We start from the raw sequence: 115,343 nt of genomic DNA on the forward strand, positions 1-115,343 counted from the left end.
ACTTATTTAATAATAAATGGCTTTTGCAATCGTTATCATTCGAGCGCATTAATAATAAAAACTAATCTATATTAAATGACAATTTAATATGTAGACAAAATTATCCATAAAAACAGAAAGTTCGCCACTCGTCTTTTCATGTTTACTATCACAGTTTTTATGTCTAAAGATAATAATATATTGATTTCATTAATCACTAAAACTAGTGTCCGCTCGCCGTTAAAGAACTATTCCACTCGGCAAAAAAAACATAAAAACAAACAACGTAGAGTAATTATAATGAAAAGAATGATCACATTGTTGGCTATCGCTATACCATTATCCGCTTCCGCGGATGATCAACAAATAAATACCTTTATGACGGAGTTCCATCAAGACCCCCAAAAGGTCATGAATGCACTTCCTCCGAAAGGGGGCGACAACTATCAAACCCCTGAAGCTAATGTTGTAGAGCGCTTTCGGGCAAGAATACGTGATGACATTATGGCGCGCGCAGCTGGCACACCGCCACCACTAGACCTTAATGGTCGTATTGTCGAGCCCTTATCAAACATACGCTTGTATAATGATAATCCGGCTCGCTTGGTTGATGCAGGAAATAATTTAATCCGTAATTTATCATTATTAAGCCAGCAAGCGCCGAATAGCAAAAAACTGACGACACAGCCATGGTCAGATACCTATTGGCCGTTATATTCAGGTGCCGCAGCATGGCGTTATGCAGACCGTGAACTTTCCGCCTCTAATTGGCAAAGTTATTATGACTTCTCTCATACTATAAAGCCTGTTAATACTTATCCTGCTCATCAACGTGATTTGCTTTCCCCCGCAGAAAAATATGATTTATTAGTGGGCGACGCGAACTATACATTAACCAAAAAGTCGTGGGATTCTGGAAAAGGTTATTTCGAGTCACAAGGGCATGTAGAAAAGTGGATGGGACTGTGTCATGGCTGGGCTGCAGCCGCGTACATGCTGCCTCGCCCCAAACAATCTGTTTCTGTGCCGGACGCGAATGGCGAGATGTTAAAGTTCTATCCCTCAGACATTAAGGCATTAGGAACCTTACTGTGGGCGGAAGCGCCTTTTGACACCAAGTTTATTGGTGGTCGCTGTAATATCAAAAATCCACAAAAAGATGAAAATGGCCGAATTATTGAGCCTGATTGTGTCGACAACAACCCAGGCAGTTGGCACTTAGCGGTGTTAAATCAAATCGGTATCACGGGGCGCAGCATGATCATGGACGCGACCTATGACTATCAAGTTTGGAACCAACCGATTCTCGGATACAAACTTACCTACTTTAACCCACAAACTCACCGCTCTTCGAATGATCCCAACAAGGTTAAGATCCCACTAACCCAATATAGCAAAGATAAGTTCGCGAAATACCGTTCGAGAAGTACGCAGTCGATAGTCGGTGTGCAAATGGTGGTCGACTATATGGTTGAAACCAATCCTACTCATCGTGAGAATGATGTTCCAACATTCGATGGCGTCTCTCGAGTCACTTACTACTACGACTTAGAGTTGGATAAACAGGGCGATATCATTGGCGGCGAGTGGTACCAGAACCGTCATCCTGATTTCTTGTGGACACCGACTCCCAATGCCATTGCTAAATCTTACTATGATGGACAAGGTTCATGGCGTATTGACCAGCCCGTCCCCACGAGCTGGCAGCGTCAGGCACCCCACGCATCACGTTACTCACAGCCAATGACCGCGGTCGTTTCAACGCTCTTCGATGCATCGGCAGGCGCACAAACGCCCGCTCTATCGTGGAAACAGCTAGTGACCCAAGACAACCATTGCCTCGACGTTGAGTCAAGCAGCAACCATCCCGGCGCAAACGTATTTGGCTGGCAATGTCATGGTGGTAGTAATCAGCAGTGGCAATTAACGCCTGAAGGAAAACTCATTAGTAAAGTGGCACCAGATTTATGCTTGGATCAGCAAGGTGTACAAATCAGCATGGAATCGTGCGCTGACACCCCGAGCCAAACATGGCGCTTTGAGGGTGGGCAAATAAAAAATGCGTTAGATAATGCGTTGAAATGGAATGCAAATACTTGGCGAGTGGGCGCTGACATCAAGGGCAGTCAGTGGGAATGGCGCTAGCCTCTAACTCTCCCCCTTAAGTCACAAACGGCGAGCTTTATGCTCGCCGTTTTCGTTTGTTTGCTTTATGCCTGAGTCAGTGTTTGCCACAGCGCCTGCCATGCGTCTGGGCGGCGATAGTATTGGCTCACTGTAATGGCTTGCCATTGACCGTTTTGCTCCACCAGCATGGATGGAAAGCCTCGTAAGCCATGCGCTGCCATCAATTGACGGGTTTGATTTACCTCGGGCATCACGTCATTTTCGGCGCGATTCATCGCCTGTTGCCAAGCCTCTGCCTCTATCCCCATCTCACTGGCAAGCTCTGCGAGCGTGTCAGCTTCATAGACGGAGCGACCTTGCTGATAATGGCCACGCTGGATGCGTTTCAGCATCTCTGCACCCTGACCATCAAGCTGCTGAGCAGCGAGAATAGCTTGCGCGGTCATAAAGGAGTCCAAAATTACCGGCTGGTCGCTTGCCACGCGGTCAAGATAGGCTTGACCAAATGTCTGTCCGGTTTGATCGGCAATGGTTTGATCTGCCGCCAAAATGTGTTGACGAAAGCTGTCTTCAATCGGCGCACGCTCACGCATACCACCCGGATGAAGCTGCAAGTTAATCTCAGGGTTGTTACTCAGGCTTTCAATCAAGGTGGCGGCGCCGAAGCACCAGCCACACATTGGGTCAAAAATATAGTGGACGTTTACCATTCCATCTCTCCCATATGTACTTTGGCACCAATTTCCAAAGCCATCGGCAAACCCGCTTTCGGATATTTCGCTTGCATGGTTTTAATCAGTTCAGCACTGTCTTTGCTGTTTGCTTTCGCCTCGGCAAAGTCTTGCAAATACTGCTGGGCAAAGCTAATGGTGTCAGCGTTTAGTGCCGTGCCCGCGGTCATGTGCCCTGGGATCACCACGTTAGGCTTCAATGCTGCCATTTCTTCTAGTTGTGCGGCCCAACCTTCACGTGCTTGATCAGATTGTGCGTCTGCCATCCAAAGGTGAACATTGCCATACACAGCGACGTTACCGAGGATAGCCTTGTTGGCTGGGATCCAAAGATACGGACGGTGTGCCAACTCGCCTTTCGCGCCACGAATTTCAATTTTACGGCCATCCAGTGTCAATGATGAACGGGTATAGGCAGCGGGTACCACAGGGTTTTGCGGGGCATTGTCACCCATTTTTGGGGCCCAAAATGCCATTTTCCCGTCCAGTTTTTCTGCAATCGTGGCACGTACTGCCGGTGTGGTGATCACCTTGGCATCAGGGAACATGCCGTGCAGCACTTCCGCACCAAAGTAGTAATCTGGGTCGGCTTGGCTGATAAAGATGGTGGTCAGCTCTTTCCCAGAGTCCAGCACTTTAGCGGCAATACGCAGCGCGTCTGCTTTAGTAAAGCCCGTATCAACCACCATGGCTTCGGTTTCGCCATACACCAAGGTTGAGTTTACGTGGAAGCTGTTACCATCCGCGTTATATACGTCTAAGTTCAAGGGTTCAGCATTATTTGCTGCCATTGCGCTACCGGTCAGTAATAAAGAGGCGGCTAGGGTTTTTATCAATTTCATCGTCGTGCTCCGTTGTTTTGCATTCGGTGTTGAGATGCTGTGCAGTTTACGGGCTCGACTTGTTCAGATATATAGCTAATAATTTACATCATTATTTCATAATTCGAGCATGTAAACGGGTCATCCCGCCTTACGAACGGGTGGCTCTTAAGCATAGATGAGATTGACATGGACACACTGACTGCCGCCCGCGTATTGATTGATGTAGCCCTTACGCAAAGTTTTACCGCCACTGCCGAGCGGCTCGAGATGTCGCGCCCCATGGTGACTCGCCATGTAGAAGCACTGGAAGACTGGTTAGGCGTACGCTTATTGCAGCGCACCACGCGCAAAGTATCGTTAACCTCCGCCGGCGAGCAAAGCTTGCCACAACTGGAACAATGGGTTGAGCAAGCCAATGCCCTGACACAGCAATGGCAGCAAGAGACGGGCTTGACCGGCAAAGTACGGGTGGCCACCAGTATGTCGTTCGGTTTTGCGCAACTGATCCCCGCGGTAAAGCCATTTATGGCCGCTCATCCCGGGGTAGACGTAGATATTGAGGTACAGGATAAAGCGGTCGATTTGATTGCGGAACGGATTGATATTGCCATACGTATTGCGTCCAACCCAGATCCTTCCCTAATTGGTCGCCCGATCGCCGCGTGTGATTCCGTCTTGGTTGCGGCACCGGATTATTTAGCCGCCCATACACCAATCCACTCACCGGAGGATCTCACCGCGCATAGCTGTCTCAGTTACAAACAATTTGATCGGCCAATTTGGCATTTAGACAAAGGCGAGGAACACGCCGCGGTTGAAGTGCAAGGTAAACTCTCAGCTAACGAGGCGACCACCTTACTCAGTGCCGCCATTCAGGGCATGGGCGTGAGCATGCAGCCAGTGTATTTGGCTCATAGTGCCATTGCGCGAGGTCAGCTGGAAGTGGTGCTCCCCGATTGGCAACCCAAAGCGATGGATATCTACGCCTTGTACCCGTCACGTCGCAATCAACCACCGGCGGTGCGTGCATTGCTAGATGCGCTGATTGCCCACTTCGCAGATAGCGAGTGGGCACCGGTTGCTATTTAGCCAGCAGAAAAAATTGAGTGATGAGAGAAAAAGTGGGCCGGCTTAATCAGACGATTTTGCTTGCGCGGCATGATAACGCTGCGCTTTAACCAGCCATTTATCAAGCTGGTTGGCAAAGGCTTGTTTTTGCTGCGGACCAAGCGGAGCAGGCCCGCCGGTGTGCACACCGCTACTGCGCATGGTTTCCATAAAATCACGGATATTAAGTCGAGCACGGATGTTTTCTTTGGTCAGCAATTCACCGCGGGTGTTAATCACTGTCACGCCCTTTTCAATCACTTCATCCGCCAGCGGAATGTCTTGGGTGATCACCAAATCGCCCGCCTCTGCCTCGGCAACAATTTGGTTGTCCGCCACATCAAAGCCCTTTTCCACCTGACGTGCGCTGGCATAGGGCGACGGCGGTAAACGAATAAACTGGTTGGCAATAAAGGTGGCTTGAATGTGTGTTCGGTGTGCTGCGCGGACTATCATCTCGCGCATTGCGACCGGACAAGCGTCCGCATCTACCCATATTTGCATGCTGGTTCTCTTAGCGTTAGCGTCAATGCCTGCATTAAACCCCAATTCACCACAAATTGAAACGTTACCCCTGCGTCGTATTCGTGTTTAGCTCAGGCACGCAGATAGTTGTCGACCTTGATTGCCCACCCTCAAACTGTGCTAACCAAGCCGTTAAGCATGGCATCACACCATCGGCGAACGCTGCCTCCCCCTGCCACCAAATCCGTGCCAGTGTTAACCAGCGGTGACGCTCACTGTGCGCATTGGCGATGTTGTCGGTGCGCAGTAGGCTGTGGTCGGCCTTTTCAAACACACGCACGTGATAAAAAGGCAGCGGCGCGTTAGTAAACAGTTGATGATAGATTGAAGCGGTTTTATCCGAATCGACATAAGCATCCTGTGCACCAAATAACGCTAACATGGGCACGTCGAGATCGGTGAAATCCGCGGTCACATCCGAGGCCCAATTACGTTGTACAAATTGCCAAAAGGCCTCGCTCATGGGCGCTTTGTCATCCTGATTTATATGGTCTAGATACTGCTGATACGACGCGCCGGATTGAATCAAGGCATCCACTTTCGCCTCCGCGGCTTGCTCAGTCGCACTCTCTGACTCACTGTATCCGGTGGCTAATCGCCGTTGACGTCCAGAATACTGGGATTGCGCCATCCAGTTGACTGCCCCGCCGACACTGATCAAAAAGTCGATGTTTTCGACTTGGTGCGCCACCTTAGGGATCACCCAACCAGCTTGGCTAAAGCCCATCAACCCCAGCTTGCCATCCTTTATCCCCAAGGTTTGGCGCAAATAGCGAATCGCCGCCGCGACTTCATCGGCCCGATCTTGCATCGATTGCGACCGCCAATCCCCGCTGGAATCCCCCACGCCCGGCTTATCCCAAGACAACGCACACCACCCATTCGCCGCTAACACTCGCCAAAGTGGGAGGTAATAACCAAACGCATCGGTCGGCACGTCACCAGAGCCATGCACAAACACCACGCACTGATGTGGCGTCTCATTACCTTCAGGTAAAATTAACTCACCGGCGAGCCGATTATCGCCGGCGTTAAAGTGAATGGCTTGACGCTTAAGCCCTGCGTATGGTTCATCCATGACTATCACCACAAACGCGCCTATCAGCACCAGCGCTATTAAACTTCGCTTTAGCCACTTCATCCCCTTTCTCCCTCCACCCAATTACCGCTAAAAGGTGTATAAATAGCCGGTATTAAACGACCACAGCTCGTCTCTATCAACAATCGGGCTGTCTGATACCTCATCGCCATAGTGGCGATAACTCACCCCTAACAAAAGATGATGCGCACGGCCAAGCGTGTAATAGAGGTTGAGATCAGATTGAAGCATGCAGGTTTGATCAGGCTGATAAGTGGCTCGACCGGCTTTAGCCTCTTGGGCTGACACGCCAACGTAATAACGACTCACCGCACTACCCACGCAAGTCAGTGACAATTGTGGATCCACCACCCATTGGCCTTGTTCTATCGGCGCGCCATAGCGGGCCACTACCGCACCACTGTTATGATTATCCGAGATATCATGATGGTAGCCGAGCTCAAAATAGCCCACCGACGTTATCCAGCCGGTAGTTAGATTTGCGGTATACACCTTATCGAGACTTTCCATATCCTTGAGGGTTTTGCTGTCACCGCGGGCGTGATCGCCAAACACATCGTCGCCCGCGCCTGCCGACACATACCAGCTGTCGTCCTCGGCAAGATACACACCTAGGGTATCGTTACGATAAAAAATTCCCTCCCATTGCGCTTCAACCACCAGCTCAATGTCTTGGTCATCTTCACCGTCTATATAAATCGACGGCTCGGTATAGCCGACCAGGCCGACGGTCAGATAATTATCTCCAGACACACTGTCGGTTTGCGCGTGTCCAACCCAAGGCGTCAAGGTCAAAAATAAACAGATAAGCGTAGCAAATGGCTTCACCGACGGTTCTCCATAATGGCGAAATAGTAACTGAGAGTTCGCCCTTATCTTGAAACAACCGGTATTAAGAAAACCTTAAGACTCTCCCGTCATTTTGTGCGCGGCTTCCCAATTGATAACCGCCCTCGCCATCTCAGCGTCGCACTGAAATTCAAAATGCCAGTTAAGCTGACCGGCAATGCGCTCAACAAGCTGCAGGCCTAGACCAAATCCGATCTGATTCTCGTCCACGTCTGAATCAATAGGGTTGGCAATCGAAAACTGCCCGTTGGTGATCTTAATCTCAATCACGCCGGGCGCACTGTAGGTGAGCGCATTGCGAATCAGGTTGGCGCTCGCAATACGAAATAGGTCCCTCTCGATACAAATAGGATCACTTTGATTGCCAATATGGACAGTCACTGGCTTATGCGCAGCAAGATACGCCAGCTCATCTACTAGGGTTGCGCACAGCGAGCCAAGGTCGACCTTTGATTGACGAACCTTATCCGGATGTTGCCGCGCCAGCCAAAGCAGTGATTCAGACAACGCCATCATATTGGCGTTGGCACGCGAAGCGCGCTGCAAGGCCGGATAACTGGCATCCTTGTCACCGATGCGCAGTGACAAGGTATCTAAGGATGCCTGCATAATCGCCAAGGGCGTACGCAGTTCATGGCTGGCGTGCTTTAAAAACTGCTGCTCCCGTTGGTTATATTCACGCACCTGTTGCAGCGAGGCCATCAAGTGGTCGGCGATTTGGTTAACTTCACGGACCGAAAAGCGCACATCGATAGCTTTATCAGGGTGTGTTTTTACTCGCGCCGACCATGCCACCAACTCTTTGAGTGGCTTCAATGCATTGTTGAACAACAGCCCAATCACGGTGACAAGCACCAGCATAAAAGCGGCAATTAATACGCTAGCATCGGCCAAAGAGCGCTCGACAATCATGGCGGCTAATGCTTCGATTTTTTCTGCCGCTTCAAATTCGACCAAGTATAACCCTTGCGATAGGTGCTCGCCGGAGTACACCAAATAGCCATACTCACGTGCTCCACTATCGTTGATACGCTGAATTTCTATCGGATCATCGGGTTGTATCGGCTCTGAGGAAAACAAATCACGCACCGATTTTGGGATAGCCTGCCAATCTCGATACGCACTAACAGTGTCGCTTTGGGGCAATGGATAGTTAGGATCGGCGGCCAGCTTTTGCTCTAGCTTGATGGCATCGAGTCGCATGTAGTTTTTGCCTGCCTGACTGATTTGGTAAAAGCTAAACACGGTGACAAGCGCCAACAACCCGATAAAGATCGCCAACGCCATCAACAAAAGCTGGCGACGCGATTGTGCTGCAAGGCTTCGAACAGGACTTTGGCTCATACTGGCGCGGCCTCAGAAAGAGACAAACCAATGCCGACATGGGTGTGGATCAGCGTTTTAGCAAAGGGCTTATCAACCACTTTACGCAAATGGTGAAGATGCACGTTAATGGTCCCTTGGCGCACATCCTCGCTGGCCCAAATCGCTTCTTCAATATCGCTTTTGGACACCACAGTGGGTGAGCGGCGCGCTAACAACAATAAAATATTCCAGCCAATAGGGGTCAATTTAAGCGGCGTATCACCGCGCGACGCGATATGCTCTTTGGGATAGATCGTCAGATCAGCGATGGTAATACACTCTCGCACCGGTTGATGACGCCGATGCAAGGCTTGTAAACGTGCGAGCAACAAGGGCATGGTGCAAGGTTTGACCACATAATCATCCACGCCAGCGCGAAAGCCCTCAAGCTGGTCGGTGTCCGCGCCGCACGCGGTCAGCATTAACACCGGGGTATCAATGCCCTGCTCACGCAGCTCACGACAAACCGCCATACCCTGTGTTTTGGGCAGCATGTTATCGAGAATCACACAATCAAACGTCTGCTGGCTGGCAAGCTGAATACCCGTTTCGCCGTTGTAGGCAAAATCACAGACGATATTATGCAGCTCTAAATATTCTGAAATCGCTAAGCTGAGGTCGTGGTCATCTTCAATGATGAGTATTTTCATGCGACGTGCTCTTCTATCCGTGTCGTTTTTAATCTACACGAATCCACTGGATAAAATACACCCCACTCTCTTGATCTCGCCCGATACAAAAAAAGCGCCCGCAGGCGCTTTCATCGAGAGACTATCATGTGACTTACTTTAACAACGCCAACACCGCATTGACGCACGCTTCGGACGACACCGGATTTTGCCCGGTGACCAAGTTGCCATCGGTGACCACATACGAGGTAAAGTCATCCGCTTTTTCATAAAGACCGCCGTTTTCTTTGAGCATATCTTCGACTAAAAAGGGGACTACCTCGGTTAAGCCAACGGCAGCTTCTTCGCTATTGGTAAAACCAGTAACCCGTTTGCCTTTCACCAATGGCTCGTCACGATCTGAACGTGTATGGCGGAACACTGCTGGGCCGTGGCATACCGCACCAACGGGTTTGCCCTGATAGTAGAAGGTCTCAATCAACTGACGTGAAGTCGGGTCTTCCGCCAAGTCCCACAATGGGCCATGACCACCGGGATAGAAAATCGCGTCGTACTCGTACGCATTCACATCGCTCAGCTTGACGGTGTTATTAATCATATCTTGCAGCTCAGCATCGCCATCAAAGCGTCGAGTGGAGTCCGATTGCGCATCTTCCGCTTCGCTGTTTGGGTCAATCGGTGCCGTTCCCCCTTTAGGGCTCGCAACCACAACGGTTGCCCCTGCATCTTTAAACGCGTAATAAGGGGTGGTGAACTCTTCAAGCCAAAAGCCTGTCTTGTGTCCCGTCTCGCCCATGGCATCGTGAGATGTCAGCACCATCAAAATTTTGTGTTGTTGCATCATCGCTCCTTGTTGTTTGACGCGTTCATTGACCGCTTTGCTATTCGGCAACCTTGTTACTAACGAAGTAACCCCCAGTTTTGATCAGTTGACGATTTCTTTACTTTCATCGAATAACATTGACTTAAGCCTAGCTTAACAATGACACCCCCCTCCTGTCTGCCGCTACACTGAGTACATCCATTAAGGGCAACGCCCTCATCACGTTTAAAGTAATCATGCATCTAACATACAAAAGAGGTCATCATGAAAAAGGCATTTGTACTAGCACCACTCGCTCTTGTCGCTGTTTTAGTGGGCTGTGAGCAACAAGCCAATGACAAACCAGCAACCGAGACGCAAGTTGAAAGCGCAGTAGAAAATGTTCAAGCTGGCGCAGAACAAGCGATGGATAGCGCCGAGAATGCGGTTGATGCAGCAGGCGACGCTGTCAACGAGATGGTTGATCACCACAATGCAAAACTATCACTGGATTGGAATGGCACGTATCAAGGTGTCGTCCCCTGTGCAGATTGTGAAGGCATCGAAACCAGCCTCACGCTGAATGACGATAACACCTACGTATTAACTAAAACCTATCTTGGTAAAGAAGGTGAGGCGCTAAAAGAGGAAGGGACCTTCACTTGGGGCGACATGGGCACCATCATCACCCTCCAAGGCCTAACCGACACGCCCAATCAGTTCTTCGTGGCAGAGAACCAAATCATCATGCTCGACATGAACGGTGAGCGTATCGACGGTGATTTAGCCGACATGTATGTGCTGAAAAAGCAATAAGCACCGTTTTAAGCACCCAATCAGCAGGTTGGGTGCTATTGATACAACCTGCTGCCTAAACCTGGTTCAGTGCTTTGAAAAGGCGCTGGGCCGCTTTCCACCTTATGGCCATACCCGCTTTTCGTTATTTTCTCTCCCTCCGCGTTTACACTGTTAATAACAGTTGTCACATTAGTGACAAAATTGTTTCTAACAAAACTTGACGATATTTCACTCTATGGTGTAACTCTTAACTAGAGGCGAAACAAAACCTTATCCTGTTGTGGAGAGCAGTGCACCATTGTCAATAAATTAGACAGTGAAAATCAGAGATGTACAGCCGCACACACAAGCGAGCCTCCTCCGTTTGTTCGATAACAAGACCGAAAAACGGCACCTTTCTGTACCGGTAATCGCCTTTGATCCAAGTTCGATTACCGGTCAGTAGTACGTTTTAGTAGCGCCACAGTCGTGGTATTGGACAGGAGTCATGCGTATGAGCGACGTTGTATTGAAGTTTTCATACGAAGAATACAGCGCCCGTTTAGCGAAGGTTCGCTATGCGATGGAAGAGCATGAGATCGATACCTTGTTGGTCCATGACCCTTCTAACATGGCATGGTTAACAGGCTATGATGGCTGGTCGTTTTATGTGCCTCAATGTGTTGTGATCGGCGCGACAGGCGACCCTCTTTGGTTTGGTCGCATTCAAGACGCTAACGGTGCATTACGCACTGTCTACATGAGTGCAGAATGCATCACTTATTACCCTGACCACTACGTGATGAATCCCCCGCTCCACCCTATGGAGTACTTGTCTAACTATGTACTCGCTGAGCGTTACTGGGATCGCGGACGCATTGGTGTTGAGAAAGACAACTATTATTTCAGTGCCACCGCGTTTGAATCATTAAAAGAAAATCTCCCGATGGCTACCTTGGTCGATGCGACTGGATTGGTCAACTGGTGTCGCGCGGTGAAATCCGATCAAGAACTGACCTATATGCACACCGCCGCACGCATTGTAGAAAACATGCATCGTGTGGCTTTTGAAATGATTGAGCCCGGCTTACCCAAACACCTACTGGTGGCCGAGATCAATAAGCATGCGGTAGTCGGTCATGACGGTCACTTCGGTGACTACTCAGCCATCGTCCCCATGCTACCCTCTGGTGGTGATGCCGCCGCCCCTCATCTCACGTGGGATGATCGTCCGTTTAAACGGGGAGAAGGCACCTTTTTTGAAATTGCCGGCGTACATCGTCGTTATCATTGTCCGCTCTCTCGTACCATTTTCTTGGGCGAACCGGGCTATGAGTTCCTACGTGCGGATGAAGCCCTGCAAGCCGGCCTTGAAGCTGGACTTGCCGTCGCCAAGCCCGGTAATACCTGTGGCGACATTGCCAACGCGCTCAATGATGCGTTGTTGCGCTATGGATTTGACCGAGAAGGCGCACGGTGTGGATACCCGATTGGGCTGAGCTACCCACCCGATTGGGGAGAGCGCACCATGAGCTTACGCCCCAGCGATCAAACCATTTTGCGTGAGGGAATGACGTTCCACTTTATGCCGGGATTGTGGATGAAAGATTGGGGGATGGAAACCACAGAAAGCATTGTGATCACCCGAGATGGTGCGCAAACACTGTGTGATTTGCCCCGTCAGCTTTTTATCAAGCATTAGCGGCATCTATCGATAAAATCAATCAGGGCACAGCCATTGTGCCCTTTTCTATTCAGCCAAGTGGGTATTTTTGGCTACACTGATAAAGTGATGATTTAACATCAAACTTTACTGCGACAAGCCGTATAACATGCCAAGACACATCACAAGGAGAGGTTATGGAACCTACCGCGATTGAAGCCACCGTCGATTTCCATGCCGATGGCGTGCAGCACGGCTTCCTAAAACTGCCTCACTCGCACGACCAGTCTGCTTGGGGCTGTGTCACCATCCCTATTACCGTGATCAAAAACGGCGAGGGCAAAACCGCACTGCTGACCGGTGGTAATCATGGGGATGAATATGAAGGTATCACCGCGCTACTCAATACCTGTCATCAACTGATGCCAAGCGATATTAAAGGGAGAGTGATTATCTTACCCATGATGAACGCACCCGCAGTAACCGCAGGCACGCGCACATCACCTTGGGATCAAGGCAATATGAATCGCGCCTTTCCCGGCTCGCCCACTGGCAGCGTCACCGAGCAGATCGCGGATTACTTCACTCGGTATTTAATCCCACAGTGTGATACGGCACTTGATATCCATTCTGGTGGAAAAACCTTGGATCTTATTCCCTATGCCGCGTCTCACCGTTTAGAAAATCTACAACAAGCGGAAGCTTGTGCAGAGGGCGCGCGCTTATTCGGTGCACCTTATCAGGTGCAAACCACCGAGATGGACGCCACCAGCATGTACGACACCGCAGTAGAGCAACAAGGCAAGATTTTCGTTACCACTGAGCTTGGCGGCGGTGGCACCAGCACACCGGAATCGATCGCAATCACCCAGCGAGGTATTCATAATTTCTTGGTCTTTTCTGGCGTGTTGCAAGACGACTATCGCCATCCCCGTGTACCTCCCATCGCACTGGAGTTGCCTGACAAGCATTGTTACGTCCAAAGCGAACATGCCGGCATCATTGAATTCTGTGTACACCTCGGCGATCCCATCAAACGTGGTGATTTGATCGGTAAAGTACATAACATCGAACGGACAGGAACAGAGCCCGTCCCTTACTATGCCGAGCGTGATGGCATTTTGCTGGCTAAGCGCCACCTCGGTCGTATTTACATGGGCGATACCTTTGCCGTCATTGCTGAGCCTGTTTAGTGGAGGTGCCATGAAGTTAGACAAATTTGATATAAAAATCCTTCAAATCCTCCAGCAAGATGGAAGGATCACCAAGTCTAACCTTGCCCAAGCGATCAATTTATCGGTCAGCCCATGTTGGGAACGTGTCAAACGCCTCGAGCAAGCAGGGATCATTGAAGGTTATGGAGCGCGGATTAACCCTGATGCGGTAGTGAAGTTAAATACCGTGTTAGTCGAAATCACGCTTGGTCAGCACGATGTTGACAGCTTTCAACGCTTTGAGCGCGCCATGCAAGCCTGTGAAGATGTGAAAGAGTGCTGGGCCACAGGTGGGGGGATAGACTACATTGTTCGGCTTGGCGTGACCGATATAGACTACTACCAACGGCTTATCGATAACTGGCTGACTGACAATTTAGGCATAAAACAGTACTACACCTATATCGTCACCAAGCAAGTCAAACGCCCTGCGTTGACGTTACCACTCGAAACACCGGATATCGCCGCCAATAACTATTGATAAAAATATAATTTAGCGAGTCTTTCCGGACTAATATTTAACTTTTTAACAACATAAAAGCAACTGTTTCATGATTACTTGATAAGTCTATCATTCTAGACATAGCGATTACACGACTCACGTCGGCTTAACTAGCCTCTATCGGGAAGACATTGATGTCTTACTCACTCACTGTAGATAGAGGATAATAATGAATAAGTCAGTTATGCTATCCGTCAGCGTCGCGCTTCTTAGCGGCATGGCGCTCCCCGTATCAGCGGCAGACACACTTCCAACTCCCGCTCCCATTAACATCGCAAGCCAGTACAGTCTCCAAGCCGATTTAGCGCCTCCAAAAACATTTCGTGCTACCGCACTCGGTGAAACGTATCAAAACAGCATAAAAATACATCAAGCAGACGCCGCCTTCGTCAAGGTACACTTCGCACAGTTTTCACTGCCTGATGGCGCTTATGTCGATGTGACAAGCGCCGATGGGACTGAGAGCTACCGCTATAGCAATCAAGCCAATGGCAAGCGCACATTTAATCCCACTCAGGGTGACGACGGTGTGACACAGTTTTCGGCCATGTCCGTCCACGGCGACACCGCAATTGTGACGCTCGTCCTTCCCACAGGCACCCAATGGCAACCTCAGCATGCGCTACGTGTCGATCGTTACCAAGCGGGCAATCCGGAAAACCTGATGGAGGCAGCCCAAGACGTGGGCACGCTATCGACGTGCGGAATCAACGAGCGTAAAGATGTGGCATGTTGGCAAGATAGCCATCCAGAGGAATATGAACGCAGTCGCCCTGTCGCACGCTTGCTTATGAATGGCAGTGGCTTGTGTACTGGTTGGCGCGTAGGGCCTGATAATCATATGTTCACCAACAATCACTGTGTTGAAAGCCAGTCTGAGCTGACTAGCACGGAAATATGGTTTAATTATCAGCGTCCAAGTTGTGGCAGCGGCACCATCAGTGACATCGTTAAAGTCACAGGGGATCAGCTACTCAAAACCGATTATACCCTCGACTACACCCTGTTCAGCGTCAATGACTTCGCGCGAATTGCCCAGTTTGGTTATATGGGTCTTGATGTACGCATGCCACAAGTTGGCGAAACCATCTTTATTCCTCAACACGGCGCCGGTAACCCGAAAGAGCTTGCCATTGAAAGTGACCAAAACAATGGTGGGATTTGCCAAATTGATGTCGCAGCAACCAATGGCCGAGGCACAAATACAGATGCGGGTTACTTCTGTGACACCACAGGCGGTTCATCAGGTTCTCCGGTGCTGGCAAGCAGCAGCCGCAACGTGATTGCCCTCCACCATTTTGGTGGTTGTGAAAACCAAGGGGTACGGATTGATAAGATCTGGCCGCAAGTCGCCAGTGAGTTTAATAATGTTCCACCACAAGGGGATCATCAAGCCGGTGGCGCGCCTATGGCGGTCTTCAGCGGTCAATGTACTGCACTTGGCTGTGCGTTTGATGCCAGTGGTGCAAGCGACACAGACGGGCAAATCGTGAGCTATCAGTGGGATTTCGGTGATGGCTATCAAGGTAGCGGTGTCACTGCATCCCATCAGTACGGCACCGCAGGGACCTATTCCGTCACTCTCACGGTGACCGATGATCAAGGCCTTACCAGCTCTGCGAGTAAAAGTTTCACGGTGGGCAGTGACAACGACTACCCTAAAACCGATCTCAGTGGCGCTAGCAGCAGTTGGCAGCATTTCGTATATACCGCACCGCAAACGGGCACTGCCACCATTCGTATGTATGGCGGAACCGGCGATGCGGATTTATACGTTGAAAAGGGCACCAAGCCAGATCTCAACCAGTTTAGCTGTCGTCCTTACACCAGTGGTAACAATGAAACCTGCAGCCTTGATGTCAACGCGGGCGATGAAGTGTTTATTGGCATTCGAGCCTACCGTGCCTTTAGTGGCGTCACCCTCGATGTAAACCAGTAATCACTCCTTCCTTAGGCGCACCCTGCGGTTGGTGCGCCTAATTTTTAAATACCGACGTCTTGTATATCGCCATTTATCACGCGCAATGGGTGTTTTTGTTATCACCAGAAAATTTTCTTCCGCCTTTCCCTCGTTTCAGAAAAAATTTTGCCGTTAGACAGTTCGAACAGAAAACCTGTCGCGGGCACTTTGCATACAGTAAATGAAGGCAAACGCTGATAGGCAGCGTCGCTGCTTTACGATGAGGAGGGAGTATGACCGTATTCCAATCACGCGATCTTAACTACACAGGTACCGCCGCAAATGCTCTGCGTCACGACGTGGCCGGTAAAGCAAGTTCAGATGTACTCGCGTATCTCGACGATCAGCGTTTATTTCGACAGCTCGCCTACTGCAATGGTAAGTGGGTGAACGGCGACGCCGATACGCCCGTGATGAATCCAGCCACAGGAGAAATTCTGGGCTACACCGCCTCGCTGAGCGCTGCACAAGTCAATCAAACCATCGACGATGCGCAAGCGGCGTTTCATCTGTGGCGTGCGGAGTCGGCCGAAACCCGTGCGGAACGCTTAATGCAATGGCATGACTTAGTGATGGATAACCAACACGATCTCGCGCATTTGATGGTGCTCGAGCAAGGCAAAACACTTCGCGAAGCCGAAGGCGAAATTGCCTATGGTGCGTCTTTTATACGTTGGTTTGCAGAAGAAGCAAAACGTGTTTACGGCGACACTATGCCAAGCCATATTCCTAACGCTCACCTTGCGACCTTGCGTGAACCCATTGGCGTTGCGGCTTTGATCACCCCGTGGAATTTTCCCAGCGCAATGATCACTCGCAAAGCGGCAGCCGCACTCGCCATTGGCTGCAGCGTTATCGTTAAACCCGCGGAAGAAACGCCCTTCTCCGCCCTCGCATTGGCCGAGCTTGCGGAACGCGCAGGGATCCCAGCCGGTGTCTTTAACGTGATCATGGGTGATGCCCCCATGGTTTCAACTCAGCTGTGTCAAAGTGACAAAGTCAAAGCGATGAGTTTTACCGGCTCAACCCGTGTCGGCCGTCTGCTGCTCGAGCAAAGTGCTCACACGGTGAAAAAGTGCGCCATGGAGCTTGGCGGCAATGCGCCCTTTATCGTTCTGCCAGACATGGATATTCAGCAAGCGGCACGTGCCGCCATCGATGCGAAATTCCAAACCTCAGGACAAGACTGCCTCGCCGCAAACAAAATCTTGGTGCCACGTGACAAGTACCAAGCCTTTGTCGATGCCTTCGCCGCATTAATGGACGAACTTGAAGTGGGTAACGGCTTGTTGCCCAGCACGGATATTGGCCCATTAATTTCCTCTCGCGCGGTGGATAAAGCGCAAGCCTTGGTGGATGACGCCATCGCTAAAGGTGCCACCGTGATTGGCGGTAAGCTTAACCCAAATCTCGGCGAAAACTTCTTTGCACCCACCCTAGTCACCAAAGTGACACCCGATATGTTGGTGTATCAAGAAGAAACCTTTTGCCCTGTGGCCGTGGTCATTGCCTATGATGATCTCGACCAAGCCATTGCCATGGGTAACGACACCGAATACGGCTTAGCCGCCTATGTTTACGGCAATGACATTCGTGATATTTGGCGCTGTCTGCGCGGTCTTGAAGTCGGCATGGTAAGCGTTAATTCAGTGAAAATGACCGGGCATCCCATTCCCTTTGGCGGTGTCAAACAATCAGGCTTAGGTCGTGAAGGGAGCCGTTACGGCATCGACGAGTTTAGTGAAATTAAATACTACTGTTTGGGTGGCCTGCCCACCGTGAGCGGCAGCTAATTAAGGTTTGCGTAAGGATAAGGAGACTGATCATGCGTCCAGAAACGAAAGCTTTGTTGGAAAAAGACAGAAACACCGTCTTCCACGCATCAACACACTTGAAGCAGTACGCCCACGGCGAAATGCCTGGCCGAGTGATTGAGACAGGTAAAGGGATTCGTATCACCGACTCAGAAGGTATTGAGCTGATTGACGGATTTGCGGGCTTGTATTGCGTGAACATTGGTTACGGCCGCGAAGAAATGGCCGAGGCCATTTACGAGCAAGCCAAAAAGCTCGCGTATTATCACACCTATGTAGGCCACACCAACGAAGCACTGGTGACCTTGTCTGAGCGACTTATCAAGATGGCGCCGGGCATGAGCAAGGTGTATTACGGGATGTCAGGCAGTGACGCCAATGAATCACAAATCAAGCTGGTGTGGTACTACAACAACGCTCGCGGCAAACCCGAGAAAAAGAAAATCATTTCTCGCGATCGCGGCTATCACGGCTCCAGTATCGCATCCGGGTCGTTAACAGGGCTTCCCTTATTCCATGCGCATTTTGATCTGCCCATAGAGCGTATCAAACACACCATGGCACCCTACTATTATCGTCGTGAAGATAGCGGCATGACCGAGCCTGAGTTTGCACAGCATTGTGCCGATGAACTCGAGAAAATGATCCTTGCGGAAGGCTCTGATACCGTCGCCGCGATGATTGCCGAACCCGTGCTTGGCACCGGAGGTATCGTACCGCCACCAGAAGGTTACTGGACCGCGATTCGCAAGGTGCTGGATAAGTACGACGTTCTGCTGATCGCCGATGAGGTGGTGTGTGGCTTTGGCCGTATTGGTAGTGATTTTGGCTCGATTTACTACGATATGAAGCCTGATCTGATCACCGTTGCCAAAGGGTTAACCTCCGCTTATCAGCCTCTGTCTGGGGTGATGATCGGTCATAAGGTGTGGGATGTGCTGGAAGACGGTACCGATGCATGGGGAGCCATTGGTCACGGGTACACCTACTCTGGACATCCACTGGGCGCAGCCGCCGCGCTATGTAACTTAGACATCATCGAGCGCGAAAACCTCACCCAAAATGCTGCAACCACAGGTGAATACCTGCAAATGAAGATGCAGGCCGCTTTTGCGGACCACCCACTGGTCGGCGATAGCCGCGGGATTGGTTTGCTCCATGCGCTCGAATTCTCGCCCGATCGCGCTAATCGTAGCCACTTTGACCCCAACCTGAAAGTGGGACCACAAGTTGCTGCCGCGTGCTTGGAGCAAGGCTTAATTGCCCGTGCGATGCCACACGGCGATATTCTCGGCTTTGCGCCACCTTTAGTGGTGACACCCAACGAAGTTGATGAAATTGTTGCCAAAGCAAAAGTCGCGGTCGATAAGGTGATGGATAAACTCGTCACCAGCGGTCAATGGCAGCCGAAGTAACAGAGCGTCACCACCGCTAAACGTAAAAAAAAGCGCCGATAATCGGCGCTTTTCTATCAATTGCGTATACCACGCTTAGCTTGCTGTCGCAGGCTCTAGCGCAAGATTCGCTTCTTTCTCTTTTTGCATTCGCATCACCGCTATTGGGCCGGTAATGAAAGTAAACGCAATCAAGAAAGAGACAGGCACAGCTGTGATCACAATGAACGACTGCAACGCATTCAAGCCGCCTTCACCAGCCAGCAAGAGCACACCGGCTACCACGCCCATGACAATCGCCCAGAATAGACGATGCGCACGTGTGGGTTGATTGTCTCCAGAGACCGCCATCGCAATGGAATACGCCATAGAGTCACCTGTGGTCGCCACAAAGGTGGTGGTCAACAGCATAAAGGCTGGGATCAATACCACGCTGTAAGGCAGCTGTGACAAGGACGCAATCAAGATCGCCGGCAAACCCGCATCCGCCATTGGGCCGGAAATGCTACCCGGAGACTGCAACTCATAAAAGATACCCGTACCGCCCAGTACCGAGAACCAAAAGTTAGTCGCAATCGGTGCACAAATCGCAACAGCAAAGATCAGTTCACGAATAGAACGGCCTTTCGAGATGCGTGCAATAAAGATGGCCATCATGGGTGCAAATCCAATGAACCAGCCCCAGAAGAACCATGTCCACCATGCATTCCAGCTGCCGTTATCGGAGTTGAGTGCCAGCGTGTGCATGTTATTGAGGTAATAGCTAAAGCCAGCACCAAACTGCTCGAAGATAAAACCCGTTGGACCCAGTACGACCACAACAGCAAGCAGCACGGCCGCACCAATCACATTCATCCGGCTTAACCATTGCAGACCTTTATCCATTCCCGTAAAGGCAGAAATAGAGTAAATCGCCACGACCGCGGCCAAGATCAGCATTTGCATCGACATGGTGTTCTCGATACCGACAAAGCTTTCCAAGCTGTAACCCAACTGGGTGGCAAGGAAGCCAATCGGACCAATGGTGCCCGCCGCAACGGCAATGATAGAACACGCATCAATCACAGAGCCTAGCCAGTGATTTTCCAGCTTGTCGCCAAGCAACGGGTATAGCAGCGCACGAGGACGCAGACGCACGCCTGCTTGGTGGTGGGCATACATCAGCACGATGGTCGCCAAGGTACCCAACACTGCCCAAGCCAAAAAGCCCCAGTGGAAGAAGCTTTGGCTTAACGCAGGGGCGACCGTTTGCATCGCGCCAGCTTCCATCTCACCTAACGCCGGAGGTGGCGTCATAAAGTGGTAGATGGGTTCAGCCGCTGACCAAAAAACACCGCCGCCCGCAAGCAGAGTACACATTATCATCGCAACCCAGCGGAAACGGCTCATTGAGACGGTATCGGTGGCGCCCAGTTTCAACTTACCAAATTTACTGCCGCCAATGGCTAGCGCCAGCACGAAATTGATCACCATTAGCCACTGCCACCAGTAACCAAAAAGGTTGGTAGATTCAGCAAACAGCGACTGAATCACAGTGGAAAAATGTTCGAGGTCAAACAGGGCAAAGGCAAGGAAGAGAGCGACAAAGCCGATAGTAAAGACGGCAACAAGTCGATCGTTATTTTGTGTAGATTTAAGCATTAGTTCGCTCACAAGGTGTGTGAGGGGCGGCACTCTATCAGTGTGGCGAACGAATGACCAGCATAAATTGCATCGAACACTAACGATAAAAACGTGACAGACATCACCTATTCAGCCGTGGTGCGGGCTGAATAGGTTTATGACATTTTTATTAACTGCGCAAAATTCGACCCGCTAAGCCGGCTCTTTGTCTGACGCCTTACGCGATGACTTGCCGGTTTCCAAGATCTTCTTATGCAGTGTCACCGCAGCACGATACAACTTGGGGTGAACCTGCGTATCGGTTTGCTTTGCGCGATTACACTTTGATATCACGGCTGCAGTAATACAGGCTGCAACCTTGAGCTGTCCAAGTTGAAAGGCATAACTTGCGGTTTTAATCGCCATAAACACAGATTGGTCACTGTACTTATAATTGCGTGCCGCAAACTTTTCAAAGCGGAGAAAATCCTTGTGATAATTTTTTAAAATGCGATTAACGTGGCGGTCGTAATAGTTCTTGTACTTGGCGTAACTGCCTTTGCGGTTACTGGCCATGATGTCTCGAACCCAGACAACTGACTGCAGTTGTTCTTTTTCGAATAAGCCACTCAGCCAGGCAAACATGCTACCTCCATACTGCTAGCTTAACGGCTCTATTCTACTTATTTCGTGCTACTAAGCTACGGGAAGGTGCAAATAACCCCTTGATTGGTCGTTATTTAATCAGTTTTGCGAGGCGCAGTGAGTAATAGATGATTGAAGAGTCGGGAAAGGAGGGCGCGAGGACCCCTCGTGTTGAATGAACGATTCACTACGCGCGGGTGTTAATGGTAATCGTATAAGTATCCTCTGCCGCCGGTAACATGTGCAAGATTTGCTCGCCGAGATCGGGGTGCGAGAGCAAGTAATTACCTTGTGGAAAGCGGGTATCCTTTGGGCCTTTCAACACTAAGCTAAAGTTTTCCACCAATTGATCGTCAATGGTTTCACCGTTGCCCTCATGCTCATCAATACGGATTAGGGTCATCGCATATTCCGTGTCTGTGCCATCAATCAAAGTAATGGTTTGATCGATAAGCGCTTTAACGTGCTGACAAGATAGTACATTCATAACACCTCCCTGCGACCCTAGACAGGGTTCGTGAGTCTCTTTATCTATCTACCTGTAAATAAGGTTAGAATAAAAATTCGTCAATGCACAACAGCTTAGCAAATTTTCTGCACATTTATCGAGCAAAGCCTCTGTTCAAGACATTACCCCGTCCCAAAAACACAAAAGGCAACCCTATGGTTGCCTTGTTGCTTACGGTTGGACAAATTAACTGCGCGTTTTGACGCTACGTGCTTTATCCGTTTTTGATTTGTAGTAATACCACAAACGTCTACTTTTATTGTGCATCGAACACCTCTCCTATCAGATTAATGAACGATATTTATCGCTATGGTTATCGCACTCGTTCAGCAATAGCACGAACAGTGCGGAACTTAATAAGCACTCGAGATGAGCGCTGAAGCGCGATGATTCAACTGTCAGCCCGAACACCTTTGTAGGGCATTGCTCGTCTACTTAATGGGGAATGGACACACCGCCATCCTTCTGTCGTAAACGTAAAGCGTTGAAAATCACGTTATCTCTATTCTTATTACAAATACTTGCAGAAAGCAACCTTGTTCACGTTTGCTCAACAGAGTAACTCACTGCGACGTCGGGAAAGCTTGCTATGAGAGGAAGTGTGCTTACGAAACAGTTGGGTATCCTTTCGGCAGCCCAGCATAATAAAAAGCCGCTCAATTGAGCGGCTTAGCGGATGGATTCCTTTGTTGGTCGTTGGTCAATGAAACTTGTTGTTGCACTGCCCCGCTTGCTCACTATGTTGAGCGTCCTAACCGCATGGTCTTGTGTTCAAATGCCTGGCTGGCGGCAAACAAGGTGTCGTCATGGGTTCCTGACATCAACGGGGGCTTCACTCTTTTTGGCGCGTCACTGCGCGCTGATCATTTACCAAATTGTGTGTCAGCTCGGCTGACATTTTGAGTAAAGCACAGTTTTTCTCCCGCGCCACTGCATGACGTATAAACTGTGAACACTGCAATAAATCCGACATAAACTGCGATTTCGCACAGCATACCGGCCCAATTTATGCCGCCATTCGACACCAAAAATAAAAATGTTCCCTCATCACTAGACGACCGGTCTAATCTTGATTATGCTAGTCGACATGAAATCGAGCAGCACTCATGAAACGACCAGTCATAACGCGACCCACCAGCACCTGTTGGAAACGGGCGTGAGCGTCATGGCACAATTTGGTTTTAGCGGCGTTGGCCTAAGCGCCATCCTCAAACAAGCGGGCGTACCCAAAGGGTCTTTTTATCACTACTTTGCGTCGAAAGAGCAATTCGGCCAAGCCGTGTTAGACCACTATTTTGCTTGTTACATTGCGGATGTGAATCGCTTACTGACAGATAGCTCGCTCTCTCCCATTGCACGTGTGCACAGCTACTTCAGTCGCTGGCAAGCACAATATTGTAGTTTGGATCCGGTGCAAACGTGTTTGGTCGTCAAGCTGAGTGCAGAAGTTGCGGACTTATCTGAGCCAATGCGGCTGGCACTGCGTGATGGCACCGATCAACTGATTGGTTGCTTGGCGACTACGCTCGCTCAAGCCAGCGATCAGTTTAATAGCCAAGCGGCGCTGACCACCGCGACAACTTTATATCAATTGTGGCTCGGCGCAAGCTTACTGACCAAGCTGCATCGTAACGACAGTCATCTCACTCAAGCGATGACCATCACTGAAGAAAAGCTCGGGCTGATCGATTAATCCTGTTGTGCTCTATACAGCACGTCAGTAACCAACAACTGAACATTGATGCGTGGCGGTAATACAAGTTATCAACCCACCATCAACCCGAAACCCGCCAAGGCGGGTTTTTAACCGGCACCTTCTAGACGACCGGTCTAATTTAAATAAACGCTTGATACCATCAAGCACAACAAAAGGAAGGATGAGCAATGAACAACTTTGAGTTCTACAATCCCACACGTATCGTTTTTGGCGAAGGTAAGATTGCCGAGCTGGATCGGCTCATCCCGGCCGATGCCAAAGTACTCGTGTTATTCGGCGGCCAAAGTGCACGAAAAACAGGCACCTTGGATGAAGTAGAACAAGCATTGGGTCAGCGTCAGTTTGGCCTGTTTGGTGGTATTGAACCCAACCCACGCTTTGAAACCTTGATGAAAGCGGTCGAGAAAGTGAGTGCTGAAGGCTATGACTACCTTCTCGCCGTGGGCGGCGGCTCAGTGATCGATGGCACCAAGTTCGTTGCCGCAGCCGCGAAATATGACGGCGACGCCTGGGACATTCTTACCAGCATGGGCGGTAAAGTAGAAGCCGCCCTGCCATTTGGCACCGTACTCACCTTGCCGGCAACCGGCTCTGAGATGAACAAAGGCTCGGTAGTGACTCGCGAGTCAATGCAAGCAAAACTACCGTTTATGAGCGAGCTAGTCTTCCCGCAGTTCTCGGTATTGGATCCGGTGAAAACCTACACCCTACCGATTCGCCAAGTGGGTAACGGCGTGGTCGATGCGTTTGTTCATGTCGTGGAGCAATACCTCACCTACCCAGCCAATGCGCCGGTACAAGACCGATTCGCCGAAGGCCTACTACAAACCCTCGTCGAGCTTGGCCCACAAGCGCTGGAAACACCAGAAGACTACAACGTACGTGCAAGTTTGATGTGGACAGCCACCTTAGCGCTTAACGGCTTGATTGGCGTGGGTGTACCGCAAGATTGGTCAACCCATATGCTGGGTCACGAACTGACCGCCCTGCATGGTTTGGATCACGCACAAACCCTTGCCGTGGTGCTGCCTGCAATGCTCAATGAGAAGTTTGAGCAAAAACAAGCCAAGCTCGCACAATTTGCTGAACGTGTTTGGCATATTGACCAAGGCAGCGACGCCGAAAAAGCGCAGCAAGCGATTGAGAAAACACGCGACTTTTTCGAGCGCATGAACGTGAAAACACGCATGAGCGATTACGATCTGGATGAAACCGCGATTGAGCCCTTGATTGAAAGCCTGACTCAACACGGCATGACCCAACTCGGTGAACATGGCGATGTGACGCCGGACGTTTGCCGCCGTGTGCTTCAAGCCGCGCTGTAATCGCCGTTTTATTTCATGATGAGGCGCGCTGATCTAGCCGCCTCTTTTCCCATCTTCAAGGGAGGAATCCATGTCAGCATTAACAAATCAACGTTTTGTTCTCGCATCACGCCCGGTTGGCGCCCCCACTGCCGAGAACTTTCGCTTAGAAGAAGTCGCCATTCCTGCTCTGGGTAACAAGGATGTACTGATTGAAAACCATCACCTATCGATTGACCCTTACATGCGCGGTCGAATGAGTGATGCCAAATCGTACGCAGAACCCGTGGCGATTGATGGCCTGATGGTCGGTGCCACCGTAGGTAAAGTGTTGGAATCTAACCACGCCGATTATCAGGCGGGTGATTGGGTATTGGCTTACAAAGGCTGGGAAACCCATTCCGTGGTCGATGGCGATACCCTGCTTAAACTTAACCCTGACCTCGCACCGGTTTCATACGCACTTGGGATCTTGGGGATGCCCGGCTTCACCGCCTACATGGGCTTGTTAGATATTGGCCAGCCTAAAGAAGGCGATACTCTTGTCGTCGCCGCGGCCACTGGCCCAGTCGGTGCGACTGTCGCACAGATTGGTAAACTAAAAGGCTGCCGCGTAGTCGCGATTGCCGGTGGCGAAGACAAATGCCAGTACGCCCGTGAACACCTCAGTGTCGATGCCTGTATCGATCATAAAGCGGACAACTTTGCCGAGCAGCTTGCCGAAGCCTGCCCGCAAGGCATTGATGTGTACTTTGAAAACGTCGGCGGCAAAGTATTTGATGCAATTATGCCACTGCTTAATACCGGCGCACGTATTCCCGTGTGTGGCTTGGTATCTCAATACAACAACACCGCCCTGCCTGAAGGCCCAGACCGTCTTTCGCAACTAATGGGCACCATCTTGGTCAAGCGCCTAACCGTGAAAGGTTTCATCATTTTTGATGACTATGCGCACCGTTACCCAGAGTTCGCTCACGACATGGCTAAATGGGTCGGCGAAGGCCAAATCCATTATCGTGAACACGCGGTGGATGGCTTTGAGAAAGCGCCGCAAGCACTGATTGATGTACTCGAAGGCCGCAACTTCGGCAAGATGGTGGTCAATATTAAATAGAGCCCACACGCTTTATTTCGCAACACCGAAAACCCTGCCTCCCCCTTAGCGATGGGTTATTAAGGGGGGGCAACACTACAAACATTTTAAAAGGAACTCCTAATAATAAAAAAATCAAAATTACTGATTAGATCGTAACTCATTCTCGATCTTTTTATTAACATCTAAAGTAAGAGTAATTAACTCTTCTATATACGCCACCATCTCGTCCTCTGAACACGAGCCTTCTATTTCGTCACATTTTTTTGAAATCATCGTACACCCAATCATATTCGAACCACTTTTCATTTTGTGTGCAATTTTTTTACACTCTTCTAATTCTAACCGCTCTAACGCCAATCGTAACTCTAGAATATCATTATCATTTTCTCTAAAAACCTCCTTTAGTATTCTCCTATTTAGTTCAAGATTACCTAATGTTAATGCTTCTAACTTATCTCTATCTAACCAACTATTACCAAAACTATCTTTAGATGCTTTCAGCTCACCACCGCCAAATACCACATCGCTGATAGCTGTATTTAAGTCATCAATTGTAATCGGCTTAAATAGGCAGCTATTCATACCGGATGCTAAAGCATCATCTATTACTTCTTTTTGGGCATTAGCGGTGTAGCCAATGATAAACACAGGAGTTATAGATTTCTCTTTCTCATAATGTCTAATCCATCTGGTTAGCTCATAACCGTCAACTTCTGGCATATTACAATCTGTAATAACAACATCTATTACATTATTTTTATATGAATCAAACGCATCTTTTCCATTACAGTCTTGTACAACCGTATGACCTAGATACTTTAGCTGTTCACCTAATAATAATCTATTTGGCGCATAATCATCTACGATCAACACACTATACCTTTCATCATGACCCACTTCATATTTTACATGGCTCGTTGAAGACTCTGCGTTCTCACTACTAACTTCTAAGTCTAACAGTATCGTTATTTTTGTACCAATCCCTTCTTTACTTTCTATATTGAAACTAGCAGACATGAGATCACATATGGCCTTAGAAATCATCAAACCAAGACCTGTCCCGCCATAACCCGTATGATTATCAGCTTGATTAAAGGCTTGAAAGATCCGTCCCATACTTTTCTCTGGAATTCCAATCCCTTGGTCGACAATGCATATTTCAACCTTATTGTATCTTCTATTATCCTCTATCAGTCTGACCCGTAAATCCACACGACCTTTCGCTGTGAATTTTATAGCATTACCAACAATATTTACTAATACTTGCTTCAACCGACTATCATCATAAAAAAAGTCGCGATCTAGCCTTTCATCAAACTCTAGATCAAAACTCAAACCCTTCTGTGATGCCAAATAAAAATAGGTTCTATATATGGAATAGATTGTATCTTTAAGCTTATTGCTGTCAGGGTTCAAATCTATCTTTCCTGATTCTATCTTTGATATATCTAGAATATCACCTATCAGAGAGAGAAGCTCGCGAGCCGCTTGGTAAGCAACATCTACTGACTCAATATCAAACTTATCTATGCTATATTTCTTTTTAGTTAGTTCCAACAACCCAAGAATTGCATTTATAGGTGTACGAATCTCATGGCTCATCGTCGCCAGAAATCGACTCTTAGCTACATTTGCTGACTCTGCATTCTCTTTAGCGTCAGATAGCTGGTCCAAAAGCTTAACACGCTCACTAATATCGATAAATCCACACACTACACCAGCAGTAGAATCGGATCTGCTTTTTATCGTAAACGGTTGAATCCAATGGTAATAATCAAACCTTCTTTGATTTTTGTAAATCACGCGATCTTTATATAAAGGACTATTATTCTCCAATACCTCTTTATGATCCTTTTCGGCTTCGACGGGAAAGTACATAAATCGAATATCATTAGCATTATTTTTTCTTAATAAAGATTCACATTCATAACCGAAATTATTGACAAAACTTCTATTATATAGTGTAAGATTCAACTCTTTATCTTTTACATATATCGGATGAGGTATACTGTCGATAACAACCTGTATAAACTCCGCTTGTTCTAACAATCGATTCTTAATGTCTAATCTGTTTCTATACGCTCGAATCAATGCTGAAAAACTCATTACTATAATTATTAATATCACCGAGCCAGAAATAATTATCGTATAAATAGTATACTGATAGTCCTCCCAGTTCTGCTCTACTGGCAGCGCGTTCTTGCTCCACCTGTTAATTATAACATTTATATCATTAGCGGGAATGTAATCCATGATTTCAGAAAGAAACTTTGCCATGTTTTCGTTATTAGGTTCTATTGCGAAGCTTAAAGTGCCAGACGGTATATTATGCACTATATCTCCAACATATAACTCGCCCTCGAAAAATTTAGAGATATAGTAATTAGCAACCGTTAAAGGCATAATAGCTATTGAATTATTATCAGAATTGAAGACCCGATTCAAAGAATCAATATAATTATTTGATGAAAATATATTTAGATTTGGATTAACTAACTTAATATCGTTTTCGTATATGTGTCCATTAGGAACATATACCGTGGATAATTCTTCTGGTTTGTCTGATACTTTCTTAACAACACTATAGTTAGAACTCAAAATTTCTTTAGTGAAATATAACCCTCTATCTTTAGATTGAGTCATGAAGCCAAAGTCTGCCTCGCCTTCTTTTATCGCTTGGATCCTCTCACCTATAGAATCCTTGAAGACATATTTAAACTTTACCCCTGTGTATAAATTAATAAGCTCTAAGATTTCTATCAGAATACCTTGTGGATCTTGGTCCTCTCCTACATAACTAATAGGAGCCAAATATTTAGATAAAACTACTACTACCTCTTTGTCTGAATCTAAATATTTATCCGCAATATTACGCCCTGCATTTAGTGTGCTTATACTAGGAATAGAAACACCACCTCCATTCCATTTTCTCTTTAAAAACCCTTTTAAATAACCATCGACAGAAAAGATCGCCTTATTTAAGATATCCAATAAAAAATCGTTGTCTCTATGTAGAGCAAAGGAAAAACCTTTTGAATTAAATTCAAGTAATCTATCGAATGAAATATCATCTACAAACTGACTATTTATTTGATAATTGGCAGAGTTTAAATCTATGATCATCGCGTTGATATCACCTTTAAATAATGCCGTAACCAACTCAAGAGGTGAGGAATAATGCACAATTTCTGCATCGGGATAATTTCTCTTTATAACCTCATCCGGCAAATACTCATAAAATATTCCGATTCTTTTTACCTTCTCCGTTTTGGAATAAGATCTTTTAAATACTGCTGGTATATCTTCTTGATATGGAGACGTCAATTTTAATCCCGACAGAACTTCGTAATCATTAGATGTCGTTAAAACATCAATCTCATCGTTCTTCACTGCTTCAATAGCGTCCTTTCGGCTGTCATAGGCAATTAGAGTTGTTCCAGTACCAAGCACCAATTCAAAAAATTTTAAATAATCTGCTGTAATTCCCTCATAATACATTCCGTATCCATCATTAGAGATATCATAAGGGGGAAAGTCCTTTTTGACAAACCCAACTTTTATTCTATTTTCTGATAACCACTTTTTTTCACTGTCAGTAAGTCCTACCTCTGGTAGATCATCATAACTACTCGCCAGTCCACTATATAACTGGTATGAATAAGACCGAGAGGTGACGAATATTGATACAAATAGAAAAATAAAGATTAAACCTTTTATCATAGAATCGCATTCCTTTTAGCAACATCGATCAACTGTGCTATATTGCTAATATTCAACTTATCGAAAATCCTAGTTTTATACGTGCTGATAGTCTTATCACTAAGTAACATCTTTTCAGCTATGTTTTTGTTACTTAGCCCTGAAGCAAGAAGCTTAAACACTGTCATCTCTCTTGATGAAAGAATAGATAAAGAACTCTCATCTTCTTTTTCCTGTTCCGTACTTAAAGATACCGTCGATATTTCGGGGAAGAAATTATAACCAGCTTCTAATGAACGAATTGCGGTTAGCAGTTCCTCTACACCCTTGTCCTTAGATACGTAACCAGATGCACCAGCTTGCATGCATAGGCTAATAAAGTACTCAGATGTCTGTGAGGTATAAACTAAAAATCGAGTTTTTAATCTCAAAGACTGGCAACGTTGAATTACCTCCATCCCATCTAATGAGGGAATTGTGAGGTCAATAATAACTATGTCGGGGCTCAGTTTTTTTATCACTTTAAGTGCATCTATCCCGTTCTTTGCTTCGCCTATTACTTTATAGTTATATTGCTCTAACAGCATTTTTGCTGCTAAAAGAACAACAGGATGATCATCTACAATTAAAATGCTCTTCTTCATATATCACTCTACTTAACAACTATTAAACATTAAATTTTCTTATTAATTAGCACTTAAACCTAATGCACTAAATCGAATATATTCTACACCTCATTTAATTGTAGGACATTTCCTGAATTTTGCACATTAAGTTACATGGTTTAATTTTATATGTATAATCTCAGAATTAGAAAACGCAGACCATGGAGTAACCTATGATTAAACGAAGTAATATAATTATTCTATTAGGCTTATTCGTAAGTAATCAAAACGCCTCTGCTTTAAGTTTAGAAATAAGCGGAAAAATAAAGCATCCTACCTGTCAGGTCAAGATTAATAACATTAGAAACTCGCCAGTTATAAATCTCCCAAGCATCAGTATCAACCAGTTAAAAGATAGAAATTCAGTTGAAACTACTTTTGAACTCAAAATTTATGATTGTCTTAGAAGTTTGGAACTAGTACAACATTGGGATGTTAGATTCTCACCATGGGGCATAGATCGGAATAGAGAATCACTCATTCCTGGATTTATTCCTATGATTTCAGGGACAGCTGATAATATTGGATTGCAGATACTAGATCAACCTTCAGGCTCTCCGATAGCTAACGAGTTCAATAGTGGTACTTTAATAGGATATCGTTTACGAGATGCTATACAAATACCTCCTGGTCAGGATCAAGGAGTGCATACCTTTGCCGTTAGATATTTACCATTAAATGACACGCCCCAGCCTGGCACATTAACTAGCTATTTACAATATTCTATTATCTATGATTAAAAAAATGTCCACCTTTAAGTTAAAGTGTGGACTAGTCTTTTTTATTTTCTAATTGAAACCGTTACTCGTCTGTTTTTCTTTTGTCCATCTAATGTGTTATTGTCAGCTATGGGACTTTCTTCTCCATAGGCAACAACTAAAAAACGTGAGTCATCCATATCATAATCCTCTTTTAATTTATTTTTTACAAATATTGCTCTATCCTTAGACAATTCTTTATTATATTTTTTTCCACCTATATCATCTGTATGACCCGAAATAACTATATTGGCTTCATCATCAATAGCATTTTCCATCATTTTATTTAGCTTATCTTTTTCCACTCGTAGAGGAACAGATGAATCAAAATCGAAATAGAAGGATACCTCTTTAATCTTATTAACTACTTTGAAATCAACGTCTTGTATCCTATTTATGTCCTCTTTTTTACCAACTGGCAGTTCTGAATGATTCCCGGTTTTTAAGTCCGCTCGATTGCTAGGCTCTTCAGTCTTAGAAAATCTATAGCCAAATGATATTAAACTAATCGCATCTCTATTATATCTACTATCCGATAGAACCTTTTTTAGTTCTGCTGTTAAGTAAAAGTTTTGGTTAAGATCAAGTCTTAACCCTGCCCCCAGGTGAAGTTGATTTTCATCATCGTTCAGATAGCCCACTCGAGCAAGGTCACTAGAAAGGAATACTGAATTACCGGTACCGCCATTAAAATAATATCGGCCTCCGATTAGATAACCTTTATAATCTAAGTCTGATATTTTCTTCGATTCCAAGTAATTTAACTGACTACTCCAGTTTTCGTTAATAAAATACTCAGCTCCTATCCCCAAAAAATCATCATCATTTATACCTCTTTGATTATCGTTCCACACTTCTCCAAACGTCATATGAAGTCTATAATCTGATAACGAAAATGAAGACGATGAATAGGCAGATGTTAGAAAGGTTACCAGTATAATCAATTTATACTTCATATTAATCACCTAAAGTTACTTCTTTTGATAGTGTGTAAACAAACCCCGAATCATCAATAAGATTTAACTTAACTTTTCCACCTTCAGGTATCTTTGATAATGGAATTTTAGTCACACCATAAGGCCTGATAACTCGAGGAAAGTTTTTAATGACATAGTCGCCAATAGAAAGCCCTGCAAGATTCAAATGAAATGAAGTATTGTTATCAACCACGAGTGAACAGTTCTCTTTATCTATATTAACATCGACCTTCAGAGAAAGAATTATTTTATCTGATTCTATTTTATTAAAATTTTCACTTTTTGATGGCCGATAAAAGACTTTGTATTGTGTTTGCATTGTTAACGTCAATTTATCTTCGTTGCTAACATTTACCGGGGGAATTTCGTGAATGTTTAGCCAATATAGCTCTTCATTCTTAGGCTCTCTTTCGGAAATATTGATTAGCTCGATTACCTTTGATTCTCCTGTCTCCAGATTGAACAGAGAAGGCTTCGTGATTATCGGAGCCTCTGCGTTGTTAGGTTGCTTATTTAGATCGCCATCATCAACCCATGTTTGAACAATAACATCATACGCATTTGTGTTCTTAACAACTACTGAATGTGAGAACTTTGAAGAATCAAAGATAACTCGTGTACCTTCAAGCGTAATACCAGCTGTAACATTAGCACTTATCATCGTATAAAAAATTGAAAAAATGATACCTAGCTTCATCTAATTGACCCTCATAACGACACGAGCAGTCGCTCGGTATTTACCAGGTGATATACTAGCCTTAGAGACCACGGGGATCTTACCTAATCGTGCTTCGAATTCCATATTATAAATACCATTTCCAATAGAATTCCCCTCGGGTATAATTTTTCCTTGACCAAAATTAGATGACAAATACTTGTCTGGATTAGAAAAGTTAAGTTGAGAACCGGACTGATCATAAAGTGTGACTGCAACACCTCTAGCAGAATTTTCAGAGTCATAGTTTTCAGTTAACAGATATGGTGTTGAAATTCCATTATTCACTAGAGATAAATCTTCGGCTTTCTTAAAATTAGCAGACGAAGGTAAGAACGACATACTAACTTGATCTCGACCTGATCCTCTTCTAGCGCCGGACTGACAATTATAAGAAACTGAAAAACGTGAAGTCCGATAGATACCCATATTTAACTCATTCACACTAATTTGAGGGAATGTCACAGATGGTGTTATAAAATTAATTTTACATGTAGGTAACCTTCGAACAGTGAAACCTTTATGTAGCCCAATAGTGCCTGGCCAATAGGCATACCAACCAGGAAAATGGTATTTATGATTTAGGCCGGGTCGCGGACCTTCTAATTTATTTGCGTTGTTCAATGGCAATCTAACTGCAAAATAGCCAAGCGGCTGCTTCTCGTCAAATTGATTCGTTATATCATAGCCACTCCACTTAGGATGAGAATTCCCACTTGGATGAACGTCAGGTATCCTTATCAATTCTAACTTTATATTACTAAAATTTTTGGCTTTTACCAAAATATTTCCATACTGATCTCGATCTAAGTTGGTTAATTGCCTAGCTTTCCAGTTGTGCGAGAAATGTTCACCTGTAGAAAGGTTAGTAATACGAAACCCTAAACCCTTTACCTTTGTAGAGTAAACGTTTGGCATACCAAAAAACTTACCAACTTCCATTTCATCATAACCACCAAATCGATAATCTCCATTAGTTGAATACATTTCATAAATAGAGTTTTTATAACTCGCTGGACATTTATAAAGCACCTGATCTGGTGAATAGCGACCTGATTCAGCAAATTCGATAAAACTTTTCACTGTAGAGCTAAGTACAGTACCAACTTTCTGAAAATCTTCATCAGCTATATTAGGGTTAGGGATTGTCATGTTCGCATAATTCGTATCAGTGGCACCAATCCACTTTCCAGTCGTACCGTGTTCTTGTTGAACTCCCAGTATATGCCCTGAGTTTGGTTTGTTTACTGGATGACTAGGCGCATGGCTTATTCTTACACATTTAGGAATAGGACCATAGAAAGCTTGTGCGTGCGTAGCCAAGGCAAAGTAGCTTAAAAAGCCCATGATAAATGGTAAAGCGACGACTTTTTTTAATAGATATGTTATTTGCATACGGAAGATAACCTCACTAAGTCTACGTCATTCTTTATCTTATTAGAAATATCATATTCAAGAACGCACTTTTTGTCTTCTGATTCTCCCCAACTCATGTAAAGAGAACCTTCAGGCTCTGCAACCCTTATAAACGCGAGAGAGTTTTGTGAAACCATACCAACTTTTAACCCCGCTTGATTCGTAATCTCTGTACCTAGTGGTGGTCGTTTATTACTATTTATATTGACAAGAACAGCTTTACCAAAACGCGTTTTGACTTCATAGTTCAAGATTGATCCAGCTGTTGGGATCAGCCGAAATTCACTTTCAGATAATTCAACATCTTTACTTTCCATTGTTGATGTATCTAACGCTATTTGATTCACACTATAAGGTGATAGATTGCTGACTACGCCATATCCGTTACCTGCTATTGTTGCGCTTCGCGTATTTTTGATTGAGGTCCCTTCGGCATCATCTGCTTTAATGATTGCAAAGGAATCTCCTAATTTCTGGCTCAAGTTAATCCCACCCGAGTGTATAACCGCACCACCTTGAACACTAGCTCCCCATTGCTTATAGTTATCACTTCTACTATATGTTGTACTAAAAGAAGCTTTGTCCGCTAAGTGATTAAGACTCAAGGAGTACATTTTGTTCTCATCATCTTCAGAATACGTTATGCCATAACTAGTATTTTCTGAATTTTTTATCTGACCCGCTAAACCCGTTTGATAGCTCGTCGTATCATCAGAGTGAGTAACGTCTAAAGACATCATAGACAGGCTATCTCTTCCTCCTAACGGTATGGATAGACCAACATTAAATATATCATCAGAGTCAAAAGAATCTTCTTGATAAGTTTTGGCGTAATTAATATTTATTGTAACCTCACCAATACTAGTAGAGTAGCCAAGTTGAGCCTGGGTTAATCCATCTTTATCTCCGCCGTAACTAGTATGAGAACCAGACAAGTAAACTTGTCCTTTATCAGATAAAGATTGGTTTATATTGATATTTACTAATGCACGCTCTGACTGTTGGATATCTGAATAATCATAAATATCACTTTCACTATTTAGCACGGCGACGTCATTTAGTGTTCTGTAACCTGAAGTAGAAAACAGATATCCGCCCAAATTAAGGCTCGTGCCGGTGTCAAAAACAACAGAATAATCGATTCCTGTCTTCCATCCACTATCTACATTGCCATGAATATCGGAATGAGCATACATATAGCTCAATCCGAACGCCCCTAATGTTGTACCATAGACTAGGCCTATAGAAGGAGATACGTAGTTTTCAGATATACGCAATCCACTATTTGTGGTTACGCTGTTAGTTATTCCTCGCTCGTAAAAACCTTCAAGAAAATAAGGAGCGTCTGATATCTCGGATAGTCTCAATTGCCCACCTGATAAGGCATAATTTGAATTACCTGGTCGAACGGAGCTTGAAACTGCATTGAAAGGAACAGTAAAATTTGAGACCTTCCCATTTGCCTCTTTAACAGACACATCCAAATCACCTTGATAATAGGTTGAATATAAATCATTAATGATAAATGGACCAGCAGCGACGGTAGTCTGATAAATTTCGCGCCCCCGTTGAGAAACCGTAACAGTTGCTACAGAATTAGCAACGCCTGTAATCACAGGGGCATAACCCCGCTGTGATAAAGGTTTCATTCTTATATCAGATTTTAGTTCAAAGCCAGTAAAACCGACACTGTCAAACTGACTAGTGGACGTGAATGTTTGCCCTAACGTTAATTCACTTTTCCAAGTCGGTATTGCTGTTTTCGCATAAGTGCGAACATGATTAATATTATCGTATGTGGTTGTACCTGAGTCCGAATGGCTGTAGCTTAACTGACTACGTATACGCCAATTACCGACGTTAGCACCAATCCTAGCACTGGCAAACAAGCTACTATTTTCTGTCTCATTAAAATCAAAGTTTTGTTTCGATTGAAAATAGTTTGCATCGTAGTTTATAAAACCAGCTGTAGTGCCAAAATCCCATTGATCTGGGCTAATATAGCCTCGGGGCTTAGATTCCATATATGCTTGCGGGACATACAGATCTAACTTTAAACTTTGTCGGTCTATCTCAAAGTTTAAGTCTTTAATATTGACGCATGATGCGTCTCCATCGTTCAATATATAATCGTCGAGCACCCCAATTTCTTTCCAATATTTCTCTGGGAAGCAGGGAATAGTTTTATCATTTTTTTTAGCTATAACGACAATATCACGACGATATAACTTTTCGTTTATATAGACATCTAGGCTATACTCCCCATCTTGAAGATCAGGCTCATTTAATAGGCTGTCAAGAACTGCTGAATTGTCCTCTCCGGATCCTAACAGCAATGAACTATCAAAAATGACGGTATTTTCTTCCGCTCTTGTGTTAGTAATAACGAATAAAGCCAGCGCTAAATATAAATAATTTTTGTTGATTACAGAGAACATATTAATAACTTCTAAGCTATTTATTAATGGCAATACTTTTGGGAACGTGAGCCCCATAGTCATTAACATAAACAATATTTAACACAGCACCATTCACGCTTTCTTTCTGATTCGTAATTTTGTCCGTTCGTACAAAGTTTTCTAATGTAGTGGAACTGTAAGGCTCTACCATTACCGGTTCGTAGCTATATCTAGTTGTACCTTTTTCTACATTTAAACTTGACATGCTTATATAATATCCGGAATTGTTTTTAACTTTAATTGATTCCGGTTCACCATCAGTCCCATACATGACTTCAGTCGACATTTTATCAATCGAATCACGCGGGTTTCCATCAATAGATGACGGTCGATAAAAAATTTTAACTCTATTACGTAGAACAATTTTTAATTGGTTTTGGCCTTCTAATCCTTCAGAGTTAGGTGGAATCACTAAAAAGTTCAAATAGAAGACACTCTCTTTATTATTTGGTAAGCCATCCCCCGTGTAAATCATCCTTACAGATTGCCCGCTTTCCTTGTCAACTTTAAATATTGGTGGTAGTAGAGAAAACGGACCATCAGCGGTTTCCGGGGTCGATTGAGAATCACCTTTATCAGTCCAAAGCTGTACAATATTAGGAAAATCGTCGTTATTAGTAAATTGTATTGTATGTTCTACGCCATCTCCCGGGAAAATAACTCTTGTATTTTTGAGAACGACAGAAGCATGGACCGATACCACAGTATAAAAATATATACCCAAAAATAAAACCACTTTGCGAATAGTAACTATTTTCATTTATAGACCCTTACTAACTTTCTCGTTACTTTTGGAAAGTCCAAAAAGACCTTCCTCCTGCAATGAAACCTATACTCATAATGTGTTTATCGTTTATCATATGATCGATTGTTGCCTACAATGGTAAATATAGTTCAAATGAAAAAATCAAGAGAGGTTCAAATGAAAAAAATTATCTTTTTGATTTTGCTAAGTGTTTTTAGCATTGCGTCCAATGCAAACAACGATGTCGGAAGCGGTTCAATAACCTTTATCGGCAGGATTGTAGAAACAACCTGCGACACTGATAAAAATGGTACTGTGTGTGGTAAACCGCTTTTCACAGGAACTGATAATGCTTTATTCACTAGCGCTAACAACGGAAATGATTCGCCCGAGACTTCAAACAGGTGGATTAACGTGTTAAGTAAAAAGCATCTAAACGATACGACTTTGCTTGCAACTGTACTTTACCTGTAGAAAAACCACGTTTACAGATATGTCACCAAGTATTGAATCCGCGACACTATATTCCCCGAGGTGGCGCTACCTTTTTCTGATAGGTAGCGCACACCGATACTTATGTTGGCATTCCCCTGTTCGGGAACAACGTTTAGTTCTACACTTGCTAAATCATTGATATCAATTGGTACTCCATTCGAGGCCATTAGTTGTAAAACGACATTCTTAGCGCTTCCATTGCTATTTACTAAATTTCCTTCCGTCGACGCTTCACCAATAAGCCTGGTAACGTAAACGTTTCTTGCCTGAGAAGGAATGCAGTCTCTTAATGAAAACTCAAACCAAGTTTCTCCTGCAATAGATGATGGTGTGAGTAGCTTATCTATTGCTACTGTTGGTAGAAGCACAACTGGGTTGCTACTCGATCCATTAACTTCAATGACGCAGGTTTGATTCGTCGTTGCCCCCAGAAGGTGAACCTCATTTGCATTCGCAGACTGAGAAAAAACAAGGCTTACTGCAAAACTAAGTCCGATTAACATTAAAAAATAATTTTGTATATATAACACAACATTTACCGCTCTCTGCCTTGGAGACCCTTCTTGCATAGATATTGAGACATGGGCAATGCCTGTAGATCAAAATATCTTCGGAAAATGATTATCAGCAATGCAATACACCTAACACTTCTATTCTATCTTTTTTATTATTGAAGATTAGTGACACCATATCAACGCAATCGTTACGTGTTAGTAGTATTGGACTGCATATTGAACCAAACCTATAACGCTCCCAGGTCCGGCATTTCCTTCATAAGAAACATACTCAACGGCCAACTCTTTATCCGCCGAACTTTCGCCAGGAGGAAGCATTATAACACCGCCGTTGACAGTGCCTGGGTATCCGACATTAACTTCATTAATGGGTCTATATAGTCGAAGTTGAACGTTTTTAGCATCTCCTCTGTTACCAATTAGCTCTTGGATATCATCGGTATCGCTTGGTATGAGTGGTCCAGTTATGTTATAAGGTTGTAGCTGGACAATTAAAGCTTGAACAGCATCCGAAGGAACGCATCCTTTTACACCAATGTTAAACAATTTCCTACCTGCACTTGAACCAGGCTCTTTTAACTTATTCGCTTCGACTGAATCTAAATTTACGACAACATTTCCCTCTTTGCCGTTTACTGTCGCACTACATGTCTGATTAGTTACATAACCATCGATAGTTAGTTCGTTAGAAGCTTGACTAGAGAAACTAATTAGCGCCCCTAGGGCCATCGCGATAGAAGGTACAACGCCTGCAATAAATTTTTTCACGAAAATTCTCTTTAAGATATCTGAACACATAACATTCATAAATGGCAATTTCAGTGTAACAATACCATTTATATTTTTATATAAATGTTGTCTGACATAAAGCAGCATGAAAGATTCGCCAACAAAATAAAGGATTCATAGCTAGACTGTCACTATGAACCCTATCTTTCATAAACAAGCTTATTCAATATTGATTATAGAAGCTTACCTTCTATAGGATTTATAGCTGTATTAGTTGTATTCAACTGCGTACTGCAATGCACCTTTAACTTCACCAGGGGTTGCGCCACCGTTTTCAGAAATATAAGCAACACCAAAGTCCACTGATGCTGAAGTAGCACCGGCCTCCAGCACAAGGCCGCTTAGCTTAGCAGGAGAGCTTAAGTCAACCGCGTCGCCGTTAGCGTCTTTAATTTGTAATGCTACGTTTTCAGCATCACCTGTATTTAGCAAGTTACCGCCATCAGTAACACCGTTACCTACGAATACTGTTGAGACTTCAACATTTCCTTGTGGCGCGGTACAATCTGTAATGCCAATATTGAAAGTTTTATCACCCGCTGTTGAACCCGCATCTTGAAGCAACGCTGCTGATACAGACTCAAGCAGAACAACAGGGTTCGCAGCGTTTCCGTTAACTGTCACAGAACAAGTTTGGTCTGTTACTTCACCATTGAAAGTAATGGTGTTATTAGCAAGTGCAGCAGAAGAAGCAAACATGACTACAGACGTTAGACCTAAAGCGCTCGCTACAGAAATCATCGATTTTTTCATTTTTAAAACTCTCATTTAAACTGGTATGGGATTACGAAGAACACATCGCGTTAATTCGGGAGCTAGTATGCACCAGGCATAAAAACTGGCCTATAGGAATAATCCCTTACAGCTGTAGGAAATCCCTTATGGCGTGCAAAACTGGCAAGTTCTCCCACAGCTGGATAACTTAGTTGCATAGTTAGCGATTAATAAACCCCAAATAACTGCCGAAGTCAGCTTAAAATTAGCCATTTATCTGTTGATCTACATCGACAGAGGATGCGGAAAGCTCTTAAGTGGCATCGCACTCTCACTGAATGACTCTACATCGCTAAGATCCACATGACACGGCACTACCTCTGACATATCATCCGATGGCGACCACTTGGATGATTGAGCGAACAGGTGCGGCAGTCGTAATAGGGATAGACAATCGGACATTTGTTAACCACGGTTCGGTAGCATTTTGAGTTGATTAAACCATTACCCAGGGTTGGCAGGGCTTCATTGTCGCCGACAGACGCTAAGCTAACGACAGCAGAAATCACTTCATGTGTACTGTCGTCAATCGCGAGATGCCGCTTGCGCCAAACACGGCGTTTTTCCTTGCCATGTTTGCGCATTTTCCACTCTCCCTCGCCGAACACTTTTAAACCGGTGGCATCAATGACGACGTGAGCAACGGGCCCACGACTGGGTAATCGGTAGTTAACATCAACCGTCTTCGCCCGTTTACTGATACAACTGTATGACGGCGATTTTAACGGCACGTCCATCAGGCCAAATATCGAGTCGAGAAACCCTTGCAGGGCACGCAGAGGGAGCTTAAAAATACCTTTAACCATCAGCGCTGTTTCAATGGCACCACCGGTATACGTAAAGCCTCTGCCTCGTTTGCCATGATGCTCTTTGCAGTGCCAAGTCTGGATAGCGGCGTCATCAATCCAAAAGGTAATCGAACCACGGTTAATCAATACTTGATTGTATTGCGTCCAATTGCTGAGTTTGTACTTGGCTTTGCTCATCACCTGTGACCTGTTTTGAGGCGTTGATGATCTGATCGCGGCTCGGATGATTAGTTCAATGATTTAGGAAACAACGCCATTTTTGATAAAAAAGTTACAAAATCACCTATTAAAGATACAATTGAGAGGCTTGTCACTATATTTGAGAGGTAGGAAGGAGGATACATAACATATTTAATGCTTAACTCATCACAATGCTACTAAGTAAATATGTTAAAATTGATATAGGTCACATTTATTTTGTTTTATTTTTTTATTACAAACAAGACATTTGTCACATGTAGACTATTGCTATGTTGTTCAAACAAAAAAAGTAAATATCTTTCATGTCATTTGTGTGACTATGACATTTAAATTCTGGTTGACACTTTAATTATAGTGATCTTGATCACTTTACGAGATCACTTTTCAGCCATGTGTTTTCCATCAATAATAACCCCAAGAACAACGAACAACGAACAACTATATATTGGGGTTAACCATGTTATACGACCTAGTCGATCACGACCTAATTGATGTTATCCACCACTCACATTACCAGTGGGAAGATGCAGTAAAAGAGACGACTCGTTACTTACACGACAAAGGTTACGTAACGACTGATTATGCTGATGCGATCATCCAATCTACTTATGATAACGGTCCATATTACGTACTCTGTCCAGGGATTGCCATGCCTCACGCTAGGCCAGAGGCTGGCGTTCTAAAAACAGGCCTTGGTATTCACGTATTTGAAACTCCTGTGGACTTTGGCTCAGATATGGGCCCAAGCAACGTTCTTCTAACGCTAGCTGCAAAGGACTCTAATACTCACATTGCAGTGATTCAGGCGCTTAGCGAAATGTTAGTGGATGAAGAAAATATAAAAAAGCTTGCAACGTCAAAAACAAAACAAGACATTTTAGAAATTATCAAATGCTACTAATTAAAACCTCTCGTTAAGAAGGAATATAACGTGCCTACAAATATAAGAGCAAAAGTGCAAGCCTTCGGCGGTTATCTAACAGCGATGGTATTGCCAAACATCGGAGCCTTTATTGCTTGGGGCTTTATAACTGCTTTATTTATCCCTACAGGTTGGATCCCTAACGAGTACTTTGGTGAATTGGTTGGCCCCATGATCACCTACTTGCTACCTCTGCTTATCGGTTACACTGGTGGTCAACTTATTGGTGACAAACGCGGTGCGGTTGCCGGTGCAATCGGCACTATGGGTGTGATCGCAGGTGCAGATATTCCAATGTTCGTTGGTGCAATGATCATGGGTCCAATTAGTGGCTGGGTGATAATTCAAATCGACAAGCGTTTAGAAGGCAAAATTCCTTCTGGTTTTGAGATGGTGGTAAACAACTTCTCGCTAGGTATTTTCGGCATGCTGATGTGTCTGTTTGCTTATGCGATTGTTGGTCCCTCAGTAACAGCAGCAAATTTATTCGTTAAGTCAGGCATCGAAGCGCTTGTTGCGACTGGCTTTCTTCCTCTACTTGCTATTATTAATGAGCCAGCAAAGGTACTATTCTTAAACAACGCTATCGACCAAGGTATATACTATCCTCTGGGTCTACAAGCAGCAGCGGAAACTGGCAAATCTATCTTCTTTATGGTGGCATCTAACCCTGGTCCAGGCCTAGGTATGCTTTTGGCTTACGCGAAATTTGGTCAAGGTCTAAGTAAAAAATCAGCGCCAAGTGCAATCATCATCCACTTCTTCGGTGGTATCCATGAACTCTACTTCCCATACGTGCTAATGAAGCCAATCATGATCCTAGCGATGATTGCAGGTGGAGCGACAGGTATCGCTACGTTCAACCTCCTTGATGGTGGGCTGGTTGCAGGCCCAAGTCCAGGATCAATTTTCTCTTACCTAGCACTAACACCAAAAGGCAGCTTCTTCGCAACCATCGCTGGTGTAATAACAGCAACAATTATCTCTTTCCTAGTGGCAAGTACAATCCTGAAAGTGAATAAGAAAAGTGAGTCTGGAGATGAATTCGAGCAATCTGTAACTAATATGAAAGACATGAAAGCAGAAGGCTCAGTGGCAGCGGTAAAACCAGAAGGAAAAGTAGTACCGGTAAAAGACATTAAATTTGTAGCGTTTGCTTGCGATGCGGGAATGGGGTCAAGCGCGATGGGAGCATCCACTTTCAAGCGTAAACTCGAAAAGTTAGGCTTTAATATTGAAGTGAAAAATTTCGCAATCGAGAAAGTTCCAAGTAATGCTGACGTGGTAGTTACCCATGAGAGCCTTGAGACTCGAGCAATCAAATCAACAGGTCTACCTGTGGTAACTATCAAAAACTTCCTACATGATCCAGCATTAGACAACCTGATGGAAACTATCACTCAACAAGCTTAATCAATATACCGGGGTTAGGTTCTAGCCCCACTTTTTGGAGGAAATATCATGGTTCAAACAACTGCAGCGGTAATTTGTGGTGAAAAAGACGTTCAACTAAGAACCTTCAACCTACCAAGGATTTCAGATGATGAATTGCTGGTTAGAAACGTTTCCAATGGTATCTGTCTATCAACTTATAAAGCAGCACTACTCGGCAGCAACCACAAGCGTGTACCAGAGAATATTTCAGAAGTTCCAGTCATGACTGGTCATGAATACGCAGGTGTTATTGTAGAAGTCGGCGTTAACTTACAAGATCGTTTCAAACCTGGCGAACCATTTGTATTACAGCCAGCGATGGGCCTACCAACAGGTTACTCCGCAGGCTACAGCTATGAGACCTTTGGTGGTAACGCAACGTACTCAATCATTCCTAAAGTGGCAATTGGTCTAGATTGTGTACTGCCATACAAGGGCTCTTATTTCGCAAACGCATCACTTGCTGAGCCTATGTCTTGCATTATCGGAGCCTTCCACGCGAGCTACCACACCACGCCTTACGTTTACGAGCACCAAATGGGCATTAAAGAGGGTGGCACGTTAGCTCTTCTGGCATGTGCAGGCCCTATGGGTATTGGCGCTATTGATTATGCGATTAATGGTCCTGTAAGACCGAGCCGTATTGTTGTCACAGACATTGATGAAGCCCGCTTAGCGCGTGCTGAGAGTTTAATACCAATATCAAAAGCGTTAGAAAACGGTATTGAACTTCACTACGTAAATACAGCTGAAATTCAAGATCCGACAGCACATATTAAAGATCTAAACAATGGCAATGGCTACGATGATGTGATGGTTTACGCAGCGGTAACACAAGTACTAGAGCAAGCCGATGAGCTACTTGGTAACGATGGTTGCCTGAACTTTTTTGCTGGCCCAACAGACAAGCAATTCAAGGTTCCATTTAATTTTTACAACGTGCATTATGAGTCAACACACATTGTGGGCACGTCTGGTGGCTCAACTGATGATATGCTTGAATCGATTGAACTTTCTGAAGCTGGTAAGATCAATCCTTCATTTATGCTAACCCACGTTGGTGGTCTAGAAGCAGCACCTCACACGATCCTAAATCAATTGGATATTCCGGGAGGTAAAAAGCTAATATACCCGCACATTGACCTGCCACTGACGGCAATTGATGAATTCCATAAGCTCGCTGACCAAGACCCATTCTTTGGTGACTTAGATCGAATTTTGAAAGACAATAACTACGTTTGGAACGAACTAGCAGAGAAAGCGCTACTAGAGTTCTACAACGTTAGCCTAACGATTTAATCGAATATTTCGTGGTAGCAACTGCTACCACGATTGATAAGGAACATAATATTACGGTGCAAGAAGAATTATTAGATGCCTTAGAAGAGTGCGAAACCGCCACTTGTTTTATCCAAGCATCTCATAAGCTTATTACAGCCAAGTTGAAGAGTTTACTACCAAGGGTATTTATACAAGATCCTTTGGTGATTGAGTATGCCGTAACGCCTCTTCTTAGAGAGGATGGCCCATTAGTCGAGATTGATGTAGCCTCTAAACTGATGTTTGCGATAGGGAAAATATCGCTAGAGACGTATGCTCACATTAACTTATTTGACCAAATGTATGGCTTTGTCGCTCAGAAAAAAGAGCCTATTTCGTTTAGTGATGACGTGATTTACGACTTCATCAGTAATCAATCGTCGTTCTCAAAGTCCAAGCGTAGCTTCTACCTTGATTCGATTAACCAATTAAAATTTTCATCATTCAACTCTTTTTCTCAAGCTCGTTATGAATCACTGGTCAAAACCGTGTTGAAACTCTCTCTCGAGGGCTTGCTAGAAACTGTGGAGAACGAAATCATAGATTAAGGCTTTTCACATGAAAGTTTTACTAAATATCAGCGGCTTTGAAACCGAAGCACTATTCCCAGATAATAATATAGAAAAAATTCATAAACCACTTATTGAAAAGTTTTCTCGCCTTTACCAGGAAAAGAAAGAGCGAATCATCATCTTCCTAGCCGCGCCTCCAGGCAGCGGAAAATCCACTCTAGCCGCGTTTTGGGAGCACCTTTCTCATACATTGCCAAATGTAGACGCCTTACAGGTTTTACCGTTTGATGGTTTTCACTATCCGAATGAAATCCTAGATTCAAACTATATCATGCGCGGCGATGAGAAGGTTAAGCTACGCAGCATCAAAGGTGGGTATGAAACCTTTAACCTGACGTCATTGATCGACAAGTTAAAAAAGCTTAAGACCCAAGATCCAAAATGGCCATATTACGATCGCAACCTGCATGATCCGATTGATGATGCGATTACAGTAGATAAAGGGATTGTAGTGATTGAAGGCAACTGGCTTCTGCTCAATGAACCGGTGTGGAATGGCCTTCATGAATTAGCAGACTTCACCATCTTTATTGATGCCGACCCGAGATTCCTGGAAGAGCGCTTAGTAAATCGAAAAATTCGTGGCGGTACTTCATTAGAAGACGCGCAGGCGTTTTATAAAAACTCTGACTCAAATAACGTGGATATGGTGCTTAATCACTCTGTAAAAGCAGATCTCACACTGTATATGAACCAAGACGGTTCCTTTGAAATCAACTAATCATCTTTAGGAGTTCATGATGAATATCGTCATCGACAGCCATACTCATACCTTTGCCAGTGGCCATGCTTATAGCACTATTATTGAAAATGCCAAAGCATCGAAAGAAAAGAAACTAAAACTTCTTTGTACAACAGACCATGCTCCTGAAATGCCCGGAGCCCCTCACTACTGGTTTTTCAACAATCAAAGAATTTTGCCTCGTTTTATTCATGATGTAGGCATCCTGCGTGGCGTTGAAGCTAACATCATGAATGTAGAGGGAGATTTAGATTTAGCTCCTTCTACCTATCAACACCTTGATTGGATAATTGCAAGCTTTCATGAACCTGTTTTTCGACCGCAAACGGAAGAAATTCACACCAAAGCACTAATTAACGTGATTAAAGGCGGTAAAGTCGATGCACTCGGACACTTAGGCAATCCAAATTATTCATTTAATATTCGCGCTGTACTTGAATGCGCTAAAGAACATAATGTTGCGATTGAGGTAAACAATACCTCACTCACAGGTAAAAGTCGTAAAGGAAGTGATATACACTGTTCTGAAATTGTTGCTATTGGTAAAGAGATTGGTGTCTATTTCACTACGGGTTCTGATGCACATTTTTGTGAAGAGATTGCACGGCTAGATTTGGCGCAAGCATTGCTTGAAAAACACAAGGTAGAAGAAAAGAAAGTAATTACAACGTCGACCTCCAGATTCCTTAACTTTTTACTATTACGCGGTAAAAGCCGGATAGAAGAGTTCTCAGAATTATATCGAAGATAAAATCATGAAGAACCGAATCATTCTGAAAAAGAATTAGCAAATACAATCCGCGCACTTAGTAAGGATAGTGTTCAGCAAGTTAACACTGGTCATCCAGATGCACCAATGGGTATGGCTGCTATTGCTGCAGTGCGTTGGCGTGGCCACGTAAATCACAACCCTCGAGTTTACTGTGCCAATTGTACAACGCTGCCTCGCTGATGTGTTCTTCCGCTGTAATTTCCAAGATAGTTTTATTATTCGGCGGCAACAGTTTCTAGAGGATGGCGGCTTTTCTTTCGTCGGAATCTCTCGGTATAGTGTCCTCCATTAGCCCTTCATTGCTGGATTTTAGGGCGATTCAATATCTGGACAACTATCCTGACACTGGGGGACGGTCAAAATTGATAATGCCCCAACTTAATTAAATCAGTTAAGTTGGGGTTTCTATATACCTTGGAATTACACCACCTGCTTCTAGTTCTTTGCGGCCAAGAGAAATGTTTATAATCGTGGATAATCTCATTCGACTACTTAATAATTCCACTAAAGGGCCAGAAAATTCAACAGGTAGTTTTCTTATATAGATATTATAAAGTCGGATTAAAACCGCGATGGAAAACTAGTAATATTGAACTGCATATTGAACCAAACCTATAACGCTCCCTGGTCCAGCATTTCCTTCATGAGAAACATACTCAACAGCCAACTCTTTATCCGCAGAACTTTCGCCAGGAGGAAGCATTATAACACCGCCGTTGACAGTGCCTGGGTATCCGACATTAACCTCATTAATGGGTCTATATAGTCGAAGTTGAACGTTTTTAGCATCTCCTCTGTTACCAATTAGCTGTTGGGTATCACCGCTATCGCTTGGTATGAGTGGTCCAGTTATGTTATAAGGTTGTAGCTGGACAATTAAAGCTTGAACAGTATCCGAAGGAACGCATCCTTTTACACCAATGTTAAACAATTTCCTACCTGCACTTGAACCAGGCTCTTTTAACTTATTCGCTTCGACTGAATCTAAATTTACGACAACATTTCCCTCTTTGCCGTTTACTGTCGCACTACATGTCTGATTAGTTACATAACCATCGATAGTTAGTTCGTTAGAAGCTTGACTAGAGAAACTAATTAGCGCCCCTAGGGCCATCGCGATAGAAGGTACAACGCCTGCAATAAATTTTTTCACGAAAATTCTCTTTAAGATATCTGAACACATAACATTCATAAATGGCAATTTCAGTGTAACAATACCATTTATATTTTTATATAAATGTTGTCTGACATAAAGCAGCATGAAAGATTCGCCAACAAAATAAAGGATTCATAGCTAGACTGTCACTATGAACCCTATCTTTCATAAACAAGCTTGTTTAATATTGATTATAGAAGCTTACCTTCTATAGGACTTATAGCTATATTAGTTGTATTCAACTGCGTACTGCAATGCACCTTTAACTTCACCAGGGGTTGCGCCACCGTTTTCAGAAATATAAGCAACACCAAAGTCCGCTGATGCTGAAGTAGCACCGGCCTCCAGCACAAGGCCGCTTAGCTTAGCAGGAGAGCTTAAGTCAACCGCGTCGCCGTTAGCGTCTTTAATTTGTAATGCTACGTTTTCAGCATCACCTGTATTTAGCAAGTTACCGCCATCAGTAACACCGTTACCTACGAATACTGTTGAGACTTCAACATTTCCTTGTGGCGCGGTACAATCTGTAATGCCAATATTGAAAGTTTTATCACCCGCTGTTGAACCCGCATCTTGAAGCAACGCTGCTGATACAGACTCAAGCAGAACAACAGGGTTCGCAGCGTTTCCGTTAACTGTCACAGAACAAGTTTGGTCTGTTACTTCACCATTGAAAGTAATGGTGTTATTAGCAAGTGCAGCAGAAGAAGCAAACATGACTACAGACGTTAGACCTAAAGCGCTCGCTACAGAAATCATCGATTTTTTCATTTTTAAAACTCTCATTTAAACTGGTATGGGATTACGAAGAACACATCGCGTTAATTCGGGAGCCAGTATGCACCAGGCATAAAAACTGGCCTATAGGAATAATCCCTTAGGTCTGTAGGAAAAATCTCATGTAGTGCAATGTAGCGACAGGGCAAAGCGCGCGAGTAGATTATTTGTAAACGGAAATCACACTCTTTGTTAACTCGCTAAGAGTTGAGCTGCATAAGTCCAGTTTATGCGGTCAAAAAACAAACAGGGGTAAAAGAAAAGCAGCTTAAAACAACCATCTCGCGGTTAATGGGTTGTGAGAATTTACATTAATTCAACTCATGCGCTCGCCCTGAATGTAGCGAAGATACAATCAAGCCTTAATTAACCATAGACCGTCATTTATATCGATACTATGAAGTCAAACTGGCCAAAGAAAGAAATAATGAATTGGTTATAATCCGGTGGCCAATGATTCTTAACCACTACAGAGTATCTTATCTTGGCACTCTGCCGATGATCACCACCAGCGCTGAAGTAGTCTTTAAATTTATCTACCCACGCTATCTATCCGGAACTATTTTATAATTGGCATATATGATCACAGCCAGATATGATCGTTAACCCGATCTTTTCTTGGTTGAAAAACGTTCGCGATATCGTCTTGTCATAGGTGATTTTCATATCTAAATTATTAACGTCGGATTAAACCGAAAGAGCAAACTAGTAGTATTGAACTGCATATTGAACTAAACCTATAACGCTTCCAGGTCCGGCATTCCCTTCATGAGAAATATATTCAACACCTAGTTTTTGGCTCGCGCTGGTCTCACCTTCTTTAACTAAAAGATAAGTACCATTATTAATCAAGCTAGGATACGCTACAATCTGATCGTCTTTTTCTGGAAAGGCTACCATCTGAAGTTGAACATTTTCTGCGTCTCCTCTATTACCAATGAGCTCCCTATATTCATCTCCATTTTCATTTATTTTAGTAGGACCAGTTATATTATAAGGCTCTAGCTTGATCCTGAAAACTTGGGGAGAAGAAGCTGGAATACACCCTTTAACGCCAATATCAAATAACTTTCTACCCGCGGTCGAACCTGGCTCCTTTAACTTATCCGCTTCGACTGAATCTAAATTTACGACAACATTTCCCTCTTTGCCGTTTACCGTCGCACTACATGTTTGATTGGTTACGTAACCATCGATGTATAGTTTGTATAGCTCAAGTTCATCAGAAGCTTGGCTAGAGAAACTAATTAGCGCTCCTAGGACCATCGTAATAGAAGGTACAACGCCTGCAATAAATTTTTTTTTCACGAAAACTCTCTTTAAGATATCTGAACACATTACATTCATAAATGGCGATTTCAGTATAACAATACAATTTATATTGTTATACAAATGTTGTCTCACATAAAGTAGCATGAAATATTCGCCAATAAAATAAAGGATCCATAGATAGATTGTCACTATGAATCCTATCTTTCATAAACAAGCTTGTTTAATATTGATTATAGAAGCTTACCTTCTATAGGACTTATAGCTATATTAGTTGTATTCAACTGCGTACTGCAATGCACCTTTAACTTCACCAGGGGTTGCGCCACCGTTTTCAGAAATATAAGCAACACCAAAGTCCGCTGATGCTGAAGTAGCACCGGCCTCCAGCACAAGGCCGCTTAGCTTAGCAGGAGAGCTTAAGTCAACCGCGTCGCCGTTAGCGTCTTTAATTTGTAATGCTACGTTTTCAGCATCACCTGTATTTAGCAAGTTACCGCCATCAGTAACACCGTTACCTACGAATACTGTTGAGACTTCAACATTTCCTTGTGGCGCGGTACAATCTGTAATGCCAATATTGAAAGTTTTATCACCCGCTGTTGAACCCGCATCTTGAAGCAACGCTGCTGATACAGACTCAAGCAGAACAACAGGGTTCGCAGCGTTTCCGTTAACTGTCACAGAACAGGTTTGGTCTGTTACTTCACCATTGAAAGTAATGGTGTTATTAGCAAGTGCAGCAGAAGAAGCAAACATGACTACAGACGTTAGACCTAAAGCGCTCGCTACAGAAATCATCGATTTTTTCATTTTTAAAACTCTCATTAAATTTTAGATTATGGGTTACGAAGAATGTATCGCGTTAAATGGAGAGCAAATTATGCAGCGGTCATAACATTTTCTATATAGGAATCACCCTCTTACTCTGTAGGAAAAGTCCTATAAGGCATGTACTGGTTAGGTCTGTCACAGCCACTACAGGCGGCTTCGTGAAGCATTTACTATAATCAAATGCATACAATATATCATGAATTTAGGCGTATTCTCTGGACAGTTATTTAACTAAACATAGGCCGTATCACAAGCCCGCCCATGAAAGAATTCACCAATAATACCTCTCATAGCAGCGACTGTGGGTCCATGTTAGTCGCTACTAGCCTCTTATATTTGGCTATTTGTAGGGAATTTTATACACAACAGGTTTATCAGATAAACGTGAGGTCGGCATAGATATTATTGACTACTCTAAAAAGAGGCTCTCTCATCGTTACCAACGATTTAGCAACACTGGGTGCAGAATACAACTGATTCATGACCGTTGCAGCTGATTAAGGGGAAGTGTTCATAATGGCTAAAACATCATCAATGATTCGTCACCAGATCAACATCGGTTTTACGTTTGTTCTTGTTATTGCATTAATAACGATTTTTGCGGTGGTGGAGTGGAAAGTAAAACCTGACCTGATTAAGCAACGACAAGAGCGTATCAGCATTAGCCAACAAGCCCTTCTTGACTTAGTCAGTGCTAAGCTCGGGCAAATCGAACTTCTAACCAGCACTATGGCACTAACGAGCACAAAGCTCCCCAAAGACGAAGATCTTTTCCTCACCATCTTTCCACAGATCCTGAACAATCATGGTGACCCTGCCATTGCTGGAGGTGGCATTTGGCCCGAGCCAAGCACTTTTACAAAGGGCGTTGAACGGCGCAGCTTTTTCTGGGGGCGTTCGGGGAAAAACATGGCGTATTATGACGACTATAACCACCCAGAAGGCAAAGGTTACCACAACGAAAGCTGGTACAAAGTCGGAAAAGACGCACCGCCAGACCGCTGTCGCTGGTCAAACGCCTATATTGACCCCTTTACTAAAGAGCCGATGATTACCTGCACCGTACCCATGCACGAAGACCAAGAGTTTGTTGGCGTGGCCACCGTAGATATGAGATTGGCCGGTATTTCAGATATACTTTCACGATATGGTAAAGAAAGCAGCGGCTATATATTTGCTCTTGATGCAGACAACAAAGCGATTAGCGTTCCCAACTCAGCGGTAAAAGCTCAAACGTACAGAAATACACTACAAACGTTGAACGAACTAAACGAGCAACTGCCATGGCTACGTCAAGCATTAAACGCAACTCAAAGCCTAACTGGGAGTAGGCTAGTCACGGTAGAGAACGACGGTATTTTCGGCGAGGCATCATATGTTCATCTTATACACTTTCCGCAAACAGACTGGGTCATTGGCCTCGCGATTCCCAAAAGTCAACTGACCGCTGCCGCTGATCGTATGGGATTTTTTCTGATGATGGCCATCGGTGGGCTGCTTCTCTTTGTTGGTATTATCGCTGCGATTACCGCTCGCAACCTGTTAGGTAAAATTCAACAGACTACCCAGCAAATCTGGGAGCTCATTGAGGGTGAAACCACCCAAGAGTTGACGGTAAGTAACATGAACGAGGTAGGCGAATTGCGCCAAGCCGTTAACGCGTACGGTGAAAAACTCAAGTCGCTCCTTAGACAACTCGAGGCGATTCAAGAGGAATTGGTTCAGAATGAAAAGTTGTCATCACTCGGCTCGTTGGTCTCTGGCGTGGCTCATGAGTTGAATACTCCCATCGGTAACGCCCGGATGTCTTCCACCTCGATACTCGACACTAAACACGAATTCGTTCACAAACTCGAGCAGCCAATCACCCGTGACGATCTCGATCAGTTTCTCACCCATGTTGAAGACGGGACACGTATTATTGAGCGCAATATGTTGCGGGCCTCCGAATTAATTCGTGCCTTTAAGCAACTCGCGGTAGATCAAACCAGCGACCATAGACGCGACTTTGAACTACATCTGTTGATGAACGAAGTCCTGCTCTCTATGCGACCAACACTTGACCGCACACCGCACCAAGTCGAGGTCGCTATTCCAGAGGGCATTCTGCTCAACAGCTACCCAGGCGCGCTCACCCAAACGTTGATCAACTTAATCAATAATGCGTTAATTCATGCGTTTATCGGGCGTGACGCTGGGCACATACACATCATAGCCACCATGGCGACAACCGAGAGTGTGAGTATCCGCATACATGATGATGGCGCAGGGATGACGCCCGAAGTACAAAAACGTATTTTTGATCCCTTTTACACCACCCGACTCGGGCAAGGTGGTTCAGGGCTTGGTTTGCATATCACCTTCAACCTAGTCACCGGCGTACTTGGCGGCCGTATTGAGGTGAAAAGTGAGCCGGACAAAGGAAGCCGTTTTACGATTACTATCCCAAGCACTGCCCCTGATCATGAGGAGGCGTAGTGTGTAGTTAGTCTTCAATAGATTCGAATGATGAGTCAGAGTGTCGCGATCAATTTCATTAGTCCCACGCATAGAGGTTGCGGATATAGTCTTCCACTTTTTCCTCATCGCATGCCATACCATCTTTCCACCCGATTGGGCTAAACAAAGCCTTAAATGTAGAAAAGATCACGCGCAACTCAGTGCCTCTGGTAAACGAGACTCCGTGTTTAATCATATCGGCAGCGGTTCTCAACGATGTGATAAACGCAATGTCGCTATCTGTCTCGGGCTGAACTCTATCCCACAACTGCCCAATTAAGGAATGTAAGTCTTCCTGTCGCTCTTTCATTGCGGTAACTGATTGATTTGCCGCAGCTTCCTCTACTGACTTGTTTGTTGCGATAGCCAGTAGTCCTGTACGACTAAATTCCACAGACATGAAGTAGCTAGAACCAACATAATAGGCAATGAGCCTCTCCTTGTTGTTCAAATAATCAGTATTAATAATCGTAACCAGATTCTCTCGCGCGAACTCTAAGTGACGAATATATAGACAAATGAAGATATCCTCTTTTCCGCGAAATTGTGAGTATAGGGTCGGCCTTGATATCCCCGAGAGTCGAGCCAAGTCAGAAAGCTTGAAAGAAAAAACACCATCTCTCTCAATAAGCACTTTGGCGACATTCAATATCTTTTTCTCTAGCTCAGTCACTAGCATTTGAGCAGTTTCTCCATTTTTTCTCCACTTTACAGATGTTCATTGATTCCTCCTTGTATCGCTCCAGTCAACGATACTAGATTTCGTTATATATTACCATTTTTGCTTTGTTGATCACATTTTTGATTTACACATGTAATCCTTTTTGAGTTTCTTATCACATTACAACTTTACACATGTATGTAGTATTGCTTCATCTTAGATCGACTGAGGGAAACGATATGAATAAGGTTTTTTTGATCTGTGCGGGGGGATTATCAACCTCATTATTAGTGAAGAAAATTCGCGAATCTGCAGAAAGACAAAACTATCCAATAGATATTGAGGCTTGCGGGGAGGATAAATTTGACGAATACATTGCCAATCACTCTCTATGTTTAGTTGCTCCACAGTTGGCATTTAAAACGCCACAATTTATGGAGAGACTTCCCGAGGGGAAAAAAATCGAGAAAATTGATCGCCGTGTCTATGGCATGATGGATGGGGATGCAGTTCTAGAACAAATAAAAAAATCACTTGATGAGATTCCTGAAAAGTCAGACGTCGAAGTAAATAGTATTAATATAACTTCAGATGAAGCAGAAGAAGAACCAAGCTTTGCGCAAAGAATCTCTACAATGATGAGCAATAAGTATATGAACTCCATCAGAGATGGTTTTATATCTTCAATGGCTCTTATGATTATAGGTTCTATATCACTGATCCTCGTTGTTCCTCCTTTTTCCGAAGGGACGACCAACCCAGTCGGAAAGGCGTGGTTTTGGCTAGTGCATAACTACGGCACTGCATTAGAAATGCCCTACGCTGCGACCATGGGAATCATGTCGATATGGATTGCGTTCCTAGTGGGTGCATCAATGTCAAAGGAAGTCAATATTGATAAAATTATTGGCTCAACGGCTTCTGTCTTTGTATTTTTGCTCATGGCGACAGACGTCAATGCTAAATCTATTGATATGACAAGTGAATGGTTTGGCGCACAGGGGATTTTTTCTGCAATGATATGTGGATTATTAATTCCCAATTTACTGGCTTTCTGTAAAAAGAAAAAAATGTCCTTTGGCTTGCCAAGTTCAGTACCAGATAATATTAGAGAAACGTTTGATTCATTGCTCCCATTTTTTATTATTTTATTTATTATTTATCCGGCTTTGATAGCTGTTCAAACAACGCTTGGACAACCTGTACCGGCACTCGTTGCCATGCTCATTTCGCCTATGATTAGCGCGACAGATACATATCTAGGCATGATCGTCATTGTGTTACTCGTGCATACTCTCTGGTTTTTTGGGGTTCATGGAGCAGCGGTAGTACTCGGCGCAATTGCACCATTTACACTCGCAAATACGATGGCCAATATGGATGCATTATTAGCGGGTCAAGCCTTACCATATATTGTTGAAGAATCATTTTATCTCTTCTATGTGCTACTTGGTGGTTCCGGTGCAACCGTAGGTTTAGTTGTACTCATGTTGAAGTCAAAGTCTAAACAAATGAGAACTGTTGGGAAGCTGGGAGGGATAACATCAATATTTAATATCAACGAGCCAATTATTTTTGGCGCTCCCATTGTTGCAAATACCAAACTTATTATTCCATTTATTATTGCTCCTCTCATTACATCAAGCGCAGCATGGGTGGCGATTAAGTTTGGAATCATTCGAGCAGGGACCGCGTTACTGCCTCTTACCGTACCTGCCCCTATTGGTGCGGCATGGGCTGCGGGATGGTCGATTATCGCCTTTAGCTTAATATGTGCATTGGCTGTGTTGAGCTATTTTATTTATCTTCCATTCTTTAGATCTTACGAAAGAGACTTATTAGCCCTTGAAAAATCAGAACAAAACAACTTATAAAAATTGGAGAATATAATGTCCGTAAAAATTTCTGAAACTCAACTCATGTCATTAATTACCTCTGCAGGCATGGCCCGGTCAATAGCTATGGAAGCAATAGCATCAGCACGTCAGGGAGAAGTTGATGCTGCTATCCACCTTTTAAAAGAAGCAAACGAGGCTGCCAAAGAAGCTCATGCAATACAGACCGAATTAATTGGTATGGACGAAGGTGAGGGAAAGCTACACGTCACTATTGTGCTAGTACATGCTCAAGACCACCTAATGAACGCGATGCTATGTATTGACTTAGCCAAAGAACTCGTTGAACTATATAAATTACTTGGAGAAAGGAATGATGTTTCCAAATAACTTTTTATGGGGAGCAAGCACTTCTGCGTATCAATGCGAAGGTGCAGCCACATCTTACGGAAAAGGTTTGTCAGTAATGGATGTATCTTCTGTTTTTCAGGAGTGTGGGGTAACAGATGTTGAGGTTGCATCTGATCATTACCACAGATTTATTGAAGACATTTCCCTAATGGCAGAAATGGGGTTTAAAGCTTACCGGTTTTCAGTTTCATGGTCTCGTATCTTACCGAACGGTATTGGTGAGGTGAATGAAGAAGGGATAGCTCACTATCACCGCGTTCTTGATGAACTAGAAAAACATCATATTGAACCGATAGTAACCATGTATCATTTTGACTTACCTCTTGCTCTGCAAGATAAAGGAGGATGGTCAAACAGAAGTACCATTGATGCTTTTACTGAGTACGCTTCGGTTTTGTTCAGCCATTTTGGCGATCGAATAAAATACTGGCTAACTATCAATGAGCAAAACATGATGATTATTCACGGGGATGCTTTAGGTACAAGCTCACACCGTAAAGTCAACAATGAAAAAAAAGACTTATACCAACAAAATCATCACATGTTAGTCGCTCAAGCAAAGGTAATGCAGTTATGTCATAAAATGACTGATGCTAAAATTGGACCAGCTCCAAATATTTCTTCAGTTTATCCTGCAACACCACATCCCGATGATATGCTTGCTGCTAGTAATGCTTCGGCAATTCGTAACTGGCTATATTTAGATGCGACTGTTTTCGGAAAGTATAACAGTATCGCTTGGTCATTTATGGAAAGTGAAGGAATCATTCCCGACATACATGAAGGCGACATGGAAGTGCTTAAATCAGCACAACCGGATTTTATTGCGTTCAACTATTACTCTAATATGACAGTTCAGCGCAGTCGAGGTGAGAGCATTACTCAAGTAAAAGACCAACAAATGGGTGAATCTGAGCAAGGCTATTTTGAAAGTGTTCCAAATCATACATTAAATAAAAATGAATATGGCTGGGAAATCGATCCAATAGGGTTTAGGTATTGTTTAAGAGAAGTTTGGGACAGATACAGCCTTCCCATGATAGTTACCGAGAACGGCTTAGGTGCCAAAGATATATTGGTGATCGGTGATGACAATATTCCGACAGTAATTGATGATTATCGTATCGATTATTTACGAGCACATATCAAACAAATGCGACTCGCAATAGAAGATGGTTGCGATGTCTTCGGTTATTGTCCATGGTCTGCTATCGATTTGGTCTCTACACACCAAGGCATGAACAAACGATACGGGTTTATTTATGTTAACCGAGATGAATTTGACCTCAAAGATCTCGCGAGATATAAGAAAAAAAGTTTCTATTGGTATCAATCAGTTATTTCAAAAAATGGAACGTCTCTCGACTAAACCGTAGACTAAAACTAGTACACGTCAAACTCAATCAAAAGGATTATTAGCTAATGTGTGTCATTTCTGATCACGTTCTACTCTCGGAAGTGACACATATTTATTATACTAATCAATATAATCTATCAGCGATTCTACATGCTATTATCGTCTATTTTTTATATCACTCTATCACAACAAAGAGAAAATAAATGGGTAGATTACGAGGTTATTTATGCCTATCCTTCGAGTGGAATTAGCCATATGCCGCAACCGATAAGTCGCAGGTCAAAAGCGCTCAAATTCCTTGCATTAATGCAAGTAAGCCGTATTCTCCTACGAGTAATACGGCTTTATAGATATAAACTCACACTTTACAGCTTAAAGAAAGCCAGTTGTTCTTTTTGCTTCTCAGCCAATAGTGATAGCTCAGCACTTGCACTCGCACTCTGGCTGATACCGGCGACATTTTGGTTGACGAGCTCAGAGATATTAACCACGTTACGATTAATATCTTTGGTGACTTGTGACTGCTGCTCTGCCGCGGTAGCAACCTGAGTATTGGAATCATTAATATCCGCAACCGACTCTGAGATAGCAACCAATGCATCACTGACACGCTGTGTCAGCTCACTATTGTGTGCCAACATCGTGATCGTCGTTTGCATGCTTTCATTGGCTAATACAGATTGATTTTGTAAATCCTCGATAATGACACCAATTTCCTTGGTTGAACCGGCTGTACGACCAGCAAGCATTCTTACTTCATCAGCGACAACTGCAAAGCCACGCCCCATCTCGCCTGCGCGAGCCGCTTCAATCGCAGCATTCAACGCGAGTAAATTGGTTTGTTCCGAGACACTGTGGATGACTTCAACGACATTATTAATTTTCTCTGATTGTTCATTGAGTTGCTGTACTAAACTTGCCGCATGATGCAATGCTTCCGACATTTGTGCACTGGCTTGAACACTCTCTTGAGATATTGTTAAACCAGATTTGGCCAACTCATCGGTCATACGAGCCGTCGAATCAGCGGCAGATGCATTATCACTGACATTATCAGCCGTACTCGACAGCTCATTCACTGCCGACGCCACTTGTTCAATTTCCGATAACTCTTGTTGTGCATTAGATTCCGCTTGAGTCATCACCGCCGCCAATTCTGTTGACGCCGATGCCACGTCTTCACTCATTCGGTTCAACTGATCGACCATGCTATGCAATTGCGTCGCGGTTTTATTGACGTCCTGACTAAGGCTTGAGATTTCGTTTTTACCCTCAACCGTTGCTCGAACTGCCAAATTTCCTTGTGCTAACTCACGCATAACGCCCTGAAGCTGCTGGATTGGTGCCACAATCATTTTTGAAAGCAGCCAAGCAATGATCAACGAAACGGCAAGCACAGATAGCACAATAACCATCGCAGTGTTTATTTTGCTTCGCTCGTATTCTTGAATCTTTGCATAGTATTTCTCTTCGCGCTCCTGGGATCTTTTACTGACATTAACAACCGTCGTCAGTAAATCAACTGCCTGAGCCCTAAGTGCAGTATTCTGCGCTGCATACTCGCGTTCAGAAACGAGGCCTTTCTCATACTGTTCTAAAAATGTGAGCATCTTCTTTGAGCTATTCACAAACTCATCGACAAGATTAAGAATATGAGGAACATCGTTTTGATAGTAATCGTCGTCTTGCAGTGTTTTTAAATGATGACCGATATCTTTTTTCCTTTGCTGTAAAGTAGAGATGAGCGCGTTTCTACGAGCTGGGGAGATAATCGCATCTGCAACCTGAAGACGCATATCATTAATATAATCAACAACATGCACTGATAGCGCATCAGTTTGATTTTGATATGATATTCTCATCACTGACGCATTTTTTAGTACACTTTCCAAATCATTTTTAACAATCCACAAACTCACTGTTAGAGCAAATGTGGCCACGAGAACAGGAAGCATAACCTGTACCCGAACAGAAAAATTTTTTAAAGAAATTTGCATACACACTGTCCAATAAAATGGCTATAATTTTCATCGAAACTAAAAACAGATATCTAAAGTTAAATAAATGTAAACCTTACTGAACAATCCCTCAGAATGAAAAACGATAAAATAATCTTTAAAAAATAAAACACAAGTTAAAAATCAAAAACAAAAAGAAGAAAAATAAAAACACAAAAATAACAACGCATTACACATGACAGTTGGCTATTTACAAAATTAGCCACTTATATTCATTCGCTATCATATGACGCAATCCAATTTTATCGATTAATAATCGTTATCACTCCTTTTTACATTTAACTGCCATTTATTTTTATGTTGCAAAGCCAAAAATCTGTGTCATTAATACGGGGCTTAACGCGACAGCAAGTTGGCGGTAGAAAACTCACCGACTAGCATTAACGCAATGAATCTTAGTTGTTTCATCCGTTCGGCCTAGGCGCGAGCACATAGGCGATTTAACGACTTTTCTTTTCAACTAAGGTGACAATATGCTGCTTGCAACGTTGGCGATTATTGCTGGGTTTGTACTTCTGATATGGAGTGCAGAAAGGTTTGTGGAAGGCGCGGCGGTGAGTGCCCATTATGCGGGAATGCCGCCTTTATTGATTGGCATGCTGGTCGTGGGCTTTGGTACATCTCTGCCAGAGATTCTAGTGTCGACCATGGCCGCGTTCGATGGTAACTCCGCATTAGCGCTCGGCAATGCGCTGGGCTCCAACATCGTGAATATTACCTTAATTCTCGGGGTAACAGCCCTGATTGCGCCCATTGCGGTCCATTCCACCATCGTCCGCACAGAGCTGCCGATTCTGTTAGCCATCACTCTTGTTATCGGGGTGATGTTGTGGAACTTCACGATTAGCTTCTACGAAGCCTTGCTGCTGATCGCAGGCTTCTTGCTGCTTATCGGCTGGACGGTGTGGCGTGGGATGCGAACCAAAGAAGACACCCTCGCCATCGAGATGGATGCCGAACTCACTCAGCAAACTCTCTCGCTGAAAAAGGCAATAATGTGGCTGGTCATCGGGCTCGCACTATTAGTTGTTAGCTCACGCATCTTGGTGTGGGGTGCCGTTGAGATAGCCCAACAGTTGGGCGTCAGCGATCTTATTATTGGCTTAACCATAGTCGCATTAGGGACCTCCCTGCCCGAGTTGGCTGCCTCGATCATTGCCGCCCGCAAAGGAGAGCACGATATTGCCGTAGGCAACGTAGTCGGCTCCAATATTTTTAACTCCCTCGCCGTAATTGGTATTGCCGGCGCCATCGAGCCAATTCGCGACATCACCGAAGAAGTCTTCTGGCGAGACTGGATGGTGATGCTCGCCGTGACGGTACTCTTGCTGCTGGTCTCAATGCGCTTTGGCAAAACGCGAGAAATCAACCGCGCCGAAGGGGGATTACTGTTTATATGCTACGTCAGCTACACCTGCTTGCTGATTTATGCCGCGCGGTAGGAGGTTACCAAGCTCGGCGAAGAACATGTCTGCGCATAAACACATTGTGCGCAGACATTGGTGTGGTCTCTCATTCATTCGCATCAATAAATGCTTTTAGCGCCCGCTCGTCAGTGATCTCTAAGCCATTTTCTGTTTTGCTAATAAGTCCCCTTTCAATCAGTTCTTTCACTGCTCGTCGGTAGACGCGGCCTGACGTGCCAAACCGCTCAGCCTCTTGGTTGACTCTGTCAAACCCACCTAACAAGGTATTGGTTTGGCTCCTGATTAAAAGGTCATAAGCGATGTTGTAGGTAATAGGATGCAGCAATCGGTTGGTGTAGATAGCCATAGAGTCTTGATAATCTTCAGCTAACGCTGACGCAAAAAACACCATCATTTCAGGCTGCTGTTGCAGCTTTTCCGTTAGCGTTTGAATACAGATGACATCAACCTGCATATGCTCGTCTGCTATCACACTCCATTGGCAAGGCGATTGAGTGAAGTACTCCATTTCACCATAAATATGGTAATCGCAGTTTGCCTCACCGAGTTGAAAACGTCGCCCATTCGCCGCCAATATACTCATCGAGACTCGGCCCACCGGCACAACGTACAAGTGCTGAAGTTCCTCACCTTGGCGGAGAATTGCTTCACCCACATCAAAGTAACGCGTACTGATTTGACACTGATAAATCAAATCACGAAAAGCGGCACTGTTTTTCTCAAGGTATGTTTTGAAGCGACCGGTTGGATAAGGCCCGATTTTCATTCTCTGCTCTCTCAGAAAATCTAATGACAACAATGTCATTTTGATTGTACCCCGTCACAACCAATAAAAAAGCGACATGGACCTGCCGCTTTGCTATGCATTGATTGGCTACGAGAAAATAGCTGAGGCTAGAGCACAACTAACCCTGAGCAATGAGCGCTTCTAACGCCGTGATTGCCGCAAGCCTTTCACCTTCCATCATCACCTTAGTCTCATCTACATACTGCCCAATGCCTTCTTTCACATCTTGTTGATAGAGAACGACATTATTTAAGATAGACGCGACATGGAGGCCTCGTAACCGACCCACCGCCAACAGGGCAGAGGTTTCCATATCCGCACCTAACACGCCTTTTTGGTTCCAGTATTGGCATATCGCTTCTTCATTATCAGTATAAAAACTGTCATGAGAGCGAACGACACCGAAATGATATCGGGTTGTTTGCGTAGATAAATAGCGTTCCATTTCCTTTAATAATTGAAGGCTCGCATAGGCTGGATAAGCCGCATCCACATAGGCCTTAGAACCGCCCTCATCCCTTACTGCCCCCTCGGCGACGATCAGCTCTCCAAGCTGAATTCCGGCTTGCATCGAGCCTGCAGAGCCAACGCGTATTACATGGCTAGCACCGCATTGCTTTAACTCTTCAACCGCAATGAGCATGGATGGCGCACCGATCCCCGTACTACATATAGAAACCGATTGCCCCTTGTATCTGCCTGTAAAAACGCGATATTCACGATTTTCAGACATCATTTCTGCATTATCCAATAATGCGGCAATACGATTGGCACGATCGGGCTCGCCACACACAATCACGCGAGGCGCAACTTGTGTTTCATCAACACCAATATGAGGTTGTTTGACCATAAAGACGATCCTCACGCTGCCGCAGTTTGGGTTAATGTTTTATCGTCGTTACGTTTAGCGCTACGCGCCCATTCCCGTGTGCCATTAGCAGCAATGAACATTAAAATCGCATACTGCGCAGACATTGCATAAACACCTTGTGTCGCGTAAATGCCCACACTAATGACGTTAATCACAACCCACAGAATCCAATTTTCCACATATTTACGTGTCATCAGCACTTGAGCAACAACGGACAGCACCGTCATCGTGGCATCCCAGAATGGGAACGCATCCGGCTCAAGCACGGGAGAGGCCAAGCTTGCGCCTAAAAGGTTTAAACCATCAACAGTGAAGCTTGCGAGCGAAAAGAAAAATGCATCAATATAGATGGTTAGCCAGGTTATCGAAATCACACTGACTGCCGCAGTCGCAATGAGCTTCTGCTTACTTAACCAACGCACCTCTAGGGTTTCGCCTTGCGCATTAGGACGGGTCCATGCGTACCAACCATAAATGTTGGCACAAAAGAAAAACAGTTGAAGCAACAGTAACCCATATAACTGAATTTGAAAGAATATCACCGCAAACAGAGTGACATTGAGCAAACCAAACAGGTAGTTAATCGTTTTCTCTTGGCTAGCAAACCAAATACACAGTAATCCAAAAACGGTTCCGAACGCCTCAATCCAACTCATCGCATAACCGTCTCCGAGTGGAATATTGACGAGGGTGTTATTAATGTCGAGCAAAGCAAATAGACTCATGGTGAGGCCTTTATTATTTTGTTGAGATTGTGCTTATATTAGGGGCGAACAGCAGATAAAAAGAGGACATTTGTCCCCTCTTGGCTGAACTCGATCATAGTTCAGATGAATATATTATTTTTGCTAGAAAAGGGCACGACACTTTGTCTGATAAGATGCCTAACGCGGCAGCGCCAGGCGTAATGCACAACGCGGCCTCATCGCTGTCTTCTTCCTCACCTATTGATTTCACACATAGTTACACAACGGTGCACGTTTGCGCTTTACATCGATTGCGGGTCGATGAACACTGCTGGGCAGAGTATAATGACACCGATATCACGTAGAGTTAGTCACACATTATGAGCAATACCACCGCGAAAAAGCCGAGTCCCCTGTTTGAAATCCTGTTCAACGTTTTCATCCCCTCGATCATCCTGATGAAGTTGAGCGGCGATGAATACCTAGGTACAGCCATGGCACTGGTCGTCGCTTTGGCCTTCCCTCTCGCTTACGGCGGGATGGATCTGGTTCGTAACCAGAAATTCAATTTTATCGCAGCACTGGGCTTTATCAGCGTATTACTAACAGGTGGGATTGGCCTACTCGAGCTCGATACCCGTTGGTTAGCCTTAAAAGAGGCACTTATCCCCGGCATTATTGGCTTGGCGGTGTTAGGGTCAACCTTTACCCGCTATCCACTGATGCAGAAGTTAATACTGAATGACACCGTGCTCAACCTCTCGTTGATCAATCAGCGTTTAAAAGAGAGCGGGCAATCCGCCGCCTTTGAGCGTTGTTTGATGTGGTCAAACTATCTGTTCGCAAGCACCTTTGTGTTCTCATCGGCGATGAACTACTTCCTTGCCACGTGGATTGTGACCAGCCCTGCCGGCACGCCCGCGTTTAATGAAGAGCTAGGCAAGATGACACTTTACAGCTACCCGATGATTGCTATCCCTAGCATGTTGATGATGTTCGGTATTTTTTACTACATCTGGCGTCAGATACGCGCGATGACAGCGCTAGAAACAGAGCAAATCTTCCATTTGAAATAACAAGCGCCACGCACGACGTTTAAAAACAGATCAAAAAAGGGAGGATAGCCTCCTCCCTTTAGTATCATTTCCATCCTTGACGCCACTTCTCGTCACTTTTGAGCTCACGCCAGTCAATCGGATACTCTTTTTTCGACATCACCGACTCGAGCACGCATAACACCACCACACCGTCTTCATCATACTCAACGTCGGAGACCAAAAAGTGCTTCTCGCGATTAATAGGTTTGACCGCCGTCCACTTGCTATTGCGTAACTTGGCTGGATTGATTTGGTTCACGCTCACCCCGTTAGATACTACATCACTTAAACATAACGATACCTAGTACGAATGGGGTTCTGTTTGGTTCAGTGGAAGGGCTCCTGCGTGGGAACGAGACAAGATAACTGGAAAACAAACGTTTAGCCTTCTTTTTGAATAGCGCCTGCTTGGGTTAACCGAATAATGTCTAATGGCCCTGTCACATGATTGGCAGGCAGCGGTGAGGCCGCAGTAAGAGACCTTCTATATGTGTTTGCCGTAAGCAATGACTTAATGGCGGAAATGACAGAACGAGTAGACGACTTTGCTGTTCGAGAGCATTGGCTGCTGCGCAGCCAAAAAAATGCTATTGCCTATTGACCAGAGAAGGGCTCATATGTGTTAAGCGCGATTTAAGACAAGCCTAACCATATATTATCCTCGCTAAATTTGTCCGAAGATTTTAGTTCTTTGAGATAAACTTCGTAGTCAATTTTTGCCATGTCGAATGCTTGCTCCAATGTACTCGCATCTAGCATCCCACACGTATAATCAAGTATTGAACTCATTGTTTGGTCTAAGTAATCGTGAGCATTTTCAATTAGTGTTTCAATGTATGATATTGAACTACCAGAATGAACAATTAAGTTTCTTGTTCGATAGATTCTCCTTAATTGCCAAGCCACTTTCTTTTCATGTAATGAAATTCTTTTTACCAAATTATCTGGTTTTTTAAACATATCGGCTAGCTCGAACGTTCGGTTGCGTAGCAAGTGAAAATCACCCAACTCGGCATATAATGATTTTAGTACACTACTATTTTCAGGAAATGCTATGAGTTCAAGTACTTTCTGATAGAGCCCCTTATCTTCAGGACTATTAATGTTTCTGAGTATTTTACTCGTTTTCTTTCTATCCCAACGAACCAAGTCCGCCGCTAGTCTTTCAACTAGCCTAGGAATATAATTCCTCAATAAGATTGGCATAATGCCATTAGTTACCTTGACAATTTTGCCGCCACCGTGGACTTGAGAAGGCACTAGAGTCTCAAGAGCTATCCACACATTTAATAGCTGGTTTTCCGGTAAGTCATTGGTTGTGCCAATTGCATGTAGATCAACAACTCTATGAAACTTAGTAAACGCATTTCCTTCCAACCCCATGCTTTTAATCATTGCATTCATTCTGGCTGAAGCATCTTTAGCACGTAGATCAAAACACTTTTCCATTGAGTTTTTAGGTTTTCGGATCAGCACGGGAGTTTCATCACAGCATTGAGTTATGATACTTTCGTCTCTCCATACAATTCTATTTTTATGGGAGAAAAGTAAAAACAAATCCCGAACCATATCTAGGTTCTTTTCAGCTTTTATTCTGGCAGCATGCCTGTCATAAGTTTCTATTCCCTTTATTTCAACCCAGACTTCATTATCATTTGGATACAAACCATTATTTTTGGCAACCTCTTCAACATCATCAGGGAGCTCATCTAAAACCTGAAGACCAAAAACAGGAATAGACTCTTCGACTTGTTTAATAAGATCAGAGACAATGAAGTAAATTTCGTAATGATGAGAAGTTACAGAAACCGAATAGAAAAAATCATCTATATCTATTAGTTCTTCTATTTCATCACCAAAAAAGAAGAATTTCTGCGTTTGTTCATATAAATGTTGTTTTGATACGCCCATATTAATGAGCGTAGATGCATAGCATCTTGCTAGACAATCAATTTTTTTCTTAGAGCCATTCTCGATCGACTCCTTGAGCAAAATTTCACAAATATCTAAGTAATAAACGGGATTTAATGTACGCTCCAAAACCTCAAGTCTTACTTTAGTATCTGACAATTTCACATTATCTCCACGAAGTATAAAACTCTCGGCAGGAGCGGTTAGCATTATCTTCACTACTGGGTCTTGCACCAAAGACCAGGATAGTTCATCAAGGACGTAAGCTAGATTTGTTGCATCGATGAGATCATCTTCGATGTCACTTATCAACTTGATGGCTTCTCTACATAAAAAGATGGAATTTAATGCAGGTGGCTTATATGTATCGAGCGTATAATCAAAAAATAGTTCGTCTAATCTTTGAGCGAAGAAAAACAAGTTAGCCAGTTCTTGTTTTTGGTGCCACTGTTTTGTTAGTTTTAACTTCAATTTTCCACCTTATTATTCATTATCATTAAAGCGCTTAACGCCCCAATCACGCGCCCAAATTGTTGGGTGCTTTTTGGTGATACACTGACGCGAAGCGGCAATCACCCAAAGCCGTGCGACGACTTGGGTCGCCTTGAATTGGTTTGATACTCATTGAGCCTTCTCCTCCAGCTTAACCAGCAGGCTAAGCTGGAAGGCGACAAATCCAAAAAGGAGAAGACTCATGAGATTTTATAACCAACAGCACGATTATTACTGCGGCATCGATCTGCATGCGCGCATTCTTTATGTCTGTATCATTGATTCTGCGGGTAACACCGTGGTTCATAAGAAAGTTGACGCCAACCCTGACGCACTCTTAGACATTCTTGCGCCCTTTCAAGACCATATTGTTGTCGGCGTCGAGTGTATGCATTGCTGGTATTGGGTGAGTGACCTTTGTCTCGATTACGCCTTTGACTTTGTGCTCGGCCATGCCTTGTACATGAAAGCCATTCACGGCGGCAAAACCAAAAACGACCGCATTGATTCCTATAAGATTGCTTCTCTTCTCAGGGGTGGTAACTTTCCGCTGGCTTATGTCTATCCAAAAGCGATGAGGGCCACTCGCGATTTGCTTCGCCGCCGAACCAAAATCATGCGTCACGGCGCTGATTTGAAAGCCCATGTCTCCAACACCTTTAGTCAGTACAATCATCCTGCACCTAACCTCCAACTGCGCTATCCCTATGCCAGAGAGGAGATTCGCAACCGCTTCAACGAACCAGCAATAAACCGCAATCTCGATATCGATTTGAACGTGATTGCCTTCTACACCAAAGAGCTGGCAAGCGTTGAACACTTCATCGAGCAAAATGCCAAACAACATAACCCGTAAGATTACCAACTGCTACAAACCATCCCTGGCTTTGGCCGCATTCTGGCACTGAGTATCTTGTATGAAATTGGCAACATCCAACGTTTTCCAACTGTCCAACAATTCGCGTCTTATTCTCGACTGATTAAATGCAAAGCCGAATCTGCGGGAAAACAATACGGGACCAATGGCAACAAAATCGGTAACGCACACCTTAAATAGGCGTTCTCTGAAGCGGCGGTGCTTTATCTTCGCGGCAATGAAAAAGCCAGGAAATACCTAAACAGATTACAAAAGCGAATGAGTAAAGCCAAAGCACTCTCTGCACTCGCCCACAAGCTGAGACGCTGCGTTTACTTCATGTTGAGGAACAAAACCGTGTTTGACGAACACAAGTTCTTACCCGAGTAAGTCGCACAATGGGGTGAGCTGAACGTCTAACTGGTGCTGAGAAGGAGCACGCCGCTGACTGAGTTCATTGGGCATTAAGCCCCAATGGTCTGCTATGCCAATGGTTGTCCAAGCCCCTTTGCTTTGATTAGCCATCCCATTGTTGCGCACCCAAGCGAACAACAAAGTTGCTTACACTCAAACCGAGCCTGAAGATAACTGGAAAACAAACGTTTAGCCTTTTTTTGAATAGCGCCTGCTTGGGTTAACCGAATAATGTCTAATGGCCCTGTCACAGGATTGGCAGGCAGCGGTGAGACCGCAGTAAGAGACCTTCTATATGTGTTTGCCGTAAGCAATGACTTAATGGCGGAAATGACAGAACGAAGTAGACGACTTTGCTGTTCGAGAGCATTGGCTGCTGCGCAGCCAAAAAAATGCTATTGCCTATTGACCGGAGAAGGGCTCATATGTGTTATGTGCGTCTTAAAGTTGTTCTAAGTATTCTTTAAGCTGCTCAAGTATCCACTTATCTTCAGAAGCAATAAAACCATTTTCATCAAGTTTATCGAGAAATTCAGTTATCTGAGGATGATAGCTAATTAAGTCCAAAATAAGTGATACAACGTCATCTCGATTCCGATCAAAAGCAAGCTTGATAGCACAAAAAATCCGGTTTAATTCTGAAAGTGTTAACAGCTTTAATCGATTTTTGAATTGTTCTTTTTGCAAATCGGAAACTGTTGGGAAATACCATGACAAGCGATAACCAACTTCACCTATAATGTCGCTATCACTATCGGATGAAAAGAATATAGATATAAGCCTTTTCCATGAATCTTCTTTCGATGATTGAGTGGAGTCAACGACTTGATCTTGAATAACGACCAGTTTCTCCACGTCCTCTTTCGTCACCGGAAGTTCATAGTATTGATGCGCTAACTTTATTAACTCGTTTAGCCCTTGCCCTATTTCAAGCACATTACTTTTATTGATTTTTTGCTTGATTATAGGTGGCTTGTCGTTTTCAAGTATCACACTAGCGTGTTTCGTAAGATCAAACCAAGACGCTTTTTTAAGGGTTGGAGAGTAAACTACACCAATAGCAGGAATACGTAATTGTTGCCAATATTCAAAATGAGCCTTACTGGATTTAAATGAGAAAATCTCTGAATGATTGTCTACAAAAGAATCTCCACTTTTAACTTGAACACCTAGTAGCATACCTGTAGCTGTGCCATCATCAGAAACTAACTCTAATTGCCCATCAACACCTACATCAGTTGATGACGTTTCTCTGAATATGACTCCGTCTGTCGAAAATACATATCCTGCATAGTGGACTCCAGCCCTACTGACCAATTCACTTTTTGGTGCTTTCACTTTCAATACTTCTCCTAAGCACATAACATTGTATTAGTATGCACGCTCGATTCTCCAAAACCGTTATACACACTCTTTTCTACCTAATAGACTGTTATTATAAGAATTTCTCACCTTTAGTGGATACTGCTCTTCCGCGAAAGTGTGCATGCCGCCTATCTCAACTCAGGCATTCACACTATCCCCAAGTATCAAGCTGTAACCTCATGACTTATAGACTCTTTTAATCATCCATTCTGGGATAGTGTGACTCTGTCACGGATAAACGTGCACGCTTTTGCCTGTATCTAGCCAATAAGCTGGTTAACCATCCATTCACCACGCTACCGCCGATCAGTTGTCGGCACCTAACACGCCATTTATTGGCTACTTTTCGCACTAGTGTATCAAGCACTGTGTTGCTTTTCGTGCGCTATTGTCCAAAGTGTTAGCCAAGCCTTGTTTTGTGAAATGGGTACAAAAAAAGCGGCCTGGGTGGCCGCTTGGGGTCTCGACGTGGTTTGTGCCCTACCGCGCAAAGCGGGTGGCGTGGAAGGCGAGGTGTTCATCAATAAAGGTATTGATGAAAAAGTAGCTGTGGTCGTAGCCGGGTTGCATGCGCAAGGTGAGCGGGGAATTGTGTTTCTCTGCCGCTTGTTTTAGGGCTTGCGGGTTAAGCTGCTCGGCCAAAAAGCCGTCTTTGTCGCCTTGGTCCACCAGCATCGGCATGGCGGTGGGGCCTTGGGCGAGCAACACGGTGGCATCATAAGCCTGCCACGTTTGTTCGTCATCGCCTAAATAGGCGCTAAAGGCCTGTTTGCCCCACGGGCACTCGGTGGGGTGACAAATCGGGCTGAACGCGGAAATGCTGCTGTAGCGTGAGGGGTTACGTAAACCAATCACTAGCGCGCCGTGGCCGCCCATGCTGTGTCCGGCAATTGCGCGCTGGTTGTTGACCGCAAAGTGCGATTCAATCAGCTCCGGCAGTTCGTGAGCAACGTAGTCGTACATCTGGTAGTGCGACTGCCATGGCGCTTGGGTGGCATTAACATAAAACCCCGCCCCTTGGCCGAGATCGTACTGATTAGCATCCGCCACGTCATCGCCGCGCGGGCTGGTGTCCGGTGCCACAATCGCCATGCCCAAGGTGGCGGCTTGTTTAAACGCGCCGGCCTTTTGCATAAAGTTTTCGTCGGTGCAGGTCAGGCCCGAGAGCCAATAGAGCACCGGCACGGGTTGTTTTTTCGCTTTTTCGGGCAGAAAGATCGCAAACGTCATTTTCCCGTTGATGGCGCTCGAGTCATGCTGCCAACGTTGGTGCCAACCGCCTGCGACTTTGTTTTCGCTTATTTTTTCTAGTTGCATGGTTATTTTACCACCGCGTTGCCACGGCGGCCGTCCTGTTATTTATCCATGTGGATCACGCTGCGAATGCTTTTGCCTTCGTGCATCAGGTCAAAGGCACGGTTCACTTCATCAAGGCCCATGGTGTAGCTAATAAATTCTTGTAGGCCAAATTCACCATCGAGGTAACGCTCGACAATGCCGGGCAGCTCTGAGCGGCCTTTTACGCCACCAAACGCCGAGCCTTTCCAGACGCGCCCTGTCACCAGCTGAAACGGACGGGTTGAAATCTCTTGGCCTGCACCGGCAACCCCAATGATCACTGACTCGCCCCAGCCTTTGTGGCAGCATTCCAGTGCTTGGCGCATCACATCCACATTGCCGATACATTCAAACGAGTAATCAACCCCGCCGTCGGTCATCTCCACAATCACCTGTTGGATTGGCTGATCGTAGTCTTTTGGGTTAATCACATCAGTGGCGCCCAGCTGCTTGGCAAGGGTGAATTTGCTCTCATTGATATCAATGCCGATGATGCGACTCGCGCCGGCCATACGCGCACCAATCACTGCAGATAAGCCAATACCGCCAAGGCCGAAAATCGCCACCGTGTCGCCTTTTTCTACTTTGGCAGTGTTCATCACCGCGCCCATGCCAGTGGTCACGCCACAGCCAAGCAGGCAGACTTCTTCGAGCGGTGCGGCTTTGCTTACTTTCGCCAAAGAGATCTCGGGCAATACCGTGTATTCCGAGAAGGTCGAGCAGCCCATGTAGTGGAAAATGGTCTCGCCGTTAATCGAAAAGCGTGAGGTACCGTCTGGCATCAAGCCTTTGCCTTGAGTTTCACGCACCGCACCGCATAGGTTGGTTTTGCCTGAGCGGCAGAATTTACACTCGCCACATTCGGCGGTGTAAAGCGGGATCACATGGTCGCCCACTTCCACGCTGGTGACACCCTCGCCGACCATTTCAACAATCCCGCCGCCTTCGTGGCCAAGAATCGAGGGGAAGACGCCTTCAGGATCGTCGCCCGATAAGGTGAACGCATCGGTATGGCACACACCAGTTGCGACGATTCTGACCAACACCTCGCCCGGCTTGGGCAGTTCAACGTCAACCTCTTCCATTTTCAGTGGTTGGCCTGGCCCCCATGCGACGGCGGCTTTGGATTTAATGTGGGTTTGTCCCGGCTTGATGGTTAGTGCCATTGCAGAATCCTTTTGAGTTCAAGGGAGTAATTCGTGTCACGCTATACTAGCTAAGTTGCTTTTCGTTATAATCCAGCAAAATTGAAAATTATTATTTCACTCACGTAATAATGCATTGTCCGATAATATAGACAGGATAGACAGTCATGGCGCCCCATTGGGAAGGATTAAACGAATTTTTAGCGGTGGCTGAGCACGGCAGTTTTACTCAGGCCGCTTATAAGCTCGACACCAATGTGGTGGCGGTAAGTCGGCGAGTTGCGGCGCTAGAGGCCCATTTGGGGGTGAAGCTTTTTCATCGCACCACCCGTAAAGTCACGCTAACGGATGAAGGCGAGCACTATTATCAACGTTGCCGTCCGCTGATGGCCGCCTTGCAAGAGGCCGAGCAAACCATTACCCAATCACAAGCGCTTCCCACCGGATTAGTGCGGGTGACGGCGCCGGTGAATTTTGGCGAACAATATATCGCGCCCTTACTGGCCCCCTTCTTGCGGCAATTTCCTCATGTGTCGGTGGACTTGCACCTGACCAATCGTCGAATTGATTTAATTGAAACTGGCACCGATGTGGCGATCCGTATTGGTCATCTCGCTGACTCCAGCCTGAAAGCGAAGCGCTTGGGTTCTCGACGGCTCTCCATTTGTGCCAGCCCAGCGTATTTGGCAGCACACGGCCGGCCGCAGACGCCAAGCGATCTCAATCGCCATGTTTGTTTGGTTGGCTCCAATGAACATTGGCATTATCAAGCGAGCAATAAAGTCCGCACCCTCACGGTTTCGGGGCGGCTGCGCTGTAATTCTGGCGTGGCGTTACTCGAGGCGGCCAAGCAAGGTATAGGTGTCGCGCAGTTGCCGCATTATTACGTGCAAGAGGCCTTAGCCGAGGGAACATTAGAAGAAGTATTGGTGGATTATCGGATAGAAGAAGAAGGCATTTGGGCGCTTTATCCACGCGGACGTCAGCTTCAGCCCAAAGTGGCGGCATTATTGGCGTATTTAGCCCAACACTTGCCTACTCAACCCGCCCCCGATTTTTAACCGCCACTCTGGAACCCGCTAAAAAATCGCCAGCACAAGGCTGGCGATCGGGTCGAAGTGTTCAAAAACGGTCGATTAGTCACGCGACGCGCGCAGTGACGTGTCCGCTTTGTTAATCGCTGAGACTTTAAACGCGCCCACATAGTGATCGAGAGTGCGTGCAAGCCCTGCTAAGTCTTGGCTACTCGCTTCTAGGCTATGGCTATCGTCCAGCCCGGCTTGCGCCGCTTGGTTAACCGTATCCATGTTGACGTTAATTTCATTGGCTACGCTTGATTGCTCTTCGGTCGCCGTTGCCACATGGGTGTTCATATCCAAGATGGTGCTCACTTGCATCGCGATGCTTTCTAGCGCCGTCAGAGCTTGCTCGGTCGCGCGGTTCCCTTCGCTGGTCAGGGCTTTGCTGGTGTCCATTGCCTCAACCGCGTTTTTCGCCTCTTGCTGAAGCTGATCAATGGTCGATTGAATCTCTTCGGTTGATTGCGACGTTTTGGTCGCTAGACTGCGTACTTCATCCGCCACTACCGCAAAGCCACGTCCCGCTTCGCCAGCGCGCGCTGCTTCAATGGCTGCGTTCAAGGCAAGCAAGTTCGTTTGCTCTGAGATGCCACGGATCACGTCCAAAATGGAGACAATCGACTGAGTGCGATCAGCCAGCGAGGTGATCACGGTCGACATGTTGTCCATCTCGGTGTCGAGTTGGTTGATGGTCTGGGTCGCTTCGGTCAAGGTTTGCTTACCGGCTTCGGTTTCGCTGTTAGCTGACGAGGCTGAATCTGCAGCGTTTGACGCACTTTGCGAAATTTCGTTGATGGTGGCGATCATCTCATTCATCGAGGTCACGACCAGCAGCGCTTGCTCGCTTTGCGATTCACCGCGTTTTAGCGATTGCGCGGCTTTGTCGCGCAGCGACTCGGCTGAACGGCCAAGCTCTTCACCGGTTTCCACTACATGTGCGATGATTTGGTCGATTTTTTCAACGAAGGTGTTAAAGGCCAACGAAATACGGGTGATCTCGTTGTTGCCAGTAACAGGCAAACGCACAGTCAGGTCACCGTCCCCTTTCGAGATATCCGCCAGCGCGTGCTCAAGGCCTTTCAGCGGCGCGAACAGTCGGCCCAATAGCCATACCAGCACGAGGGTACAGGCAATAAAAATCAAGCTAATCGCGGTCAGCTGCGCAATTGCAATGCCGTTGGCCGCGCTATCCACTTCTGTAATTGGGATCCCAACATCAAACGCGCCCCATAGGCGGCCATCGACATAGATTGGCATCATGATGTCGTACACCCACACATCTTGCACATCAGCGTACCAGCGTGAATGCTGTGGTTGACCTTGGCCAGCCCCCGCCACTGTGTAGCTGTCGGTGTAGACTTTGCCCAGTTTCTGCATATCACTGTGGGCAATAGCTTTGACGTTTTTATCAATGACGACGGCATAGCTGATGTCACTGCGTACTTTGAGACCGCTGACCATCTCCTGCAAATCGTCGGTTGGCGTTGACGAGTTCGACAGAATGTATTCGGCGCGATCCGCAAGCAGCTCTGCCTGCGCTTTCGAACGCTTGAGAATGATGTGGTCGATTTCATCGTGTGAGATAAAAGTTGTGGCGGTGATGCTGGCAATTGCCGCCACCGCAAACATGGCACACACCACAATTAAGATGAGTTTTTTCACTACGCTACCTTACTGGCAATGGGAGGGGCGGAAACCGTCAACGTCGGCGTGCTATAAGCCGGTAGCCTAATTCGGCCAAAAGGGGCGAGAGACGGCTGACTTCCTCTCTGTACATGGATGTCAGCGCAAATAATAGCGACAGCGTAACTGATAAACAAGTTACGCCTCGCAAAACTCAAATAATCATGCTCGGTTACGCACAAGATTGTATCGCTTGCATTGACGATGAAAAGCCATACCGTTCACCAATTTTTCTGACATTTTAGGCGGTCCCAAATCGCGTGGCAGGAAAGTAATTAAGCAGTTTGTGGAGCGCAAAACACAGCATTAAGGTGATTACTATCGCCACAATATTGCTGCTGACGCGGTAAAGCGCATCATACATAAAATCTTGGCTGGGACTTAAGTATTGCCCAAACAGGATCCCCAAGGTGGCCATCGCGCCAAATCCGACCCCTGAACCACTGGCTTCCTTCACATGGGCTTTGGCGAATAAAAGCGTCCCTATCCACAAAAGCGGCGCGACCAAGATCAACACCCCAAACCAGTCATACAGTATTGCTTGGCATGCTACCCCGTACGCGACGCCAAGTACCGTGCCCACCGCGCGTTTTCGCGCATAACTTAACGTGCCGTTCCAGTGCATGGGAAACAGCAATAACACGGTGGTGGCTTGTGCTGAAATGGAGTCGCGCAAATCAAACAGCTGAAAGACCACAAAGGAAATAGTCGCTAACGAGGCTCCCATTAATGCCTCGTGGCGCATACGGTGAGTCTGTTTTCCTCCCGCGGGCATGGCAGGCGGCTGACGCTCAGTCACATCCGGAATCAGCCACGTCACCAAGTAGGCAATCAATACCGAAAGGATATTGGCCCCTAAGTTACCAAAAACCAGCGTGTTAAGTGGCAAATCTGGATAGCTGGCAAAATGCAGCATAATGCTCAGGCTCAACACACTGTTGGCACCAAACAGAAAAAAGCGCCCTTTAGACATGCACGCAAATTTGTAGGTGAACAGCACAAAGACGAGCGGCGTCATCAGCCCCGGGTGTGCTCCCAATAAGCCCCCGAGCACACCTACTTCTAAGCCACTGATCACCGCGGAAGCAAGCAATTGGCGCGCCGCGCGACCGTTCATCACTGGGACTAAGCCCAGCAGTAGCATGGGGGTAACGGTAAAAAATACCCCAAAGTTACAATCAAAAAACTTGCATACCGTAAAGCCTAATGTGGCACCGGTAGCAATCCGCAAACACTGGCGCACATCGTTATCACTTAAGGGGTGATGCCATAAAGCCATCGCTCACCTCCTTAGTAGATGTAGTGCAGCAGGCTTAAAAAGCCGACTTGGGCGCGAGCGAATACGGCTCCAATCCCGCTGTCTGGCATAAGTTGCACCGTGGCACGGGCGCCGGTTGGCAGCGCATGAGGGGGCCATTCATCGAGTTGAATGTGCAGACGCATCCGCTGCGCATCACGCACCCAACGGTTCGAGTTGGAAGGCGATGCCAGTTGTCCGTTGGCATCGATCTGTCCAGCACTGACGCCCGCATCCACGCTACTCACGTGTCCCGCGTAAAGCTTGCCCGGTTCACTATCAAACGCGACCTTCACCGGCGTGCCGGTGTGCACATCGCGGACACTTTTTTCACGAAAATCGGCAATCACATCGGTGCGGTCAGACACCAACGCCATCAATGGCTGTCCAGCGCTGGCATAGGCTCCCACGTCCAATTGCAGATTAGTCACCACGCCGTCATGGCTGGCTTTTACTGTGGTGTAGGATTGATTTAATTGTGCTTTCTTTAGTTTGCTCAATGCCACTTGTTCAGCAATATTGCTGGCACCGTCACCGCCCCGTTGAATTTGCAGCGCACTGACACGCGCTTTGGCCGCTTCCCAATTGGCTCGAGCAGTATTAGCCGCACTGATTGCATCATCACGCTGCTGCTGAGAAACACCATTTTTAGCGAATAAGGCTTTTAAGCGTTTCGCTTCACGCACTTTTTGCGCCATCACCGACGCCAAGGCCGAAACATCTTGCCGTGCCGCCATCAATGACGCATCTAATTGGGCATTGGTTTGTCTGGCTTGAGCTAAAGCGAGTTTGGCTTGGTCGACCGCAATCCGATATGGGGTATCATCAATTTGGAACAACACATCCCCTTGATGCACGCCTTGGTTGTTTTCCACCGCCAAGGCACTGACCGGCCCGCTCACCTGTGGTGCTACTTTGGTCACGGTGCGTGTCACCATGGCATGAGGCGTTAATGGCATCACGTTATCCGCCAGCAAAAAATAGCCAAAGAGCAACACAAAACTGAGAGCGGCTACTTTTACCCAACGCGCAAATTTTTCATCCGGTGTCATTCGTACTTCTTACCTCTGTTATTGTTCTGTGCTCTGGTCATCTTTTGCGATGGCGGTATATTCCATCGCATTTTGATTGATGGTGACCAGCACCCGCTCCAAAGCGTCAAAATCTTCGGCGGCAATGCCCGCCAGCAGATGTTTACGCACCCGCAACACCCGCGCTTCAATGCGGCTCATTAATTCACACCCGCTTTCGGTGACATGCACGGTTCGGGTGCGCTTATCTTCTGGCAAACAGCGCCGCGTGATCAGGCCCTGCGTTTCAAGGTGTTTTAAGGTCCGCATTAATGAGCCCAGCTCAATTTCGAGCGCCTGCGCCAATTCACTTTGGCTGATGCCATCGCCTAACCGACGTAGCATCCACAGCGCACTCCAGCGTGGATAGCTCAGCCCTAATGGCGCCAGCTCAGAATCGGCGACACGACGCCATAATCGCGCCGTGCGTCCTAAATGTTCAGCAATCGACATGTGTTCAGGATGTGACGATGTCATGCGCTTTCTCCCTCAATCGAAATTACTTAGCCTGCTAAGTAATAAGTGGCAATCACTATAAAATAGTTAGCAGGCTAAGTAAATATAAAAGTGATTTGTGTCACATAACAATGGCGGGTTACTGGCGCGATAGCCGCTCGCCGCCGTTGGTTAACTCTGATAATCTAGCGCGCGTCATCGTTTTGTTTGTAAAGGAATTACCATGCAAGAACTCTGGGATCGCCATATTTGTTATCGCAGCCATCGCATTGATGTACCGCTGGATCACCATGACGCCACCAGCCCATCGATTTCGGTTTTCGCCCGTGAAGTGGTGGATACGCGCAAAAATGAACAAGATTTACCTTGGTTAGTCTATTTTCAAGGCGGGCCTGGGTTTGAGTCTCCTCGTCCGAATGGGGCAAGCGGCTGGCTAAAACGTGCCTTAGACGATTACCGCGTGTTGTTGCTCGACCAACGCGGCACGGGCTTGAGCTCGCCGGTCAATCACCAAACTCTCGCCCACCTCACGCCTGCCGAGCAAGCAGCGTATCTGAGCCATTTTCGAGCCGACAGCATCGTGAAAGACGCCGAGTGTTTGCGCGAGGCGTTAGGCATTAAGCAATGGGCGATCCTCGGACAAAGCTTTGGTGGGTTCTGTGCTCTCACCTATTTGTCGTTCTTTCCACAATCGCTATCACGCGCCTTTGTCACCGGCGGTATCCCGCCGCTCGAGGGACACGCCGATGCGGTGTATCAAAAAACCTATCAGCGTGTGGAAGACAAGAACCAGCAGTTTTTCGCCCAATTCCCCGACGCACAAGCCCGCTGTCACGAGATTGCCCAGTATTTGCAAAACAATGCGGTGACGCTGCCAAACGGTCAGCCATTTACTGTTGAGCAATTTCAAACGCTGGGGCTGAATCTCGGTCGCGGCCATGCCGGGCTGCCGCTGTATTACCTACTAGAGCGAGCCTTTATAGAGGTGAATGGTGAGCGTACTTTAAGCTACCCGTTCTTAAATGCGATGCAGGCTGACCAAGGGTATTTAACCAACCCGTTTTACGCTATTTTGCATGAATCGATTTACTGCCAGCAGCAGGCGTCGCAGTGGTCAGCCCACCGGGTGCGCGATCAATTCCCGCAGTTCCACTATCAGCCCGATCAGCCGTTCCGGTTTACCGGCGAAATGGTTTATCCGTGGATGTTTGATCAACTGGCTACCCTTAAACCACTCAAAGACGCGGCCATGTTACTGGCAGAAAAGAGCGATTGGCCGGCGCTTTATGATCTCGACGTACTCAAACGCAATACGGTGCCGCTCGCCTGCGCCACCTATGTGGATGACATGTTTGTTGAGTTCGATTATTCCCGTCAAACCTTGGCGCAGATTGCCAACAGTCAAGCGTGGATGACGAACGAATACGAGCACAATGGCATTGGCGTCGATGGTGAACGTATTTTGGATCGCTTAATCGACATCGCAGATAGCCTTGCCGCTCGCCAAGGCTAGTGACGCTCCGCTGCGCACCGCCCCAACAGTGTGTTGTCGCAGCGGAATTTTTCACCACTGCAAACTGTGATCTAATTCAAATCAAAAAATCCACGCTCAACACGTGTTACGCTCTTTGTCAGTACCGATTTAACTCGGGAAAATGCGATAAAAATCGCCCGCTCGCCTTCAAGGCAGCCTGACTGATCAGCGTAAACCACGCCCCCACCAGCCCAGACTAGCCAAGTAGGCACACTGGCTAACGATGCTTGCATGTTATGTTAATTGGCGTAGTATTATTGCGTTTCCTCGGGTTACAGGACGTATCCCAGCACGGTGTAGGCTCAGGAGCATGAGACCCTCACTTCATCGTCGTTTTTTCTTCTTAACCTTTGCGTTCACATTGATGAAAATTGTAAGTAAATCAAGCAAGAAAAGGGCAGTATTTTATAAATCTAGCGTTTTCTTCGATAAGCTGTGGTCACGCGATAAAACGCCCGTTTCCGTCTTATTGTTGGCGGTTGTTATTGGCCTACTCGCGGGTATTGTGGTCACCTTTTTTGAACTCGCGATTCACTCTCTTTCTCAAACACGTACCGAGTGGCTCGATAGCAATATCACCTCAATGATTCCATTGGGATTACTCGCCTTTCTAATCAGTGCGGGTCTTGCCTTAATTGGCTATTGGCTGGTACACCGGTTTGCGCCTGAAGCCGCGGGTTCGGGTATTCCTGAAGTAGAAGGCGCCATGGAAGGTATCCGTCCCACACGATGGTGGCGGGTAATCCCAGTGAAATTTTTTGGTGGTTTGGGCGCGCTAGGCTCAGGGATGATTTTGGGCCGAGAAGGGCCGAGTGTCCAAATCGGTGCCAATATCGGCCGAATGGTGACAGATACCTTCCGCATTCACGACCGTAACACCAATCAAACCCTACTCGCATCAGGTGCCGCCGCGGGCTTAGCCGCCGCGTTTAATGCCCCGCTTGCGGCGATCATGTTTGTGGTTGAAGAAATGCGGCCACAGTTTCGCTACACCCTCATCTCCATTAAAGCGGTGATCATTGCGGCAATCATTGCTGACATTGTGTTTCGCTATATCAATGGCCAAGATGCTGTCATTGTGTTGCCTCAATACGAGACACCGCCACTGATTTCTTTATGGTTCTTCTTAGCGTTGGGGTGCTGTTTTGGTGTGTTTGGGGTGATTTTTAACTTCCTGATCATGCGCTTTCAAGATTACTTTCAACGCTTGTATCAAAACAGCCAAAAGCGCGTGTTGATTGTGGGTTCGACCTTGGGGGGCATATTTGGTTTACTGCTGGTGTATGCGCCTGAACTCACGCACGGCGGCATTAACCTCGTCCCTGATTTTGTCACGCTTAACTACTCAATTAGTGCACTGCTGTTTATTTTTATGGCGCGCACGCTGCTGACGGTCATCTGCTTTGGTTCCGGCGCACCGGGCGGCATTTTCGCCCCCATGTTAGCCCTTGGCACCTTGCTGGGAACCGTCTTCGGTTTGATGATTGCGAATCTCTACCCTGACATGGGCATTGAACCGGGCATGTTTGCGATTGCGGGAATGGGCGCTCTGTTTGCCGCGACCGTGCGTGCGCCGATTACCGGTATTTTGTTGGTGATTGAGATGACTAACAATTACTACCTGATCTTACCCCTGATTATCACCACGCTGGGTGCCACGCTGTTTGCCCAATTGCTGGGTGGCCAACCGATTTATACCGAGCTGTTACGCCGAAAAGTACGGCAGCAAAAGTTGCAGGTTGAACAGCAGCCATAATCATAAGCCATGTTTGGCAAGGATAGCGGCTGTCGTGCCGCTATCATTCATCGATTCTAAAACGGCCCCTATCCGCTTCGCTAGCGCTGCATGACGCTGATGGAACACCATAAAAAGTGAGACGGAGGCAATGGGCTTTTCACTTTGACGAATCAGCGACAATGCCTCTCCGCCAAGCTCGTCATCAAACATACCGGGCCCCACCATCGCTTGGGCCCGCTCGTTTTGTAGCATACTCAAGGCCGCAGACTCTGACCGTGCCCATAACATGTTCCATTGGTATTTTTGAGCAATTTTTTGTGCAAACTGGTCGCCAAACAACCCAACCACTTGGCTGTAGTCTTGTGGCGAGAGCACATGCGTTCGACCGTATAAGTAGTAATCAACACGAAAAAGCGGCGCCGAAGGGTAAGTCACGACATCGCTGTGTTGATACGCAAACTGAGTGCGCGCCGTATCGGCATCAATAATGCCTTTGTTGAGGGAGATTTCCGCACGTTTAAGCGGCATGGCAATCCATTGTAATTCAATCTCAGGATCCACCCTCGCCATAGCTTGTGTGATGATAGCTTGGGTCGCTTGCCACGAATCATCAGTGTGCACTCGATACGCGACCGTCATTTCTGTTGCTGACACACTGAATGTTATGCCCAACAACCACAGCATCCACCCTCGTTTCACATTGTCACCTCAGACTGACCGCCACGATTAAAGATTAGAAGAGCACCGGCGTATCGTCTATGCACTTATTAGTGACGTTGTCACGTTTGGGTTTATTCCTAAGGTCTTATTAAGCTTCGTAACATAACAAGGCATGACGCTCGGTCAGGAAGTGATTCAAATTCAGCCCGTACGATCAGCCCCTCTAACAGCGTCATCACCGCATCAGCAGCCGCCTTTGAGCCAACAATCTGTTCAATTAAGCCGTGAATTTTGTCTTTGTGCGCTTTGGCAATCGCTGCAATTTGGCTATCTGTACTGCTCTTAAATTCGCCAATCGCGTGCATAAACATACAGCCTTTAAAGTCGTCTTGTTTAAACCACGCCAGATACCAATCGAGGAGTGCCGTCAATTGGGCATCTTTATCCTGGTGCGCATCAATAGCCTGCTGCAGCCCCTGCTCAAATCTTGTATGACGCGCTTGCAGCACAGCCTCAATCAAGGCCGATTTAGCACCAAAGTGACGGTACATCGAGGTCTTTGAGACCGCGGCCTCATCACGGATTTTGTCGACGCCCACCGCAGTGTAACCAAACTGATTAAATAACGACTCGGCTACCGCCAAGATGTGATCGCGCTTGCTCATCATGCTCTCCAAAAAAGACTTGCCATGGAGTGTACCGATCTGTACTCTTTAAAACAACGTGTACAGATCGGTACACTTTAATCAACCATAGAAGGAACGACCATGAAACGACTCAAAGGTGGCGGTGCGTTACCGCCTAAACCGACTTGGATTCAACTGACAAAAGGCTTGCTGGGTGGATTTTTCGGTATTCTCACCTTAACCGTGCTGAACCATACCACCGGCGTGCCCTGGCTGATGGCTCCCTTTGGCGCAACCTGTGTGATTTTATTTGCAGCGCCTCAGTCGCCGCTCGCGCAACCGAGAAATGTGATTGTGGGTCACTTACTAACCGCCAGTGTGGGGTTGGCGATGCTGTATGGAGTGGGAAATGAAAGCTGGATGATCGCACTAGCAGTTGGCCTTGCAATTATGCTGATGCAAGCCTGCCGCGCCGTCCATCCACCAGCAGGAGCGAATCCACTGGTAATCATGCTAGCGGGGACTCAAGTGGTAGGCATCGATTATTTGTTTACGCCTGTGCTCGCAGGCAGTGTCGCACTGGTAACCATTGCAGCAGTGATCAATAACCTCGGTGAACCGCACCATTGGCCTGTGTATTGGCATGGGATCAAGCGAGGCTAAGCGAGAGCCTTGCTAGTTTCAATCAGTCAGAACCTAGCAAAACAGGCGCGATTAAATTGCGCCTGTTTTGGTGTCGCCCAACGATACCGTGACCAATGGTCAGCGCTGTATCATCCCGCAAACACTAACCAAGCACCAATGACAAAGGCACCGCCAAGCACGAGAGTTTCTAAAAAGTAGCGGCTTATGACGTTATACAGTTTCATACCTAACCAACCTTTTTTGCGGCTAGAGTAACAACATAAAACTGAACATAAGCTGTCTACATAAAAAGACAACCATTACAAAGAAGGACCAAACTTGGCTAGGGTGAAATTCGCACTGGCTCGGATTCAAGTCACGTATTTCCGCACTCAGAGACCATTGGAAAAGTCACCGTAAAACCATTGCCATAGTCAGAAAAGTACGGACTCTGAATCATAATACTCGCGTGATGCTGTTCCACAATGTCTTTGACAATCGACATTCCCAACCCCGCCCCATCACCTTTCTCGGTATGACCGCGGAAGAATTTATCAAAAATACGGCTCTTAATTTCGTCCGATATCGCGTCGCCAGAATCAATCACTTCCACCACGACGGTATTGGCTGAGTGGCTGGTGATCACACTGATAGATGCGCCTTTTCCTGCATAGCGAATGGCATTATCAATCAGGTTAGTAAATAACACTGACAACATCACAGGATGGCCTTTGACCCACAGGCTCTCTTGCCCTTCAAGCTCTATTGACTGTTGTTGTGTCAATGCCATCGGTGCGAGCGCAGCGATTTGTTCTCGCAACAATGGAACAATATCTACCTGCGTGACTTCGGTATTTTTTTGCTGCTCCACCCGCGAAAGCATGAGCAACTGTTGGATAACACGATCAGTTCGATCGATGCCATTCAGAATATTGGTCAAGTCATTATCACGTTCCGCTTCTGTGGTCGCAGACAAGGCGTTTTCTGCATTGAGTCGCAGTACCGCGAGGGGGGTTTTTAACTCGTGTGCCGCAGTGCTGACCAAACGCTTTTCACGCACCCAGGCATTATTCAACTGAGAAAACAAATAATTGATCTGCTTGACGAGTGGTGAGAGTTCAACGGTGGGTTGTGAGACATGAATATGATCGAGATTATCAACACTGCGTGCAGCGATCGTCTCTTTTAATTCGCCTAGCGGCCTAAATGCGCGGCTAACTAACACCACAACAATAACCGCTAAAAGTGGGATCAATAGGAGCTGGGGTAAGCCAATGGTCAACGAGACTTCTGTCATCAACTCTTGGCGAATCGCCTCTTTTTCCGCCACCAGCAGACTCGCTTGCCGTTTGTCCGGCAGTGTGAATACTAATAGGAAGGTGCGCCACTGTTCACCTGCTGCGGTAACCATATCAAATCCGGGGTTGTCCGATGTCGCTATCCATTGCGCCGGTGCGGTCGGACTTTTGGCAACTAATGCATCGTTAACGCGGTACTGAAAAAACAAATTATCTTCGTAGGGGTGACCAAATGGTGTGGTCGTATCGTCATTTTTTGCGTTAGCAGTGATCGCGTTTAACCAATGGGTATAGCTTTGTGTAAAGTTATCTGGCGGCTGATCTCCCCAGCTCATTACCGACAGCGCCAACGTTTTTGCCGATTGCCCCAGTCGCGCGTCATAGACTTCATTAATTTCATGACGAGCTTCGCTATACACCAGCAGCCAAGAGACAAACATTAACACCCCCACCACACACACAGTGCTGAATGTAAGATGGCGTTTTATTGAATGTGGGCGCTGTTTATTTCTCAATGATATACCCAACCCCACGAATGTTTTGAATCAAGGTTCCACCCGTTTTTTTGCGTAAATTGTGAATATGGACTTCAATGGCATTCGGACTAATTCCCTCATCCATACCATGAAGCGCTTGTTGAAGTTGATCTTTGCTCATTACTCGGCCAGCGTGTGCCATCAATGTTGATAACAGCTTGAACTCGTTAGGAGTTAACCGAATAGGTGCACCCTCCATATCCACTTCACCCGTTGCCATCGACAAGGTCACGCCATGGCATGACATGGTGGTATCGGCATAACCGGAAATACGCCGAATCATGACGCGCAGACGCGCCAATAGCTCTTCGAGCGCAAAAGGTTTGATCAGGTAGTCGTCGGCTCCACCATCTAACCCTTTCACACGGTCATCAATGTCATCGCGTGCCGTCAAAATCATCACAGGGATATCGCTATGTTTGCGGCGAATTTTACGCAACACATGAAGTCCATCAGTATCTGGCAAGGTTAAGTCGAGAATAATAGCGGTAAAGCTTTCGGTATTTAACAGGGCATCCACACCACCGCCTCGCTGCAACCAATCAACGGTATAGCCGTGACGCTGCAGCGACGCCACCATGGACTCCCCTAGCATGCAATCATCTTCGACAAGTAGCAGCCTCATTGCTGATTAAGCTCCTTCAGTTTTTGGATAATTTCTTGTTGGCGTCCTTGATCAGCAAGAGGACGGTCCGGCCGTGCAGGGGCTTGCTGTGCATGCTTCAAGAATGCCACAGCGAGATTTGTTTTTCCGGTATCCGCCAGAAATTCGCCATAAAAATAGTTCGGATCGATTCCGTCTGGATTGATCGCGAGTGCTTTTTTAAACAACTCAGCAGCCTTATCGTCATCACCAAAGGCGAGTGGCCAGCCCGGCACTTTGTGGTACAACGTCGCGAGGCTCGTTAGGGCCGAACCGTCTAGCGTTTCCGGCGCCTGTGTTATCACATCTTCAAGTAGGATTTTTGCATCCTTGACCAAGCCTAATGCTCCCATGCCACCATCAACCCCGGCTAACGAGCTCTTATTGATAGCAAGCCATATTTTCAGATCGTGACGCGCTGGTTGAGCAAGGAGTGCAATTTGCGTGTCATCGATTAAACGGTCGAAGCACGCCACTTTGTCGTCACTACTTCCGACAGTGTAGTTACATTGTGCCCAGCGTGTCTGGATCTTAGCCAAGATAGGGTCGGCCAGCGCTGTCGCACTGATCAAAGAACAACTGAGTGCCCATACGGTAATATAAAATGATTTACGAATAGTCATGGTGCGATTCCTCTACAACTGGCAAGCCTTGTGGCGTATTGGCGTGAAAATCAATGATGTCTTTTTGTTTTGCGATTCCATGGCCCACTAACGATGGAAAAAGTTGATTCAGACGAACAAACAGTTTTTCGGGCCACCCGAGCCACGTCGCAAAGCAACGCTTTTCGATGGCACGAATAATGTGATTCGCTACCCACTCTGGTGAGTCCACATGATTTCGCAATTGCTTATTCATCGCCGTTGCACGAGCATCATTTAACGCCGTCTTAGTTGCTCGAGGCGCGATATAAATGGCACACTGCTGAGTGCCATGTAGCTCCCGATTTAACGCTTCGGTAAAGCGATACAGGCCTGATTTCGTCGCACCGTAATTGGCATATCCGGGGAAACCGATACCAGCAAAGGTTGAGCCAATGTTGGCAATGAGGCCTGTCGGTGCGAGCCACTCAAGTGCATGTTTGCAAAGCAAAATGGGGGCGGTTAGGTTGATGGCAATTTCATGTTCAATACTGTCATCCGCGCGCATGGATAGATAATTGAAACCATTTACCCCCGCATTATTGATCAGTATTTCTATTGGCGTACCTTGTTGAGCCAGCCATCGTGCATGCTGATTCACCTTGTCTCTGCCCTCTGCTGTACCAATGTCTGCTTCGATGATCTGATGATGCTCGTCATTCACAAGCTGGTTTTTAAGATCATGCAACGCATTGAGATGGCGGCCGACGAGCACAAGTATTGCGCCTTTTTTTGCCAGTGCATCAGCCAGAGCTCGGCCAATGCCTCCTGTCGCACCTGTTAGCAATATAATTGTGTTTTTCATTACCGCCTCCTATGCCACTTGCGTCTGTGTTGTGGTCATGGGAAGCGCTCGCAGCATTGATTCATACAGCGCATAAACACGGTTCGCACTATCAATGATGGCTTGTTGGTCCGCGGGATCCGTTACCTTGTTCATCAAATCGGCAAAATAGCCAATATGCTCTACATCCAAGGTGCTGTGTGACGTTAAATACCGCATCGCTGTATCGGGTAGAGAAAGCGTTTGCTGGATCAGTGCGGCCATCGAGCCGCCGATTGATACACTCGTCCCTTCCAACACCCAAACCATGCCAAATAGAGCCATTGGGTTATTACGGTCAATTTGGTGATATAAATACGCCACCATCATCTCAATCCCTAACCCGACTTGGCCCTGACCACAGTTAGCCTTCGCTAGTTCGGCATCAAAGCCACATGCGCGCAAGTCATCCAAGATCCATTCATGGTGACCTTTCTCTTCCTCAATGTATGCGCCGAGCGCTTGACGTAACCATTCATAGTGCTCCGGCAACCGAGAACCACAGGCCATCAGCAATGGAACGGTATGCTTCACATGATGATAAGCCTGAACAAGAAAGGCCGTGTAGGTTTGCAGCGTAATCGCCTTATCGTCACAAGCCTCAATCACAGGCACACTCAGCATTGAGGCTCTCGCCTGAGCGGTTTCTTTCTCTAGTACATGGAAAAAACCTTGATTATCCATAAATCCTCCTAGGAATGTGCCGTGAGTGGCAGGGTTTCGTCAGTCAGTAATGATTGGGCCGAAGTGTTAAGTTTCGGCTCAAATTGTTGGCAAAAGACATCGCGTTTAGGGCGGCCATTTGCCGTAATTAAATGGGGTTGCTGATGAAAAGGAGCGGTAAATATCACCGCTCGGAGCTGCGCATAATCGGGCAGTTGGTTGTTAAGCTGGATCAGCTGCTGCTTTGCTTGATCAGGAGAGTCGCTACCAATAATGGCAGTCAGGTAGTCCTTCCCCTCTCCCAATACCACCATGTTGCTAAGCGCCGAATAGGCCATAGCTTCCGCCTCAATCCATTCTGGATGGATGTTGCGGCCAAAAGCCGTAATGAGTTGATTTTTTTTGCGACCTTTCACGTACAAAAAGCCGTCATCATCAAACTCACCGATATCTCCCGTCGCAACGACGCCTTGGTGAGGGTGAAAGTCGCGATCCAGATAGCCTGAGAATGTCGCGCCCACTACCATGATTTCACCGTCTGAAGCCAGAAAAACACGATGGTGAGGTAACGGTTTACCCACACTGCCAACACAATGGTGCTCGGAGGTATTCAAACTCACCACTGATCCGCACTCCGATAAGCCATAGCCCTCAAAAACCGATAAGCCAAGCCGACTTGCTGCGCGCAATAAGGCCGGTGCCACCTTTGCGCCTCCGACAGCAACGTGCTTGAGATCGGCAACCGCACCAGGATGCTGTTCACCAAGATGGATGACGGCTCGCAATAAAGCAGGGGTAAGTACCAAGCTTTGCGGACGATAACGAATCAGTCCGCTCATCAATTGATTCAGGTTTAACTGGCTTGAGCCGATCAGCCCCAAGTCATTGCTGGATGGGATCACTGTCGTCACCCCAAGCAATAGAGGCACGTAAACACCCGTAATATTCTCCAGTAGTGTGGACAAGGGAAGGACGACTAAATGACGGGAGGGTACCGCAGTGGTGGAGACGGTACTGGCAAGCGATACACTAACGCTCTCCAGCGTGGCTGCGCTCAATACCACGCCCTTGGGAGAACCAGTCGAGCCTGAAGTAAACGTGACCTTTACGGCAGGAGGCAACGCTGGCAGTGCGTCTACGTCTCGTGCATGGCATGGTAATCCAGCCAATGTAGTCACAGATGCGTGGCTTAATGCGACATCAGGGTGTAGCGAGCCAATCACCCGATCTACCCTCGCAGTCTCCAAGACATGCTGTTGTTGGTCCGCCGTAAAAAAGGGCGGGATCGGTACAATTGAGATGCCTGCATACGCAGCGGCAAGATCGATCAATACCCAACTCACACTGTTGTCACCGGCAAGCCCAATCATCTGTGTATCGAGCGCCAATAGCGTTTCACTCATCGCCCTGATCCGTCCCCAAAGCGCTTGGTAGGTCAGTATCAGGCAGTCGCCAGATGCATCCGACCCGTGAATGGCAACCTGATCAGGTTGGGATCTGGCATAGTCAGCCAAACGTTCAAATAAGACGCGCATTAGCATTCTCCGTATGGCAGTGTTTAGACACAATCCGCGCCAATTGCTCAGCACCTTGAGCAAGGTTACCGGCACAGACACGAGGCATCCGCGTGTAGTAGTTGCCCCATTGATCAGTGGCGGGCTGTAGACGACTCGCTTCCGCATCGGTCAGTAGATGGGGCTCAAGGCCAAATCGTCGCATAAGTGCATATAGCGGCCCTGTGGCGGTAAATACACACCATAGGTATCCGTGTGACAGCAGCCCATTCGCTAAAGCGTGGAAATGTGGTAGTGACGTTCCCGAAGAGAATGAGGCCAGTTGCCCAAACTCAATCACTGAGTTACGCGTGATCACTTGCTGATAGTGAGCGCTAAGTACGTCAGCCACATCGTCGGTAAGGTATTGTTCGAGAAAAAGCGGCTGATACGCAGCAGGGCGATAGCCGCACACCGACAATAAGCGATCGTCTTGTCCTCTCAGGCAGGACAAATAAGGCATGAAGGTGGTAATTGTCGCGTTGAAGGCTTGTTGATAGCGTTCAGCAATATACGCCTCTATTTCAGCGCGATTCGCTGAGTCTGGTGTAACAATGTCAAATCGACTCGCTGAATTAACCATAGCGGTGACATCCTTTATTAGCTGATTGTCACTGAGCTTACGGCGCGATACTTAAGAAAAGCTTAAGAAGCGCCTCCTGCCGATAAAAAATGCACCCCAAAAATCTATCCAATTGTAAATTATAACTTTTTATTTTTTGCCCCTCTTAAGTGATTCTTAAGTTTCCTCTCATAGAGTGAAGACATCACCACATGAGAGGACATTACCATGACCGCTAACACCCCACGACCATTTAAATGGGACAGAGTCGTCCGGTTCAGCCATTGGCTGATTGCTGCATTATTCTTTGCCAATATGAGCGTCACGGAAGAAGGCAGTGACATTCATCGCTGGTTTGGGTACGTGATCCTTGGGGCCATTGTCTTACGTCTGATTTGGGGAATGCTCACGCATTCAGAAGCACGACTAACCCGTTTTATTCCCTCGCTTTCTGCCGCTCGTGCTCACTTCAGCAACCTTATACGCGGACGTGATCATACAAGCTCAGGTCATAACCCTGCCGCAGCACTTATGATTTGGAGTCTTTGGGGATTGCTTCTCGTCACCATTTTGACTGGCTGGACAATGACGCAGTCAGGTGAAGAACTCGAATGGTTAGAAGAAATCCATGAGTTTGCTGCCAACGCAACCCTGGTCCTCGTCACTATCCATGTTAGCGCCGCCATTTTGATGAGTCGTTTTGGTAAGCGTAACTACATTAAATCCATGCTGCCTTAATACTAAGGATGTTTAAGTCGTAAACATAAAGAATGTAAAGTTTTCTCACACGTCAATAACGATAGTGATCGCTATATATTTCGCATTAATTGTTAACATTCCAGTTTATAATGAACTTGGAGGAATACTCTATAGGTTAGACAGCGTAAATCCTGGTTTCGTCGCTACAATCCCTCTCTTTTTCATCGCTAGCTTTAATATTATTTTTAACGCTTTTAGCTGGCCATTTATTACAAAACCTTTTTTTATCTTACTTTTGCTTCTATCCGCTGGGGCAAGCTATGCCACTTCCCACTACGGTATAATTTTTGACAGCGATATGATTGTGAACATTTTCGAAACGGACGTGGCAGAGGCATCAAGTTATATTAGTTTTTATTCTATCGCGTGGGTTTTATTCATGGGAGGGGTTCCATCATTATTTCTTTTTATTGTGAAAATAGAAGAAAGTGATCCCATTTTTTTTATGGTAATGAAAAAGATAATATCGGTAATAGCATCGGTAGTTGTTATACTGATCATTGCTAGTTTATATTATCAAGATTATGCATCCGTTGGCAGAAATAACTCTTACTTAAAAAAGGTTATCATTCCCACAGAGTTAGTTTATAGCATTGGGAAATATGTCAATAATAAATACCTGTCGGATCCTCTACCATACAAAAAAATTGGTGAGGACGCACAAAAAAAAGACGAAAAACATACAAAAAAACCAACTCTATTTGTTTTTGTTTTAGGGGAAACGGCTCGGGCCCAGAACCAGCAACTAAATGGTTATTCGAGAAAGACAAATCAATTTACATCGCAAGAAGGTATTATCTCATTCAAAAATGTAAGCTCATGTGGAACGGCAACGGCAGTTTCTGTGCCATGTCTTTTCTCTATCTTGGAAAGAGAAAACTTTGATCGAGAACGTGCCGACAAACAAGATAACCTACTTGATATCATGCAACGCGCAGGCACAGAGATGCTATGGATAGAAAATGATAGTGGTGACAAAGGTGTCGCTAAGAACATCCCACAAGTTATAGTAAACCGTGAGAGAAGCCAGACCTATTGTGATGGACAAACTTGCTTTGACGAGGCGGTTATTCAACCTCTTATAGATAATATACCTAGCACGGAACATGGAAAAGATTTCATGGCAGTACTACACCTAATTGGTAGTCATGGTCCCACATACTATAAGCGATATCCGGAAAATATGAGAGTGTTTTCCCCTGATTGTCAACGAGCCGACATTGAAAACTGCTCTAGAGAGGAAATAGTAAACACCTACGACAATACAATTTTATATACCGACTATGTTATAAATAAAGTTATAGAGAAATTAAAAGATCTATCTTCTAAATATAATACAGCATTAATCTATGTATCAGATCATGGAGAATCACTAGGCGAGAGTGGGATTTTTTTACATGGATTCCCTTATTCAATCGCACCAGATTTTCAAACTCATGTCCCGATGTTTTTCTGGACTAGCAATGAGTTTTTAAAGGAAAAAAGAATAAACTTATCTTGCTTAATAAATTCATCAAAAAACGTAAAATATTCACATGACAATATTTTCCATTCAATACTAGGAATCATGGATATATCAACAGATGAATATCAAAAAAACAAAGATATTTTTTCAATTTGTCGCCAGAGGTAGAATATGAAGCCAGGCTATAAAGGGATTCAAAGAATTGTCAAGGCAACTGAATTTTCAATCCAAGGTTTGAAAGCTGCGTGGAAAAATGAAGCCGCATTCCGTCAAGAAGTCGTGCTTGTCTTCATCCTAGTACCCTTTGCATTACTCATTCCCATTGCATTACTAACTAAACTCATATTAATTGGAAGTCTATTTCTTATACTCATTGTCGAGCTAATTAACTCTGCCATTGAAGCAGTTGTTGACCGAGTAGGAAAAGAACACCATGAGCTAAGCGGTCAGGCCAAAGATATCGGATCTTCGGCCGTACTGTTGACATTAATTCTTGCACTATTTACATGGTTGAGTGTCATAGTAGATTTTATAATTTAGGGGTGAGAGATGCGAATCATAAATTTAATGAAACCAATTTTTATTTTCTTCCTATTAGCATTAGGAATTCTTAGTGCGTTTCGGATTGGACTCTTAACCTGGCAGCAAGATAAGATAAGTCATTGGTCTGAATATTTTTATATATTTTCGCAAGGTATTCGCATAGATATTGCCACCCTCTGCTGGCTATATACCCTACCGGCTTTTTTATTGGCACTGCTGCCAACCTCTGGAAAATTGGGTCGTGGATTTGTTTTTATCTTGCGGAGTTGGCTGGTCTGTGGGTTAGTTGTGTTAGTTTATATGGAGCTTGTCACGCCTTCGTTTATTTTAGAATACAACTTAAGACCGAATCGACTATTTCTAGAGTACTTAGTGTACCCTAAAGAAATCTTTTCCATGCTTTGGAAGGGCTATAAATTACCGTTATTCCTAGTACTCTTTGGTACGTTATTCGTGGGTTTTTTCAGCTGGCGACTAAGCGGCAAGCTTATCCAGACAGAAAACCAGCCACGCTGGTGGACACGGCCTATTCTTGCGGTGTGTGTGATTGCTTTCGGTGTCATGGGAGCACGTTCAACTCTGCAACACCGCCCACTGAACCCAGCACTTGTCGCCTTTTCAACGAATCCGCTATTAAATGATTTAGTACTCAACTCTTCTTATTCGTTGGTTTTTGCCGCCAAATCCATGGCGTCCGAGCGTAATGCTGAAGAATACTATGGCGATATGCCGCTGAATGATGTCATTGCAACGATCAAACGATACTCGCCGGCCAGCACCAACTATATTACGTCTGACACCATACCGACACTAAACGTGCGCCATCCTTTCGAGGCGAAACGAAAGAATTTAGTGATCTTATTGCAAGAAAGTTTAGGCGCACAATTTGTTGGCAGATTAGGCGGCTTACCGCTAACACCACATTTGGATAATCTGATGGATGAAGGATGGAACTTTACTCAGATTTACGCAACAGGTACGCGTTCTGTGCGTGGTATTGAGGCTATAACCACAGGGTTTACACCGACCCCATCTCGCGCCGTCGTTAAATTGTCTAAAAGCCAAACAGGGTTCTTTTCCATCGCCTCATTACTTCAGCAAAAGGGGTATACCACTCAGTTTATCTACGGTGGAGAAAGCCACTTCGATAATATGAAATCATTTTTTCTCGGTAATGGTTTTCAAGATATTATCGATTTCCCTCAGTTTGACCAGCCACGCTTTGTTGGATCTTGGGGAGTTTCAGACCAAGACCTATACACCATGGCTGATAAACAGTTTCGGCGTTTACACCAAAGTGGGAAACCCTTTTTCAGCTTGGTATTTACTAGTAGCAATCACTCACCTTACGAATATCCAGATGGTCAAATCACGCCTTATAGCCAAGAGAAACATACCCGCTTTAATGCCGTAAAATATGCTGACAAAGCATTGGGCGACTTCATCCACCAAGCTCAGCAGTCCGATTACTGGAAAGATACCATCTTCTTAATCATTGCCGATCATGATGCACGCGCAGTCGGCGCGTTACCTGTGCCGATTAAACATTTTCATATCCCAGCATTGATCCTAGGTAAAGACATATCCCCGAGAGAAGATAACCGCCTCGCGAGTAGTATCGATATGCCCCCTACGTTACTCTCACTCATTGGCGTTGAAAGTATATCGCCGATGATAGGTCATGATTTAACTCGCCCATTATCTCAACACTATCAGCGTGCTTTGATGCAGTTTGATAAAAACTTCGCTTATCTCACCCATGATTCAGTGATTGTTCTGCGACCAGACAAAGCCCCGCTTGGCTATTACTATGATGCGAAGAGTCAGACTGCACGCCCTCAACATGTAACAGACGAGATGATAAAGCGCGCTAAGGCACACGCTTTAATAGGCGGAAAACTGTATCGACAAGGTTTATATACCGTACCATCCACTCATATCACGGAAACGTCGGTACTCGCTCAACACCATGGTAAGCAGCCACAAAAAAGCGAGCCTTGAGGCTCGCCTGATATCCGAGGTGGTGCGACAGTTAGGCCATTGCCATGGCTTGTTGTGCGATCACCAGCTCTTCGTTGGTTGGGATCACCAATGCAAGCGGCGACGCTTGGGTAGTGATTTGCCCTGCGGCACCAAAACGCGCGGCGGCGTTGGCATCGGCATCCGCTTGATAGCCGAAAATAGCCAGCTCTTTGAGGATCATCTCACGCACTGGCAGGGAGTTTTCGCCAATTCCGCCTGTGAAAACAATCGCATCCAAGCGAGATAACGGCACCATGTAACTTGCGATGAATTTTGCAACGCGATAAGCAAACATTTCTAGCGCTAATTGTGCACCTTTATGGCCCTGCTCTGCCGCCTCGACCAAGCCTCGGCAATCGTTCGTTAATTCCGAAACACCGAGTAAACCGGCTTTATCGATCAGCTCATGGTGGATTTGATCCATGCTGAGCCCTTTTTTCGACAAAAACTCCAGAATAGATGGGTCGATATCACCACAGCGTGTGCCCATCATCAAACCGGCTAAAGGCGTAAAGCCCATGCTGGTATCGACACTTTGACCGTCTTTGACCGCACACAAAGAGGCACCGTTACCAAGGTGAACAGTGATGACGTTGGTTTGTTCAGGCGCTTGGTTAAGCCATTTTGCCGCTTCACGACTTACGTAGTAATGGCTAGTGCCGTGGAAGCCATAGCGGCGAATACCGTAATCGTTGTAGAGCTGACGCGAAATCGCGTAATGGTAAGCTTTTTCTGGCATCGTTTGATGGAATGCCGTATCGAAAACCGCCACTTGTGGCAAGCTTGGGAAGGCTTTACGTGCCGCTGTAATGCCCACCACATGTGCTGGGTTATGCAGTGGCGCCAAGGCTTTTAGCGCATCAATTTGCGCCAGTACAGCATCGTCAATTAAGGTGGCTTGGCTGAAGGTTTCACCGCCATGTACAACACGGTGGCCAACGGCCTGCAGTTTATCACTCAATTGGTTGCTTTCGATAAGGCCCACAATGATGTCCATGGCCTCTTGGTGGTGGTTGCTTCCTGCACTTAAGGTTTTCTCGGTTTTTTCACCGTCGACTTTCCAGTTCATCCGCGCGTCATCGCGCCCAAAGCATTCTCCAGCGCCGGAAATCACAGCATCGCCAGTTTGCGCATCCATCAGGGCAAATTTTAACGACGAGCTACCTGAATTAATAACGAGTACCAGTGCATCACTCATAGGGTTACCTTATTGGCAGAAATTGAATCGCGGCATCACGCCGCCTTTTCCATTATTAAAATATTTTTTAATAATTCAACTGTTGTGATAGTGATAGCACAGTTACCCAGCAATTTACTGCGTAAGATCAAGCTAAGTGCGCATCGGGTACACAAATCCCTACGAGCTCGCTATCACTGACCATAAGCGTAGATAAAAAATGGCGCCACATGGGCGCCACTCTTCGGGCTAGCTACCAATGCCTAGGTAGGTATTGACTACAGTGAAATAAATCCACATTCCGGAGATATCCACCACAGACGCAAGCACCGGGCTAACCAATACCGCAGGATCAAGATGACATGCACGCGCCACAATCGGCAGTAATCCGCCAAGCGTTGTGGAGATGGTCACCTGAATAAACAGGGCCAACGCAATCGCAACCGCAATATCGTGCAGTGCAAACGCGCCTACCGTCGCGTTGTGGTTGAACAGTAAAATCCTCACCATCATGACTGCAGCAATCGCCACACCAATAAATACCGCGACGCGGGCCTCTTTCCACATCACTTGGAGCCACTGACGTTTGCGAAGCTCTCCCGTTGCTAGCGCCCTCACCACCAAGGTTGCCGCTTGGGAGCCAGTATTGCCTCCCGCCGCCGCAATCACTGGCATATACACAGCCAACAGAACAAGCTGACTTAAGGTATCTTCATACTGAGCAATGATCATCCCAGAAACGATACCAAGCAGCGCCAGTCCGACAATCCAGCCAATCCGCTGCTTAACATGTGCAAACACGCCAGTAGAGAGGTAGCTTTTCGCTGGTTCCGCTTCCGAGTGAATAAAGCCTAAATGGTTGGCATATTCACGGGCTTCGCGGTCAAATCCCTGCGCATCCAGCGCATTAAGCAAATGCTGTACATGAGCCACCGAGCAGTGATGCAAAATGCCCATTGATTCCTCAATCGGCATCACGGTAAGCAGCTCGACTTGCTTGTCGATATCGTATTGTAAAAACGCATTACGTGCCGCCACGATTTCTGCAGTGGAAAACGCAGTAGCATAGTCAAAAGTGTTGTTCATTACCGTCATGGCGAATCTCCCGATTGGCAACAGGTAACGACCATCAACAACGAACCTCACGCTGAAAGGGCGTGATTAAGCGTTACATCGAGAAAGGAGAAAAACAGAGCGGGAAATCAGCTGCGACTGCGCTGGTAAAAGGAAGGATCACAATACCAACGGCAGCTATTTTTCTCCGTATCGACTAGGAGGATGGTCGGTATTGTTCATAGTTATCTCCAAAAAAGGTCTGGTGCTGTTAAAGCGTGGCGAGTTTATCAAAAGGCATCGCGCCTGTCTGTCAAATTTTGGTAAGCGAATGGCGTGATATCGTCGTGTTATGTCAATTATTATGCAGGCTCAACGGACCGGTGCCGCTTACTGCCGGCACATCAATAAACTGGCGCCTAGCAGCTGTGAAAAAGCAACGGTCAGATCGGTATTCATTTGCTTTTCACAATCTGTCTGCAATTTACGTAGACAGCGAAAGGCGACGCCGTTATCGGCTTTACCGCTGATCAGCAAGTAGAAACACAATCGTAAGATGGCTTTGAACTCACCATCGGCATGCATCGCCTGCATCCAGCTTTGCATTAACTGGTTAACGGTTCCGTCCGTCTCTAGCGTACCCATCAAATTATCGAGCAGTACAGGTTCGAGCGCGGCCATAAAATCTTGTTTGCGCGGAAAGTGATGACTGATCCCAGTACGAGATACCCCCGTCGCTTCACTGAGGGTGGTATACGACATGCCCTCGTAGCCCAACGTCAGGAGTTGCTGCTTCGCGGCATCAAGAATGGTCTCGATCGTCTGTTGTGTTTGGGCCTTACTGCGTTTTGGCATGTGTAATGTGTTCTCCCCAGTCTCCGTCAGCATGGCGGGCAATAATCATCTGCATGTTGCAATAGGTTGGCAGGCAATGCATTTGCGCCACGGCTCGCCATAAAGATAGTACAGAGTGCAATAGAAAGCCTGACACGAAACACACCAAAGACTCGCTGAAGCGGATCAAAGTTCTGCTAATACCTTGATAGATAAGTGTGAAAACAGCCCAAAAAATGAGGACTTATTGGTGTAAATAGTGCCGACAGTCATAATTTGAACACATGTTTAAACAATTGCCTTGCGTAAATGCAGGCAGGGTCAGTAAGTTAACATTATTATAACAGTTAGACGTATGAATCACGTTGCGACAACGAGGAAGTCCAATGTCACACATCAAACCACACGATCAGATTTTACGCTGGGCCGACGAACGCCCTAACCACGTATTTTTACGCCAAATTCGCGATCGCCGCTTCGTGGATTACACCTTTGCAGACGTCGCTGATCAGGCGATGCGTATGGTCACAGCATTACGTGACATGGGCTTGCAACCCGGTGACAAGGTGGCGCTAATTTCTAAAAACTGTGCGGAATGGTTTATTGCCGATCTGGCGATGATGATGGGCAGTTACATCAGCGTGCCCATTTTTCCAACGGCCGGCAGCGACACCATTGAGCACGTGGTCACGCACAGTGAATCTAAGGCCATGTTTGTCGGCAAACTGGATGACACTAAAGCGCTAAAAGCGTCGTTACAGACGCTATCACACATTAAGACCATCGCATTTCCATATCCTACGGTGGATTGCCATTATGACTGGCAGGAGTTAGTCGCAAGTCACGAACCCACCGAAGAGCGTCCGGTCCATCTCGATAATGATGTGATGTCACTGGTGTATACCTCTGGTACCTCTGGGCTCCCCAAAGGCGCCATTCTGAGCTACGGCGGCTATTGTTGGTCCGCGCAACGCCTGATTGACCATATTGGTATCGAGCCGGACGATCGCTTGTTCTCGTATCTGCCATTGGCCCATATCACAGAGCGCGTGTACATCATGGGGTCGGCCATTATGGGTGGGATCCCAACCGCGTTCCCAGAGTCGCTCGATACCTTTATTGAAGATGTCAAAATGCATCGCCCAACGCTTTTCATTTCGGTACCGCGACTGTGGACGTTGTTCCAACAGCGCATTCAAGAGAAATTGCCAGATGCACGTCTTAACCTGCTGCTGAGCATTCCTCTTGTCGGTGGTTTGGTTAAAAAGAAAATCGCGAAGAACCTTGGCCTTGATCAAGCGCGCGTATTGGGCTGTGGCTCAGCACCCGTTGCCCCTGCACTATTGCGTTGGTATGAAAAGTTGGGCCTACATATCACCGAAGCCTGGGGAATGACCGAAAGCTACGCATACAGCACACTTAACTATCCATTTAGGGCCGACAAAATTGGCACCGTCGGCAATGCAGGACCCGGCGTTGAAATCAAGATAGCCGATGATCAGGAGATCTTAGTCAAAAGTCAGGGTCTATTTAGTGGCTATTACAAAAATGAAGAAGCCACGGCCGAAACCTTGGTGGATGGTTGGCTACACACGGGGGATTTAGGCGAGCTCGATAGTGAAGGCTACCTGAGTATCTCAGGACGTAAAAACGATACCTTCAAAACTGCGAAAGGCAAATTTGTTGCCCCAGTGGCGATTGAAAAACGTTTATTTGAGCTGTCTAACGCTGAGATGCTCTGTGTGATCGGCTCTGGCATGCCTGCGCCTATTTTGCTTGCCCTGCCTCACCACTTCCCACACTTTGATCGAGCCCGCTATGAGCGCCGCGTGAAAAAGGTGATTGATACCATCAACAGCGAGCTGGAATCCCACCAGCAAATCAAAGGCGTGTTGATGATCAAAGAGCCTTGGAGCATTGAGAACGGAAAACTTACGCCAACACTTAAAATTCGCCGCCATAAGCTGGAGCAAGAGTACCACGAGGTTGGCGCGAACTGGCCAAAAGGCACCTTAGTCCAATGGGAAGAAGACTGGGTCTAGCGCATTCTACCAAGATGTCCTGACATTCACCCACGATTGGCGTACGCTGATGGTGGGTGATTTTTTATTCGCCACCTATTGCTTACAATGTGATTGCTGACAATGATGCATCGTGCTACAAACTCCTGCAAAACCTGACCTATCTCAATGTGCCACAATCAAGACTCTGCTAAAGATCAGCATGACATCTTTATTGCAGGCGATAAGCCTATTTTGACGCCTGCAGCTTTATCTCGTAGGGGACGACCATGAAAGAGAATCAAACTGACGCATGTGACGCGTGCGGTGTAAGCGCAGAAATTGGTTATATTATCTCAGAAGGAGATGAAGTCGCGGAAGTGACGATTCATGCCGACAGCGTCGAGGCAATGCAGGCGCGCTTTGAGCAGTACCTTTCGCTCGCACAAAGTATTAACCCTGCCGTCAAGCACGACTTTAACGCCGAGCAAATTAGCGACGACAGTGCACATATCAAAATGCAATTTGAGTGCAGCGCTGAAAAGCTTATTTTTGAGCTACGCAGCCGCGGCCTCAACAACGCCTAATCGCTATTATTCAGGGTGTGTCATCACACCCTGTATTTGCTTGCTGACGACGGAATTAAAGACGCAGGCTTTGCCAAGCCTCGCACATTTCACGAAACGTGGTCGCATCGCCTTCAGGGCGGTCTGGGTGCCACTTCAACGCCATTTTACGCCACTGTCGACGGATCTCATGCTCACTAGCGTGCTCATCCAACCCAAGTACGGTTAGCGCTTTTTTGCGCTCCAGCATGGTTTCGCCCGGTGCATCATTACCAATATGGCGTTGATAATGCTTCCAAAACGACGATAGCAGCTCTTTGACATCGTCTCGGCTAGCGTCGTAGTTGTTCCAATCCATGTAATATTCACGGAGTGGATCTTGGTAATCGATTTCGTTTGCCACAAAACCATTACCGCCGACACGCCACTGCAATTGAATGTCCATTGACTCCACCTGCAACCACTGCTGGGGTAGCAACATCTCTTGCAGTTGGTATAGCGCATTCATTATCAAAAAATTGCGCTTAAACAGATCAAGATGCGGGTCAGCATCCAGCTCTGCCATGATGGTGTTTTTTTGCAACTCACTGAGAAGGTGGTGCACTTTCCAGCTTTGTCGCGTAGATTCCAAGATACTGAGTATTGGCCAAATCAGGGGGTTGTCTATTTCATCCCGTTTTTCAGCAAGCATGACGTTCATCCTCTGTCACTGGCCAGCTACCTTGAACCGGCACATCTGGTATTTTCGGTCGTTTAACAACCTTATTAAGGTATAAACCAAATTTGGTCACTTTGTCGCCATTATTAGCAAAAAGCAGCTTGTTCATCCGTATGCCATACTTTTTGTATCGCACGACGTCAAAAAAGCGCCTGATATTGCCGCTTAATTATTAAGCATATCTAGTGCCAACTTAATTTCTCATTGTAGATAACTCGTCGTGGCGCAGAGATTAGACACCTTGACTCGCATTAAAGACACGCACCATCTATTATTGTTTAAACACCTTTATTTCATTGATATTTAAATCTATGACTCATTCCGCCTCCCAATGCGATGCCTGCAAAAACAAAAAACCGCTCCCTTTTGCCTTTTCAATGGCCTTTCAGCCCATTGTTCAATTATCCACTGGGCGTGTGTTCGCATACGAAGCGCTGGTACGAGGCATGGATGGCAGCGGTGCGGGCAGTGTTTTTAAACATGTAAACGCCGACAATCAGTATCAATTTGATCAGACCTGCCGTATCAAAGCGGTGGCATTAGCGGCAAAGCTCGAGATCCCCTGCTTTTTGAGCATTAACTTTATGCCTAATGCTGTTTACGAGCCCGAACGTTGTATTCAAACCACCCTTAAAGCCGCGCGCGAACACCAGTTTCCGCTCGATCGCATCTTGTTTGAGTTTACCGAAGGGGAAGAAGTGCTTGATTATGATCATATTCAACGCATTATTCGCTATTACCGCTCGCAAGGCTTTATTACCGCCATTGATGATTTCGGCGCCGGTTACTCTGGCTTAACGGCACTGGCTAATATTGATACCAATATTATTAAAATCGATATGGCGCTGGTGAGAGATATTGATACTGACCCAGTGAAACAGGCGATTGTTCGCCACAGTGTGGCAATGTGTGAGGAGCTAGGGCGTCAAATTATTGCCGAAGGGATAGAGACGGAGAAAGAATTACGTTGCTTGCATGATTTAGGCATCGACTTCTTCCAAGGGTATTATATTGCCAAGCCTGAATTCGAAGCATTACCCGCCATAAATCAAGCATCTGGCCTCGACATTTTTCACCGTCAATAATCCGACTATCGAGCCAGCAGTCTGTTGCTGGCTTATTTTAACTGCCTCACATGGTCAATTGATAATCTTTCTCACTTTGACGCGTTCACGGTATAGTAAACCGATTATTTGATTCGAAAGGTATTCTTATGACTTGCCGTGACCAAGGCATGCCAGCGCATGGCCTCACTCGACGTCGCTTTCTCCAATCTTCCGCTGCTTTCGCTGCGTTGTCCGCCCTTCCTGCTTGCTCGCTGGTATCCGCATCACGAGATAATGGCATGTGGGAATATCACTTAAGCGCTGAGCCAAGCACTGCGTCTTTAGTGCCCGGCCATCAAACGGATGTATTGGCGTTTAACGGCAAGATCCCTGCGCCCACGATTCGCTGCCGTCAGGGCGAGCCTGTGACGATTCACTTTACCAATAACCTTAATGAACCCACCACCATTCATTGGCATGGACTCCGTATTCCGATTGAAATGGACGGTGTACCCTTTTTATCCCAACCCCCTATTCAGCCGGGCGAAACCTTTACTTATCGCTTTACACCGCCTGACGCTGGCACCTTTTGGTATCACCCTCACATGAACTCTGTGGTGCAATTGGGCAAAGGCTTGGTAGGCACCATTGTGGTGGAAGAGGCGTCGCCGGTCGCGTTTGACGAAGAGCATGTACTCATGCTCAAACATTGGCACCTCGACCCCCAAGGGCAATGGAAAGATCTCGCCATTCCTCGTTACAGCGCCCGAATGGGAACGCCGGGTGAATGGGGCACGGTGAATGGTGTTCATCAACCTAAGTATGAACTACAAGAAAATGCCACCACTCGCCTGCGTTTAGCCAACGTCGATAATACCCTGACTTATCCTATTCAAGTCCGCGGTGCGGACGCTTGGATTGTTGCCATTGACGGTAATCCGATCGCGACGCCTCGACGACTCGAAGAGCACAAGATCGCGCCCGGTATGCGACTAGATATTGGTTTGGTCGCCCCCAAAGCCGGAACCAATGTTGAGATCATGTACATGAAAGGCCGCTTTCCTTTCCTACTGGCTAGCTTTACCACAACGCCATCCACCTTGGTCGAAAAACCTTTGCCCGCCCTGCCACTTAATCCAGTGGCCACTCCTGACTTGGCGAATGCGGAAACGCGACACTTTGTCTTTGAATGGGCCGGCGCAATCACACCCGCCGATAAGCAAGGCAAAGGGAAGCACGAATTTTGGCTGATGAACAAACGCGCATGGGAGGGAATGAGCAAAGGCAACATTCCCGAACCGATCGCAACGCTCGAACGGGGCAAAACCTATATTTTCGATTTAAAGAATGTCACTCAGTACCACCACCCAATCCATTTACATGGTCATACCTTTACCGTGCTGGAAATGGACGGTAAACCCGTGACACCTTTCCATACCGATACCGTGCTATTGGGTAAAAATGGCCACGCCAAGGCAGCGTTTGTGGCCGATAACCCTGGCCGGTGGATGTATCATTGTCATGTCATTGAGCACATGAAAACCGGTCTAATGGGGTTTGTTGAAGTGGTGTAGCAATAAACATCACGCGCATAATAAAACGGCGAGCCTACCTGCTCGCCGTTCCTCTTTGGCGCTCCTGTTTAAAGATAGCGCCGTTATGTGCTGGGTTTGTCGGTTTTGAATCGGTTTACCAACTCTGAGAGTTCAGTCGCCACCATACGTAACTCGGCCGCCGTTGCGTTAGTTTGTTCCGCGGTTTCAGCAGCACTATTCGCACCATCCAATACGTTGGTCACATTCTGATTAATGTCTTCCGATACCGAGTGCTGTTCTTCTGTTGCGGTGGCAATTTGCGCGGCCATATCATGGATCTGCCCCACCAACTCTTGAATAGTACCAAATACACTCAGGGCTTCTTCGGTTGCCTCGGTGGTCGTCTGCGAGTGTTCCACACTGCCCTGTAGCTTTTCTGACAGCTGGCTAGTCCGTTGAGTCAAGGCTTGTAACAACTCGTCAATTTCTTCGGTCGATTTGGTGGTCTTTTGCGACAGCACCCGAACCTCATCCGCCACTACGGCAAAGCCTCGCCCATGCTCCCCCGCACGTGCAGACTCTATCGCCGCATTCAGCGCCAATAGGTTGGTTTGCTCGGCAATACCACGAATGGTATCCAGCATAGCGGTGATATTGTCGTTTTCTTTCGTAAGCTCAGCCATGGCGCTATCCGCTTCGTTGAGCGTGGTCGCCATTTCTTGCACTGCTGCGCGCGTGTTATTCATCAAGGCCATGCCGCGATCAACTTCTGATTGGCATTGCTGCGCCGAATCAGCCGTCTGATTACAGTTTTGCGATACCTCATTAGCCGTCGCGACCATTTGATGGAACGCGGTCGCAATCTGCTCGAGCCCTGAGCGCTGCTGGTGACTCGCGCCATCCAGCTGCTCAGCAAACTGGGTGGTATGATCGGCATGAGATGTGAGCTTTAGCGAGCGATCTTTAATGCCAATAATCAGCTCTTGGATCACATCCACAAACTGGTTAAAGGCAGTGGCAGTCGTGCCTAGCTCATCTTTGCTGGTTACCGGCAAACGTTTAGTTAAGTCACCTTCACCGCTTGCCGCATCACTGAGCCCATCACTCACCGCAACAATCGAGGCAGAGATTCGGTTAACCATAAAGAAGCCCAGCACCCCGAAAATCACCACTAAAAGTACACCAATCGAGATAATCACGGTTTGCAGTTGATTCACCTGCCCTAACACTTCTTGCTGAGGCACAATACCAATTAAACGCCAGCCGCTATCGGGCGCTTGATACTGGTTAACAAAATAAGACTCACCGTCAAATGACACCGCCTTGAGCGAACGGCTTAGCGATTGACCGCTGTAGACGCTATTCACGCCATCCACAGATTCAAAGTTGTTATCTGGGTTATTAGGATCGGCCAAGACGGTGCCGGTATCTTCCACCAGCACAATGTAACCTGACTGGCCGAGCGTGACCTCGCCAAGCATATTGGTCAATGCCTCCAAGGTAACATCAACACCCACTACCCCGGTTAACCCATCTTGCGCAGGAAACTCCATCACATAATCCAGTAAAGGTGCGCCCGATGTAATATCTTGGTATGCCGGCACGCGCACAGGGTTATTACCACTTCCTAATCCGGTTTGATACCAAGGGCGCTGCCGAGGGTCGTAATCGCCAGACTCCCCTTGCGGCCACTGAATGTAGCCCCCATCGCTTAAACCGAGAAAGACATAGGCGAAATCATCACGCGAATTACCCATTGCATCCAATAATTTGAACGCACGGGCTTCGGCCGGACTATTCTGAAGCGATGTCATTGGCTTTGACGGGCCCATGTATTTGGCGACACTGCCATCCAGCTCTTGCAACGCTTGGCTATTGGCTAACATTTTCGCATTAGCAGACAGGCCTTGTAGATAGAACTTAAACGCATTACCAATGTGCTGCATTTCTTTGTATGAGCTTTGTTCGTAGCTGATTAAGGTACTTGTTCGAAACTTATACAAGGCGACGACACTAATAATCAGGGTCGGCAGTACCACCCCTGTCAACACAATGGCTAAAATGCGTTTTTTAATACTCATAACTGACCCCCGTCAGTGACTACCTACCGTTCAGCATTAACATGTCAACTATCAATAGTGACTTATTGAGACTAGAACAGGCATTTACAGGCAGCCATAAAAAAGCGGATTTAACGGCGCTGGCAAATCGAAACCAACAGGGAGAGAAAGATTTCTAGGCAATCAATTATAAATCATGGACACGGATTGCATCCTACACACAAAGCAAATATATTAGTCAAAGCTAAAATAAAAGGTGGGACTATGACCAAGAAAAACTATCAAGAAATCAATGAGCAACAATTGGCGTTAAATAAACAATTTAAAGCAAACAGCAGTGAGACTCTGGCGGCATTTGGTCAGCTTCATCGTGCCGCAATGGCTGAAGGCGACCTTGATGTAAAAACCAAAGAGTTGATTGCACTAGGGATTGGTATTGCCGCGCGTTGCGATGGCTGTATCGGCGCACATGTTGCCGCCGCATTAAAGCACGGCGCCACCAAGCAAGAGTGTGTTGAGGCGATCAACGTTGCCATTTTAATGGGCGGCGGCCCGTCGTTGATTTATGGTGCGCAAGCCCTAGAGGCAGTTGAGCAGCTTAGCAACGCGTAACCTTATTGCTCACTGCCCATAAAAAAGCGCAGCTGATTGACGCTGCGCTTTTTATTCTCCGTCGCCCTAGTTAGCCGCGATAATACCGCTGCGGTACAAAGGGCATTTTCTCGACGGTCATGGGCAGCTTTTTACCACGTACTTCGGCAAACACCTCCGTGCCCACCGCGGTAAATTCCGGTGACACATACGCCATCGCAACCGGCATGCCTTTAGTGGGACCAAAGGTACCACTGGTCACGATACCAATTTCGTTATCGTTGGCATCGAACAGCTTGCTGCCTTCACGCACAGGCGCTTTGCTTTGGCCCAAGAGACCAATTCGCTTACGGCTGACCGCTTTAGTGGCCATCTGCTCGAGAATTTTCGCCTCACCGGGGAAGCCACCGGCGCGCTCACCCTCCGCACGACGTACCTTACTGATCGCCCAAATAAGGCTCGCTTCGATCGGCGTAGTGGTGGTATCCAAATCATGACCATACAGGCACAAACCACATTCTAAACGCAGTGAATCACGTGCACCTAGGCCAATCCATTCCACGTCGTCATTGGCAAGCAGCGCTTTGGCGAGCGATTCTGCGTGCTCCGCCGGCACCGAAATCTCAAACCCATCTTCACCGGTGTAGCCCGAGCGACTCACTACACACTCAATGCCATTGATGGTAATTGGCTGAATATCCATAAAGACCATCTCGCTCACTTGCGGATTGAACGCGGCAAGTACCTTCGCAGCCTTTGGGCCTTGTAGTGCCAACAACGCACGATCATCAAGCACCTCGACGGTCACATCCCCTTTCAAGTTATCGCGCAGATGCTGAATGTCCTGTGCTTTGCAGGCGGCGTTAACGACCAGAAAGAGATGATCGCCTAGGTTGGCAATCATGAGGTCATCCAAAATACCGCCTTGTGCATTGGTAAACACGCCATAACGTTGTTTGCCTGCCGGTAAATCAATGACATCAACAGGCACTAAGGCTTCTAGCGCGTTGGCTGCATCCTTTCCGTCCAGACGAACCTGCCCCATATGCGATACATCAAACAGACCTGCGTGTTCGCGGCAATGGAGATGCTCTTTGCGAACACCGAGCGCATATTGGACGGGCATATCATAGCCAGCAAAAGGGACCATCTTTGCGCCCATCTCAATGTGCAATGCGTGTAGTGGGGTCGTTAGTAACTCTGCCATTGTTCACTCCATGTTCTGCCTAAATGGCGATAAAAAGTAATGCTAGTCGACGGTGCGCGTCGCCAGTTTTCGTGACATTGCGTTAGGATGCGGTCACCCACAAGATGAGTGCGTCATCCTCGCTGACCGATGCCAACATATGTCCCATCGTGGCATCGTAATAAACACTGTCTCCCTCATTGAGGGTGATCGCTTCATAAAACTCAGAGTAAAAGCGAATGCTGCCTTCCAACACCAGCAAAAACTCTTCACCATCGTGACGGATCCAGTCACTGTAATCTTCAAAAGCGCGGGCACGGACACGCGACTTAAATGGCATCATCTTTTTGTTACTAAGTTGCGTTGCCAGTAGCTCGTGTTCATAGGTGCCGGTTGGATGCGCCTTACCCTGACCGGCTCGTGTGATATCACGGCGCCCTGTTGCTTGCCGTTTTTTGGGTGGCGCAAACAACTGAGGCACGTCAATGTCTAGGCCGTGAGCGAGTTTTTGCATCGCTTGGAAAGTCGGGGAGATTTGCTCATTCTCTATCTTTGATAAGGTCGAGCGCGCTAATCCCGTGCGTTGACTTGCTTCTTCGAGCGTCAGCCCTAACCCCACTCGAATCGCTTTTAATCGTGGGCCCAACCGCAACGGCGCAATGGGGGCGTGCGGTTCATCCTCCCTTTGTGCTTTTTCTACCTGCATTGAGGGATACACATCCTGTGTTAAGTGGTCTGTTGACACCGTTGTTCGGCCTCCGCGCTAACATGGTTAACTCTACTAATTTGGCATTCTGACATATCCCACCGTCGAGCGGCATCGGCATAGTTAACACTTTTAACAAAAAAGTTTCCTATTGGAAATATCGTCCTGTTGAACAAGGTGCCACCGCCTCGTTCCCCTCAAATTCGTGAATCAATGGAACGCCGCCAATACGCTTAAAAGGAAAAGTCCATAAATGACAAGTAGTCATGGCGTTGCGATGCAAAAAACGATGATGAGAAACCCGACGCTGTTTGCAATTTACCTCAGCATAGGATAAAAAGGCAAACGTTTGCGTCGCAAAGTTGATCGTATAGCCAGAGGTCGTTATGTCATCGCGATCACAACATAGGTTTCCTATTGGAAATTTATTTTGCGGAAAAGTTACGGCTTAGGTACGTTAACAAAATGTTTAAATCATCACCAGCGCGTGCCGGTTGTTATCACTCTCGCCGCTTGCAGCGACCTGTTTCAGGTAGCGTTCTGTGGCAAGGATATAAACTGTAGGTAGCACTGCTGATGAGTGAGCAATGCAAGGTGTCTACAAAGACATCTACCAACAACAATACGTACCTTACCTGTGTAGGAGACATGCCATGAGTCACAGCATGTTTGACCTGTTTAAAGTCGGTGTCGGACCCTCCAGCTCGCACACCGTTGGGCCAATGTTGGCCTGCGCACGCTTTTCACAATTCGCGATCCAAACACTCTCGCTCGATGCGATTCATCGCGTGAGCGTCGATTTATACGGCTCCTTGGCGTTAACCGGAAAGGGCCACGCCACGGACGTCGCGTGTGTGATGGGGCTAATGGGCGAAATGCCCGCCACCATCGAATCAGACGACATAGAAACCATGACCAAAATGGTTAAAAACGGCGGCGAACTGCCCTTTGCTGGTAGTCATTATGTCCCGTTTAGTTGGGATGCGGATTTGGTGTTTCACTACGATCAGGTGTTACCCGCCCATCCCAATGGCATGACCGTCAGTGTTTATGACAAAAAAGACAAATGCTTGGCACGAAAAACCTATTTTTCGGTCGGCGGTGGATTTGTGGTGGAAGAAGGTGAAACGGATGCGCTGGCCTCCGACTTTACGCCCCCCTATCCGTTTAAAAGTGCGGCAGAGTTACTTGAGCAATGCAAAAAAACGGGCATGACAATCAGTGAGTTGATGTTTACCAATGAAATTGCGCAAGCTCAGTATACCGACCCCAGTGCGACGCGGGATACCGTCAATCAAGGGCTCGATCATATTTGGCAAGTGATGCGCGAGTGCATCGACCGCGGTATTCAACAAGGCGGCGTCTTACCCGGCGGTTTAAACATTAAGCGACGCGCTAAAGGGATGTACGACGCCATTCATGACAAACAAGCGCATGGATTACCGACAGACAGCAATGATTGGGTCAATCTGTTTGCCATGGCAGTCAACGAAGAAAATGCCGCCGGTGGCCGAGTGGTTACCGCGCCGACCAATGGCGCAGCAGGTGTGATCCCAGCGGTGTTGGCGTATTACGACAAGTTTGTCTCGCCCAACAATCCAGAAGGTATTCGTACCTTTTTAGCGACTTCTGCCGCGATTGGTTCCTTGTATAAAACCAATGCGTCGATCTCGGCGGCCGAGGTGGGTTGCCAAGGGGAAATCGGAGTCGCCTGTTCCATGGCAGCAGCGGGGCTCGCTGCTGCCATGGGAGGCACCAATGCGCAGATTGAAAACGCAGCAGAGATCGGCATGGAGCACAACCTAGGGCTCACTTGCGATCCCATTAATGGCTTGGTGCAGGTGCCCTGCATCGAACGCAACACTATGGGTGCAGTGAAGGCGATTAACGCAACCCGCCTCGCATTGGGCGGTGATGGTGAACACCATGTGTCACTCGATAGCGTGATAAAAACCATGCACGAAACAGGGCTCGACATGATGAGCAAGTACAAGGAAACCTCGCAAGGCGGCCTTGCTACCAATGTGATCCCAATTAATGTGGTGGCCTGCTAAGCCACGGCCAGTCAACAAGGATGAAGCAATGAAACCCAGCTACCCAAACGTGGAACTTGAGCAATTCTTCTCAACCAACTTGTCTGAATCAGACGGTGCCGTGATGGCCGCGATTAACGCGGAACATAAACGCCAGCAGCAACAAATCGAATTGATTGCGTCAGAAAACATCGTTTCGCAAGCCGTGATGCAAGCGCAAGGTACCTGCTTAACCAATAAATACGCCGAAGGTTATCCGGGCCGCCGCTATTATGGCGGCTGCGAGCACGTTGACGAAGTCGAAGCCATCGCTCAAGCCCGTGCCAAACAACTGTTTAACTGCGAGTATGTCAATGTGCAGCCGCACTCGGGCGCACAAGCCAACGGCGCGGTAATGCTGGCGCTACTGCAACCCGGTGACACCATTTTAGGTATGTCGCTCGATGCTGGCGGCCACCTCACTCATGGCGCGCGCCCTGCACTATCGGGTAAATGGTTTAACGCCGTGCAGTATGGCGTGAGTCGAAACAACTTAGAAATTGATTACGATGAAGTCGCTGTGCTGGCTCGAGAGCATCAACCCAAGATGATTATCGCCGGCGGCAGCGCGATCCCTCGCCATATCGATTTCGCCCGTTTCCGCGCCATTGCCGATGAAGTAGGCGCGTACCTGGTGGTTGATATGGCGCATATCGCTGGCTTGGTTGCCACGGGCGCCCATCCCTCGCCATTGCCGCATGCGCATGTGGTCACTACCACTACCCATAAAACCCTACGTGGCCCGCGCGGTGGCATGATCCTCACCAATCACGAAGACATCAACAAAAAGATCAATTCAGCAGTGTTCCCCGGTCTGCAAGGCGGTCCACTGATGCACGTGATTGCGGCCAAAGCCGTTGCATTGGGTGAGGCATTAGAGCCTGAGTTTAAACTGTATATTGATCAAGTGGTTGCTAACGCCAAAGCGCTCGCGGAAGTGCTCCAAGCCCGTGGCTGCGACATTGTTACCGGCGGCACCGATACCCACTTGATGCTGGTTGATTTGCGCCCGAAAGGCTTAAAGGGCAATCAAACTGAGCAAGCACTTGAGCGTGCTGGGATCACCTGTAACAAAAACGGCATTCCCTTTGATACCGAAAAGCCCATGATCACCTCCGGCATTCGCCTCGGCACCCCAGCCGGCACTAGCCGCGGTTTCGGCACCGATGAATTTCGTCAAATCGGCGAATGGATAGGCGATGTGTTGGATGCCCTCGTCGAGGCGCCAGACGGCAACGCCGACATCGAGGCACGCGTGCGTAAAGACGTGCAACAACTTTGCGCACGTTTCCCCCTGTATCGCCAATAAATTGAATTTAAGAGCTGGCGTCACCAACGCCACCTCATTTTACATTGTAAATCGCTCATTGTTTGAGCAGCTCGTATTTAAAGCAGGAGAGTAACAAATGGACGCGACACTGAAGTTTTCGAAAAGCCATGAGTGGGTTAAAGACAATGGCGATGGCACTGTCACTATGGGGATCACTGATCATGCCCAAGAACTGCTTGGTGATGTCGTGTTTGTCGATCTACCCGAGGTTGGCGACAGTACTGAACAAGGTGAGAGCTTCTCTTTGGTGGAATCAGTGAAAGCCGCGTCTGACATCTATGCCCCCGTGGATGGTGAAGTCGTCGCTATCAATGAAGATTTGGAAGATAGTCCAGAGCTGGTCAACGAAGCACCCTTTGAAGGTGGATGGATTGCCAAAATTAAGCTGGCTGACGATACCAATTTGGATCACTTGATGGATGCAGACGCGTACGCGGCAACGATTGAAGACTAATTCAGGACGAATACCATGACGCAAACTCGTTTACTCGATAACCTAGTGGCCGATAATGATTTTATCGCGCGCCACAATGGTCCCGATACCAATCAGCAAAATGCGATGCTGGCGGCGATTAATGCCACCAGCCTTGAGCACTTAATTGAAGAAACTGTCCCTGCTGACATTCGCTTGCCAAAACCGCTAAACCTGAGTGCGCCCAAAAGCGAAACCCAGATGCTGGCCGAGCTTAGCAACATTGCCGCGCAAAACACCATTAAGCGCAGCCTGATCGGCCAAGGCTACTACCACACACATACTCCACCGCCTATTTTGCGCAATGTGCTAGAAAACCCGGGCTGGTACACGGCTTATACCCCCTATCAGCCCGAGATCTCGCAAGGCCGATTAGAATCGTTGCTGAACTTCCAGCAAATGGTGATGGACTTAACGGGGATGGATTTGGCCAACGCATCGCTGCTCGACGAAGCCACCGCAGCCGCGGAAGCCATGACCCTGTGTAAGCGTGGCGGCAAGCACAAAGGCAACGCCTTTTTTGTTGCCAGCGATGTGCACCCACAAACCTTGGATGTGATTAAAACGCGCGCCACCTTCTTAGGCTATGACATCATTGTTGATGACACCGACACGCTGAATCAGTACGACGTATTTGGCGCCCTGCTCCAGTATCCTGGCACCACCGGTGAAGTACGCGATCTCGGCGCACTTATTGCAGACGCACAAAGCAAGAAGACACTGGTTGCGGTCGCTACCGATCTACTTTCACTCACCTTGCTCAAAGCACCGGGTGAAATGGGCGCGGATGTGGTGATTGGCTCGGCACAACGCTTTGGTGTACCTATGGGTTACGGTGGCCCACACGCCGCCTTTATGGCCACGCGTGACAAGCTCAAGCGCACCATGCCAGGCCGTGTGATTGGCGTATCGGTCGATAGCAAAGGCAACCAAGCCCTGCGCATGGCGATGCAAACGCGCGAGCAACATATTCGCCGTGAAAAAGCGACCTCCAATATTTGTACCGCCCAAGCCTTGCTCGCCAACATGGCTGCTTTTTATGCGGTATATCACGGTCCAGAAGGCTTAAAGAAAATTGCCCGACGTGTGCATCATCTCACCGCGTTGTTTGCCAAATCGTTACAAGCGGCGGGATTGAGCCTTACTCACGACAGCTTCTTTGATACCGTCACGCTCAACACAGGCGAGCAAACCGATGCCTTGTACCAACAAGCGCAAGATGCCGGTTTTAATCTGCGTAAATTGGATGGCCAGCTCGGCGTGAGCTTTGATGAAGCGAGCACGCTAGCAGAAGTCAATCAATTACTTACCGCGCTTACCGGTCAAGGCAATGCGGAAGCCTTGGCGAGCGATATTGAAGCCGATGAATTTGCCGCGATCCCTGCCGCATGCCGCCGAAGCAGTGAATACCTGACGCACCCCGTCTTTAATCGCTATCACAGTGAAACCAAGCTGATGCGCTATATGAAGGCGTTGGAAAACAAAGATTTCTCTCTCACCCACGGTATGATCCCGCTGGGCAGCTGTACCATGAAGCTAAACGCCGCGGCCGAGATGATCCCCGTCACCTGGCCAGAGTTTGGCGCCCTGCACCCGTTTGTGCCATTGGAGCAAGCCAAAGGCTATCAATCACTGGGCAAATCACTGCGTGACATGCTGTGTGAAATCACCGGCTACGACGAGATTTCCATGCAGCCGAACTCAGGCGCGCAAGGGGAGTATGCGGGCTTAATCGCGATTCAGCGCTACCATGAAAGCCGTGGTGACAGTCACCGCAATGTGTGCTTGATCCCGAGCTCCGCGCACGGCACCAATCCTGCCTCCGCGGCCATGGTCTCAATGAAAGTGGTTGTCGTTGGCTGTGATAACGACGGCAACATCGATATTGATGATCTGAAAGCCAAGATCGATAAACACCGCGATGCGCTCTCCTGCATTATGATCACCTACCCATCGACACATGGTGTGTACGAAGAAACCGTGCAGCAAGTGTGCGAGCTGGTGCACGAGGCTGGCGGCCAAGTTTACTTGGATGGCGCCAACATGAATGCGCAAGTAGGGCTGACAACGCCGGGCTACATTGGCTCAGACGTCTCGCACCTCAACCTGCACAAAACCTTCTGTATTCCCCACGGTGGCGGCGGCCCAGGCATGGGACCGATTGGCGTGAAATCGCACCTTGCGCCTTTCCTTCCCGGCCATGTCGAGCAAGGCGACGAATTTGCCGTCTCGGCTGCACCTATGGGTAGCGCCTCGATTCTTCCTATTTCATGGGCGTACATCGCCATGATGGGTGAACAAGGCCTGACGCGCGCGACCGAGTTGGCGATTCTCGGTGCCAACTATGTGATGGAGCGTTTGCGTCCCTACTACCCCGTGCTTTATCGCGGCAAAAACGGACGCATTGCACACGAATGTATTATCGACATTCGTCCGCTCAAAGAGGCATCCGGCATCAGCGAAGAAGACATCGCCAAACGCTTGATGGATTATGGCTTCCACGCGCCGACCATGTCGTTCCCGGTCGCGGGCACCCTAATGGTTGAGCCGACCGAAAGTGAAAGCCAAGAGGAATTGGATCGCTTCTGTGATGCCATGATTGCCATCCGCGAGGAAATTGCCAAGGTGCAAGACGGTGAGTGGACGCTGGAAGACAACCCATTGGTCAATGCGCCCCACACCCAAGCAGATCTGATGGCTGACGAATGGTCTCACGCCTATTCACGTGAGTTGGCTTGCTTCCCATCTGCCCATAACAAGGCAAGCAAATACTGGCCATCAGTCAACCGTGTCGATAACGTCTACGGTGACCGCAACCTGATTTGCTCTTGCCCTAGCATTGAAAGCTATATGGATGAGTAATCGACTCCGCTTTCGGCAATAGTGATTTTAAAGGCGAGCCGCTCGGTTCGCCTTTGTTATTGTTGAGTGCTATCCATCATTGGGGTTCAACAACCTATAGTGGCAGCCTCGTCTAATATCGCTCTCCGCAACACCTCACTCAGCGAAATTTTCCCCCGCCTTATACTTGTAGGCTAAAATGAAGGCAATCCGCCATGGTACTGGGAGTGATTAGGCTTTGCTGAATTTATGTCGACGTCCTACTGTACGCTTGCTATTGATGGTACTGCTGTTGGGAATGGCCGGAATGGTTCATGCTACTACGTCAACCGTACGTTTAGTCACGCAAGAATATCCACCTTATATTCAAACAGCGGATGGTTCAGTGGATGGTGTAGCGGTGCGGGTGGTCAGTCGAGCCTTCGCAAAGCTGGGCTACGATGTCGAGATTGAAGTGCTGCCATGGGCGCGAGCACTCTATAAAGTCCGCACCGGCCTAGCGGACGGTATATTCACCATTTTCAAAACGTCAGAGCGTGAAACCTTTCTCGATTATTCTCAGCAGGTATTATTTCAACAAGAGATCCGAGTAGTTCACCGCTCCAATGTCAGAATCTTTGAAGACGCCATTCAATCGTTCGATTTTGGCGCTTACTCCTCCGT

Annotated in this window: 99 protein-coding genes and 4 pseudogenes (1 of these 103 running past the window's edge); 46 read left to right on the forward strand and 57 right to left on the reverse strand. The window is 46.5% G+C overall.

Annotation, left to right across the window (positions count from 1 at the left end):
- Nucleotides 1-279 precede the first annotated feature (279 nt).
- Nucleotides 280-2,124 (forward strand): ricin-type beta-trefoil lectin domain protein, encoded by a 1,845-nt coding sequence (locus E8E00_RS14655; RefSeq protein WP_096632389.1) that lies wholly within the window; start codon nucleotides 280-282, stop codon nucleotides 2,122-2,124.
- A gap of 65 nt (nucleotides 2,125-2,189) precedes the next feature.
- Here the strand turns inward: E8E00_RS14655 and E8E00_RS14660 are convergent, their stop codons facing one another.
- Nucleotides 2,190-2,816 carry a DsbA family protein gene (locus E8E00_RS14660; protein ID WP_096632386.1) on the reverse strand — a complete coding sequence of 209 codons (627 nt, stop codon included), beginning with the start codon at nucleotides 2,814-2,816 and terminating at the stop codon, nucleotides 2,190-2,192.
- Entirely contained in the window at nucleotides 2,810-3,679 is an 870-nt protein-coding gene (locus E8E00_RS14665) for an MBL fold metallo-hydrolase (RefSeq protein ID WP_096632384.1), read from the reverse strand. Before E8E00_RS14665 ends, E8E00_RS14660 begins: the two co-directional genes overlap by 7 nt.
- A gap of 168 nt (nucleotides 3,680-3,847) precedes the next feature.
- On the opposite strand from E8E00_RS14665, the gene E8E00_RS14670 reads away from it, so the two are divergent.
- Nucleotides 3,848-4,750: a LysR family transcriptional regulator gene (locus tag E8E00_RS14670; protein ID WP_096632381.1), complete on the forward strand. Its 903-nt coding sequence runs from the start codon at nucleotides 3,848-3,850 to the stop codon at nucleotides 4,748-4,750.
- Between the two features lie 42 nt (nucleotides 4,751-4,792).
- On the opposite strand, the gene E8E00_RS14675 is transcribed toward E8E00_RS14670, so the two are convergent.
- The 6 genes from E8E00_RS14675 to E8E00_RS14700 form a co-directional block, all read right to left on the reverse strand.
- Nucleotides 4,793-5,272 (reverse strand): YaiI/YqxD family protein, encoded by a 480-nt coding sequence (locus E8E00_RS14675; protein ID WP_096632378.1) that lies wholly within the window; start codon nucleotides 5,270-5,272, stop codon nucleotides 4,793-4,795.
- Nucleotides 5,273-5,336: 64 nt separating this feature from the next.
- Nucleotides 5,337-6,434 carry a S9 family peptidase gene (locus E8E00_RS14680; RefSeq protein ID WP_096632376.1) on the reverse strand — a complete coding sequence of 366 codons (1,098 nt, stop codon included), beginning with the start codon at nucleotides 6,432-6,434 and terminating at the stop codon, nucleotides 5,337-5,339.
- Between the two features lie 27 nt (nucleotides 6,435-6,461).
- A complete protein-coding gene (locus tag E8E00_RS14685) occupies nucleotides 6,462-7,220 on the reverse strand; it encodes a MipA/OmpV family protein (RefSeq protein WP_168174090.1) in 759 nt (252 codons plus the stop codon).
- Nucleotides 7,221-7,295: 75 nt separating this feature from the next.
- The gene (locus E8E00_RS14690) at nucleotides 7,296-8,585 is read right to left on the reverse strand and encodes a HAMP domain-containing sensor histidine kinase (protein ID WP_096632371.1); all 1,290 of its coding nucleotides are present in this window, start codon (nucleotides 8,583-8,585) and stop codon (nucleotides 7,296-7,298) included.
- Nucleotides 8,582-9,256 carry a response regulator transcription factor gene (locus E8E00_RS14695; RefSeq protein ID WP_096632368.1) on the reverse strand — a complete coding sequence of 225 codons (675 nt, stop codon included), beginning with the start codon at nucleotides 9,254-9,256 and terminating at the stop codon, nucleotides 8,582-8,584. Before E8E00_RS14695 ends, E8E00_RS14690 begins: the two co-directional genes overlap by 4 nt.
- Nucleotides 9,257-9,389: 133 nt before the next feature.
- Nucleotides 9,390-10,076, reverse strand: a complete 687-nt coding sequence (locus E8E00_RS14700) for a type 1 glutamine amidotransferase domain-containing protein (RefSeq protein ID WP_096632366.1) — start codon at nucleotides 10,074-10,076, stop codon at nucleotides 9,390-9,392.
- Between the two features lie 246 nt (nucleotides 10,077-10,322).
- Between E8E00_RS14700 and E8E00_RS14705 the strand changes: the two genes are divergently transcribed.
- The 7 genes from E8E00_RS14705 (at nucleotide 10,323) to E8E00_RS14735 (ending at nucleotide 19,382) form a co-directional block, all read left to right on the forward strand.
- A complete protein-coding gene (locus E8E00_RS14705) occupies nucleotides 10,323-10,853 on the forward strand; it encodes a copper resistance protein NlpE (protein ID WP_096632363.1) in 531 nt (176 codons plus the stop codon).
- A gap of 475 nt (nucleotides 10,854-11,328) precedes the next feature.
- Nucleotides 11,329-12,516, forward strand: coding sequence for an ectoine hydrolase DoeA (gene doeA, locus E8E00_RS14710; protein WP_077641416.1), 1,188 nt, complete (start codon nucleotides 11,329-11,331; stop codon nucleotides 12,514-12,516).
- A gap of 158 nt (nucleotides 12,517-12,674) precedes the next feature.
- Nucleotides 12,675-13,670 carry a N(2)-acetyl-L-2,4-diaminobutanoate deacetylase DoeB gene (gene doeB, locus E8E00_RS14715; RefSeq protein WP_077641417.1) on the forward strand — a complete coding sequence of 332 codons (996 nt, stop codon included), beginning with the start codon at nucleotides 12,675-12,677 and terminating at the stop codon, nucleotides 13,668-13,670.
- Nucleotides 13,671-13,680: 10 nt separating this feature from the next.
- The gene (locus tag E8E00_RS14720; protein WP_069587859.1) at nucleotides 13,681-14,172 is read left to right on the forward strand and encodes an Lrp/AsnC family transcriptional regulator; all 492 of its coding nucleotides are present in this window, start codon (nucleotides 13,681-13,683) and stop codon (nucleotides 14,170-14,172) included.
- 190 nt (nucleotides 14,173-14,362) lie between these two features.
- A complete protein-coding gene (locus tag E8E00_RS14725) occupies nucleotides 14,363-16,132 on the forward strand; it encodes a PKD domain-containing protein (RefSeq protein WP_136588399.1) in 1,770 nt (589 codons plus the stop codon).
- Nucleotides 16,133-16,386: 254 nt separating this feature from the next.
- Nucleotides 16,387-17,946 carry an NAD-dependent succinate-semialdehyde dehydrogenase gene (locus E8E00_RS14730; protein WP_077458186.1) on the forward strand — a complete coding sequence of 520 codons (1,560 nt, stop codon included), beginning with the start codon at nucleotides 16,387-16,389 and terminating at the stop codon, nucleotides 17,944-17,946.
- Nucleotides 17,947-17,978: 32 nt separating this feature from the next.
- Nucleotides 17,979-19,382: an aspartate aminotransferase family protein gene (locus E8E00_RS14735; RefSeq protein WP_069587863.1), complete on the forward strand. Its 1,404-nt coding sequence runs from the start codon at nucleotides 17,979-17,981 to the stop codon at nucleotides 19,380-19,382.
- Nucleotides 19,383-19,457: 75 nt separating this feature from the next.
- Here the strand turns inward: E8E00_RS14735 and E8E00_RS14740 are convergent, their stop codons facing one another.
- The 3 genes from E8E00_RS14740 to E8E00_RS14750 form a co-directional block, all read right to left on the reverse strand.
- Entirely contained in the window at nucleotides 19,458-21,002 is a 1,545-nt protein-coding gene (locus E8E00_RS14740; protein ID WP_096632358.1) for a BCCT family transporter, read from the reverse strand.
- 174 nt (nucleotides 21,003-21,176) lie between these two features.
- On the reverse strand, nucleotides 21,177-21,608 hold the full coding sequence (locus E8E00_RS14745; RefSeq protein ID WP_069587867.1) for a hypothetical protein: 432 nt from the start codon (nucleotides 21,606-21,608) through the stop codon (nucleotides 21,177-21,179).
- 187 nt (nucleotides 21,609-21,795) lie between these two features.
- A complete protein-coding gene (locus tag E8E00_RS14750) occupies nucleotides 21,796-22,095 on the reverse strand; it encodes a hypothetical protein (RefSeq protein WP_096632355.1) in 300 nt (99 codons plus the stop codon).
- A 1,108-nt stretch (nucleotides 22,096-23,203) separates the two neighbouring features.
- Here E8E00_RS14750 and E8E00_RS14755 point away from each other — a divergent pair.
- From E8E00_RS14755 to E8E00_RS14765, 3 genes are all read left to right on the forward strand, one after another.
- A complete protein-coding gene (locus tag E8E00_RS14755) occupies nucleotides 23,204-23,809 on the forward strand; it encodes a TetR/AcrR family transcriptional regulator (protein WP_096632352.1) in 606 nt (201 codons plus the stop codon).
- Nucleotides 23,810-24,000: 191 nt separating this feature from the next.
- On the forward strand, nucleotides 24,001-25,158 hold the full coding sequence (locus tag E8E00_RS14760; RefSeq protein ID WP_096632350.1) for an iron-containing alcohol dehydrogenase: 1,158 nt from the start codon (nucleotides 24,001-24,003) through the stop codon (nucleotides 25,156-25,158).
- Nucleotides 25,159-25,228: 70 nt separating this feature from the next.
- Nucleotides 25,229-26,251, forward strand: a complete 1,023-nt coding sequence (locus E8E00_RS14765; protein WP_096632347.1) for an NADP-dependent oxidoreductase — start codon at nucleotides 25,229-25,231, stop codon at nucleotides 26,249-26,251.
- Nucleotides 26,252-26,371: 120 nt separating this feature from the next.
- On the opposite strand, the gene E8E00_RS14770 is transcribed toward E8E00_RS14765, so the two are convergent.
- Together E8E00_RS14770 and E8E00_RS14775 are read right to left on the reverse strand one after the other, a co-directional pair.
- Nucleotides 26,372-29,953: an ATP-binding protein gene (locus tag E8E00_RS14770; protein ID WP_096632344.1), complete on the reverse strand. Its 3,582-nt coding sequence runs from the start codon at nucleotides 29,951-29,953 to the stop codon at nucleotides 26,372-26,374.
- Nucleotides 29,950-30,576, reverse strand: a complete 627-nt coding sequence (locus E8E00_RS14775; protein WP_096632341.1) for a response regulator transcription factor — start codon at nucleotides 30,574-30,576, stop codon at nucleotides 29,950-29,952. Before E8E00_RS14775 ends, E8E00_RS14770 begins: the two co-directional genes overlap by 4 nt.
- 194 nt (nucleotides 30,577-30,770) lie before the next feature.
- On the opposite strand from E8E00_RS14775, the gene E8E00_RS14780 reads away from it, so the two are divergent.
- Complete coding sequence (locus E8E00_RS14780) at nucleotides 30,771-31,337, forward strand: fimbrial protein (protein WP_096632338.1); 567 nt, start codon at nucleotides 30,771-30,773, stop codon at nucleotides 31,335-31,337.
- A 41-nt stretch (nucleotides 31,338-31,378) separates the two neighbouring features.
- Here the strand turns inward: E8E00_RS14780 and E8E00_RS14785 are convergent, their stop codons facing one another.
- The 5 genes from E8E00_RS14785 to E8E00_RS14805 are packed head-to-tail and all read right to left on the reverse strand — an operon-like array spanning nucleotide 31,379 to nucleotide 37,682.
- On the reverse strand, nucleotides 31,379-32,311 hold the full coding sequence (locus E8E00_RS14785; protein ID WP_096632335.1) for an OmpA family protein: 933 nt from the start codon (nucleotides 32,309-32,311) through the stop codon (nucleotides 31,379-31,381).
- Nucleotide 32,312: 1 nt separating this feature from the next.
- The gene (locus E8E00_RS14790; protein ID WP_096632332.1) at nucleotides 32,313-33,029 is read right to left on the reverse strand and encodes a molecular chaperone; all 717 of its coding nucleotides are present in this window, start codon (nucleotides 33,027-33,029) and stop codon (nucleotides 32,313-32,315) included.
- Nucleotides 33,030-34,442 carry a fimbrial protein gene (locus tag E8E00_RS14795; protein ID WP_096632329.1) on the reverse strand — a complete coding sequence of 471 codons (1,413 nt, stop codon included), beginning with the start codon at nucleotides 34,440-34,442 and terminating at the stop codon, nucleotides 33,030-33,032.
- Complete coding sequence (locus E8E00_RS14800) at nucleotides 34,433-36,970, reverse strand: fimbria/pilus outer membrane usher protein (protein ID WP_096632327.1); 2,538 nt, start codon at nucleotides 36,968-36,970, stop codon at nucleotides 34,433-34,435. The genes E8E00_RS14795 and E8E00_RS14800 overlap by 10 nt, the downstream gene beginning before the upstream one ends.
- The gene (locus E8E00_RS14805; protein WP_096632324.1) at nucleotides 36,918-37,682 is read right to left on the reverse strand and encodes a molecular chaperone; all 765 of its coding nucleotides are present in this window, start codon (nucleotides 37,680-37,682) and stop codon (nucleotides 36,918-36,920) included. The genes E8E00_RS14800 and E8E00_RS14805 overlap by 53 nt, the downstream gene beginning before the upstream one ends.
- A 162-nt stretch (nucleotides 37,683-37,844) precedes the next feature.
- On the opposite strand from E8E00_RS14805, the gene E8E00_RS14810 reads away from it, so the two are divergent.
- Nucleotides 37,845-38,141, forward strand: coding sequence for a hypothetical protein (locus E8E00_RS14810; RefSeq protein ID WP_096632321.1), 297 nt, complete (start codon nucleotides 37,845-37,847; stop codon nucleotides 38,139-38,141).
- Between the two features lie 11 nt (nucleotides 38,142-38,152).
- Here E8E00_RS14810 and E8E00_RS14815 read toward each other — a convergent pair whose 3' ends face one another.
- The 4 genes and pseudogenes from E8E00_RS14815 to E8E00_RS14830 form a co-directional block, all read right to left on the reverse strand.
- A complete protein-coding gene (locus E8E00_RS14815; protein WP_096632319.1) occupies nucleotides 38,153-38,731 on the reverse strand; it encodes a fimbrial protein in 579 nt (192 codons plus the stop codon).
- Nucleotides 38,732-38,872: 141 nt separating this feature from the next.
- Complete coding sequence (locus tag E8E00_RS14820; RefSeq protein ID WP_096632316.1) at nucleotides 38,873-39,553, reverse strand: fimbrial protein; 681 nt, start codon at nucleotides 39,551-39,553, stop codon at nucleotides 38,873-38,875.
- 123 nt (nucleotides 39,554-39,676) lie between these two features.
- Nucleotides 39,677-40,219, reverse strand: a complete 543-nt coding sequence (locus tag E8E00_RS14825; protein ID WP_096632313.1) for a fimbrial protein — start codon at nucleotides 40,217-40,219, stop codon at nucleotides 39,677-39,679.
- 458 nt (nucleotides 40,220-40,677) lie between these two features.
- Nucleotides 40,678-41,226: pseudogene (locus E8E00_RS14830) on the reverse strand (IS5 family transposase); the annotation flags it as partial.
- A gap of 481 nt (nucleotides 41,227-41,707) precedes the next feature.
- On the opposite strand from E8E00_RS14830, the gene E8E00_RS14835 reads away from it, so the two are divergent.
- From E8E00_RS14835 to E8E00_RS14865, 7 genes and pseudogenes are all read left to right on the forward strand, one after another.
- Nucleotides 41,708-42,151 (forward strand): PTS sugar transporter subunit IIA, encoded by a 444-nt coding sequence (locus E8E00_RS14835; RefSeq protein ID WP_096632310.1) that lies wholly within the window; start codon nucleotides 41,708-41,710, stop codon nucleotides 42,149-42,151.
- Between the two features lie 30 nt (nucleotides 42,152-42,181).
- Nucleotides 42,182-43,585: a PTS mannitol transporter subunit IICB gene (locus tag E8E00_RS14840; protein ID WP_096632306.1), complete on the forward strand. Its 1,404-nt coding sequence runs from the start codon at nucleotides 42,182-42,184 to the stop codon at nucleotides 43,583-43,585.
- Nucleotides 43,586-43,633: 48 nt separating this feature from the next.
- Nucleotides 43,634-44,905, forward strand: coding sequence for a zinc-binding dehydrogenase (locus E8E00_RS14845; RefSeq protein WP_136588400.1), 1,272 nt, complete (start codon nucleotides 43,634-43,636; stop codon nucleotides 44,903-44,905).
- 56 nt (nucleotides 44,906-44,961) lie between these two features.
- Nucleotides 44,962-45,474 (forward strand): MltR family transcriptional regulator, encoded by a 513-nt coding sequence (locus E8E00_RS14850; protein ID WP_096632786.1) that lies wholly within the window; start codon nucleotides 44,962-44,964, stop codon nucleotides 45,472-45,474.
- Between the two features lie 10 nt (nucleotides 45,475-45,484).
- Complete coding sequence (locus tag E8E00_RS14855; protein WP_096632304.1) at nucleotides 45,485-46,219, forward strand: nucleoside/nucleotide kinase family protein; 735 nt, start codon at nucleotides 45,485-45,487, stop codon at nucleotides 46,217-46,219.
- Nucleotides 46,220-46,238: 19 nt separating this feature from the next.
- A complete protein-coding gene (locus E8E00_RS14860; protein WP_096632301.1) occupies nucleotides 46,239-46,991 on the forward strand; it encodes a phosphatase in 753 nt (250 codons plus the stop codon).
- Between the two features lie 45 nt (nucleotides 46,992-47,036).
- Nucleotides 47,037-47,153: pseudogene (locus tag E8E00_RS14865) on the forward strand (hypothetical protein); the annotation flags it as partial.
- 439 nt (nucleotides 47,154-47,592) lie between these two features.
- Here E8E00_RS14865 and E8E00_RS14870 read toward each other — a convergent pair.
- From E8E00_RS14870 to E8E00_RS14885, 4 genes are all read right to left on the reverse strand, one after another.
- The gene (locus E8E00_RS14870; protein ID WP_096632295.1) at nucleotides 47,593-48,273 is read right to left on the reverse strand and encodes a fimbrial protein; all 681 of its coding nucleotides are present in this window, start codon (nucleotides 48,271-48,273) and stop codon (nucleotides 47,593-47,595) included.
- A 123-nt stretch (nucleotides 48,274-48,396) separates the two neighbouring features.
- Nucleotides 48,397-48,939 carry a fimbrial protein gene (locus E8E00_RS14875; protein WP_096632289.1) on the reverse strand — a complete coding sequence of 181 codons (543 nt, stop codon included), beginning with the start codon at nucleotides 48,937-48,939 and terminating at the stop codon, nucleotides 48,397-48,399.
- Nucleotides 48,940-49,650: 711 nt separating this feature from the next.
- Nucleotides 49,651-50,253 carry a fimbrial protein gene (locus E8E00_RS14880; protein ID WP_136588401.1) on the reverse strand — a complete coding sequence of 201 codons (603 nt, stop codon included), beginning with the start codon at nucleotides 50,251-50,253 and terminating at the stop codon, nucleotides 49,651-49,653.
- A gap of 231 nt (nucleotides 50,254-50,484) precedes the next feature.
- Nucleotides 50,485-51,027, reverse strand: a complete 543-nt coding sequence (locus E8E00_RS14885; protein ID WP_096632289.1) for a fimbrial protein — start codon at nucleotides 51,025-51,027, stop codon at nucleotides 50,485-50,487.
- Between the two features lie 537 nt (nucleotides 51,028-51,564).
- On the opposite strand from E8E00_RS14885, the gene E8E00_RS14890 reads away from it, so the two are divergent.
- On the forward strand, nucleotides 51,565-53,526 hold the full coding sequence (locus E8E00_RS14890) for a sensor histidine kinase (RefSeq protein ID WP_096632286.1): 1,962 nt from the start codon (nucleotides 51,565-51,567) through the stop codon (nucleotides 53,524-53,526).
- Nucleotides 53,527-53,584: 58 nt separating this feature from the next.
- Here the strand turns inward: E8E00_RS14890 and E8E00_RS14895 are convergent, their stop codons facing one another.
- Nucleotides 53,585-54,226: a TetR/AcrR family transcriptional regulator gene (locus E8E00_RS14895; protein ID WP_096632283.1), complete on the reverse strand. Its 642-nt coding sequence runs from the start codon at nucleotides 54,224-54,226 to the stop codon at nucleotides 53,585-53,587.
- Between the two features lie 221 nt (nucleotides 54,227-54,447).
- On the opposite strand from E8E00_RS14895, the gene E8E00_RS14900 reads away from it, so the two are divergent.
- The 3 genes from E8E00_RS14900 to E8E00_RS14910 are packed head-to-tail and all read left to right on the forward strand — an operon-like array spanning nucleotide 54,448 to nucleotide 57,823.
- Nucleotides 54,448-56,082, forward strand: a complete 1,635-nt coding sequence (locus E8E00_RS14900; protein WP_168174089.1) for a PTS transporter subunit EIIC — start codon at nucleotides 54,448-54,450, stop codon at nucleotides 56,080-56,082.
- A 15-nt stretch (nucleotides 56,083-56,097) separates the two neighbouring features.
- Nucleotides 56,098-56,433, forward strand: coding sequence for a PTS lactose/cellobiose transporter subunit IIA (locus tag E8E00_RS14905; RefSeq protein WP_069587883.1), 336 nt, complete (start codon nucleotides 56,098-56,100; stop codon nucleotides 56,431-56,433).
- Complete coding sequence (locus tag E8E00_RS14910; RefSeq protein ID WP_096632278.1) at nucleotides 56,417-57,823, forward strand: glycoside hydrolase family 1 protein; 1,407 nt, start codon at nucleotides 56,417-56,419, stop codon at nucleotides 57,821-57,823. The genes E8E00_RS14905 and E8E00_RS14910 overlap by 17 nt, the downstream gene beginning before the upstream one ends.
- A gap of 353 nt (nucleotides 57,824-58,176) precedes the next feature.
- On the opposite strand, the gene E8E00_RS14915 is transcribed toward E8E00_RS14910, so the two are convergent.
- Nucleotides 58,177-59,808: a methyl-accepting chemotaxis protein gene (locus E8E00_RS14915; RefSeq protein WP_096632275.1), complete on the reverse strand. Its 1,632-nt coding sequence runs from the start codon at nucleotides 59,806-59,808 to the stop codon at nucleotides 58,177-58,179.
- 494 nt (nucleotides 59,809-60,302) lie between these two features.
- Between E8E00_RS14915 and E8E00_RS14920 the strand changes: the two genes are divergently transcribed.
- Entirely contained in the window at nucleotides 60,303-61,271 is a 969-nt protein-coding gene (locus E8E00_RS14920) for a calcium/sodium antiporter (RefSeq protein ID WP_077639683.1), read from the forward strand.
- A gap of 70 nt (nucleotides 61,272-61,341) precedes the next feature.
- Here the strand turns inward: E8E00_RS14920 and E8E00_RS14925 are convergent, their stop codons facing one another.
- The 3 genes from E8E00_RS14925 to pnuC form a co-directional block, all read right to left on the reverse strand.
- Complete coding sequence (locus tag E8E00_RS14925) at nucleotides 61,342-62,022, reverse strand: Crp/Fnr family transcriptional regulator (RefSeq protein WP_077663410.1); 681 nt, start codon at nucleotides 62,020-62,022, stop codon at nucleotides 61,342-61,344.
- 139 nt (nucleotides 62,023-62,161) lie between these two features.
- On the reverse strand, nucleotides 62,162-62,893 hold the full coding sequence (locus E8E00_RS14930) for a nucleoside phosphorylase (protein ID WP_069587890.1): 732 nt from the start codon (nucleotides 62,891-62,893) through the stop codon (nucleotides 62,162-62,164).
- 11 nt (nucleotides 62,894-62,904) lie between these two features.
- Nucleotides 62,905-63,639, reverse strand: coding sequence for a nicotinamide riboside transporter PnuC (pnuC, locus tag E8E00_RS14935; protein WP_077639686.1), 735 nt, complete (start codon nucleotides 63,637-63,639; stop codon nucleotides 62,905-62,907).
- Nucleotides 63,640-63,980: 341 nt separating this feature from the next.
- Between pnuC and E8E00_RS14940 the strand changes: the two genes are divergently transcribed.
- The gene (locus tag E8E00_RS14940) at nucleotides 63,981-64,676 is read left to right on the forward strand and encodes a VC0807 family protein (protein ID WP_096632273.1); all 696 of its coding nucleotides are present in this window, start codon (nucleotides 63,981-63,983) and stop codon (nucleotides 64,674-64,676) included.
- Nucleotides 64,677-64,740: 64 nt separating this feature from the next.
- Here E8E00_RS14940 and E8E00_RS14945 read toward each other — a convergent pair whose 3' ends face one another.
- Nucleotides 64,741-64,956 (reverse strand): TIGR02450 family Trp-rich protein, encoded by a 216-nt coding sequence (locus tag E8E00_RS14945; protein ID WP_096632783.1) that lies wholly within the window; start codon nucleotides 64,954-64,956, stop codon nucleotides 64,741-64,743.
- 374 nt (nucleotides 64,957-65,330) lie between these two features.
- Entirely contained in the window at nucleotides 65,331-67,079 is a 1,749-nt protein-coding gene (locus E8E00_RS14950) for a hypothetical protein (RefSeq protein WP_096632270.1), read from the reverse strand.
- Between the two features lie 223 nt (nucleotides 67,080-67,302).
- On the opposite strand from E8E00_RS14950, the pseudogene E8E00_RS14955 reads away from it, so the two are divergent.
- Nucleotides 67,303-68,346 (forward strand): annotated as a pseudogene (locus E8E00_RS14955) (IS110 family transposase).
- A gap of 465 nt (nucleotides 68,347-68,811) precedes the next feature.
- On the opposite strand, the gene E8E00_RS14960 reads toward E8E00_RS14955, so the two are convergent.
- The 3 genes from E8E00_RS14960 to E8E00_RS14970 all read right to left on the reverse strand — a co-directional run bounded on the left by E8E00_RS14960 (nucleotide 68,812) and on the right by E8E00_RS14970 (nucleotide 72,239).
- On the reverse strand, nucleotides 68,812-69,708 hold the full coding sequence (locus E8E00_RS14960; protein WP_240531989.1) for a DUF4365 domain-containing protein: 897 nt from the start codon (nucleotides 69,706-69,708) through the stop codon (nucleotides 68,812-68,814).
- Between the two features lie 507 nt (nucleotides 69,709-70,215).
- Nucleotides 70,216-71,052: an S-formylglutathione hydrolase gene (gene fghA, locus E8E00_RS14965; RefSeq protein ID WP_096632264.1), complete on the reverse strand. Its 837-nt coding sequence runs from the start codon at nucleotides 71,050-71,052 to the stop codon at nucleotides 70,216-70,218.
- 38 nt (nucleotides 71,053-71,090) lie between these two features.
- On the reverse strand, nucleotides 71,091-72,239 hold the full coding sequence (locus tag E8E00_RS14970) for an S-(hydroxymethyl)glutathione dehydrogenase/class III alcohol dehydrogenase (RefSeq protein WP_069587906.1): 1,149 nt from the start codon (nucleotides 72,237-72,239) through the stop codon (nucleotides 71,091-71,093).
- A gap of 146 nt (nucleotides 72,240-72,385) precedes the next feature.
- Here E8E00_RS14970 and E8E00_RS14975 point away from each other — a divergent pair, with 146 nt between their 5' ends.
- On the forward strand, nucleotides 72,386-73,279 hold the full coding sequence (locus E8E00_RS14975; RefSeq protein WP_096632262.1) for a LysR family transcriptional regulator: 894 nt from the start codon (nucleotides 72,386-72,388) through the stop codon (nucleotides 73,277-73,279).
- Between the two features lie 75 nt (nucleotides 73,280-73,354).
- Here E8E00_RS14975 and E8E00_RS14980 read toward each other — a convergent pair whose 3' ends face one another.
- The 4 genes from E8E00_RS14980 to E8E00_RS14995 form a co-directional block, all read right to left on the reverse strand.
- Nucleotides 73,355-74,959, reverse strand: a complete 1,605-nt coding sequence (locus E8E00_RS14980) for a methyl-accepting chemotaxis protein (RefSeq protein ID WP_096632259.1) — start codon at nucleotides 74,957-74,959, stop codon at nucleotides 73,355-73,357.
- A gap of 262 nt (nucleotides 74,960-75,221) precedes the next feature.
- Nucleotides 75,222-76,259, reverse strand: a complete 1,038-nt coding sequence (locus tag E8E00_RS14985; RefSeq protein WP_096632256.1) for a DUF2955 domain-containing protein — start codon at nucleotides 76,257-76,259, stop codon at nucleotides 75,222-75,224.
- A gap of 11 nt (nucleotides 76,260-76,270) precedes the next feature.
- Nucleotides 76,271-77,329, reverse strand: coding sequence for an HlyD family secretion protein (locus tag E8E00_RS14990; protein WP_077457822.1), 1,059 nt, complete (start codon nucleotides 77,327-77,329; stop codon nucleotides 76,271-76,273).
- Nucleotides 77,330-77,347: 18 nt separating this feature from the next.
- Nucleotides 77,348-77,824 (reverse strand): MarR family winged helix-turn-helix transcriptional regulator, encoded by a 477-nt coding sequence (locus tag E8E00_RS14995; protein ID WP_096632253.1) that lies wholly within the window; start codon nucleotides 77,822-77,824, stop codon nucleotides 77,348-77,350.
- A gap of 202 nt (nucleotides 77,825-78,026) precedes the next feature.
- Between E8E00_RS14995 and E8E00_RS15000 the strand changes: the two genes are divergently transcribed.
- Both E8E00_RS15000 and clcA read left to right on the forward strand, forming a co-directional pair.
- Complete coding sequence (locus E8E00_RS15000; RefSeq protein WP_096632250.1) at nucleotides 78,027-79,316, forward strand: alpha/beta fold hydrolase; 1,290 nt, start codon at nucleotides 78,027-78,029, stop codon at nucleotides 79,314-79,316.
- 331 nt (nucleotides 79,317-79,647) lie between these two features.
- The gene (gene clcA, locus E8E00_RS15010; RefSeq protein ID WP_371414251.1) at nucleotides 79,648-81,093 is read left to right on the forward strand and encodes a H(+)/Cl(-) exchange transporter ClcA; all 1,446 of its coding nucleotides are present in this window, start codon (nucleotides 79,648-79,650) and stop codon (nucleotides 81,091-81,093) included.
- Here clcA and E8E00_RS15015 read toward each other — a convergent pair whose 3' ends face one another.
- Both E8E00_RS15015 and E8E00_RS15020 read right to left on the reverse strand, forming a co-directional pair.
- A complete protein-coding gene (locus E8E00_RS15015) occupies nucleotides 81,094-81,759 on the reverse strand; it encodes a transporter substrate-binding domain-containing protein (protein ID WP_096632246.1) in 666 nt (221 codons plus the stop codon).
- 113 nt (nucleotides 81,760-81,872) lie between these two features.
- Nucleotides 81,873-82,400 carry a TetR/AcrR family transcriptional regulator gene (locus E8E00_RS15020; RefSeq protein ID WP_096632243.1) on the reverse strand — a complete coding sequence of 176 codons (528 nt, stop codon included), beginning with the start codon at nucleotides 82,398-82,400 and terminating at the stop codon, nucleotides 81,873-81,875.
- Nucleotides 82,401-82,502: 102 nt separating this feature from the next.
- Here E8E00_RS15020 and E8E00_RS15025 point away from each other — a divergent pair, with 102 nt between their 5' ends.
- The gene (locus E8E00_RS15025) at nucleotides 82,503-83,024 is read left to right on the forward strand and encodes an HPP family protein (RefSeq protein ID WP_096632240.1); all 522 of its coding nucleotides are present in this window, start codon (nucleotides 82,503-82,505) and stop codon (nucleotides 83,022-83,024) included.
- A 337-nt stretch (nucleotides 83,025-83,361) separates the two neighbouring features.
- Here the strand turns inward: E8E00_RS15025 and E8E00_RS15030 are convergent, their stop codons facing one another.
- The 8 genes and pseudogenes from E8E00_RS15030 to E8E00_RS15060 form a co-directional block, all read right to left on the reverse strand.
- A complete protein-coding gene (locus E8E00_RS15030) occupies nucleotides 83,362-84,723 on the reverse strand; it encodes an ATP-binding protein (protein ID WP_240531975.1) in 1,362 nt (453 codons plus the stop codon).
- A gap of 64 nt (nucleotides 84,724-84,787) precedes the next feature.
- Nucleotides 84,788-85,102 (reverse strand): winged helix-turn-helix domain-containing protein, encoded by a 315-nt coding sequence (locus E8E00_RS17500; protein WP_371414255.1) that lies wholly within the window; start codon nucleotides 85,100-85,102, stop codon nucleotides 84,788-84,790.
- Nucleotides 85,075-85,444 (reverse strand): annotated as a pseudogene (locus E8E00_RS17505) (response regulator); the annotation flags it as partial. The pseudogene E8E00_RS17505 and the gene E8E00_RS17500, both read right to left, overlap by 28 nt.
- Nucleotides 85,441-86,085, reverse strand: a complete 645-nt coding sequence (locus E8E00_RS15040; RefSeq protein ID WP_096632233.1) for a tetratricopeptide repeat protein — start codon at nucleotides 86,083-86,085, stop codon at nucleotides 85,441-85,443. The gene E8E00_RS15040 and the pseudogene E8E00_RS17505, both read right to left, overlap by 4 nt.
- Nucleotides 86,072-86,908: an SDR family oxidoreductase gene (locus E8E00_RS15045; protein WP_096632230.1), complete on the reverse strand. Its 837-nt coding sequence runs from the start codon at nucleotides 86,906-86,908 to the stop codon at nucleotides 86,072-86,074. The genes E8E00_RS15040 and E8E00_RS15045 overlap by 14 nt, the downstream gene beginning before the upstream one ends.
- 9 nt (nucleotides 86,909-86,917) lie before the next feature.
- Complete coding sequence (locus tag E8E00_RS15050; protein WP_096632227.1) at nucleotides 86,918-87,610, reverse strand: TenA family transcriptional regulator; 693 nt, start codon at nucleotides 87,608-87,610, stop codon at nucleotides 86,918-86,920.
- An 8-nt stretch (nucleotides 87,611-87,618) separates the two neighbouring features.
- The gene (locus E8E00_RS15055) at nucleotides 87,619-89,124 is read right to left on the reverse strand and encodes an AMP-binding protein (RefSeq protein ID WP_096632224.1); all 1,506 of its coding nucleotides are present in this window, start codon (nucleotides 89,122-89,124) and stop codon (nucleotides 87,619-87,621) included.
- Nucleotides 89,108-89,725, reverse strand: a complete 618-nt coding sequence (locus tag E8E00_RS15060) for a thermostable hemolysin (protein ID WP_096632221.1) — start codon at nucleotides 89,723-89,725, stop codon at nucleotides 89,108-89,110. Before E8E00_RS15060 ends, E8E00_RS15055 begins: the two co-directional genes overlap by 17 nt.
- 207 nt (nucleotides 89,726-89,932) lie before the next feature.
- On the opposite strand from E8E00_RS15060, the gene E8E00_RS15065 reads away from it, so the two are divergent.
- The 4 genes from E8E00_RS15065 to E8E00_RS15080 all read left to right on the forward strand — a co-directional run bounded on the left by E8E00_RS15065 (nucleotide 89,933) and on the right by E8E00_RS15080 (nucleotide 94,472).
- Complete coding sequence (locus tag E8E00_RS15065; protein ID WP_096632218.1) at nucleotides 89,933-90,442, forward strand: cytochrome b/b6 domain-containing protein; 510 nt, start codon at nucleotides 89,933-89,935, stop codon at nucleotides 90,440-90,442.
- 64 nt (nucleotides 90,443-90,506) lie between these two features.
- Nucleotides 90,507-92,096: a phosphoethanolamine--lipid A transferase gene (locus tag E8E00_RS15070; protein WP_240788876.1), complete on the forward strand. Its 1,590-nt coding sequence runs from the start codon at nucleotides 90,507-90,509 to the stop codon at nucleotides 92,094-92,096.
- Between the two features lie 3 nt (nucleotides 92,097-92,099).
- Nucleotides 92,100-92,468, forward strand: a complete 369-nt coding sequence (locus E8E00_RS15075) for a diacylglycerol kinase (RefSeq protein WP_096632215.1) — start codon at nucleotides 92,100-92,102, stop codon at nucleotides 92,466-92,468.
- Between the two features lie 27 nt (nucleotides 92,469-92,495).
- Nucleotides 92,496-94,472, forward strand: a complete 1,977-nt coding sequence (locus E8E00_RS15080; protein ID WP_346426287.1) for an LTA synthase family protein — start codon at nucleotides 92,496-92,498, stop codon at nucleotides 94,470-94,472.
- Nucleotides 94,473-94,503: 31 nt separating this feature from the next.
- On the opposite strand, the gene E8E00_RS15085 is transcribed toward E8E00_RS15080, so the two are convergent.
- From E8E00_RS15085 to E8E00_RS15095, 3 genes are all read right to left on the reverse strand, one after another.
- The gene (locus E8E00_RS15085) at nucleotides 94,504-95,691 is read right to left on the reverse strand and encodes an acetate kinase (RefSeq protein ID WP_096632209.1); all 1,188 of its coding nucleotides are present in this window, start codon (nucleotides 95,689-95,691) and stop codon (nucleotides 94,504-94,506) included.
- 228 nt (nucleotides 95,692-95,919) lie between these two features.
- Complete coding sequence (locus tag E8E00_RS15090) at nucleotides 95,920-96,765, reverse strand: magnesium transporter (RefSeq protein WP_096632206.1); 846 nt, start codon at nucleotides 96,763-96,765, stop codon at nucleotides 95,920-95,922.
- A 348-nt stretch (nucleotides 96,766-97,113) separates the two neighbouring features.
- The gene (locus tag E8E00_RS15095; protein WP_168174088.1) at nucleotides 97,114-97,578 is read right to left on the reverse strand and encodes a TetR family transcriptional regulator; all 465 of its coding nucleotides are present in this window, start codon (nucleotides 97,576-97,578) and stop codon (nucleotides 97,114-97,116) included.
- A 365-nt stretch (nucleotides 97,579-97,943) separates the two neighbouring features.
- On the opposite strand from E8E00_RS15095, the gene E8E00_RS15100 reads away from it, so the two are divergent.
- Both E8E00_RS15100 and E8E00_RS15105 read left to right on the forward strand, forming a co-directional pair.
- Nucleotides 97,944-99,599 carry an AMP-binding protein gene (locus E8E00_RS15100; RefSeq protein ID WP_096632202.1) on the forward strand — a complete coding sequence of 552 codons (1,656 nt, stop codon included), beginning with the start codon at nucleotides 97,944-97,946 and terminating at the stop codon, nucleotides 99,597-99,599.
- A gap of 248 nt (nucleotides 99,600-99,847) precedes the next feature.
- Complete coding sequence (locus E8E00_RS15105) at nucleotides 99,848-100,144, forward strand: DUF406 family protein (protein ID WP_096632199.1); 297 nt, start codon at nucleotides 99,848-99,850, stop codon at nucleotides 100,142-100,144.
- A gap of 55 nt (nucleotides 100,145-100,199) precedes the next feature.
- On the opposite strand, the gene E8E00_RS15110 is transcribed toward E8E00_RS15105, so the two are convergent.
- On the reverse strand, nucleotides 100,200-100,814 hold the full coding sequence (locus tag E8E00_RS15110) for a DNA-J related domain-containing protein (protein WP_069586945.1): 615 nt from the start codon (nucleotides 100,812-100,814) through the stop codon (nucleotides 100,200-100,202).
- A gap of 338 nt (nucleotides 100,815-101,152) precedes the next feature.
- On the opposite strand from E8E00_RS15110, the gene E8E00_RS15115 reads away from it, so the two are divergent.
- Both E8E00_RS15115 and E8E00_RS15120 read left to right on the forward strand, forming a co-directional pair.
- A complete protein-coding gene (locus E8E00_RS15115) occupies nucleotides 101,153-101,926 on the forward strand; it encodes an EAL domain-containing protein (RefSeq protein ID WP_069586946.1) in 774 nt (257 codons plus the stop codon).
- A 149-nt stretch (nucleotides 101,927-102,075) separates the two neighbouring features.
- Nucleotides 102,076-103,461 (forward strand): multicopper oxidase family protein, encoded by a 1,386-nt coding sequence (locus E8E00_RS15120; protein WP_096632781.1) that lies wholly within the window; start codon nucleotides 102,076-102,078, stop codon nucleotides 103,459-103,461.
- An 83-nt stretch (nucleotides 103,462-103,544) separates the two neighbouring features.
- Here the strand turns inward: E8E00_RS15120 and E8E00_RS15125 are convergent, their stop codons facing one another.
- The gene (locus E8E00_RS15125) at nucleotides 103,545-105,503 is read right to left on the reverse strand and encodes a methyl-accepting chemotaxis protein (protein WP_096632196.1); all 1,959 of its coding nucleotides are present in this window, start codon (nucleotides 105,501-105,503) and stop codon (nucleotides 103,545-103,547) included.
- A gap of 243 nt (nucleotides 105,504-105,746) precedes the next feature.
- On the opposite strand from E8E00_RS15125, the gene E8E00_RS15130 reads away from it, so the two are divergent.
- Entirely contained in the window at nucleotides 105,747-106,094 is a 348-nt protein-coding gene (locus E8E00_RS15130) for a carboxymuconolactone decarboxylase family protein (RefSeq protein ID WP_077481653.1), read from the forward strand.
- 70 nt (nucleotides 106,095-106,164) lie between these two features.
- Here the strand turns inward: E8E00_RS15130 and gcvT are convergent, their stop codons facing one another.
- A complete protein-coding gene (gcvT, locus tag E8E00_RS15135; protein ID WP_096632194.1) occupies nucleotides 106,165-107,280 on the reverse strand; it encodes a glycine cleavage system aminomethyltransferase GcvT in 1,116 nt (371 codons plus the stop codon).
- Nucleotides 107,281-107,362: 82 nt separating this feature from the next.
- The gene (locus tag E8E00_RS15140) at nucleotides 107,363-107,965 is read right to left on the reverse strand and encodes a helix-turn-helix domain-containing protein (protein ID WP_077454961.1); all 603 of its coding nucleotides are present in this window, start codon (nucleotides 107,963-107,965) and stop codon (nucleotides 107,363-107,365) included.
- Between the two features lie 653 nt (nucleotides 107,966-108,618).
- Here E8E00_RS15140 and E8E00_RS15145 point away from each other — a divergent pair.
- The 5 genes from E8E00_RS15145 to E8E00_RS15165 form a co-directional block, all read left to right on the forward strand.
- A complete protein-coding gene (locus E8E00_RS15145; RefSeq protein ID WP_096632191.1) occupies nucleotides 108,619-110,019 on the forward strand; it encodes an L-serine ammonia-lyase in 1,401 nt (466 codons plus the stop codon).
- A gap of 28 nt (nucleotides 110,020-110,047) precedes the next feature.
- On the forward strand, nucleotides 110,048-111,346 hold the full coding sequence (locus tag E8E00_RS15150) for a serine hydroxymethyltransferase (RefSeq protein ID WP_096632189.1): 1,299 nt from the start codon (nucleotides 110,048-110,050) through the stop codon (nucleotides 111,344-111,346).
- 97 nt (nucleotides 111,347-111,443) lie between these two features.
- Complete coding sequence (gene gcvH, locus E8E00_RS15155) at nucleotides 111,444-111,821, forward strand: glycine cleavage system protein GcvH (RefSeq protein ID WP_077454958.1); 378 nt, start codon at nucleotides 111,444-111,446, stop codon at nucleotides 111,819-111,821.
- A 15-nt stretch (nucleotides 111,822-111,836) separates the two neighbouring features.
- Entirely contained in the window at nucleotides 111,837-114,701 is a 2,865-nt protein-coding gene (gcvP, locus tag E8E00_RS15160; protein ID WP_096632186.1) for an aminomethyl-transferring glycine dehydrogenase, read from the forward strand.
- A gap of 217 nt (nucleotides 114,702-114,918) precedes the next feature.
- Nucleotides 114,919-115,343, forward strand: partial view of an ABC transporter substrate-binding protein gene (locus E8E00_RS15165; RefSeq protein ID WP_136588403.1) — the 5' portion only. Its footprint extends 355 nt past the window's final position; 425 of the gene's 780 nt are visible here — the first part of the coding sequence; its start codon is at nucleotides 114,919-114,921; its stop codon lies beyond the right edge, outside the window.

Source organism: Salinivibrio sp. YCSC6 (assembly GCF_004916735.1).
In the GTDB taxonomy this organism is placed as follows: domain Bacteria; phylum Pseudomonadota; class Gammaproteobacteria; order Enterobacterales; family Vibrionaceae; genus Salinivibrio; species Salinivibrio proteolyticus.

Excerpts from the sequence above, each read along its gene's own strand:
- E8E00_RS14655 (WP_096632389.1), top strand. The coding sequence starts at position 280 with ATGAAAAGAATGATCACATTGTTGGCTATCGCTATACCATTATCCGCT.
- E8E00_RS14660 (WP_096632386.1), bottom strand. The coding sequence starts at position 2,816 with ATGGTAAACGTCCACTATATTTTTGACCCAATGTGTGGCTGGTGCTTC.
- E8E00_RS14665 (WP_096632384.1), bottom strand. The coding sequence starts at position 3,679 with ATGAAATTGATAAAAACCCTAGCCGCCTCTTTATTACTGACCGGTAGC.
- E8E00_RS14670 (WP_096632381.1), top strand. The coding sequence starts at position 3,848 with ATGGACACACTGACTGCCGCCCGCGTATTGATTGATGTAGCCCTTACG.
- E8E00_RS14675 (WP_096632378.1), bottom strand. The coding sequence starts at position 5,272 with ATGCAAATATGGGTAGATGCGGACGCTTGTCCGGTCGCAATGCGCGAG.
- E8E00_RS14680 (WP_096632376.1), bottom strand. The coding sequence starts at position 6,434 with ATGAAGTGGCTAAAGCGAAGTTTAATAGCGCTGGTGCTGATAGGCGCG.
- E8E00_RS14690 (WP_096632371.1), bottom strand. The coding sequence starts at position 8,585 with ATGAGCCAAAGTCCTGTTCGAAGCCTTGCAGCACAATCGCGTCGCCAG.
- E8E00_RS14695 (WP_096632368.1), bottom strand. The coding sequence starts at position 9,256 with ATGAAAATACTCATCATTGAAGATGACCACGACCTCAGCTTAGCGATT.
- E8E00_RS14700 (WP_096632366.1), bottom strand. The coding sequence starts at position 10,076 with ATGCAACAACACAAAATTTTGATGGTGCTGACATCTCACGATGCCATG.
- E8E00_RS14705 (WP_096632363.1), top strand. The coding sequence starts at position 10,323 with ATGAAAAAGGCATTTGTACTAGCACCACTCGCTCTTGTCGCTGTTTTA.
- doeA (WP_077641416.1), top strand. The coding sequence starts at position 11,329 with ATGAGCGACGTTGTATTGAAGTTTTCATACGAAGAATACAGCGCCCGT.
- doeB (WP_077641417.1), top strand. The coding sequence starts at position 12,675 with ATGGAACCTACCGCGATTGAAGCCACCGTCGATTTCCATGCCGATGGC.
- E8E00_RS14720 (WP_069587859.1), top strand. The coding sequence starts at position 13,681 with ATGAAGTTAGACAAATTTGATATAAAAATCCTTCAAATCCTCCAGCAA.
- E8E00_RS14725 (WP_136588399.1), top strand. The coding sequence starts at position 14,363 with ATGAATAAGTCAGTTATGCTATCCGTCAGCGTCGCGCTTCTTAGCGGC.
- E8E00_RS14730 (WP_077458186.1), top strand. The coding sequence starts at position 16,387 with ATGACCGTATTCCAATCACGCGATCTTAACTACACAGGTACCGCCGCA.
- E8E00_RS14735 (WP_069587863.1), top strand. The coding sequence starts at position 17,979 with ATGCGTCCAGAAACGAAAGCTTTGTTGGAAAAAGACAGAAACACCGTC.
- E8E00_RS14740 (WP_096632358.1), bottom strand. The coding sequence starts at position 21,002 with ATGCTTAAATCTACACAAAATAACGATCGACTTGTTGCCGTCTTTACT.
- E8E00_RS14745 (WP_069587867.1), bottom strand. The coding sequence starts at position 21,608 with ATGTTTGCCTGGCTGAGTGGCTTATTCGAAAAAGAACAACTGCAGTCA.
- E8E00_RS14750 (WP_096632355.1), bottom strand. The coding sequence starts at position 22,095 with ATGAATGTACTATCTTGTCAGCACGTTAAAGCGCTTATCGATCAAACC.
- E8E00_RS14755 (WP_096632352.1), top strand. The coding sequence starts at position 23,204 with ATGAAATCGAGCAGCACTCATGAAACGACCAGTCATAACGCGACCCAC.
- E8E00_RS14760 (WP_096632350.1), top strand. The coding sequence starts at position 24,001 with ATGAACAACTTTGAGTTCTACAATCCCACACGTATCGTTTTTGGCGAA.
- E8E00_RS14765 (WP_096632347.1), top strand. The coding sequence starts at position 25,229 with ATGTCAGCATTAACAAATCAACGTTTTGTTCTCGCATCACGCCCGGTT.
- E8E00_RS14770 (WP_096632344.1), bottom strand. The coding sequence starts at position 29,953 with ATGATAAAAGGTTTAATCTTTATTTTTCTATTTGTATCAATATTCGTC.
- E8E00_RS14775 (WP_096632341.1), bottom strand. The coding sequence starts at position 30,576 with ATGAAGAAGAGCATTTTAATTGTAGATGATCATCCTGTTGTTCTTTTA.
- E8E00_RS14780 (WP_096632338.1), top strand. The coding sequence starts at position 30,771 with ATGATTAAACGAAGTAATATAATTATTCTATTAGGCTTATTCGTAAGT.
- E8E00_RS14785 (WP_096632335.1), bottom strand. The coding sequence starts at position 32,311 with ATGAAGTATAAATTGATTATACTGGTAACCTTTCTAACATCTGCCTAT.
- E8E00_RS14790 (WP_096632332.1), bottom strand. The coding sequence starts at position 33,029 with ATGAAGCTAGGTATCATTTTTTCAATTTTTTATACGATGATAAGTGCT.
- E8E00_RS14795 (WP_096632329.1), bottom strand. The coding sequence starts at position 34,442 with ATGCAAATAACATATCTATTAAAAAAAGTCGTCGCTTTACCATTTATC.
- E8E00_RS14800 (WP_096632327.1), bottom strand. The coding sequence starts at position 36,970 with ATGTTAATGACTATGGGGCTCACGTTCCCAAAAGTATTGCCATTAATA.
- E8E00_RS14805 (WP_096632324.1), bottom strand. The coding sequence starts at position 37,682 with ATGAAAATAGTTACTATTCGCAAAGTGGTTTTATTTTTGGGTATATAT.
- E8E00_RS14810 (WP_096632321.1), top strand. The coding sequence starts at position 37,845 with ATGAAAAAAATTATCTTTTTGATTTTGCTAAGTGTTTTTAGCATTGCG.
- E8E00_RS14815 (WP_096632319.1), bottom strand. The coding sequence starts at position 38,731 with ATGCAAGAAGGGTCTCCAAGGCAGAGAGCGGTAAATGTTGTGTTATAT.
- E8E00_RS14820 (WP_096632316.1), bottom strand. The coding sequence starts at position 39,553 with ATGCTGCTTTATGTCAGACAACATTTATATAAAAATATAAATGGTATT.
- E8E00_RS14825 (WP_096632313.1), bottom strand. The coding sequence starts at position 40,219 with ATGAAAAAATCGATGATTTCTGTAGCGAGCGCTTTAGGTCTAACGTCT.
- E8E00_RS14835 (WP_096632310.1), top strand. The coding sequence starts at position 41,708 with ATGTTATACGACCTAGTCGATCACGACCTAATTGATGTTATCCACCAC.
- E8E00_RS14845 (WP_136588400.1), top strand. The coding sequence starts at position 43,634 with ATGGTTCAAACAACTGCAGCGGTAATTTGTGGTGAAAAAGACGTTCAA.
- E8E00_RS14855 (WP_096632304.1), top strand. The coding sequence starts at position 45,485 with ATGAAAGTTTTACTAAATATCAGCGGCTTTGAAACCGAAGCACTATTC.
- E8E00_RS14860 (WP_096632301.1), top strand. The coding sequence starts at position 46,239 with ATGAATATCGTCATCGACAGCCATACTCATACCTTTGCCAGTGGCCAT.
- E8E00_RS14870 (WP_096632295.1), bottom strand. The coding sequence starts at position 48,273 with ATGCTGCTTTATGTCAGACAACATTTATATAAAAATATAAATGGTATT.
- E8E00_RS14875 (WP_096632289.1), bottom strand. The coding sequence starts at position 48,939 with ATGAAAAAATCGATGATTTCTGTAGCGAGCGCTTTAGGTCTAACGTCT.
- E8E00_RS14885 (WP_096632289.1), bottom strand. The coding sequence starts at position 51,027 with ATGAAAAAATCGATGATTTCTGTAGCGAGCGCTTTAGGTCTAACGTCT.
- E8E00_RS14890 (WP_096632286.1), top strand. The coding sequence starts at position 51,565 with ATGGCTAAAACATCATCAATGATTCGTCACCAGATCAACATCGGTTTT.
- E8E00_RS14895 (WP_096632283.1), bottom strand. The coding sequence starts at position 54,226 with ATGCTAGTGACTGAGCTAGAGAAAAAGATATTGAATGTCGCCAAAGTG.
- E8E00_RS14900 (WP_168174089.1), top strand. The coding sequence starts at position 54,448 with ATGAATAAGGTTTTTTTGATCTGTGCGGGGGGATTATCAACCTCATTA.
- E8E00_RS14905 (WP_069587883.1), top strand. The coding sequence starts at position 56,098 with ATGTCCGTAAAAATTTCTGAAACTCAACTCATGTCATTAATTACCTCT.
- E8E00_RS14910 (WP_096632278.1), top strand. The coding sequence starts at position 56,417 with ATGATGTTTCCAAATAACTTTTTATGGGGAGCAAGCACTTCTGCGTAT.
- E8E00_RS14915 (WP_096632275.1), bottom strand. The coding sequence starts at position 59,808 with ATGCAAATTTCTTTAAAAAATTTTTCTGTTCGGGTACAGGTTATGCTT.
- E8E00_RS14920 (WP_077639683.1), top strand. The coding sequence starts at position 60,303 with ATGCTGCTTGCAACGTTGGCGATTATTGCTGGGTTTGTACTTCTGATA.
- E8E00_RS14925 (WP_077663410.1), bottom strand. The coding sequence starts at position 62,022 with ATGAAAATCGGGCCTTATCCAACCGGTCGCTTCAAAACATACCTTGAG.
- E8E00_RS14930 (WP_069587890.1), bottom strand. The coding sequence starts at position 62,893 with ATGGTCAAACAACCTCATATTGGTGTTGATGAAACACAAGTTGCGCCT.
- pnuC (WP_077639686.1), bottom strand. The coding sequence starts at position 63,639 with ATGAGTCTATTTGCTTTGCTCGACATTAATAACACCCTCGTCAATATT.
- E8E00_RS14940 (WP_096632273.1), top strand. The coding sequence starts at position 63,981 with ATGAGCAATACCACCGCGAAAAAGCCGAGTCCCCTGTTTGAAATCCTG.
- fghA (WP_096632264.1), bottom strand. The coding sequence starts at position 71,052 with ATGCAACTAGAAAAAATAAGCGAAAACAAAGTCGCAGGCGGTTGGCAC.
- E8E00_RS14970 (WP_069587906.1), bottom strand. The coding sequence starts at position 72,239 with ATGGCACTAACCATCAAGCCGGGACAAACCCACATTAAATCCAAAGCC.
- E8E00_RS14975 (WP_096632262.1), top strand. The coding sequence starts at position 72,386 with ATGGCGCCCCATTGGGAAGGATTAAACGAATTTTTAGCGGTGGCTGAG.
- E8E00_RS14985 (WP_096632256.1), bottom strand. The coding sequence starts at position 76,259 with ATGGCTTTATGGCATCACCCCTTAAGTGATAACGATGTGCGCCAGTGT.
- E8E00_RS14990 (WP_077457822.1), bottom strand. The coding sequence starts at position 77,329 with ATGACACCGGATGAAAAATTTGCGCGTTGGGTAAAAGTAGCCGCTCTC.
- E8E00_RS14995 (WP_096632253.1), bottom strand. The coding sequence starts at position 77,824 with ATGACATCGTCACATCCTGAACACATGTCGATTGCTGAACATTTAGGA.
- E8E00_RS15000 (WP_096632250.1), top strand. The coding sequence starts at position 78,027 with ATGCAAGAACTCTGGGATCGCCATATTTGTTATCGCAGCCATCGCATT.
- clcA (WP_371414251.1), top strand. The coding sequence starts at position 79,648 with ATGAGACCCTCACTTCATCGTCGTTTTTTCTTCTTAACCTTTGCGTTC.
- E8E00_RS15015 (WP_096632246.1), bottom strand. The coding sequence starts at position 81,759 with ATGCTGTGGTTGTTGGGCATAACATTCAGTGTGTCAGCAACAGAAATG.
- E8E00_RS15020 (WP_096632243.1), bottom strand. The coding sequence starts at position 82,400 with ATGAGCAAGCGCGATCACATCTTGGCGGTAGCCGAGTCGTTATTTAAT.
- E8E00_RS15025 (WP_096632240.1), top strand. The coding sequence starts at position 82,503 with ATGAAACGACTCAAAGGTGGCGGTGCGTTACCGCCTAAACCGACTTGG.
- E8E00_RS15030 (WP_240531975.1), bottom strand. The coding sequence starts at position 84,723 with ATGTTTGTCTCTTGGCTGCTGGTGTATAGCGAAGCTCGTCATGAAATT.
- E8E00_RS17500 (WP_371414255.1), bottom strand. The coding sequence starts at position 85,102 with ATGATTCGGCGTATTTCCGGTTATGCCGATACCACCATGTCATGCCAT.
- E8E00_RS15040 (WP_096632233.1), bottom strand. The coding sequence starts at position 86,085 with ATGACTATTCGTAAATCATTTTATATTACCGTATGGGCACTCAGTTGT.
- E8E00_RS15045 (WP_096632230.1), bottom strand. The coding sequence starts at position 86,908 with ATGAAAAACACAATTATATTGCTAACAGGTGCGACAGGAGGCATTGGC.
- E8E00_RS15050 (WP_096632227.1), bottom strand. The coding sequence starts at position 87,610 with ATGGATAATCAAGGTTTTTTCCATGTACTAGAGAAAGAAACCGCTCAG.
- E8E00_RS15055 (WP_096632224.1), bottom strand. The coding sequence starts at position 89,124 with ATGCGCGTCTTATTTGAACGTTTGGCTGACTATGCCAGATCCCAACCT.
- E8E00_RS15060 (WP_096632221.1), bottom strand. The coding sequence starts at position 89,725 with ATGGTTAATTCAGCGAGTCGATTTGACATTGTTACACCAGACTCAGCG.
- E8E00_RS15065 (WP_096632218.1), top strand. The coding sequence starts at position 89,933 with ATGACCGCTAACACCCCACGACCATTTAAATGGGACAGAGTCGTCCGG.
- E8E00_RS15075 (WP_096632215.1), top strand. The coding sequence starts at position 92,100 with ATGAAGCCAGGCTATAAAGGGATTCAAAGAATTGTCAAGGCAACTGAA.
- E8E00_RS15080 (WP_346426287.1), top strand. The coding sequence starts at position 92,496 with ATGAAACCAATTTTTATTTTCTTCCTATTAGCATTAGGAATTCTTAGT.
- E8E00_RS15085 (WP_096632209.1), bottom strand. The coding sequence starts at position 95,691 with ATGAGTGATGCACTGGTACTCGTTATTAATTCAGGTAGCTCGTCGTTA.
- E8E00_RS15090 (WP_096632206.1), bottom strand. The coding sequence starts at position 96,765 with ATGACGGTAATGAACAACACTTTTGACTATGCTACTGCGTTTTCCACT.
- E8E00_RS15095 (WP_168174088.1), bottom strand. The coding sequence starts at position 97,578 with ATGCCAAAACGCAGTAAGGCCCAAACACAACAGACGATCGAGACCATT.
- E8E00_RS15100 (WP_096632202.1), top strand. The coding sequence starts at position 97,944 with ATGTCACACATCAAACCACACGATCAGATTTTACGCTGGGCCGACGAA.
- E8E00_RS15105 (WP_096632199.1), top strand. The coding sequence starts at position 99,848 with ATGAAAGAGAATCAAACTGACGCATGTGACGCGTGCGGTGTAAGCGCA.
- E8E00_RS15110 (WP_069586945.1), bottom strand. The coding sequence starts at position 100,814 with ATGCTTGCTGAAAAACGGGATGAAATAGACAACCCCCTGATTTGGCCA.
- E8E00_RS15115 (WP_069586946.1), top strand. The coding sequence starts at position 101,153 with ATGACTCATTCCGCCTCCCAATGCGATGCCTGCAAAAACAAAAAACCG.
- E8E00_RS15120 (WP_096632781.1), top strand. The coding sequence starts at position 102,076 with ATGCCAGCGCATGGCCTCACTCGACGTCGCTTTCTCCAATCTTCCGCT.
- E8E00_RS15125 (WP_096632196.1), bottom strand. The coding sequence starts at position 105,503 with ATGAGTATTAAAAAACGCATTTTAGCCATTGTGTTGACAGGGGTGGTA.
- E8E00_RS15130 (WP_077481653.1), top strand. The coding sequence starts at position 105,747 with ATGACCAAGAAAAACTATCAAGAAATCAATGAGCAACAATTGGCGTTA.
- gcvT (WP_096632194.1), bottom strand. The coding sequence starts at position 107,280 with ATGGCAGAGTTACTAACGACCCCACTACACGCATTGCACATTGAGATG.
- E8E00_RS15140 (WP_077454961.1), bottom strand. The coding sequence starts at position 107,965 with ATGCAGGTAGAAAAAGCACAAAGGGAGGATGAACCGCACGCCCCCATT.
- E8E00_RS15145 (WP_096632191.1), top strand. The coding sequence starts at position 108,619 with ATGAGTCACAGCATGTTTGACCTGTTTAAAGTCGGTGTCGGACCCTCC.
- E8E00_RS15150 (WP_096632189.1), top strand. The coding sequence starts at position 110,048 with ATGAAACCCAGCTACCCAAACGTGGAACTTGAGCAATTCTTCTCAACC.
- gcvH (WP_077454958.1), top strand. The coding sequence starts at position 111,444 with ATGGACGCGACACTGAAGTTTTCGAAAAGCCATGAGTGGGTTAAAGAC.
- gcvP (WP_096632186.1), top strand. The coding sequence starts at position 111,837 with ATGACGCAAACTCGTTTACTCGATAACCTAGTGGCCGATAATGATTTT.